Annotated in this window: 99 protein-coding genes, 11 tRNA genes, 1 other RNA gene and 1 pseudogene (2 of these 112 cut by a window edge); 60 read left to right on the top strand and 52 right to left on the bottom strand. The window is 63.7% G+C overall.

Annotated elements, in window-relative coordinates:
* The 4 genes in view from purM to purE are tightly spaced (at most 56 nt apart) and all read right to left on the bottom strand, a layout consistent with a single transcriptional unit that may run on beyond the window.
* Positions 1 to 486 carry the start of a phosphoribosylformylglycinamidine cyclo-ligase gene (gene purM / locus CZ375_RS07600; protein ID WP_077598609.1) on the bottom strand. 588 nt of this gene lie to the left of the window's left edge, so only the first 486 of its 1074 coding nucleotides appear in the window; its start codon is at positions 484 to 486; its stop codon lies off the left edge, out of view.
* Positions 483 to 2024 carry an amidophosphoribosyltransferase gene (gene purF, locus CZ375_RS07595; protein ID WP_077598608.1) on the bottom strand — a complete coding sequence of 514 codons (1542 nt, stop codon included), beginning with the start codon at positions 2022 to 2024 and terminating at the stop codon, positions 483 to 485. The genes purM and purF overlap by 4 nt, the downstream gene beginning before the upstream one ends.
* Positions 2025 to 2080: 56 nt before the next feature.
* Positions 2081 to 2995, bottom strand: a complete 915-nt coding sequence (gene srtB / locus CZ375_RS07590) for a class B sortase (protein WP_234966923.1) — start codon at positions 2993 to 2995, stop codon at positions 2081 to 2083.
* A gap of 2 nt (positions 2996 to 2997) precedes the next feature.
* A complete protein-coding gene (gene purE / locus CZ375_RS07585) occupies positions 2998 to 3459 on the bottom strand; it encodes a 5-(carboxyamino)imidazole ribonucleotide mutase (RefSeq protein ID WP_077598607.1) in 462 nt (153 codons plus the stop codon).
* Between the two features lie 196 nt (positions 3460 to 3655).
* Here purE and CZ375_RS07580 point away from each other — a divergent pair, with 196 nt between their 5' ends.
* Positions 3656 to 4528 (top strand): PfkB family carbohydrate kinase, encoded by an 873-nt coding sequence (locus tag CZ375_RS07580; RefSeq protein ID WP_077598606.1) that lies wholly within the window; start codon positions 3656 to 3658, stop codon positions 4526 to 4528.
* Here CZ375_RS07580 and CZ375_RS07575 read toward each other — a convergent pair.
* The 13 genes from CZ375_RS07575 to CZ375_RS07515 all read right to left on the bottom strand — a co-directional run bounded on the left by CZ375_RS07575 (position 4525) and on the right by CZ375_RS07515 (position 15528).
* On the bottom strand, positions 4525 to 5469 hold the full coding sequence (locus CZ375_RS07575) for a hypothetical protein (RefSeq protein ID WP_234966922.1): 945 nt from the start codon (positions 5467 to 5469) through the stop codon (positions 4525 to 4527). The genes CZ375_RS07580 and CZ375_RS07575 overlap by 4 nt on opposite strands.
* Positions 5470 to 5593: 124 nt before the next feature.
* Positions 5594 to 6268, bottom strand: a complete 675-nt coding sequence (locus CZ375_RS07570; protein WP_077598809.1) for an NUDIX domain-containing protein — start codon at positions 6266 to 6268, stop codon at positions 5594 to 5596.
* A 101-nt stretch (positions 6269 to 6369) separates the two neighbouring features.
* On the bottom strand, positions 6370 to 7659 hold the full coding sequence (purD, locus tag CZ375_RS07565) for a phosphoribosylamine--glycine ligase (RefSeq protein ID WP_077598605.1): 1290 nt from the start codon (positions 7657 to 7659) through the stop codon (positions 6370 to 6372).
* 12 nt (positions 7660 to 7671) lie between these two features.
* Positions 7672 to 8610 carry a DegV family protein gene (locus CZ375_RS07560; protein WP_077598604.1) on the bottom strand — a complete coding sequence of 313 codons (939 nt, stop codon included), beginning with the start codon at positions 8608 to 8610 and terminating at the stop codon, positions 7672 to 7674.
* A complete protein-coding gene (locus CZ375_RS07555; protein ID WP_077598603.1) occupies positions 8610 to 9890 on the bottom strand; it encodes an adenylosuccinate synthase in 1281 nt (426 codons plus the stop codon). Before CZ375_RS07555 ends, CZ375_RS07560 begins: the two co-directional genes overlap by 1 nt.
* A gap of 128 nt (positions 9891 to 10018) precedes the next feature.
* Positions 10019 to 11407, bottom strand: a complete 1389-nt coding sequence (dnaB, locus tag CZ375_RS07550; protein ID WP_077598602.1) for a replicative DNA helicase — start codon at positions 11405 to 11407, stop codon at positions 10019 to 10021.
* Between the two features lie 442 nt (positions 11408 to 11849).
* A complete protein-coding gene (gene rplI / locus CZ375_RS07545; RefSeq protein WP_077598601.1) occupies positions 11850 to 12365 on the bottom strand; it encodes a 50S ribosomal protein L9 in 516 nt (171 codons plus the stop codon).
* A gap of 66 nt (positions 12366 to 12431) precedes the next feature.
* Entirely contained in the window at positions 12432 to 12704 is a 273-nt protein-coding gene (gene rpsR / locus CZ375_RS07540) for a 30S ribosomal protein S18 (RefSeq protein ID WP_077598600.1), read from the bottom strand.
* 41 nt (positions 12705 to 12745) lie between these two features.
* Positions 12746 to 13237 carry a single-stranded DNA-binding protein gene (locus CZ375_RS07535; RefSeq protein WP_077598808.1) on the bottom strand — a complete coding sequence of 164 codons (492 nt, stop codon included), beginning with the start codon at positions 13235 to 13237 and terminating at the stop codon, positions 12746 to 12748.
* Positions 13238 to 13283: 46 nt separating this feature from the next.
* Positions 13284 to 13577, bottom strand: coding sequence for a 30S ribosomal protein S6 (gene rpsF, locus CZ375_RS07530; protein ID WP_077598599.1), 294 nt, complete (start codon positions 13575 to 13577; stop codon positions 13284 to 13286).
* A 282-nt stretch (positions 13578 to 13859) separates the two neighbouring features.
* Complete coding sequence (locus tag CZ375_RS07525) at positions 13860 to 14990, bottom strand: DUF4013 domain-containing protein (protein ID WP_077598598.1); 1131 nt, start codon at positions 14988 to 14990, stop codon at positions 13860 to 13862.
* A 316-nt stretch (positions 14991 to 15306) separates the two neighbouring features.
* Positions 15307 to 15397: transfer RNA gene (locus CZ375_RS07520), tRNA-Ser, on the bottom strand.
* Positions 15398 to 15437: 40 nt separating this feature from the next.
* A tRNA-Ser gene (locus CZ375_RS07515) sits at positions 15438 to 15528 on the bottom strand.
* 170 nt (positions 15529 to 15698) lie between these two features.
* Between CZ375_RS07515 and CZ375_RS07510 the strand changes: the two genes are divergently transcribed.
* Entirely contained in the window at positions 15699 to 16505 is an 807-nt protein-coding gene (locus CZ375_RS07510) for a trimeric intracellular cation channel family protein (protein WP_077598597.1), read from the top strand.
* A gap of 3 nt (positions 16506 to 16508) precedes the next feature.
* Here CZ375_RS07510 and typA read toward each other — a convergent pair whose 3' ends face one another.
* The 4 genes from typA to CZ375_RS07490 all read right to left on the bottom strand — a co-directional run bounded on the left by typA (position 16509) and on the right by CZ375_RS07490 (position 19250).
* Positions 16509 to 18347 (bottom strand): translational GTPase TypA, encoded by a 1839-nt coding sequence (gene typA, locus CZ375_RS07505; protein WP_077598596.1) that lies wholly within the window; start codon positions 18345 to 18347, stop codon positions 16509 to 16511.
* Between the two features lie 121 nt (positions 18348 to 18468).
* Positions 18469 to 18930 (bottom strand): hypothetical protein, encoded by a 462-nt coding sequence (locus CZ375_RS07500; protein ID WP_077598595.1) that lies wholly within the window; start codon positions 18928 to 18930, stop codon positions 18469 to 18471.
* 106 nt (positions 18931 to 19036) lie between these two features.
* Positions 19037 to 19112 (bottom strand) — tRNA-Ala (locus CZ375_RS07495).
* A 61-nt stretch (positions 19113 to 19173) separates the two neighbouring features.
* Positions 19174 to 19250: transfer RNA gene (locus CZ375_RS07490), tRNA-Ile, on the bottom strand.
* 192 nt (positions 19251 to 19442) lie between these two features.
* On the opposite strand from CZ375_RS07490, the gene CZ375_RS07485 reads away from it, so the two are divergent.
* Complete coding sequence (locus CZ375_RS07485; RefSeq protein WP_234966921.1) at positions 19443 to 19901, top strand: bifunctional nuclease family protein; 459 nt, start codon at positions 19443 to 19445, stop codon at positions 19899 to 19901.
* A gap of 61 nt (positions 19902 to 19962) precedes the next feature.
* Here CZ375_RS07485 and gyrA read toward each other — a convergent pair whose 3' ends face one another.
* The 7 genes from gyrA to CZ375_RS07450 all read right to left on the bottom strand — a co-directional run bounded on the left by gyrA (position 19963) and on the right by CZ375_RS07450 (position 30445).
* Complete coding sequence (gyrA, locus tag CZ375_RS07480; protein ID WP_077598593.1) at positions 19963 to 22740, bottom strand: DNA gyrase subunit A; 2778 nt, start codon at positions 22738 to 22740, stop codon at positions 19963 to 19965.
* Positions 22741 to 22755: 15 nt separating this feature from the next.
* Positions 22756 to 24702 (bottom strand): DNA topoisomerase (ATP-hydrolyzing) subunit B, encoded by a 1947-nt coding sequence (gyrB, locus tag CZ375_RS07475; protein ID WP_077598592.1) that lies wholly within the window; start codon positions 24700 to 24702, stop codon positions 22756 to 22758.
* Between the two features lie 159 nt (positions 24703 to 24861).
* Positions 24862 to 25398 (bottom strand): hypothetical protein, encoded by a 537-nt coding sequence (locus CZ375_RS07470; protein WP_234966920.1) that lies wholly within the window; start codon positions 25396 to 25398, stop codon positions 24862 to 24864.
* Entirely contained in the window at positions 25391 to 26479 is a 1089-nt protein-coding gene (recF, locus tag CZ375_RS07465) for a DNA replication/repair protein RecF (protein WP_077598591.1), read from the bottom strand. The genes CZ375_RS07470 and recF overlap by 8 nt, the downstream gene beginning before the upstream one ends.
* 3 nt (positions 26480 to 26482) lie before the next feature.
* Positions 26483 to 27586 carry a DNA polymerase III subunit beta gene (gene dnaN, locus CZ375_RS07460; protein WP_077598590.1) on the bottom strand — a complete coding sequence of 368 codons (1104 nt, stop codon included), beginning with the start codon at positions 27584 to 27586 and terminating at the stop codon, positions 26483 to 26485.
* Between the two features lie 240 nt (positions 27587 to 27826).
* A complete protein-coding gene (locus CZ375_RS07455; RefSeq protein WP_077598589.1) occupies positions 27827 to 29344 on the bottom strand; it encodes a DnaA ATPase domain-containing protein in 1518 nt (505 codons plus the stop codon).
* 99 nt (positions 29345 to 29443) lie between these two features.
* Positions 29444 to 30445 carry an ATP-binding protein gene (locus CZ375_RS07450; RefSeq protein ID WP_234966919.1) on the bottom strand — a complete coding sequence of 334 codons (1002 nt, stop codon included), beginning with the start codon at positions 30443 to 30445 and terminating at the stop codon, positions 29444 to 29446.
* A gap of 329 nt (positions 30446 to 30774) precedes the next feature.
* On the opposite strand from CZ375_RS07450, the gene rpmH reads away from it, so the two are divergent.
* The 9 genes from rpmH (at position 30775) to CZ375_RS07405 (ending at position 35757) form a co-directional block, all read left to right on the top strand.
* Positions 30775 to 30909 carry a 50S ribosomal protein L34 gene (rpmH, locus tag CZ375_RS07445; protein ID WP_077598587.1) on the top strand — a complete coding sequence of 45 codons (135 nt, stop codon included), beginning with the start codon at positions 30775 to 30777 and terminating at the stop codon, positions 30907 to 30909.
* 6 nt (positions 30910 to 30915) lie between these two features.
* Positions 30916 to 31248 (top strand): ribonuclease P protein component, encoded by a 333-nt coding sequence (rnpA, locus tag CZ375_RS07440; RefSeq protein WP_077598806.1) that lies wholly within the window; start codon positions 30916 to 30918, stop codon positions 31246 to 31248.
* A complete protein-coding gene (yidD, locus tag CZ375_RS07435; RefSeq protein ID WP_077598586.1) occupies positions 31229 to 31471 on the top strand; it encodes a membrane protein insertion efficiency factor YidD in 243 nt (80 codons plus the stop codon). The genes rnpA and yidD overlap by 20 nt, the downstream gene beginning before the upstream one ends.
* A gap of 25 nt (positions 31472 to 31496) precedes the next feature.
* Entirely contained in the window at positions 31497 to 32255 is a 759-nt protein-coding gene (locus tag CZ375_RS07430) for a YidC/Oxa1 family membrane protein insertase (RefSeq protein WP_077598585.1), read from the top strand.
* Between the two features lie 37 nt (positions 32256 to 32292).
* Positions 32293 to 32877 (top strand): Jag family protein, encoded by a 585-nt coding sequence (locus CZ375_RS07425; protein WP_077598805.1) that lies wholly within the window; start codon positions 32293 to 32295, stop codon positions 32875 to 32877.
* A gap of 97 nt (positions 32878 to 32974) precedes the next feature.
* The gene (rsmG, locus tag CZ375_RS07420; RefSeq protein ID WP_234966918.1) at positions 32975 to 33712 is read left to right on the top strand and encodes a 16S rRNA (guanine(527)-N(7))-methyltransferase RsmG; all 738 of its coding nucleotides are present in this window, start codon (positions 32975 to 32977) and stop codon (positions 33710 to 33712) included.
* 144 nt (positions 33713 to 33856) lie between these two features.
* A complete protein-coding gene (locus tag CZ375_RS07415; RefSeq protein ID WP_327196232.1) occupies positions 33857 to 34657 on the top strand; it encodes a ParA family protein in 801 nt (266 codons plus the stop codon).
* Positions 34650 to 35510 carry a ParB/RepB/Spo0J family partition protein gene (locus tag CZ375_RS07410; RefSeq protein ID WP_077598583.1) on the top strand — a complete coding sequence of 287 codons (861 nt, stop codon included), beginning with the start codon at positions 34650 to 34652 and terminating at the stop codon, positions 35508 to 35510. The genes CZ375_RS07415 and CZ375_RS07410 overlap by 8 nt, the downstream gene beginning before the upstream one ends.
* Before the next feature lie 7 nt (positions 35511 to 35517).
* Entirely contained in the window at positions 35518 to 35757 is a 240-nt protein-coding gene (locus CZ375_RS07405; protein ID WP_077598582.1) for a hypothetical protein, read from the top strand.
* 78 nt (positions 35758 to 35835) lie between these two features.
* Here CZ375_RS07405 and rlmN read toward each other — a convergent pair whose 3' ends face one another.
* Positions 35836 to 36906 (bottom strand): dual-specificity RNA methyltransferase RlmN, encoded by a 1071-nt coding sequence (gene rlmN, locus CZ375_RS07400; protein ID WP_077598581.1) that lies wholly within the window; start codon positions 36904 to 36906, stop codon positions 35836 to 35838.
* A 116-nt stretch (positions 36907 to 37022) separates the two neighbouring features.
* Here rlmN and CZ375_RS07395 point away from each other — a divergent pair, with 116 nt between their 5' ends.
* Both CZ375_RS07395 and CZ375_RS07390 read left to right on the top strand, forming a co-directional pair.
* Positions 37023 to 37991 (top strand): D-alanine--D-alanine ligase family protein, encoded by a 969-nt coding sequence (locus CZ375_RS07395; RefSeq protein ID WP_077598580.1) that lies wholly within the window; start codon positions 37023 to 37025, stop codon positions 37989 to 37991.
* Positions 37988 to 40948, top strand: a complete 2961-nt coding sequence (locus CZ375_RS07390) for a helicase C-terminal domain-containing protein (protein ID WP_077598579.1) — start codon at positions 37988 to 37990, stop codon at positions 40946 to 40948. Before CZ375_RS07395 ends, CZ375_RS07390 begins: the two co-directional genes overlap by 4 nt.
* On the opposite strand, the gene CZ375_RS07385 is transcribed toward CZ375_RS07390, so the two are convergent.
* Together CZ375_RS07385 and CZ375_RS07380 are read right to left on the bottom strand one after the other, a co-directional pair.
* Positions 40936 to 41865, bottom strand: a complete 930-nt coding sequence (locus tag CZ375_RS07385) for a helix-turn-helix transcriptional regulator (protein WP_077598578.1) — start codon at positions 41863 to 41865, stop codon at positions 40936 to 40938. The genes CZ375_RS07390 and CZ375_RS07385 overlap by 13 nt on opposite strands.
* Entirely contained in the window at positions 41855 to 42835 is a 981-nt protein-coding gene (locus CZ375_RS07380; RefSeq protein ID WP_077598577.1) for a helix-turn-helix transcriptional regulator, read from the bottom strand. Before CZ375_RS07380 ends, CZ375_RS07385 begins: the two co-directional genes overlap by 11 nt.
* A 159-nt stretch (positions 42836 to 42994) precedes the next feature.
* Here CZ375_RS07380 and CZ375_RS07375 point away from each other — a divergent pair, with 159 nt between their 5' ends.
* Both CZ375_RS07375 and CZ375_RS07370 read left to right on the top strand, forming a co-directional pair.
* Positions 42995 to 45910 (top strand): hypothetical protein, encoded by a 2916-nt coding sequence (locus tag CZ375_RS07375; protein WP_077598576.1) that lies wholly within the window; start codon positions 42995 to 42997, stop codon positions 45908 to 45910.
* Positions 45911 to 45938: 28 nt separating this feature from the next.
* A tRNA-Gly gene (locus CZ375_RS07370) sits at positions 45939 to 46013 on the top strand.
* A gap of 305 nt (positions 46014 to 46318) precedes the next feature.
* On the opposite strand, the gene CZ375_RS07365 is transcribed toward CZ375_RS07370, so the two are convergent.
* A complete protein-coding gene (locus CZ375_RS07365) occupies positions 46319 to 46789 on the bottom strand; it encodes a Fur family transcriptional regulator (protein WP_077598575.1) in 471 nt (156 codons plus the stop codon).
* Between the two features lie 82 nt (positions 46790 to 46871).
* Between CZ375_RS07365 and ahpC the strand changes: the two genes are divergently transcribed.
* From ahpC to CZ375_RS07300, 13 genes are all read left to right on the top strand, one after another.
* Positions 46872 to 47435, top strand: coding sequence for an alkyl hydroperoxide reductase subunit C (gene ahpC, locus CZ375_RS07360; RefSeq protein WP_077598574.1), 564 nt, complete (start codon positions 46872 to 46874; stop codon positions 47433 to 47435).
* Positions 47436 to 47444: 9 nt separating this feature from the next.
* Positions 47445 to 49094: an FAD-dependent oxidoreductase gene (locus CZ375_RS07355; protein WP_077598573.1), complete on the top strand. Its 1650-nt coding sequence runs from the start codon at positions 47445 to 47447 to the stop codon at positions 49092 to 49094.
* A 129-nt stretch (positions 49095 to 49223) separates the two neighbouring features.
* The gene (locus CZ375_RS07350) at positions 49224 to 50507 is read left to right on the top strand and encodes an aminopeptidase (RefSeq protein ID WP_077598572.1); all 1284 of its coding nucleotides are present in this window, start codon (positions 49224 to 49226) and stop codon (positions 50505 to 50507) included.
* Between the two features lie 34 nt (positions 50508 to 50541).
* A tRNA-Lys gene (locus CZ375_RS07345) sits at positions 50542 to 50617 on the top strand.
* Between the two features lie 614 nt (positions 50618 to 51231).
* Positions 51232 to 52509, top strand: coding sequence for an argininosuccinate synthase (locus CZ375_RS07340; RefSeq protein ID WP_077598571.1), 1278 nt, complete (start codon positions 51232 to 51234; stop codon positions 52507 to 52509).
* 30 nt (positions 52510 to 52539) lie between these two features.
* On the top strand, positions 52540 to 53937 hold the full coding sequence (gene argH, locus CZ375_RS07335) for an argininosuccinate lyase (RefSeq protein ID WP_077598570.1): 1398 nt from the start codon (positions 52540 to 52542) through the stop codon (positions 53935 to 53937).
* 115 nt (positions 53938 to 54052) lie between these two features.
* Positions 54053 to 55399, top strand: coding sequence for an adenylosuccinate lyase (gene purB / locus CZ375_RS07330; RefSeq protein WP_077598569.1), 1347 nt, complete (start codon positions 54053 to 54055; stop codon positions 55397 to 55399).
* A gap of 8 nt (positions 55400 to 55407) precedes the next feature.
* Entirely contained in the window at positions 55408 to 56643 is a 1236-nt protein-coding gene (locus CZ375_RS07325; protein ID WP_077598568.1) for a Tat pathway signal protein, read from the top strand.
* Positions 56644 to 56741: 98 nt separating this feature from the next.
* Positions 56742 to 57485 (top strand): response regulator transcription factor, encoded by a 744-nt coding sequence (locus CZ375_RS07320; protein ID WP_077598567.1) that lies wholly within the window; start codon positions 56742 to 56744, stop codon positions 57483 to 57485.
* 5 nt (positions 57486 to 57490) lie between these two features.
* The gene (locus CZ375_RS07315) at positions 57491 to 59056 is read left to right on the top strand and encodes a sensor histidine kinase (protein ID WP_327196227.1); all 1566 of its coding nucleotides are present in this window, start codon (positions 57491 to 57493) and stop codon (positions 59054 to 59056) included.
* Between the two features lie 126 nt (positions 59057 to 59182).
* Complete coding sequence (locus CZ375_RS07310) at positions 59183 to 60079, top strand: phosphoribosylaminoimidazolesuccinocarboxamide synthase (protein WP_200799718.1); 897 nt, start codon at positions 59183 to 59185, stop codon at positions 60077 to 60079.
* Positions 60066 to 60755, top strand: a complete 690-nt coding sequence (locus tag CZ375_RS07305; protein ID WP_077598565.1) for a hypothetical protein — start codon at positions 60066 to 60068, stop codon at positions 60753 to 60755. Before CZ375_RS07310 ends, CZ375_RS07305 begins: the two co-directional genes overlap by 14 nt.
* Positions 60756 to 60830: 75 nt before the next feature.
* Positions 60831 to 60906, top strand: a tRNA-Arg gene (locus tag CZ375_RS07300).
* Positions 60907 to 61022: 116 nt separating this feature from the next.
* Here the strand turns inward: CZ375_RS07300 and pknB are convergent.
* The 6 genes from pknB to CZ375_RS07270 form a co-directional block, all read right to left on the bottom strand.
* Positions 61023 to 62951 (bottom strand): Stk1 family PASTA domain-containing Ser/Thr kinase, encoded by a 1929-nt coding sequence (pknB, locus tag CZ375_RS07295; protein WP_077598802.1) that lies wholly within the window; start codon positions 62949 to 62951, stop codon positions 61023 to 61025.
* Positions 62952 to 63027: 76 nt separating this feature from the next.
* Positions 63028 to 65886, bottom strand: coding sequence for an FtsW/RodA/SpoVE family cell cycle protein (locus CZ375_RS07290; protein ID WP_234966917.1), 2859 nt, complete (start codon positions 65884 to 65886; stop codon positions 63028 to 63030).
* Position 65887: 1 nt separating this feature from the next.
* On the bottom strand, positions 65888 to 67174 hold the full coding sequence (locus CZ375_RS07285; protein WP_077598563.1) for a Stp1/IreP family PP2C-type Ser/Thr phosphatase: 1287 nt from the start codon (positions 67172 to 67174) through the stop codon (positions 65888 to 65890).
* Positions 67171 to 67584 carry an FHA domain-containing protein gene (locus tag CZ375_RS07280; protein WP_077598562.1) on the bottom strand — a complete coding sequence of 138 codons (414 nt, stop codon included), beginning with the start codon at positions 67582 to 67584 and terminating at the stop codon, positions 67171 to 67173. Before CZ375_RS07280 ends, CZ375_RS07285 begins: the two co-directional genes overlap by 4 nt.
* Entirely contained in the window at positions 67581 to 68684 is a 1104-nt protein-coding gene (locus CZ375_RS07275) for an FhaA domain-containing protein (RefSeq protein ID WP_077598561.1), read from the bottom strand. Before CZ375_RS07275 ends, CZ375_RS07280 begins: the two co-directional genes overlap by 4 nt.
* Positions 68671 to 70458: a serine/threonine-protein kinase gene (locus CZ375_RS07270; RefSeq protein ID WP_234966916.1), complete on the bottom strand. Its 1788-nt coding sequence runs from the start codon at positions 70456 to 70458 to the stop codon at positions 68671 to 68673. Before CZ375_RS07270 ends, CZ375_RS07275 begins: the two co-directional genes overlap by 14 nt.
* Before the next feature lie 167 nt (positions 70459 to 70625).
* On the opposite strand from CZ375_RS07270, the gene CZ375_RS07265 reads away from it, so the two are divergent.
* Positions 70626 to 70712, top strand: a tRNA-Leu gene (locus tag CZ375_RS07265).
* A gap of 67 nt (positions 70713 to 70779) precedes the next feature.
* Here CZ375_RS07265 and CZ375_RS07260 read toward each other — a convergent pair.
* Positions 70780 to 70995, bottom strand: a complete 216-nt coding sequence (locus tag CZ375_RS07260; protein WP_077598560.1) for a DUF6724 family protein — start codon at positions 70993 to 70995, stop codon at positions 70780 to 70782.
* Positions 70996 to 71176: 181 nt separating this feature from the next.
* Between CZ375_RS07260 and serS the strand changes: the two genes are divergently transcribed.
* Entirely contained in the window at positions 71177 to 72463 is a 1287-nt protein-coding gene (gene serS, locus CZ375_RS07255) for a serine--tRNA ligase (RefSeq protein ID WP_077598559.1), read from the top strand.
* A gap of 124 nt (positions 72464 to 72587) precedes the next feature.
* Complete coding sequence (locus CZ375_RS07250; RefSeq protein WP_077598558.1) at positions 72588 to 72977, top strand: hypothetical protein; 390 nt, start codon at positions 72588 to 72590, stop codon at positions 72975 to 72977.
* Positions 72978 to 73026: 49 nt separating this feature from the next.
* Here CZ375_RS07250 and CZ375_RS07245 read toward each other — a convergent pair.
* The 3 genes from CZ375_RS07245 to gluQRS form a co-directional block, all read right to left on the bottom strand.
* Positions 73027 to 73103 (bottom strand) — tRNA-Arg (locus tag CZ375_RS07245).
* Between the two features lie 172 nt (positions 73104 to 73275).
* Positions 73276 to 73366: transfer RNA gene (locus tag CZ375_RS08265), tRNA-Ser, on the bottom strand.
* A gap of 48 nt (positions 73367 to 73414) precedes the next feature.
* Entirely contained in the window at positions 73415 to 74485 is a 1071-nt protein-coding gene (gene gluQRS, locus CZ375_RS07240) for a tRNA glutamyl-Q(34) synthetase GluQRS (RefSeq protein WP_077598557.1), read from the bottom strand.
* Positions 74486 to 74772: 287 nt separating this feature from the next.
* Between gluQRS and arcC the strand changes: the two genes are divergently transcribed.
* The 3 genes from arcC to CZ375_RS07225 all read left to right on the top strand — a co-directional run bounded on the left by arcC (position 74773) and on the right by CZ375_RS07225 (position 78149).
* Positions 74773 to 75738 carry a carbamate kinase gene (gene arcC / locus CZ375_RS07235; protein ID WP_077598556.1) on the top strand — a complete coding sequence of 322 codons (966 nt, stop codon included), beginning with the start codon at positions 74773 to 74775 and terminating at the stop codon, positions 75736 to 75738.
* Positions 75739 to 75967: 229 nt separating this feature from the next.
* Complete coding sequence (locus CZ375_RS07230; protein ID WP_077598555.1) at positions 75968 to 77395, top strand: APC family permease; 1428 nt, start codon at positions 75968 to 75970, stop codon at positions 77393 to 77395.
* A 94-nt stretch (positions 77396 to 77489) separates the two neighbouring features.
* Positions 77490 to 78149, top strand: coding sequence for a hypothetical protein (locus CZ375_RS07225; protein ID WP_077598554.1), 660 nt, complete (start codon positions 77490 to 77492; stop codon positions 78147 to 78149).
* An 8-nt stretch (positions 78150 to 78157) separates the two neighbouring features.
* Here the strand turns inward: CZ375_RS07225 and CZ375_RS07220 are convergent, their stop codons facing one another.
* The gene (locus CZ375_RS07220; protein ID WP_077598553.1) at positions 78158 to 79075 is read right to left on the bottom strand and encodes a YitT family protein; all 918 of its coding nucleotides are present in this window, start codon (positions 79073 to 79075) and stop codon (positions 78158 to 78160) included.
* 192 nt (positions 79076 to 79267) lie between these two features.
* Between CZ375_RS07220 and CZ375_RS07215 the strand changes: the two genes are divergently transcribed.
* From CZ375_RS07215 to CZ375_RS07195, 5 genes are all read left to right on the top strand, one after another.
* Entirely contained in the window at positions 79268 to 79894 is a 627-nt protein-coding gene (locus tag CZ375_RS07215) for a QueT transporter family protein (protein WP_077598552.1), read from the top strand.
* Positions 79895 to 79897: 3 nt separating this feature from the next.
* Positions 79898 to 81133, top strand: coding sequence for a glycosyltransferase family 2 protein (locus CZ375_RS07210; protein WP_077598551.1), 1236 nt, complete (start codon positions 79898 to 79900; stop codon positions 81131 to 81133).
* A complete protein-coding gene (locus CZ375_RS07205) occupies positions 81126 to 82472 on the top strand; it encodes a GAF domain-containing sensor histidine kinase (protein WP_077598550.1) in 1347 nt (448 codons plus the stop codon). The genes CZ375_RS07210 and CZ375_RS07205 overlap by 8 nt, the downstream gene beginning before the upstream one ends.
* Before the next feature lie 109 nt (positions 82473 to 82581).
* Positions 82582 to 83331 carry a LytR/AlgR family response regulator transcription factor gene (locus CZ375_RS07200; RefSeq protein WP_200799717.1) on the top strand — a complete coding sequence of 250 codons (750 nt, stop codon included), beginning with the start codon at positions 82582 to 82584 and terminating at the stop codon, positions 83329 to 83331.
* 7 nt (positions 83332 to 83338) lie between these two features.
* Positions 83339 to 83794, top strand: a complete 456-nt coding sequence (locus tag CZ375_RS07195; protein WP_077598549.1) for a metallophosphoesterase family protein — start codon at positions 83339 to 83341, stop codon at positions 83792 to 83794.
* Here CZ375_RS07195 and CZ375_RS07190 read toward each other — a convergent pair.
* Both CZ375_RS07190 and trxA read right to left on the bottom strand, forming a co-directional pair.
* The gene (locus CZ375_RS07190) at positions 83791 to 84492 is read right to left on the bottom strand and encodes a phosphatase PAP2 family protein (RefSeq protein ID WP_234966915.1); all 702 of its coding nucleotides are present in this window, start codon (positions 84490 to 84492) and stop codon (positions 83791 to 83793) included. The two genes, CZ375_RS07195 and CZ375_RS07190, sit on opposite strands and share 4 nt — an antisense overlap.
* Positions 84493 to 84618: 126 nt before the next feature.
* Positions 84619 to 84933 (bottom strand): thioredoxin, encoded by a 315-nt coding sequence (gene trxA, locus CZ375_RS07185; RefSeq protein WP_077598548.1) that lies wholly within the window; start codon positions 84931 to 84933, stop codon positions 84619 to 84621.
* Positions 84934 to 85060: 127 nt separating this feature from the next.
* On the opposite strand from trxA, the gene CZ375_RS07180 reads away from it, so the two are divergent.
* From CZ375_RS07180 to CZ375_RS07160, 5 genes are all read left to right on the top strand, one after another.
* Positions 85061 to 85618: a hypothetical protein gene (locus CZ375_RS07180; RefSeq protein ID WP_077598547.1), complete on the top strand. Its 558-nt coding sequence runs from the start codon at positions 85061 to 85063 to the stop codon at positions 85616 to 85618.
* Between the two features lie 74 nt (positions 85619 to 85692).
* Entirely contained in the window at positions 85693 to 87387 is a 1695-nt protein-coding gene (pgi, locus tag CZ375_RS07175; protein ID WP_077598546.1) for a glucose-6-phosphate isomerase, read from the top strand.
* A gap of 198 nt (positions 87388 to 87585) precedes the next feature.
* Complete coding sequence (locus tag CZ375_RS07170) at positions 87586 to 89499, top strand: C69 family dipeptidase (protein ID WP_159438393.1); 1914 nt, start codon at positions 87586 to 87588, stop codon at positions 89497 to 89499.
* A 134-nt stretch (positions 89500 to 89633) separates the two neighbouring features.
* Positions 89634 to 89729: signal recognition particle sRNA small type (ffs, locus tag CZ375_RS07165), an RNA gene on the top strand.
* Positions 89730 to 89822: 93 nt separating this feature from the next.
* A complete protein-coding gene (locus CZ375_RS07160) occupies positions 89823 to 90476 on the top strand; it encodes a VTT domain-containing protein (protein ID WP_077598544.1) in 654 nt (217 codons plus the stop codon).
* On the opposite strand, the gene CZ375_RS07155 is transcribed toward CZ375_RS07160, so the two are convergent.
* Positions 90473 to 91774: an ATP-binding protein gene (locus CZ375_RS07155; RefSeq protein ID WP_077598543.1), complete on the bottom strand. Its 1302-nt coding sequence runs from the start codon at positions 91772 to 91774 to the stop codon at positions 90473 to 90475. The two genes, CZ375_RS07160 and CZ375_RS07155, sit on opposite strands and share 4 nt — an antisense overlap.
* A complete protein-coding gene (locus CZ375_RS07150; protein WP_077598542.1) occupies positions 91774 to 92490 on the bottom strand; it encodes a LytR/AlgR family response regulator transcription factor in 717 nt (238 codons plus the stop codon). The genes CZ375_RS07155 and CZ375_RS07150 overlap by 1 nt, the downstream gene beginning before the upstream one ends.
* Positions 92491 to 92898: 408 nt before the next feature.
* On the opposite strand from CZ375_RS07150, the gene CZ375_RS07145 reads away from it, so the two are divergent.
* Positions 92899 to 95358, top strand: coding sequence for a glycoside hydrolase family 3 C-terminal domain-containing protein (locus CZ375_RS07145; protein ID WP_077598541.1), 2460 nt, complete (start codon positions 92899 to 92901; stop codon positions 95356 to 95358).
* A 34-nt stretch (positions 95359 to 95392) separates the two neighbouring features.
* Positions 95393 to 95893 carry a GtrA family protein gene (locus tag CZ375_RS07140; RefSeq protein ID WP_077598540.1) on the top strand — a complete coding sequence of 167 codons (501 nt, stop codon included), beginning with the start codon at positions 95393 to 95395 and terminating at the stop codon, positions 95891 to 95893.
* A gap of 252 nt (positions 95894 to 96145) precedes the next feature.
* Here CZ375_RS07140 and CZ375_RS08530 read toward each other — a convergent pair.
* From CZ375_RS08530 to CZ375_RS07125, 3 genes and pseudogenes are all read right to left on the bottom strand, one after another.
* Positions 96146 to 96463: pseudogene (locus CZ375_RS08530) on the bottom strand (hypothetical protein); the annotation flags it as partial.
* Between the two features lie 577 nt (positions 96464 to 97040).
* On the bottom strand, positions 97041 to 98363 hold the full coding sequence (locus tag CZ375_RS07130) for an ATP-binding protein (protein WP_077598538.1): 1323 nt from the start codon (positions 98361 to 98363) through the stop codon (positions 97041 to 97043).
* Entirely contained in the window at positions 98360 to 99061 is a 702-nt protein-coding gene (locus tag CZ375_RS07125; RefSeq protein WP_159438392.1) for a LytR/AlgR family response regulator transcription factor, read from the bottom strand. Before CZ375_RS07125 ends, CZ375_RS07130 begins: the two co-directional genes overlap by 4 nt.
* A gap of 274 nt (positions 99062 to 99335) precedes the next feature.
* Here CZ375_RS07125 and CZ375_RS07120 point away from each other — a divergent pair, with 274 nt between their 5' ends.
* The 13 genes from CZ375_RS07120 to rbr all read left to right on the top strand — a co-directional run bounded on the left by CZ375_RS07120 (position 99336) and on the right by rbr (position 113348).
* Positions 99336 to 99791, top strand: coding sequence for a hypothetical protein (locus CZ375_RS07120; RefSeq protein WP_077598536.1), 456 nt, complete (start codon positions 99336 to 99338; stop codon positions 99789 to 99791).
* Between the two features lie 66 nt (positions 99792 to 99857).
* On the top strand, positions 99858 to 102284 hold the full coding sequence (locus tag CZ375_RS07115; protein WP_077598535.1) for a glycoside hydrolase family 3 N-terminal domain-containing protein: 2427 nt from the start codon (positions 99858 to 99860) through the stop codon (positions 102282 to 102284).
* 120 nt (positions 102285 to 102404) lie between these two features.
* Positions 102405 to 105365, top strand: coding sequence for a glycoside hydrolase family 3 C-terminal domain-containing protein (locus tag CZ375_RS07110; RefSeq protein WP_077598534.1), 2961 nt, complete (start codon positions 102405 to 102407; stop codon positions 105363 to 105365).
* 171 nt (positions 105366 to 105536) lie between these two features.
* Positions 105537 to 106226, top strand: coding sequence for a glycoside hydrolase family 3 N-terminal domain-containing protein (locus CZ375_RS07105; RefSeq protein ID WP_077598533.1), 690 nt, complete (start codon positions 105537 to 105539; stop codon positions 106224 to 106226).
* Between the two features lie 197 nt (positions 106227 to 106423).
* Positions 106424 to 108484 (top strand): DNA polymerase III subunit gamma/tau, encoded by a 2061-nt coding sequence (gene dnaX, locus CZ375_RS07100; protein ID WP_077598532.1) that lies wholly within the window; start codon positions 106424 to 106426, stop codon positions 108482 to 108484.
* Between the two features lie 38 nt (positions 108485 to 108522).
* Complete coding sequence (locus tag CZ375_RS07095; RefSeq protein ID WP_077598531.1) at positions 108523 to 108831, top strand: YbaB/EbfC family nucleoid-associated protein; 309 nt, start codon at positions 108523 to 108525, stop codon at positions 108829 to 108831.
* A gap of 2 nt (positions 108832 to 108833) precedes the next feature.
* The gene (recR, locus tag CZ375_RS07090; RefSeq protein ID WP_077598530.1) at positions 108834 to 109442 is read left to right on the top strand and encodes a recombination mediator RecR; all 609 of its coding nucleotides are present in this window, start codon (positions 108834 to 108836) and stop codon (positions 109440 to 109442) included.
* Between the two features lie 33 nt (positions 109443 to 109475).
* On the top strand, positions 109476 to 110324 hold the full coding sequence (locus CZ375_RS07085; RefSeq protein ID WP_143803091.1) for a hypothetical protein: 849 nt from the start codon (positions 109476 to 109478) through the stop codon (positions 110322 to 110324).
* 99 nt (positions 110325 to 110423) lie between these two features.
* Positions 110424 to 110500 (top strand) — tRNA-Asp (locus CZ375_RS07080).
* Positions 110501 to 110632: 132 nt separating this feature from the next.
* The gene (locus CZ375_RS07075; RefSeq protein WP_077598528.1) at positions 110633 to 111322 is read left to right on the top strand and encodes an HAD family hydrolase; all 690 of its coding nucleotides are present in this window, start codon (positions 110633 to 110635) and stop codon (positions 111320 to 111322) included.
* Positions 111323 to 111347: 25 nt separating this feature from the next.
* Positions 111348 to 111827, top strand: coding sequence for an RrF2 family transcriptional regulator (locus CZ375_RS07070; RefSeq protein WP_077598527.1), 480 nt, complete (start codon positions 111348 to 111350; stop codon positions 111825 to 111827).
* 10 nt (positions 111828 to 111837) lie between these two features.
* Positions 111838 to 112707: an HhH-GPD family protein gene (locus tag CZ375_RS07065; protein ID WP_077598798.1), complete on the top strand. Its 870-nt coding sequence runs from the start codon at positions 111838 to 111840 to the stop codon at positions 112705 to 112707.
* Positions 112708 to 112802: 95 nt separating this feature from the next.
* The gene (rbr, locus tag CZ375_RS07060) at positions 112803 to 113348 is read left to right on the top strand and encodes a rubrerythrin (protein WP_077598526.1); all 546 of its coding nucleotides are present in this window, start codon (positions 112803 to 112805) and stop codon (positions 113346 to 113348) included.
* A gap of 296 nt (positions 113349 to 113644) precedes the next feature.
* On the opposite strand, the gene CZ375_RS07055 is transcribed toward rbr, so the two are convergent.
* Entirely contained in the window at positions 113645 to 113941 is a 297-nt protein-coding gene (locus CZ375_RS07055; RefSeq protein WP_077598525.1) for a DUF6485 family protein, read from the bottom strand.
* Between the two features lie 7 nt (positions 113942 to 113948).
* Positions 113949 to 114316 carry the 3' portion of an endonuclease III gene (gene nth / locus CZ375_RS07050; protein WP_077598524.1) on the bottom strand. It continues 334 nt past the right edge of the window, so 368 of the gene's 702 nt are visible here — the last part of the coding sequence; the start codon falls outside the window, past its right edge; its stop codon occupies positions 113949 to 113951.

Here is a 114316-nt window from a genome sequence, read left to right as displayed (position 1 = left end):
GCCCGCCAGGTCGTAGTCGTCAGGGTCCATGACTCCAGGATGCTCGGCCATCTCGCCGCCCACCAGCGAGCAGCCGGAGAGCCTGCAGCCCTCGGCTATGCCCTTGACCACCTCGGCCACGTGCTCGGCGCGCAGCCGGCCAATGGCAACGTAGTCCAGGAAGAAGAGGGGCTCGGCTCCGATGGGCACCACGTCGTCCACGCACATGGCAACGAGGTCCTGGCCCACGGTTTCATGGCGGTCCAAGAGCTGCGCCAGCGCCAGTTTCGTGCCAACGCCATCGGTTCCGGATACCAGGACGGGATCCTCCATGTCCTTGAAGCCAGCCATGGAGAAGCAGGAGCCGAAGCCGCCCAGCCCTCCTATGACCTCGGGACGGGCGGTGGAGGCAACTGCGGACTTGATGGCGTCCACGGCACGGGCCCCCTCGTCCACGTCTACTCCGGCATCGGCATAGGTGACGTGCCTGCTTTGCTCTTCGCTCATCGCTCGCGGTTCCCTTCTCGTGGCTCTTGCAGCTCATGGTCTATGGACTGTGACGCGGAGGCGGGGGCCTTGTGCAGGTTCTGGGGCTGATACCCCGGAAGGAACTTCCCCCGCGAGAAGCTATCGGGTATCTCCACGGGATAGCGGCCGTTGTAGCAGGCGCAGCACCAGCCGCCCTCGGGCACGCACGAGAGCAGGCCCCCGAGGGAGAGGAACGCAAGCGAGTCCGCCCCGATGAACTCGCACACCTCGTCTGCCGTGGAGCTCGCCGAGATGAGCTGGGACTGCACGTCGGTGTCTATGCCGTAGAAGCAGGGCCACTTGACCTCAGGGCAGTTGATGCGCACATGCACCTCGGCGGCTCCGGCGTCGCGCAGGAGCTGGACAATCTGCCTGGAGGTGGTTCCGCGGACGATGGAGTCGTCCACCATGACGATGCGCTTGCCGGCAACGTTGTCGCGCAGCGCGTTGAGCTTGAGCCTCACGCCCATCTCGCGCAGCTCCTGGGTGGGCTGGATGAAGGTGCGCGCAACGTAGCGGTTCTTGATGAGGCCCTCCCCGTACTTCAGGCCAAGCTCCGCGGCAAAGCCCTCCGCCGGCGGCATGCCCGAGTCCGGAACGCCAATGACCAGGTCTGCGTCCGCCGGGGCCTCCTGGGCAAGGCGGGCTCCCATGTCGTAGCGCATTGAGTAGACCGAACGACCTGCCACCACGGAGTCCGGACGAGAGAAGTAGACCTCCTCGAAGATGCAGGAGGCGGGGCAGCGCGGGGCGAGGCCCTCCTCGCTCAGGAGCCCGTCATCTGAGATGCGCAGCACCTCCCCCGGCCTCACCTCGCGCTCGAAGTGCGCGCCAACGATGTCAAGCGCGCAGGTCTCGGAGGCGACGACCCAAGAGCCATCCCCAAGGCCGCCCAGGACGAGAGGGCGGATTCCGTTGGGGTCGCGGAAGGCGTAGAGGGCGTTCTCGCGGATGAGGGCCATGGCGTAGCCGCCCTCGATCATGTTCATGGCATGCCTGATGCCCTCGCGCAGGTGGTTGGTCTCCTGGGTGAAGTAGCCAATGAGCTTGGCAGCGACCTCGGAGTCCGTGTTGGAGCGGAAGGGGATGCCGCGGCGCACCAGCTCGCCGCGGAGGAAGTCGGAGTTCACCAGGGTGCCGTTGTGCGCCAGGGAGATCATGGAGCTGTCGATCATCGAGAGGTGAGGCTGGGCCGCCTCCCAGCTACGGGCTCCCGAGGTGCCGTAGCGCACGTGCCCGATGGCGCACTTTCCTGGCATGGCCGCGAGGTCCGAGTCTGCGAAGACGTTGCTCACCAGGCCAAGGTCCTTGCGCACCAGCACCGTGCTCCCATCCCCCACGGCAATTCCCGCCGACTCCTGCCCTCGGTGCTGCAGCGCGCGCAGGGCAAAGTAGGTAAGGCGCGAGACGTCACGCCCCGGGGCCCAGATGCCAAACACGCCGCACTCCTCGTGGAGCGTGTCACCGTCCTCCTCGAGGCAGGGCTCCCCAAGGCCCTGACCGTGAGCTTCTCTCACCTGACGTTCCCCTCTCAAACGTGAATCAAGGCTGCTAGGACTCTGTGGCGACGCTCTTACGAGCTCTGCGCAGATGCGGCGCTGGCCTCGGCCTTGGGGACGCACACGAAGATGGTCCTGCCGTAGCCGTCGTAGTAGTTGCAGGTAGACATGGTGAGCACGTGGTCGGTGCCTGCGATGACCTGCGACGCATCCGAGCGCTTGGTTACCGCCTTGCTCAGTAGGCCGCTCAGGTAGCTGTGGAACTCGTCCTGGGTGCCGAAGCTGAACTGGCGGACGTTCGTGTCCTCCGGGTTGGTGTAGTAGAGCAGAAGGGGCTCGAGCTCATAGCTCCCCTGCTCGGTCACGTACCAGATGGTAGATATCTTGTCGAAGTTCTCCTGGTCGTCCAGGGCCGCAATCTGTTGGAACATGGTGCCGTTCTGCATGTGGTGCCCATAGATGATGCTCTGGTTGTCCACAAGCCCAGGGGCGCGGTTCTCGTAGTCCATGAAGAGCTGACCGGCGATGGTCCACTCGCCCTCGGCGGAGTGCCTCAGGTACTGGTCATTGTCCGCGCCCTGGTAGACGGGATAGTTGACGTTGGTGCCCGGAATGTAGAGCCAGCCGATGACGTCCTTGTTGACGGCCTTGAGGCCCTCCCAGTCAACCTGCGGGGCGTCGGAGGCGCGGTCCGTTACCTCCGCGTAGCGCGCGAGCTTCTGGTTGATCACGTCCTGCTCGTGGTAGCGCCACTGGGAAAAGCCCCAGAGCCCTGCTGCGGCGAGCAGAAGCAGGATCCCCACCACGATGAGAACGTTCGCGACGATGCGAGAGCGGCGCCCCTTGCCGCCCTTGCGCGGCTTCTTGCCGGATGCACGCACGCCCTCCATGGCGGCAACGGGCAGCATGCCCATTGCCTGCGAGCCGCTGGCCTGCGCCGGACGGGCGTCAGGGGCGGGCCTCATGTGCTTTCCGCTTCCTTCTGGCATGCCTACGCCTCCGCCATCTGCCGCTTGAGGAGCTCCACCTTCTCGCGGTACTCGGGAAGGGTGGCCCCAAGGATCTGCGTGGCGTAGATTGCCGCGTTCTTTGCGCCGCCGATGGCAACGCAGGCGACGGGCACGCCAGAGGGCATTTGGACCATGGAGAGCAGCGAGTCCATGCCTCCCAGGTCAGAGGTCTTCATGGGGACCCCCACGATGGGAAGGGGCGTGTAGGCGGCAACCACGCCGCCCAGGTGAGCGGCCTTGCCCGCGGCCGCGATGATGACCTTGATCCCACGGTCTGCGGCGCCCGCAGCCCACTCGTGGACCTTTGCGGGGTTGCGGTGCGCGGACGCGATAACCAACTCGTAGGGAACGCCCAGCTCCTCGAGCTGCTTGGTGCATCCCTCCATGACGGGCAGGTCCGACTTCGACCCCATGATGATGCCAACCACTGCGGTATCTGACATGTCTCCTCCGTGGCCGCCCCAGGGTCCGCGAGCGGCCTGGGCGGCAGGATAGCCTTCCTTCTTGCCTCAAGTATAAGCGCGGTGTGGTGGCTGCATAGCCATGCAGCACGATTGAAATATTGCTGCGCAATATCGGATGCCTATGGCATAAGCTTTCCCAGAGCTCAAGCCGGACGATCTTTACGAGGAGGACCACATGCCAAGTTCAAAGCAGCTTCGCCTGTACGAGAGGAAGGGCTCCTACGTGCCGCGTGTGGCGGCGGTGCACGATCTGTGCGGCTACGGGAAGTGCTCCCTGGGAGTTGCCATCCCCGTGCTCTCCGCCGCGGGCTGTGACGTGTGTGCGGTTCCCACCTCGCTCTTCTCGGCCCATACGAAGTTCCCCCACTTCTACGTGCACGACACCACCGAGATGCTGGACGCCTACCTCGACGCCTGGAACGTGCATGGCGTGGAGCTTGATGCCGTCTACTCGGGCTTCCTTGGCTCCGCAGCCCAGGTCGAGGTCATCCTCAGGCTCTGGCGCGAGCACCCCCAGGCGCTTCGCGTCGTTGACCCCGTCATGGGCGACGAGGGCGCAAAGTACCCAACCTACACCGACGAGCTCTGCCAGAGCATGGCCAGGCTCGTGCAGGGCGCGGACCTGCTCACGCCCAACCTCACCGAGGCGGCGATCCTCACAGGCACGCCCTACGAGGGGCAGGACGTCTCGGATGAGAGGGCGCGGTTCCTGCTCGAGGAGCTGAGGGGCATGGGGGCGAAGAACGTGGTGCTCAAGGGCGTGTCTCGCGGCGACGGGCTCATCCGCAACTTCCTCTGCGGGGAGGACGGGAGCATCGAGGAGCTCTCTGGAGAGCAGCTTCCCTTCATGCTGCATGGCACGGGCGACCTCTATGCCTCAGGCCTCCTTGCGGCCGTCATGGCCGGGAGGAGCCTGTATGAGAGCGTGGACTTCGCGGGGCGGCTGGTCCATGACTCCATGGTCGTCACCCGCCGGCAGCCCGACTTCGAGATGCGCGGCGTGAGCTTCGAGAGCAAGCTGAAGGAGGTAACGGACCTGCTTGGCTAGTTGCCGCCGCCTGGTGCGGCGGGGCTTGCCTCGCCGGCCTTGTCCGATGGGGACGGCAAGGGGTCGGAGGCCGTCTCCTTGCCGTCCTTCTTCGCATCCGTCCCAGCGGTGCCGCTCACGGCGGAGCTGTCGCTGTCCTCGCCAAACACATAGCCTATGAGGGCGCTGGGCGTGAAGGGGGAGGTGATGCTCTCCCGCAGCTGGGCGGCCGTTGCGGAGTCAACGCCGCTGATGGTGCAGTTGAAGCGCACGCCGCCTTCCGTTGCCGTCTTGGTCCACACGAAGGTCATGAGGGTCTTCAGGTCTCCGCCGGGCTGAATCAGGCCGAAGAGCTTGGCGTTCTGGAACTTGCCGCTGCCGTCCACATACACGTTCACGTGATAGATGACGGTGTTGATGTTGGGGTTGAGGAGGGCGTTCACCGAGAAGGCCGTCGCCTGGATCTGGGAGCCCGCAAACGCCTCGAGGGCGTTGCCTGAGCTGATGTCCGTCACGGTCACCTCGATGCGGTGGGTGTTCTCGTCAGCCTCCTGGACGGAGTACTCCTCGGGGAACTGAGTGAAGCCGTTGCCCCATTCCACGCCGCCCTTGAGGGCGGACGCCACCGTTGTGATGTTCACGTTCTCGGCGAGGTTTGCGGTGCTGGCGCGGCGAGCAACGGCGGTCATCACCTGAAGCGTCACCACTCCCACCAGGAGGATGGCGACAAAGGCCACGGCCGTCGTGGTTATGACCTTCTCGACGTTGGAACCCGAGGGGTCCGCGTCGGAGAGGGGGTCGATGTCCACGCCATGGCCGCGGTCGCGGCGGTGCTTGCGCTGCTTGCGGGCGGTCTCCTCGTTCGTGTGTCCCGTCTCGTCGACGGTGGCGAAGAGCTTCTCGGCCTCCTCGGCCGAGAGGGCGCCCCTCTGTATGCGGGCGAATTCCCTCTTCCTCGACATCAGGCTTCTCCCTACGGCAGCTGATACAAGGCTCCGGTGCGGCATGCACGCAGGTAGCCAAGTCTAAGTATATGCGCGTGGCGCGACAGACGTGCGCACGGGACCCATCCCATGGGCCGGTCGGCTAGTCCTGGGTCGAGGGAGGCGCCAGGCGATGGGCCACGGCGTCGCACACAAGCGCCCCCACTACGGTCTTGGCATCCTCAACCTGGCCGTCCAGGACGCTGTCAACGAGGTCGGCAAGGTCAACCAGGTCCACGTTGATGAACTCGTCCTCGTCCGGGCAGGGCTTCGCAAACGAGAGCCCCGTCGCCATGTAGATGTGAATGAGCTCGTCCGAGAATCCCGCGGAGGAGGCGATGGTCGTCAGGAAAGCCATGCGCTCCGCCCTCATGCCGGTCTCCTCGAGGAGCTCCCTCTCAGCGCAGTCCATGGGGTCCTCGCCCAGCTCGAGCTTCCCGGCGGGAATCTCGACGGTGACGCGCCCCAAGGCCGTGCGATACTGCCTCACCAGGCAGATCTTTCCCTCGTCCGTGAGCGCCACGATGGCAACCGCGCCGGGGTGGCGCACCACGTCACGAATGGCGTGACGGCCGTCCGGAAGACGAACCTGCAGGCGGTCCACATTGAAGATGCGGCCCGTCCAGGCCACGTCCTCCCCAGCCACATGCTCCTCGAGCTCCGCGTCGCGTGGGTCGCAGCCCCCGGACACGAACTCGCGCCCCTCGGGCTCCCCCGAGCTGCGGAGGGAGGCGGGGTCACCCGCGTCGAGGGTGAACGCGGCGTTCGCGTCACGCATCCCCTCGATGGCGTCCTCCAGCATCTCCTGACGAAGCTCTCCCTCCAGGGGGGCTCCCACCTCGTAGCCTTTCTTCCCGTCCATCTTGGCCATGCCTTTCCCTAGAGCCTGTCCCTGCCGCGAATGGCCTTGATGCCGATGTCGTGGCGATAGGTCTTCCCCTCGAAGCTGATTCTGTCGCAGGCCTGGTAGGCCAGGTTGCGAGCGTCCTCGAAGGTTTCGGCCTGAGCCGTCACGGCAAGCACGCGCCCGCCGTCGGTGACGAGGCTCCCGTCTTTCGAGAGGCGCGTGCCGGCATGGTAGACCGTCACGCCGTCGAGGGAGCCGGCGTCCTCGACGCCACGGATGACCTTGCCCCTCTCGTAGGATCCGGGATACCCCGCGCTGGTGAGCACCACGGAAACCGCCCAGTCGTCGTCCCAGGAGACCATGTCCTCGCTGAGCGTGCCGTTGTCACAGGCAAGGAAGCATTCGACCAGGTCCGCCTTCATACGCGGCAGGACCACCTGGGTCTCCGGGTCGCCGAAGCGGGCGTTGAACTCCAGGACCTTGGGTCCCTCCTTGGTGAGCATGAAGCCGCCGTAGAGGCAGCCGCTGTAGCTGATGCCGTCTGCTCGCAGCTGGTCAACCACGCGCTGCATGATCTGGACCATGCGCTCGTGCTCTCCGTCAAGCAGAATGGGAACGGGAGAGTAGACTCCCATGCCCCCGGTGTTGGGGCCCTTGTCGCCGTCGAGGGCGCGCTTGTGATCTTGCGAGGTGGCAAGGGGCACCAGGGTGCTTCCGTCAGTCAGGGCAAGGAGCGAGCACTCGGGCCCCTCGAGCATCTCCTCGACGACAACGGTGGAGCCCGCATCGCCAAAGCTTCCCAGGAAGCACTCGCGCACCCCCTCGAGGGCCTGCTCGGTGGTCTGGGCAACGATGACGCCCTTGCCTCCGGCCAGGCCATCTGCCTTGACCACGCAAGGGCCGGCAAGTGCCTTGACATAGTCGGAACAGGACCTTTCGTCAGTGAAGCTCCGATAGGCGGCGGTGGGCACGCCGGCACGCACCATGACCTGCTTGGCGAACTCCTTGGACCCCTCCATACGGGCGGCGGAGGCCGAGGGGCCAAAGACCGCGATGCCCTCGGCCCTCACGGCGTCGGCCACGCCGCCCACAAGAGGCGCCTCGGGGCCTATGACCACAAGTCCCACGCCATGCTCCTTGGCGAAGGCCGCCACCTGGGCGGGCGAGCACGGGTCCAGCTCCGCCGGCTGCGCCAGGTGGCACATCCCGCCGTTGCCCGGGGCAACCCAGATCCTTCCCGCTCGAGGGGACTCCGCGAGCTTCAGGAGCAGCGCATGCTCGCGCCCGCCCGAGCCCAGAAGGAGGATGTCTACCGTTTCCATGCTGACTCCTTGCTACTCGACGGCCCCCATGAGCCTGGCGGCCTCCAGTGGCGTTACCAGGGAGGAGGGGACGTATGCGATGCCCACGGCACCAATTCCCAGCTGGGTGGTGGTGGATGGGTTGGTGCTGATGACCGCTGCCCTGGTGGACTCGAACTCGTTGGTGTCAAGGGGCTTCTCGAGCGTGGGCAAAAGGCGGGGGGCGCCGGCGGTGAGCTCCACATAGGTGAGCGGCCCCACCTTGCGGGCATACCAGCTCATGCTGCGCGCCATCCTTCCGGCGAGCACATGCAGCTCCGTCGAGCGGTACAGCTCCTGGGCGGCGCCGTCGTCATCTATGCAGAACACGCGGCGCACGCCGATGGCGCGTGCGCGCAGGGAGTCAACCCTGCCCAGGACGCCAGAGCGGGCCTTGGTGTAGCCCCTGAGGCGAGGCTTGGCGTCTGGCGCGGGGATGACCAGGATGCGGGCGGCAAGCGATGCCTCGCCTATGCGCTTGAGGGCGGCAGCGACGCAGACGCCGTTGTCACGGTCGCTCACCAGACGCGCGAGGACCAGGGCCATCTGGGAGGAGACGCACCTGCTGTCCACGACATGCACCCTGGCCCCCTCGACCTTATCGGCCGCCGCGCGGGCGATGTCGTAGGCGTCACGCGCGAGCGAGGACACGTGCAGCGAGATTATCTCCTCGTGCCCCTCGTCCGCCAGGCGCTGGTAGACCTCAAGGAAGGCATCCTGGGAGGGGGCAAAGGAGTCAACCTGGCCCTTGATGGCCGAGAACCGAACGAAGAAGTCGTTCGGCTCAAGGTCGATGCAGTCCCTGTGCTCCTTGCCGGCGGTGCGCACCACAAGGGGGACCATGGCAACGCCTGCCGCCTCGAGGTTGTCGAGGGGCAGGTCGCAGCCGCTGTCACACACTATGGCAAAGCGCGGTGGCCTGGCCTCTTCCATCACTTCCAGTACCTATCGATGGTCTGCTCGCGATCGGGACCAACGGTGATGATGGAAACGCGCACGCCGGCAAGCTGCTCGAGGAAGTCGATGTAGTCCTTCGCCTCGCGGGGGAGCTGGTAGAAGTTGCGGACGCCAGAGATGTCGCAGCTCCATCCAGGGAGGGTCTCGTAGACGGGCTTGGCGTGGTAGAAGACGCTCTGATGCTCGGGGACGGTGGTGTAGCGCTTTCCGTCGCACTCGTAGGCGACGCAGACCTTGATCTCGTCGAGGCAGCCAAGCACGTCGAGCTTGGTGATGGCGAGGTCGGTGAGGCCGTTGACGCGGGCGGCGTAGTTGACAACGACCGCGTCATACCAGCCGCAGCGCCTCTTGCGCCCGGTGGTCACCCCATACTCGTGGCCAACCTCCCCGAGCTTGTCGCCAACCTCGTCGAAGAGCTCCGTGGGGAAGGGGCCGGACCCCACGCGGGTGAGGTAGGCCTTGGCAATGCCCAGGACGCGCTGGATCTGGGTGGGACCAACGCCCGAGCCCGTGACGGCTCCGCCTGCGGTGCAGTTGGAGGAGGTCACGAAGGGATAGGTTCCGTGATCGATGTCCAGCATGGTTGCCTGTGCACCCTCGAGGAGGACGCTCTTGCCGGCCTCGAGCTGCTCGTTGAGGAAGAGCGAGCTCTCCACGATATAGGGGCGGATGCGCTCCGCGTAGGGCAGGTAGGTCTCGCATATCTGGTCGACGGTATAGGTGGGAAGCTCGTAGACCTTCTCCAGGATGGGGTTGGTGTAGGCGAGGGACGCCTCGAGCTTCTCGCGGAAGATCTTCTCGTCGAGCATGTCCTGCACGCGCAGGCCGGTGCGGTTCATCTTGTCCATGTAGGTTGGGCCTACACCGCGCTTGGTGGTGCCGATGAGGTTCTTGCCTAGCTTCTTCTCGTGCGCGCCGTCGAGGTCCTTGTGATAGGGCATCACGATGTGGGCGTTGCCGGAGATCTTGAGGTCCTCGCAGGAGATGCCCTGCTCGCCGAGCATGTCTATCTCGGACAGCAGCACCTCGGGGTCCACGATGCAGCCGTTGCCGATCACGGGGTAGGTCCCGGAGTACATGACGCCGGAAGGGACCTGGTGCAGGGCGAGCCTGTGCCCGTTCGCTATGACGGTGTGACCCGCGTTCGCTCCGCCGGCATAACGGCAGACGACGTCATAGTCACCAGAGATGAGATCTGTGACCTTGCCCTTGCCCTCGTCTCCCCACTGCGTACCCACCAGCACTGATGCAGGCATGAAGTTCCCCCCTCAGAGAGTTCGTTCGTTACCGCACAAGTATACGGCACCAGGCCCCCGACCAAGGCCCCTGCGAAACACCCACATGACGGCGCCCACCGCGGCGCTCGCCTGCGGGGGCGGCGCCGCTACTCTGCGTGCGTGCGGTCGAGCTCCACGAACTTGGTGGAGCCGGGCAGGAAGGTAAGTGGGACTATGTCCAGCGGGCCCGAGCGGTTCTTGGCGATGATGAACTCGGTGACACCCGCGTCGGGACGGTCTGACCTCTCGGCCTCCTCCTCGGTCATGGATCGGTCGAGCAGGATGACTATGTCCGCGTCCTGCTCGATGGAGCCTGACTCGCGCAGGTCGGAGAGCTGCGGGCGCTGGCCCTTGCGGTCCGTCACCTGACGGTTGAGCTGCGAGAGCGCAACCACGGGCACCTCGAGGTCCTTTGCCATGATCTTGATGCCGCGTGACATCTCGGAGACCTCCGTGGCGCGCGAGTCGGCGCGCGAGCGGCCCGAGGGGGGCGAGAGCAGCTGGAGGTAGTCCACCAGCACGATGCCATGGTCCTTGCCCTGGAGCATGCGACGGGCCTTGGCGCGGATCTCCGTGACCGTCGTTCCGGGCGTGTCGTCGATCATGATGTCCATGTGCGAGAGGTCGCGCGTAGCATCAAGGATGGTTGGCCACTGGTTGTCCTTGATGCGCGCCCCTCGGATGTCCGAGAGCGGGATGTGCGCATAGGCCGAGAGCAGGCGTTGGGCGATCTCTATCTTGGACATCTCGAGCGAGAAGAATGCCACCGAGGCGCCCAAGGCCGCAGCATTCACCGCCAGGTTGAGGGCAAACGACGTCTTGCCCACGCCGGGGCGTGCGCCCACGACGATCATCTGACCCGAGCGGAGGCCCTGGAGCCTAGAGTCGATTCCCGGGAAGCCCGTCTTCACGCCAAGGGCGTCCCCCGGGTTGAGGCAGGCCTCGGATAGCTCCGTGTAGAGGTCCCCCATGACATCCTCGAGGTTGGAGTAGCTGTCCCCTATCTCTCGGTTGGTGACGCCAAGCAGGAGGTTCTCTGCGGTGTCAACGACCTCCTTGGTGTCCTCCGGGGCGTCGAAGGCAAGTGCCGTGATCTTGGCGGAGACGGAGATGATGGCCCTCAGGGTCGAGTCACGGTGAAGAATCTCGACATGATGGTGCCAGCTGGGCAGAGAGAGGCTGTTCCCGTTGAGGTCGATCAGGTACGACGCGCCGCCCACCTTGTCCAGGAGCCCGGATGACTTGAGGTGGTCGGCCAGGGAGATGGGCTCCACGAGCTGGCCCCTGTCGAACATCTCGCGCATGGCCAGGAAGATGGACCTGTGGGAGTAGAGATAGAAATCGGTGGGGTCAAGCTCCACCAGGCATTCCTGCAGGATGTCCTGGGATATGAGCATCGCGGAGAGAACAGACCTCTCGGCATCTATGTCCTGGGGCATGGTGCTGCCGCTCGAGAGCGCAGCAAGGCCGTCCGCTTCGTAGCCGCCTTCGGGCATGAGGCCTCCTTATGGGTCTTTGGGTGCTGGCATCGTATCTCAAAAACTATTGCTTTGATTTTGTCAAACCTGCCATGAACAGGGCATTGTTGATAGCTATCTCCCCTGAGCGGCAGATTTACCATTTATCGACGTTTTCTACAATTTTGAAAAATATTTTTGCGGTGACTTTTCTACATCACCCAGAAACGCAAAGCCTCAGCGGGAACATGAGGTTTTTTACCTAAAGAACCACGGCATATTTGTATTGGTCTCTTTATTTTCGCAGGTAGATTGCTATGCGAATGAATTCTTTCAGAAAAATGGACCCCCGAAGGACATTTGCCTTCGGGGGTCCCTTGTGAACAATACGCTTGTTCTGTTTCAAGCCCTAAGCTCTTGACCTGCATCGACTGTTGATATCCGCAGCTAGCAGGCCTGGCGCCAGAAGTGACCTCAAAAACTACTCGGCGGACTCCTCGGTGGCCTCGGCGGGCTCCTCCGACTCGACCTCAACGGTCTCCTCGGGCTCCTCCTCGACGCCCACCAGGACGCTCAGGGTGGCGTTGATGTCACGGTAGAGGTTGACCTCGACCGTGTGCTTGCCGGCGGTCTTGATGGCCACGGAGCGCACGATGCGCTTGCGGTCGACCTCGACGCCCAGCTGCTCCTTGACGACCTCAACGATCTGGGAGGTGGTGACGGAGCCGAAGAGCTGGTTGTTCTCGCCAACCTTGGCGTCAACGGTCACAACCTTGCCGTCAAGCTTCTCCTGCGTCGCGGTTGCATCGGCGATGCGCTTCTCCTCGCGCTTCTCGATGTTGTGGCGGCGCTCCTCAAGCTGCTTGATGTTGCCCGGGGTGGCAGGGGTTGCGATCTTGTTGGGGAACAGGTAGTTCTCCGCAAAGCCCTGGGCGACGTCTACGATGTCGCCCTCGCCGCCCTTGCCCCTGAGCTCATCCAGAAGGATGACATTCATGGGAACTCCTTCGGTTTGTCGGTGCTCAGTCCGACGTCTTACGTGTCTTGACCCGAGAGCTGGCGCCTAGCCGCGGCTACGGCCGCCGCGGCTGGAGACCACGGGGACGGTGTACGGCAGAAGGGCCATCTCGCGGGCGCGCTTGATGGCAACCGCGATGTCATGCTGGTGCTGCGTGCAGGCGCCAGTGACGCGACGAGGCTTGATCTTGCCACGGTCGGTCATGTACTTGCGAAGGAGCTGAACGTCCTTGTAGTCGATGAGCTCGACGCTCTCCTTGCAGAACTGGCAGTACTTGCGACGCGGCTGGCGCTGCTCGACTTGCCTTTGCTTAGCCATGTCTTGTGCCTTTCTCTGGTGGCCTGCGGCCACCCTCAACATTAGAACGGGATGTCCTCGTCATAGACGTCCGCAGGTGGCGGGGTCTGAACGACAGGACGCTGGGGCTGTGGTGCTGGGGCAGGCGCTGCGTAGCCTGGCTGAGAGTAGCCACCCGCAGGCTGGTATGGCGCGCCTGCCTGCTGGGTCACCTGAGGCGCTCCGCCACGAGACGAGAGGAACTCAACCTCGTCAACGATCACCTCGAGCTTGCTGCGCTTCTGGCCATCGCGCTCCCATTGGCTCCACCGAAGCTTGCCCTCGATGGCAACCTTCGCGCCCTTGGAGAGAAAACGGCTGAGTGGCTCGGCTCGATTGCCAAACACAACGCAGTCCACGAAGTTGGGCACTTCCTCCCACTCACCGGTCTGCTGGTTGCGGCGACGGTCGTTGACGGCGACGCCGAAGGTCAGCACGGCAGTGCCGGCGGGAGTCTGCCTCAGCTCGGGATCGCGAGTGAGGTTTCCGGAAATGTTCACCCTGTTGATGCTCACGTTGCTCACAGCCTCTCATCCGTAGGCATAGGCCCACCTTCCATGACTAATCCCTGTCAGTACGGCACACAACCATGTGGCGCTTGACAGCATCGTTGATGCGCAGAACTCGGTCGAGCTCGGCGATCTGCGTGGGATCTGCGTGGAAGTTGATGAGGGTGTAGTCACCCTCGGTGAGCTTGTCGATCTCAAAGGCGAGCTTGCGCTTGCCCCAGTCCTCGACGTTGTCGATGGTGCCACCGTTCTCGGTGACAGCGACGTCAATGCGCTTCATGACGCCCGCGCGAGTCTCCTCGGTGCTTGCGGGATCGACAAAGAACAGCAGTTCATAAGCCTTCATGTGGTCACCTCCTCTGGGCTAACGGCTCCGGTTGGTGAAGGTGCCTTCGGAGCAGGAAAGTTCAACTTTGCACTGTAACACAGCATTGACCTGCCCGTACGCCTCAGTGCGAACTGTCGTGCTCCCCACGTAGTCCCCACATATCCAGTCTGCTCCCCCAGCTTGCAGAAACGGCGCCACCAGCAAGCAGGCAGCTTGCAAGGGGACGCCGTTATCGCTGGTACTGGGCCTATCGCATGGCTCTGGGCCGAAATCTCGAGATTCCGGGGCATCACATCTTCGCTACATGGTCGAAGGGTCCTGGCCCTCCTGTGGGGAGCTGGGGTTCTCCTCGGAGGGAGGCTCCTCCTTCTCATGGGTGGGAGCTGAGCTCAGGGAGATTACCTCAACGCCAGCGTCCTCCGGCTCAGGCACCGAGTCTGCCGTTGCGGGCGATGGGGCGGCCTTCACTTCGGAGGCCGGCTGCACCTCCGGCGCGGGACGGATCTCAGACACTGGCTTCACCTCGGGCGCCAGCTGTTCTTCTGGCTCCTCTGGAGCAGATGATGCCTCCTGAACGGAGGGGGCCACGGGAAGCACGGGCTCGGGCGAGCATGGCTTGGAGGGCGTCTCTGTGGAGTCAGGCAGCGGGTCTGCGCTGGCACCCCAGGCGGGAACGTTGAATTGCCTCATCCAGAGACCAAGGCCGGTATAGAGCATGCTCGCCATGAACGACTCCATCACGGAGAAGAGGTAGCCCATGACGACTATGATGGGCAGCATCCCCGTGAACATGGACAGGAGCCTGTCGACAACGTAGACGCTCGAGCCGCCGGAATACCCACCATACTCATACTGCGACGCGAGCAGGCCCACATGCACGATAGCAGGAAGGAGCAGCGCCAGGATACAGACCGTGGCAGCGAGGGCGACAACCGCCGAGATGAGCAGGTACATGCCCACGACCTTCAGAAAGCCCGAGAAGTCCCTCTTGACCATCTCGAAGATCCTGTTTGCCTGGTAGCCCGCACCGGCGCTCTGGTAGATCGTCGCACGCAGGGAGCACACGGCAAGAATGGGGGCGGCGAGGGCACCGATGGGCAGGGTGATCAGTGAGGCGAACGTGCTGCCGTCGAACAGCCATGTGAGGGCCGCGTTGATGACGCCGAGGGCGAGACCCCAACCTGCGGCCGCAAGGAAGCCACGCCAGCCGCTCTTGATGCACTGCCCCACGTCCACACCCTTCTGCTTGGGCGCGGAATCGACACCCCAGGCGGTCAGGCGCGCCCACTCAAGGATGTATCCGCTGACGCCGAGCGCGCCCACTATAGGCACGATAGAGGAGATTCCCATGACCAGCAGGGGCTTGATCCAACCCTTGTCCTTGGTGAGGAGCGCCCATGAGCGCGAGAAGTATCCGGTCTTGTCTGCCATGCCTTGTCTCCCTTCGGGAGCATAGCTCCGATCGATTGCAACGATGACAAAAAGCCACTTCAAGACTAGCCGAAAGAGGCTGGCCGTGCAGGGGACAGACAGAGGCAGGGGCTGGGCCTTACTCACGTCGGGCCCAGCCCATGGGAACGCCCGAGATACGGACGGTCACTTCCTGGCCACTCGGAATGTCAAAGAACGCCTTGCCGAGCTTAAAGCCACCTCTCCCAAACCAACCGGGATCGGAACTATGTGTGCCAAAAACACTTAGGCGAAAAAATAAAAAGGCGCCCATTGCTGGACGCCCAGAAGGCTCATATGGCGGAGGAGGAGGGATTCGAACCCTCGTACCCGCGTGGCGGGTAAACGGTTTTCGAGACCGCCGCATTCAACCGCTCTGCCACCCCTCCGTAAGGGTGAAGCGGCGCCCGGAGGCGCCGCTGGAAGTTCTGGCGGAGAGTCTGGGATTTGAACCCAGGATACGCTTTAGGCGTATACACGATTTCCAATCGTGCTCCTTCGGCCACTCGGACAACTCTCCCTGAAACCGCAAGGGGAAGTATACATGACTTGCCTTCCCTGTGGGACATACTTTTTTTCTCCAATTGTGGGGCAACACATACCACAGGCCCTGCAAGTCCTCGACAGCCTGGCTGCCCATGACTACCATGGATGGGCATTTTGGCCCCTGGCTCGAGCATGGTGACACCTATGATCCCAGAGTTCTTCTCGGCAACGAGCATCGACGCCAGCGCGGCAATACCTGCCTGGCTGGACCTGAGCGCCGTCGTGGTGGGGTCTCTCACCGGGGTCCTGGTGGGCAAGGAGAGGGACCTCGACCTGGTTGGCTATCTGGTGCTCTCTCTTCTTGGCGGTCTGGGCGGCGGGCTCGTCCGTGACGTGGTGATGCAGGTGGGAGACGTCTACATGCTTCGCTCCCCCCTTGCCATCCCCGTGTCTGCCGCCACGGGAGCCATGGGCTTCCTCTTCTCGGGGATGCTCCACAGGTTCCCCAGGCTGCTGACATGGACGGACATCATCTCAGTGGGGCTCTTCGTTGCCGCAGGGACGGGCAAGGCCATGGTGTACGGCCTCTCCCCCTGGGCGTGCTTCCTCATGGGAAGCGTCACCGGGGTGGGCGGAGGCATGCTGAGGGACATCACGCTTGGGGAGACGCCCAAGATCTTCCGCAGAAGCAACCTCTACGCCATCTGCGCGCTCCTTGGGTCCATAGCCTATTACCTGCTCATATCGGTGGCGCATGTAAGCAGGGTGTGGACCGTGGTCATCAGCGTGGCGCTTGTGGTCCTGAGTCGCATGTGGTCCCTGCGATACAACGTCCTCTCTCCCGCAGGCGTAGACCTCACGCCAAGCGTGAGCAAGGCCGCCCGCGTGGTGTACACGCACGCCCGAGGCAGGGGCGAGAAGGAGAGCGAGAGCTGCATCAGGCGCCATGCCAGCCATGCCCTGAGGCAGATGGGTGACATGGCGCCTGAGAAGGACGCCCGGGAGGACTAGAAACTACTTGTCCACCATGCCGTGGCGCACGCGCCACTTGCGGCGCTCGGTCTCGTTGAGGATGCGCTTGCGCATGCGGATGCTCTTGGGCGTGATCTCCACAAGCTCGTCGTCCATGATGTACTCAAGCGCCTCCTCCAGCGTGAAGCAGCGTGGGGGGGTGAGCTGGACGGCAATGTCCGCCGTCGAGGAGCGCTGGTTGCCCAGGCTCTTGGTGCGGGCGATGTTGACCACCATGTCTCCGGGCTTGGACCTCTCGCCCACCAGCATGCCCTCGTAGCACTCGACACCGGGGCCAACAAAGAGCTGACCGCGCTCCTGGAGCGTTCCCAGCGCGTAGGCGACGGCCTTCTCGGTGGACATGGAGATCATCGCGCCGTTCTGGCGGCTTCCGATGTCGCCGGCATAGGGTCCGTACTCAAGGAAGGTGTGGTAGAAGACCGCCTCGCCGTGGGTCACGTTGAGGATGCGGTTCTTGAGGCCCATGATGCCTCGGGTGGGAATCCTGAACTCGAGGTGGGTCTGCGCGGTGCCGGTCTCCATGCTCATCATGGTGCCGCCCACGTTGCCAAATACCTCGATGACCTTGCCCGAGTACTCTCCTGGGCACTCGACCACGGCATGCTCGACAGGCTCGAGCCTGTTGCCGTGGCCGTCGTCCTTGAACAGCACGCGGGGACGGCCAACCTGGAACTCATAGCCTTCGCGGCGCATCTGCTCCATGAGCACCGAGAGGTGCAGGATGCCACGGCCGGCGACCTCGGTTCCGGTCTTGTCGGGCAGCTCCTCGATGCGCATGGTAACGTTGTTCTCTCGCTCGAGCTCAAGCCTCTCCTTGAGCTGGCGGCCGCCCACGATGTCCCCCTCGCGGCCGACGAGAGGGGAGGTCGAGGGCTCGAAGATGATGGCAAGGGTGGGAGGGTCGATCTCGATGGGGTCGAGCTCCACGGGATCGTCCGGGTTGGTGTAGACGTCTCCGATGTCCGTGCGGTCGATGCCGACAACGGCGGCGATGTCCCCGGCGGCGACCTCGCTGCACTCTTTGCGACCGAGGTAGTCGAAGGTGAACAGCTGCTTCACCTGGGCCATGGCGCGGGAGCCATCGTTCTTGACCACGAGAATCTTGTCGCCGCTGTGGATGGTGCCTGAGTAGACGCGCCCGATGCCGATGCGGCCCACATACTCGGAGTGGTCGATGGTGACGCACTGCATGGCCAGGGGGCCGTCCACGTCCACGTCGGGGGCGGGGAGGGCGTCCACGATCATGTCGAGCATGGGGTACATGTCAACGTTCTCGTCGTCTAGCGAGGCGCGCGCGAAGCCGTTGACGGCGGATGCGTATATGACATGCTCCATGGCGAACTCGAGCTGGTCGTCGGTGGCGCCAAGATCCATCATGAGGTCAAGAGCGGCGTTCAGGGCGCTCTCGGGGTCTGCGGCGGGCTTGTCCACCTTGTTGATGACAACCATGACCTGCAGGCCCGCGTCGATGGCATGGCGCAGGACGAAGCGGGTCTGGGGCATGGGACCCTCCGCGGCATCAACCAGAAGCAGGGCGCCGTCGGCCATCTTGAGGACGCGCTCCACCTCGCCTCCGAAGTCGGCGTGGCCGGGGGTGTCGAGAACGTTGATCTTCACGCCCTGGTACTCGATGGAGATGTTCTTGGCGAGAATGGTGATGCCGCGCTCGCGCTCCTGGTCATTCGAGTCTAGGACGCGCTCCTCGACCTGCTGGTTGTCACGGAACGCATCCGTTGCCCGCAGGAGCTTGTCCACAAGTGTCGTCTTGCCGTGGTCTACGTGCGCGATGATTGCGATGTTTCTTATCTGCTCTTGGAGCATAGGTGCCTCTCGTTCGACGTCTCGTCGTCTTGCAACTAACCTTTGAACTGTATACCAGCAGCTATGGGCCGCTTTTGGACCTCGGGGCGCTTCACGTAAACTGCTTCTGGGACCGCTTGCGCTAGAGCAGGCTCTGAAGCTCTCCTGCGGGCGCGGGGTCGCTCCAACGGAAAGCGTCCCCCTCCCCCCTGTTCTCAACGAGGGAGAACGCCGAGTACGACCTGTATCCTCTCTCGCCGAACTCGAGGAGGACGCAGTCCTGGTAGACCCCCTCGTCATCCGCTATCGCACCCTCGTACACGATTGCGTAGCGGACGGGCGCGGCCAGGCCAAGGTCAGGGTCCCCGTCCTGCCTGACCAGCATGGGAATCTTCTCGTGTGCCCCAGAGAGGCACTCCTCTATGCCATCCTCGGCAAACTCGTAGCTCGCCGTGCAACCCTCCCGGTCTTGCACCACCAGCAGGACGTTGACGTCCACGCCGTCCGCAAGGCGGTCAAGGGCCACGCCCATGAGGTCGCTCGAGAGAAGGTCAAGCTCGGCAGACACGCCATCCTTTGCCGTGGCCCCGTGTGACTGAGACATCTGTTCCTCCAAAAAGCCGTTGCACCTGCGCTGATGTTAGCCCATGAGCGCGTGATGGCGCAGCCATGAAAAAAGCCACCGCATCAGCGGTGGCCTCTTGGAATCATGGTGGAGACGATGGGGATCGAACCCACGACCTCAGGCTTGCAAAGCCCGCGCTCTCCCAACTGAGCTACGTCCCCTCTTAGTAATAAACGCCCCAGCGGCGACTCGGCTCACGCTGGGGCGTTTATTGTCAAGAAGTGGTGGGCCCGACAAGGTTCGAACTTGTGACCTCCCGGTTATCAGCCGGACGCTCTGACCAACTGAGCTACGGGCCCAACGCAAGGAGAAATACTACACGGGAGGGATGGGGTGGTCAACATCTAATTTGAATTATCTTCCCAATTTGTGCGCTTTGGTGTAGCTAGCATACTCAGGGGTACCATATCCTGCACAAACAGGCATAAGGACGCAAGGGGCGCCACTTGATTCGCATGGATATTCAGACAGTGATGGTCGGCGGGGGACCCATGGCTTCCATGGTGGTTCTGAGGCCAAGGGCCGCGCGCGGTGAGGACGGCGGCGCGAAGCTGCCCATCCGCATAGGCTCCGTCGAGGCGACGGCCATATCCCTTGGCGTCGAGGGTCTTCCTCGCAGGCGACCCCTGACGCACGACCTGCTCCTGAGCGCCATAGGAGCGCTGGGAGCGAGCGTATCTGCCGTAGAGATCTGCGACGTGCAAGGAGAGACCTTCTTCGCAAAGCTGGACCTCATCGGAAGCGACGGGCGTCACCTCGAGATAGATGCCCGCCCGTCCGATGCCATCGCACTTGCGGTGCGTGCCCACATCCCCATCTTCGCCGACGAGAAGGTGCTTGGCGCGGCAACCCTCCCCGACTTCGACAGCGTGGAGCGCGAGGAGGAGGCCATGAAGCTAGACGAGTTCCATGAGTTCGTGGAGGGCCTCTCGCCGGAGGACTTCGCCTAGTCTTGAAGAAGCGGGCCCCGACGTCTCTGTCGGGGCCCGCTTCCTCTATCTTGGGCTGCTGCTACTCGTCATCGTCCTCGATCATCGACTCGTCGAGCTCCTCGTCGCCGCCAATGTCGACAGGGTCTTCCTCATCGGCCTCGCGGGCACCGGCGAGGCCCAGGTCAAGCGCGGCCTGCATGGGGTCGGCCTTGGCTGCCTTCTTCTTGTGGGCAACCATGCGCGCGACGGCGCTCACCTTGTCCCTCTCGCCCATGTTCATGACCTTCACTCCCTGGGTGGAGCGTCCAAGCCGTGAGATGTCGGAGGTCTTGACGCGAATGACCACTCCCTCCTCGGAGACGATCATGAGCTCGTGCTGGGGTCCAACGACGCGGCAGGCGACGAGGTTGCCCTTCTTGGCGGTCATGGCGATGGTGGAGACACCTTGGCCACCGCGCCTGTGCTCGGGGTACTCGCTCACCGGGGTGCGCTTGCCATAGCCCTTCTCGGTGATGACCAGCAGGTCTCCCCTACCGTTGGATATCTCCATCCCAAGCATCTTCGTGCCCGCCTTGAGCGTGATGCCGCGCACGCCCGAGGTGTCTCGTCCAGTGGGCCGAATCTCGCCCTCGTCAAAGAGGATGGCCTTGCCGGCATCTGAGCAGAGGATGACCTTCTCCCCCTCGCGGACGCGCCTGACGTTGACCAGTTCGTCCCCGCTCTTGAGGTTTATTGCGATGATGCCGTCGCGCCTGCTGTTGTCATAGGCGCTCATGGCGGTCTTCTTCACCATGCCGTTCGCCGTGGCAAACATCAGATACTCGTCTGCCGGGAAGTCCCGCGTGGTGATGACCGCCGCGGCCCTCTCACCCTCTGAGAGGGGCAGGACGTTGACCAGCGCAGAGCCGCGCGCGTGCCGGCTTCCGATGGGGAGCTCGTGCACCTTCACGCGGTAGACCTTGCCCTTGTTGGTGAAGAACATCACGTAGTCGTGCGTTGACGCAACGAAGAGATCCTCGACGAAGTCGCTGTCCTTCAGCGAGAGGCCCTGGATGCCCTTGCCGCCGCGCTTCTGGGAACGGTAGGTGGCAACGGGCAGGCGCTTCACGTAACCGGAATGGGTCACGGTCACCACCATGTCCTCCTCGGCGATGAGGTCCTCGACATCGAGGTTGACGGCCTCGATGGAAGAGATCTGCGTGCGCCTCTTGTTGGAGAAGCGCTCGGAGATCTGCTGCAGCTCCTCCTTGATGACCGCGAGGAGCTTGTCGGGGTGCTCGAGAAGGTCGCGGTAGTAGGCGATGCTCTTGTAGAGCTCCTCGATCTGGGCGGCCAGCTCGTCGCGCGCAAGGCCCGTGAGCCGGCGCAGGCGCATCTGGAGTATGGCCTCCCCCTGGAGCTCGTCAAGGCCGAAGCGCTCGTTCATGCGTGCCTTCGCCTCGCTGTCATCGCGGGAGGAGCGGATGATGTGGACGATCTCGTCTATGTTGTCCACGGCAATGAGCAGGCCCTCGAGGATGTGTACCCTCTTGAGCGCCTTGTCGAGGTCATAGTTGGTCCTGCGCGTCACCACGTCAACCTGGTGGTCTATGTAGTGTCGCAGCATCTCAGTCAGGGTGAGGGTGCGCGGGACGCCATCCACCAGGGCAATGTCGATGACACCGAAGTTGGCCTGGAGCTGGGTGCGCTTGTAGAGGTTGTTGAGCACCACCTGGGGAACAGCGCCGGACTTGAGGTCAATGACGATGCGCATGCCCTTGCGGTTTGACTCGTCGCGCATGTCGGAGATGCCCTCGATGCGCTTCTCGTTCACCTGCTGGGCGATGCGCTCCTGGAGGAGCCCCTTGTTCACCTGGTAGGGAATCTCGGTGATGACCAGGCGCTGCCTTCCGCCCTTGCCGATGTTCTCGACGTGCACCTTGGAGCGGATCGTGATGGTTCCACGCCCGGTCTCGTAGGCCTCCTTGATGCCATCCGTCCCCATGATGATGCCGCCCGTGGGGAAGTCGGGTCCGGGAAGGACCTGCATGATCTCCTCGGTGGTGACGTCTGGGTTGTCGATCATCAGGCAAACGGCATCGGTGACCTCCTTGAGGTTGTGCGGGGGCACGTTGGTGGCCATGCCGACGGCAATGCCCGAGGAACCATTGACGAGGAGGTTGGGAAAGCGCGAGGGCAGCACGGCGGGCTCCTGAAGGGACTCGTCGTAGTTCGCCTGGAGGTCGACGGTCTCCTTGTCCAGGTCGCGCAGCATCTCCATGGCGGCGTACGTCAGGCGAGACTCCGTGTATCGCATTGCCGCGGGGGGGTCGCCGTCGATGGAGCCGAAGTTTCCGTGTCCGTCCACCAGGGGGAGCCTCATCGAGAAGTCCTGCGCCATGCGGACCATGGAGTCATAGATGGCAGAGTCGCCATGCGGGTGATACTTGCCCATGACCTCGCCCACGGTCCAGGCGGACTTCTTGTGGGGGCGAGAGGGAACGATGTGAGCCTCGTTCATGGCATAGAGGATGCGCCGGTGAACGGGCTTGAGTCCGTCTCGCACATCGGGCAGGGCGCGCGCCACGATGACCGACATGGAGTACTCTAGGAAGGAAGCCTTCATCTCGCTCGAGAGGTCCATGGGCTTGAGGGCCCCGCCGTGTATGTCGCTCAGGTCAAGCCTGGTGCCCGCCTCGTCGGATATGGTGTGGTCGAGACCACTTCCAGCCAGGCTTCCTTGGTGAGGGTCACCTTCGGGGTCGTCCTCGTCGTCCTCGTACTCCTCCTCGGAGTAGTCCTCCTCAAGCTCCTCCTCGTCCGTGTCGGGGGAGTCCAGCTCGAAGTCGTCCTCGTTGTTGTTGAAATCGTCAGCCACTGAGTCTTCCTTTCCTTAGATGTCGAGGAAGCGGACGTCTTTTGCATGGGTCTGGATGAAGTCCTTGCGCTTCTCGACCTGCGTTCCCATGAGGTTCGAGACGGCGCGCTCCGCGGCCATGGCGTCATCGATGTTTACCTTGAGCATGATGCGGTTCTTGGGCTCCATGGTGGTGGCCCAGAGCTGCTCGGGGTCCATCTCTCCCAGGCCCTTGTAGCGCTGGACCGTGTAGCGAGAGGAATCCTCGTACCTCTCGGCCTCAAGAGCCAGCTCCTCGTCGGTGTAGAGGTACTTTCCGCGCTTCTTGCCCTTGGGCTTGAGCTGGTAGAGAGGTGGCTGGGCAACGTAGATGTAGCCCGCCTCGATCATGGGGCGCATGTAGCGGTAGAAGAAGGTGAGCAAGAGTATGCGGATGTGCGCGCCATCTACGTCGGCGTCCGTCATGATCACGATCTTGTGGTAGCGCGCCTTCTCGATGTTGAACTCGGGCCCCACACCGGTGCCAATGGCAGTGATGAGCGATGTGATGGTCTCTGAGGAGAGGGCTCGGTGCTCCTGCACGCGCTCCACGTTGAGGATCTTGCCTCGCAGCGGCAGAACGGCCTGGATGGAGCGGTCGCGGGCCATCTTGGCGGACCCGCCTGCGGAGTCACCCTCCACAATGAAGAGCTCGGTCATCTGGGCGTCGCGCACCGAGCAGTCCGCAAGCTTGCCGGGAAGCGCCGCGCTCTCGAGGAGCCCCTTGCGACGTGTCGCCTGGCGGGCCTTCTGGGCGGCAAGGCGGCCCTTTGCCGCCTGAGATGCTTTCTTGAAGATCTCCTTGGCCTGGTTGGGGTGCTCCTCCAGGTACTCGGAGAGGCGCGCCGAGACGATCTTGTTGGTGAGGGCGCGCATGTAGGAGCTTCCGAGCTTTGCCTTGGTCTGGCCCTCGAACTGGGGATCTGGCAGCTTGACAGAGATGACCGCCGTGAGGCCCTCGCGGATGTCATCGCCCGTGAGGTTAGGGTCCTTCTCCTTGAGGAGCTTGTGCGCACGTGCGTAGTCGTTGACCGTCTTGGTCAGCGCGGTGCGGAAGCCCTCGAGGTGCATGCCGCCCTCGTCCGTGTAGATGTCGTTGGCAAACGACATGACCGTCTCCGAGTACCCGCTGTTCCACTGGAGCGAGACCTCCACCTCGCCCTTCGTGCTCATGGGGGCGTCGGGCTCAGACTCGCCGGAGATGTATATGGGCTTGGAGCAGCCCGGGAGGACGGACTTCTCCTCGTTCAGGTACTTGACGAAGTCGACGATGCCGCCCGAGTAGCAGAACTCCTCGCTGCGTGGGGTGAGCTCGCGCTCGTCCGTGATGGAGATCTTGAGGTTGCGATTGAGGAAGGCCGTCTCCTGCAGGCGGTCGCGCAGGGTGTCGAAGTCGTACACGCAGGTCTCGAAGATCATGTCGTCTGGCCAGAATGTGATGGTGGTGCCGGTGGCCTTGGACGTTCCGATCCTCTCCATCTTCTTGGTGACCTTGCCACGCGCGAACTCCATCTGGTAGATTCCCCCGTCACGCTTGACGGTTGCCACCAGGCGCTTGGAGAGGGCATTGACGACCGATATCCCCACACCATGAAGGCCGCCGGAGACCTTGTAAGCGGAGTTGTCAAACTTCCCGCCGGCGTGGAGGATCGTGAGGACGACCTCGAGAGTGGGGATCTTCTTCTGTGGGTGCTTCTCGACGGGAATTCCTCGTCCGTTGTCCTCGACCGAGATGGAGTTGTCGGGATGGACGGTCACGCGAATCCTGTTGCAGAATCCCGCCATGGCCTCGTCCACGGAGTTGTCCACGATCTCCCACACCAGGTGATGCAGGCCAGCGGACGACGTGGTTCCGATGTACATGCCAGGACGCTTGCGGACGGGGTCCAGGCCCTCGAGGACCTTGATCTCGTTTCCGCCGTAGTTGCTTTCCTTCTTTGCCACTTGATTCCTCTCTTACAAAAAAGTAGAGACGAATTCAGTGTAGACCACTGGGGGTTTCTTCTGCTCGGACTGCATTAAAAAAGGCGAATCATGATATGCAAAACCTTAGCTGAGCGTTTCTGAGGGCAGTTTTTGCGCCATTCTCAAAAAGCAGCTCATTTAGGCGTTTCCCGTCTTCCCCCTCATAAGAGAAAGTCTCATCGCGCGGGACGCTGGGCCGCGAAGCCTGTCGGGAAGGTCCTGGCAGAGCTCTTCGACGCGACGGAGCTCGCTCTCGGTGAGCTCCCCAAGAGGCCGTTCGAGTGACTGAGGAGCCCTCTGTTCAACCTGGCGAGATGCTCTCTTCCCCGTCTTCGAGAGAAGAAACTCGATGCCGGAGAGCTCGAGGCCGGCCTCATTGAGCCGCGCCAGGTAGAGCTCCTTGTTCGCGCTGAAGTCGGAGAGCATGGGATGGGAGTCCACATACACCCCGAGGACGGGGGGAAGCACCTCGCAGGCGCCCCTCTTGAGGAACACGCCCGTCGTGTGATGGCGCTCGCGGTCCCCGTTCGCCTGGGCCCAAAGCAGAGCGGCCCTCTGATTGGCACCCATGCGCCCCGCAAGCTCGTCCGTTATGAGGGAGCCCATGAGCGCGGACACCGCCACGGGAGCGCCCCTCTCGCCGGAAGGCCCTCTCATGTCCGCCCAGTCACTCACCGATGCTCACCACCTCTGCGGCGTCCAGGAGGTCCTGGGGGAAGTATCCCAGGTTGGTGGTAGTGACAACGGTCTGTATGCCGCGCTGCACGAACCTTGTCATGCTGTCCCCGCGACCGGAGTCAAGCTCGCTCATGACGTCGTCGAGCAGCAGCAGCGGCATCTGCCCCACTATCTGGTGCGCCAACTCCACCTCGGCCATCTTCCAGGCCAGCACCACCGAGCGCTGCTGTCCCTGCGACCCGAAGGTCCGCGCGTCGCGGCCGTCGATGGTGAAGCAAAGGTCGTCCCTCTGAGGCCCTATGAGGGTCTGCCCACGCCGCAGCTCCTCGCCGCGCAGCTCCTCGAGTCGCGCGAGGAAAAGGTCCTGGAGCTCGTCCCTGCCGAGGCTCATGACCTCCTTCCCCAAGCTGGACTCATATGAGCAGGCAAGGCGCTCCCCTGGGCAGATGCTTTCGTAGGACGAGACGATCACCAGTCGCAGCCTCTCGAACAGGCGGCATCGAGCATGCAGGAGGGCCGCGCCGCCGCGGGCGAGGGAGGCGTCCCACGCCTCCAGAAGACCGAGGTCGAGGTTATCTTCCCTGAGGAGACGATTGCGCTGCTCCACAGCGCGGCCATAGGCCGAGAGCAGCCGTGAGTAGCCCGCATTGGCCTGACGGGCGAATCCGTCGAGCTCGTCCCTTCTGTATGAGGCGCCGCGCTTGACGAAGCTGAGGTCGTCGGGGTTGAAGAGGACGCTCATGAGGTCCTGCGGCAGCTCGCCTGGGGTCGCTGGCTTGTCGTTTCTGGTATAGCGCCGCCGGCCGGCGGCGATGTCGCAACTCACGTCAATCACGCGACCGTCACCGGCAAGGGCAAGCGACGCCCTGGCCCTATCGCATCCCTCGCGCACCAGCTCCTGGGGTCTAGGGTTTCTGAACGACGAACCGGCGGTCAGGAGCTGGAGGGCCTCGACCGAGTTCGTCTTACCAACTGCGTTGCGTCCACAGAGAATGGTCATGCCCGGCGAGAGGTCAATTGACCTCTCGCCGAAGTTCCTCCAGTTCCTGAGTGCGAGCCTTCTTGCCAGAAGTCCCACGGACTACCGCCAGACAGGCATGAGCAGGTAGAGGTAGTTAATCTTTGAGTATGATTTGAAGATGCCGGGCTTCATGGCACTCTGCAGCTCAAGCGTCAGCTCCTTCTCGCTTGAGGCAGCGTTCACGCAGTCGAAGACGTAGTGGTAGTTGAGCGCGATGGACACGGACTCGCCCTCCACCTCGACAGGCAGGTACTCCGCAGACTCCCCCTGGTCGGGGGCCGAGGCGGAGAGTTTCATCATCTTCCCGTCAGCGTCGATGTCAAAGTGCACGGAGGGGTTGGTGAGGGCGATGACGGACACGCGCTTGAGGGCGGCGGAGAACTGGGCCACGTCGACCTTCACCGAGCTGCTGCAGCTGGGCGGCAGCAGGACCTTGTAGTCAGGGAAGTTGCCGTCAATCCTGCGTGACACGTACGTGGTGTCCCCAAATGAGAAGACGACCTGAGTGGAGGAGGTGCCGATGAGGATGGTCTCCGTCATGGAGGGAAGAGTCAGCACGTCATGGAAGATGGTGCCCGCGACGATGGCCTGGAACGCCTCGTCCGAGGAACTGGTCTCGGTGTTGGAGTCACACACGGCAAGTCGATACGAGTCGGTTGCCACGAGACGGATGGTGTTCTCTTCCACGGAGAGCAGGATGCCCGAGAGAACGGGCCGCGAGCTGTCCTTCGAGGTGACCTTATAGACCTTGTCCACCATCTCGGAGAGGAGCGCGCTGGGCAGCTCTATCGACCGCTCGAGCTGGTACTGGGGAAACTCGGGGAAATCTGAGGCGTCGAGGGTGTTCAGGCGGTAATGTGACTTGCCACACTCGATGAGCATCGCATGGTCGCTCTCCTCGAAAGACACCGCCGCGTCGGGGAGGTTCTTGACTATGTTGGACAGGAGCTTTCCCGAAACGATGCTGGCTCCTGACTCTTCGACATTGGCCGCGATCCTGTGCCGCACCGAGATGGTGAGGTCCGTGGTCTGGAACTCCAGGACACCGGACTCGGCCTTGATGTAGATGCCCGAGAGGATGGGAAGGGTGGAGTTGGAGGCCATGCCCTTCGACACCACCGCGAGGGCCTTGGAGAGGGAAGACTGGCTTACTGAAAACTTCATGTGGGCGCTCCCTATAAAGTATTAGTACTTATATTTAAATAAATACTCTTCTATCTATAGTTGCTGTCGAAATGATAACAACTGACCATCCATGCAGGTAGAGACTGATTTTTCCGCTAATTTTCTCTCGCTTCACTTTCTACGAAAGCAACACTGTCGGGTCTGTTGAAAACATCTTCTACAGCAGGCATGGACTTTTCGAAGGGAAGATACAAGCTTTCAACCGAAGATTCGACAAGATCACTCGCTGCTTGAGATGCCGTCCTTGAGCGTCTCGACGCGATCGTGGAAGAGCCGGTCCTCCTTCCGTGAGCCATCGACCCATGCGATGCTGTGCTTCACGGTGGCATGGCTTCGTCCGCCAAACTTCTTGCCGATGTCCGCCAGGGTGTTCTCGGTAAGCTCGCGGGTGAGCCAGATGCCCACGTGACGGGGTTCCATGAGCTCCTTGTTGCGCTTCGACCCCACGAGGTCGGCGTGGGAGATGTCGTAGTAGCCCTCGACGGCCTTCTGGATATGCTCGACGGTGATGGTCTTCTGCCCTGCGGGCCACTTCGCCGTGGCCAGACGTATCACGTCCTCTCTCCCGAGTGACTCTCCCCTCTTCTGTCGCCTTCCGGCCTCGAGCAGGCAGGTGTGGACGAAGCCCTCGATGACACGGATGTTGGTTCCCGACCGCTCGGCCATGAGCTTCCTCATGTCGTCGGGGATGCTCCCCTCCAGCCCGGGGATGTGGTCCCTCTCGGCATCTTGCTTCATGCGCTCGTAGAACGCGTTTATGAGGTTGAGCTTGAGCTCGTAGTCGGGCACCTGGATGGGGACGCTCGCACCTGAGTCCATGCGGCTGGTCACCCTCTCGTCAAACTTGCTGTCGCCCATACCCAGCTGCAACGGTGAGCGGTCTGCGGCGCAGACGATCTGCTTTCCTCGCGCCATGAGCGCGTTGAAGGTATCGAAGAAGAAGCTGATGGATCCGGCAGCCGTGCGCATGTTCTGCACGTCGTCAATGATGAGCACATCGATATTCTGGTAGTTGTTCGAGAAGATGGAGCGCGCTGTCGCAGACTTGTCGTTCCACGCCACGCGATATTCCTCGACGAACTCGGCTGCGGTGCGGTAGACGCACAGACGCGTCGGGTCATTTAGGACGATGTAGTTCTGGATTGCCCTCAGGAGGTGGGTCTTGCCCAGTCCGCTCTTCCCGTAGATGAAGAGGGGGTTGTAGTTGGTGTTCTCTCCGTTCGCCACCTGCTTGGCCGCGTCGTAGGCGAGCATGTTCTCCTCGCCGGCTATGAAGCGGTCAAAGGTCAGCCTCGAGTCTTCAATGGCGTCGATGTCCGGGAGAAAGTCCCTGCTGACCTGCTGGGTGGCGTGCGTCACGGCTGAGGTGGGCATGATGTTCCGTTGGATTGGCGTCGCTTGTGGGGAGACCTTGCGAGCCAGGTGGCCGAGCTCCTCCTCGCTGAGGGTGGAGTTGGTCTCGATGGGCTCTGACAGCGCGTCCTTCTCAAGGGCGACCGCAAGGTCAACGTGCTGAAACGCCGCCATCTCGAGGCAACCCTCGATGAGCTTGGCCTGCTGCTGAATCTTCCTCTGAGCGAACCCCATGGACGTTGCTATGGTCAGGGTCTGGCCGTCAAATTCCCGTGCGGCACAACTCCTGAGCATAGCGAGAACTGATGGTGCGATCTGCTGCGCTGCGAGAAGCCCGAGCACGTCGCCCCAGAGTACCTCGGCGTCGTCTTTTGTCTGCGTCATGTTGCCCCAGCATTGTTGGAGTGTTGAAAAGTTCATCCATTATATGATGAAAACCTGATTGTGGGTGACGGCGGCCGCGTACGGGGCCCCTCGAAGAGGTTACGAGAACGATTGGACGTAGACCTCGCCCGCAGCCGAGAGGCGCCTCTTTTGCTCGCCCTTCCTCTTGACCACCAAGCCGAGCTCATCGAGGATTGCCAGTTCCCTTGACCAGGTTGGCTGGGAGGCACCGTAGATGCGCTGGAGAGCAGATGGGCCCACGCTCTCGTGGTCGCGCAGGTACTGCAAGATCTTCAACCCGCGCTCGCTGATATGCATGCCTGCCTGTGGAGCCATGGCCACCGGCTGTGCCTGGGGCCGCCGAGGCTGGTATGTCATGCCTGGCATTTGCTGTGGGACGGGCGGTGCTGGGGTGATGTACCCGTGGACGTTCGTGTATCCGGGCCAGGCGTAGGTGGGATATTGCATTGCCGGCACCGCCTGCGGGACCTGGGAAAAGGGCGTCTCGCCCGTGTCCCCGTCCTCCTCCTTTGCGAAGGTGGAGATGGTCACCACAGTGCCGCCTGACATGTTGTCCTCTATGGTAAGAGACCCGCCCTTATCGGACATGTACTGCTGAACATAGGGGAGCCCTGAGCCGACCCCGCGAATGAATTGTCGCATCTCCTCCGTGGCAGAGCTGGTCCCATACTCAAGCGCGCGGGGCTTCTCCCTGATTCCTGGCCCTTGGTCTGAGAAGCGAATGGTGTTTCCGTCATCGAGGATGCTGATCGTCGGCTGGATGAAATACGCATGGATGAAGTTCTCCACGATTTCGCGGATGACCATGAAGGGAATACTCCCTCCCTGCTCCTTTGCGAGCCGGGCGACGGTCTGCGTTATCTCTTCCAGGTAGGGCCTGACCTCCTGCGGCTCTATCAAAACGACGCGCGGCGCCGCTGCCGCGTCGTCGTATACCGCGATGCGCGCGGGATGGTGGACCTCGAGCCCAACGGGGGACTCTCCACCCTCCTGCCTTTCCCTTTGCTGTTTCTCCACAAAGGGGTAGAAGTCCCTGACCATGCCCTCGTCCAGCCGCCCTTTTCGACAACGTTCCTTCATTGATGAAAACCATTCATCTGAAATTTCATCTGAAAGAAAGATTTCAACAATGGTGACTTATTGTTGATAACCATATAAGAATGAAAATTCAGACAGCGAATGAATCTTAGCATGAGCTGCTATTTATTCAGGCATTCATAGGACTATTCTTTCATCTTGGGCGTAGACGAAAGCGGCCCCGTGCCGTCTGTGTGTGATCTGGCATCCCCCTGGGCGAATGATTTGTGGTATCTAGCTGAGCTTTATTTGACAGCCCATGATGGTGACCCCTACAATCTTATGGCTTGACGCTATTGGCTCTAAAGAGGTAATCCCAGGAGGGTTTGAAGATGAAGCGTACGTATCAGCCCAACAAGAGGAAGCGCGCAAAGACCCATGGCTTCCGCGCCCGCATGGCAACCAAGGGCGGCCGCGCCGTTCTCGCACGTCGTCGCGCCAAGGGTCGCAAGCAGCTCACTGTCTAGTTGCCCATGGAGACCATCAAATCCAGACTTGAATTTGAGAAGGTCTTCTCCCATGGGAGACGGCTTAGCCATAAGCTCGTTCGCATGACGGTACTTAGGTGCGACGAAGGCGGCTTGGGAAGAGTCGCCTTCGTCGCACCTAGACGTTTGGGCAACGCTGTATTCAGAAACAGGTGCAAGAGGGTCCTGCGCGAGGCCGCGCGCATGAGTGAGCTTCCACCTGAGGGCACGCAAATCATCCTGTTTGCCACCAGGCTCACTCACGAGAGCTCCCCCGCGGAGGTCTCTCTTGCCGTGCTGCAGCTGCTTAAGAGGTTGAATGGGAAGCAGGGTGCCTGAGTCCTCCTCAACTTCCGCGCGCGTGCTCTTGTCTGCCATCGGGTGGTATAGAAGGGTTGTCTCCCCTCTGTTCCAGCCACGCTGCATCTACTCCCCCACCTGCTCAGAGTATGCCGTGCAGGCCATTGAGAAATATGGTGCCGCTCGCGGGTCTTGGCTTGCCCTGAAGAGGATTTTGCGCTGTCATCCGTTTCACAAGGGTGGTTATGACCCTGTCCCCTGACGTTTGATTGAGTCCCGGAGGAATCATGTGGGATTGGTTTGTTAGCTTTTTGACGAATGTGCTCGCACGGCTTGCGGGCGTAACGGGTGACTGGGGCGTTGCAGTCATCATCCTGACCTTTGTCATTCGTCTCATCGTCATGCCGCTCATGACGCGCTCCACTGCGTCCTCGGCCCGCATGCAGGCCCTTCAGCCAAAGATGAAGGAGATTCAGAATCGTTACCAGGACGATCCCCAGAGAATGAACGAGGAGCTGCAGAAGTTTTACTCTGAGAATAAGTTCAACCCTCTGGGCGGCTGCCTGCCCATATTCATCCAGATGCCCGTCTTCTTCGCCCTCTTCACCGTTGCGAAGAATGTTCCTGCCGATGCGCACTTCCTCAACATCATGACGTCACTCTCGGACTCCGCGGCCAGCACCTTTGCGTCTGGCGGTGTCGCTGCCGCTTGGGTCTATCTTGCCTTTGACGTTGCCTTCGGCATCCTCACCTTCATTCCCATGGTGATGAACATGAAGAACCAGCCCGAGGAGCAGCGCCAGCAGTCGCTCATGATGGGCGTCGTCATGGCTGCGATGATGCTCTGGTTTGGTTGGTCGGTTCCCGGTGCCGTACTTCTTTACTACGATACGTCCGCCATCTGGCAGGTCATACAGCAGAAGGTCGTGACGCAGCGTGTCATGGATAAGGTGAAGACCGAGATGGACGCAAAGCTCGCCATGCAGGGCGTGCAGGTTGATGTGGTGCGCAAGGAGCGCAAGCCTCGTCAGCACAAGAAGGGCTAGCCGCGTGTCTCTCGGTCGTATGGGTATGGAGGCTGCTATGGAAGAAGAGAAGGTCGTCGTAACTGATCAGCTCGACTCTGTAGAGATACCCCTAGAGGGTATGAATGAGTTCTCTGAAATCAAGGGTCGCTACGAATCAGGCGAAAAACTGCTTGACGAGGACATAGACAAGATTGCTGATACTGCCATTTCGTACTTGAAGTCACTTCTGGTCTACTTCGGCGAGACTCAGGTTGTGGTTGATGAATATGAGGGAGATGAGGGCGAGCTCATCCTCGACGTGAGCGGCGGAGACCTTGCGGTTCTTATTGGTCGCCATGGTCGCACGTTGGATGCTCTTCAGATGATTGTGTCGTCCTTCATGAGCAACGCCCTGCACTTCCACTACCCCATTGTGGTTGACATCGAAGGTTACAAGAGCAGGCGCAAGGACAAGCTTATCTCTCTCGCTCACGCAGCTGCCTCCCGTGCCAAGAAGCAACATGGTCGCGTGAGCATGGCTCCCATGAATGCCTATGAACGTCGCCTTGTTCACCTTGCCCTCATGGATGATGAGTCAGTGACCACCCACTCTGAGGGAAGCGATCCCGAAAGGCGTGTTGTCGTCACCTATGTGAGGTAGTTTGCTTCTACAAGCATTATCCTAGGGAGGAGCAGTAATGCTCCTCCTTTTTTGACAAGAATCCATGTGACAAGAACTTTTGACAGGACGTATTGCTATGGAACAGATGCAAGCAGCCAAACTCACCTCGCAGCTTCAAAGGGAAAGTGAGATTTATGGGGTGAACCTCAGTCTTGAGCAGGCGGATAAGATAGTCTCCCATCTGGTTCTCCTGGGCGAGAAGAACAAACAGCTCAACCTGACTCGGATTACCGACCCAAATGAAGCTCTAAGGCTTCACCTGCTTGATTCACTCCTGTTCGTTACCGCATCTAAGAAGTTCTGTTTGAAATCGAGTGATATTTTTCTTGACATTGGTTCAGGTGGTGGATTCCCCGGCATACCTTTTGCCATTGCTACTGGACTCTCTGGTGTGTTAATCGATTCAGTTGGAAAGAAAATCAAGGCTGTAGATGAGTTTTCCGCCGAGCTTGGCTTGTCCAACAGAATCGAATGCAAGGCAACAAGGGCAGAGCAACTCGCTCTTGAAAGGAGGGCTCAATTCAATTTCGTCTTGGCTCGTGCTGTTGCTAGCCTAAACGTCTTGATAGAGTATGCCTCTCCCCTCCTGGTTTCCAATGGATGCCTCATTGCCTCTAAGGCACATCTCCAAGAGATTGAATTCAGCTCAGCTCAGCGTGCAGCTGATCTCTGTGGGTTGAGTCTTGTTTCACGTGAAACATTTGAGTTGCCGGATGATTCTGGCCATAGGGAAATTTACGTTTTCCAAAAGACAGGGAATGAAAAAATAAAGTTACCTAGGCCCGTTGGAATGGCAAAAAACAAACCTCTGTAGTGACACGTGTAGAGCTTAATCCAAGCCCTTTGTTTCACGTGAAACAAAGGGCTTGATTATTTGACATGTTTCACGTGAAACAAATCAGATATGATGAGTGAACCTCAAAGGTAGTAAAAACACAGCAGGATAGAGGCGATGATATTGGGCTTTCGAGATGTCAAGAGGGGATTCCCCGATAAGCCAGGAAAAATACTGGCAATAATTAACCAAAAGGGCGGTGTAGGAAAATCAACAACTGCCGTGAATCTATCGGCTGCATTGGGCGTCAACAAGAAGAAAGTTCTTGTAATTGACTTCGACCCGCAAGGAAACACAACAAGTGGATATGGGATTGAGAAAGAAGAGTTGGAACATGACATCTACGATGCGTTGCTCAACGACTATCCCATCGAAGACCTGATACTTCCAACAGTTGAAAATGGTGTGTTCGTTGTGCCCGCAACAATACAGCTTGCGGGTGCAGAGATTGAGCTTGTTTCCGAGATGGCCCGAGAGACAATACTCAAGAACATCCTTGCCCCCATCAAAGATGAGTTCGACTATATATTTATTGACTGCCCCCCATCGCTTGGCCTGCTGACAATAAACTCCCTCGTCGCGGCAGACGCGCTTCTCATACCTATTCAGTGTGAGTTTTACGCATTGGAAGGTGTAACAAAGCTGCTTGAGTCAATGAAAATGGTCAAATCAAGGTTGAATCCAAGCCTGGACGTCTTTGGTGTTGTCATGACGATGTATGACGTCAGGACAACGCTCTCAAAGCAAGTTGTTGAAGAGGTAAGCAGGTACTTCGGCAACAAGGTGTTTAAAACCATAATACCGCGAAGTGTAAAGCTCTCTGAGGCACCGTCGCATGGCCTGCCAATCAATAGGTATGCGCGTGTGAGCAAAGGTGCACTTGCATACGCCCGTCTCGCAAAGGAGGTAACACGTCGTGGCTAGAAAAGGTGGCCTTGGAAAGGGCCTTGAGTCACTCATGGGGGGTGCTGACGCAGAAGTCAGCGCAGTTGTAAGAGAATCTGTGCTTCCTCTCAGCCAGATCAAAGTGAACAAGGAACAGCCACGAAAGAACTTTGACGAGGAAAAGCTCAGGGAGCTCAGTGACTCCATTAAGGCAAACGGGGTGCTCCAACCGATTCTCGTGAGGAAGAAGGGAAGGGGCTACGAGATAGTCGCAGGGGAGAGAAGATTTCAGGCGGCAAAGCTCGCAGGACTCGAGGAGATACCAGTAAGCATCAAGGAGATCAGCGACGAAGAGGTATTTCAGCTTGCCTTGATAGAGAACCTGCAACGCTCTGACCTTGATCCAATGGAAGAGGCGAGAGGGTATAGAAAGCTCCTGCAAGAAAGGGGATTCACGCAAGAGGAGTTGGGAAAGGTTCTCTCTAAGTCACGCTCTGCAATCGCAAACACTCTTCGCCTCCTTGATCTCCCTGAGGAGGTACAGGAAATGATGGCAGGGGGAGGTCTTTCGGCCGGACATGCTCGTGCGATTCTTGCCGTTGCTGATACCGATGCGCGCATCAAGCTTGCGCGGAAGGTTGTTGACGAGCGTTTGAGCGTACGACAGACAGAACAGCTTGCTCCGTTGTTTTCTGGCATGAATGAGGAAAAGAAGGCGCGTGAGCCACAGCCGCAGTACTTCAAGCGCGCTGCGCGGCAGCTTCGCATGGCATTGGATACCAAGGTGAAGGTCAAGCGGGTAAGGAACAAGAACAAGATCGAGATCGAATTCGATGACGAAGCTGACCTGGTGCGTCTTGTAGAGCAGCTCTCTGCGGCAGGAGCGGAATAGGGGAGAGATGCTGAAGAGAAGGCTGATCTTTCTTGGAACGCTTGCCGCCTGCTGCGCGGCAGCCTATGCCTTGCTGCTCACTGATGACGCCAGAAAAAACCTATCGGCTGCCTGTGGGTCCGTAAGCAAGGACGTCAGGTCAATCCTCGAGGAAATGGGCATGAGCGGGAGGGGAGCATGCACAGAGGGTAGCGCCGAACTCAATAAGCAACGAATCATAGAGCGCTGGGAGAGAATGGGTCTCTAGTGTTGCAGGAAACTGGGACCCATATAAGAACAAATGTTCTGATATGGGTCCCTTACAATGGTGCGTTAGCAAATAGGACTAGCCTCGCTGCGCCCCGTCCATATTCTGCTTGAGTTGCCCGCAAGCGGCGTCTATGTCAGCACCCCGGGAATTTCTGACGGTCGCCTCCACCCCAACTGCGGAGAGGCGCCTCACAAAGTCCTGCGCCCTTTCCGCGGACGCTGGCTGGAAGCGCGAGCCTTTCACGTTGTTGAGCTGGATGATGTTCACGTGGGCCAAGTTTCCTCGGCAGAAGTCGCAGAGGGACGCCAACTCCTCCTCGCTGTCGTTGACGCCCCTTATCAGCGCGTACTCATAGGTCGGACGACGCCCGGTCTTGTTTACGTACTCGCCCATGATGTCGTAGAGGTGCAGGAGGGAGTATTTACGCACGCCCGGCATGAGCGCATCACGGGTCTTCTGCACGGCGGAGTGAAGGGAGACGGCAAGCGTGAACTGCTCGGGCTCATTGGCGAAGCGCTTGATCATGGGGATGACGCCGCAGGTGGAAACCGTGAGGTGACGCGCCCCGATACCGGCTCCCTCGGGCGAGTTGAGGCGCCTCAGCGCCGCCATGGTGGCGTCGTAGTTCATGAAGGGCTCGCCCTGCCCCATGAGGACGACGCTTGTGACGCGCTCGTTGAAGTCGTCTCTCACATGCATGACCTGCTCGTAGATCTCTGCGGATGTCAGGGAGCGAGTGAGGCCGGCAGCGCCGGTGGCACAGAAGGCGCAGCCCATCGCGCATCCTGCCTGGCTCGAGGCGCACACGGCCAGGCGACCCCTTCCAGGCATGCCAACGCACTCCACAGACACCCCATCGGGGAAGCGAAGAAGGTACTTGCGGCTTCCGTCACCCGAGACCTGGCGGGCAAGCTCCTTGGCGGCACCAAGGGACACGCGCTCAGAGAGGGTCTCGCGCAGGCTCTTGGGGAGATTGCTCATCTCGTCGAAGCCGTGGGCGTTCTTTGACCAGATCCATTCCTCGATTTGCTTGGCGCGAAACTTTGGCTGCCCCAGCTCCTCAAGGATGGAGAGCAGCTGGCCGTGCGTAAGGGAGCGTATGTCTGCCCGCGCGCCAGCGGGTTCGTCGTTCTTGTCGAATTGCATGTATTGAGTCCTCATCCATGTGTCAAAGTGACGGTGGAGTATCCTCGACACCGAGCACATCTTCCCTTTCCCAGCTGAGTTTAGCGCAGGTACAAGGCTTACGAAGGAGTCCCCTGATGGAGAGAACCGACGTTACACAATATAGAGTCGCCGTCTTGGCGGGTGGTTGGTCGGACGAGAGGGACGTGTCCATGAGCTCGGGCCGAGCCTGCGAGGAGGCGCTGAGGCAGGCGGGCTTTGCCAGCGTCGAGCTTCTGGACGTGGCATCAGAAGACTTCGTCACCAACCTGGCGGGGGGCTGCTTCGACGTGGCCTTCGTCGCGATGCACGGGCGCTACGGCGAGGATGGCTGCATCCAGGGACTGCTCGAGGTTCTTCATCTGCCTTACACCTTCTCGAACGTTCTCGCGTCTGCCGTGGGAACCGAGAAGGAGGTTGCGAAGGTCCTGTATCGCGAGGCGGGAATACCCGTTCCCGCCGGCGTTGACCTGGCTCCGGGGAAGCCACTGAGCGACGAGGAGGCCGACGAGCTCGTAGAGCGCCTGGGGCTCCCCCTCTTCGTCAAGCCTGCGGCAAACGGCTCAAGCTTTGGTGTCACGCGCGTGAGCGACAGGGGGGCGCTGGACGAGGCCCTGCGCCTGGCAGGTTCCGCAGGAGATCGCGTACTGGTGGAGAGCTGCGTCAGCGGTACTGAGATAACGGTTCCCGTGCTGGGAAACGACGCCCCTGTCGCGCTTCCCGTGGTTGAGATCAGCTTCAACTCCGAGTTCTATGACCTCAAGGTCAAGTACGAGCCATCCGAGCTGCATCACATCATCCCGGCGCGCCTTGCGCCCGAGGTGTATGCCAGGGCACAGGAGCTGGCGGTGAGGGCGCACAAGGCCCTGGGCTGCAGGGGCGCCTCCCGCAGCGACTTTATCGTCTGCGAGGACGGGACCCCCGTGATACTGGAGACCAACACCATCCCCGGCATGACGAGCACGAGCCTGCTGCCCGACTCGGCCCGCAGGGCGGGCATAGAGTTTCCCGAGCTCTGCCGCCGCCTTGTGGAGCTTGCTCTCGAGGGGCGTGAAGCGCGCAGGTGAGCCCACTGACCCCAGAGCGCCTCGCGCAGCTCGAAGAGTACATAGACGCGCTTCTTCCGGCACATGTCAGCCAGGACCTGCGCGCCCGCTACCTCAGCCTTCCCGAGCGTGCCGAGAGCAGCTCCTTTGACCTGCTCGAGGAGGACATGGTGGTCATCGACACCGAGACCACGGGGCTCTCGTTCAGGGACTGCGAGCTCATAGAGATCGCTGCCGCCCGCCTGAGCGGGCGAGAGGTTGTGGAGCGCTTTCAGACCTTCGTCCATCCCTGTCGCCCCATTCCTGCCGAGATAAGCGCCCTCACGCACATCAGCAACCTGGACGTGGCGGACGCCCCGGCAGCAGAGGAGGCGGTGTGCGCCCTCGCTGACTTCGTGGGGGGATCTCCGGTCCTCGCCCATAACGCGATCTTCGACCGCACCTTTGTGGAAATGGTCCCTGGTGGAAGGGACGTGAGCGACAACTGGATTGACACGCTCGCCCTCTCGCGCATAGCCCTTCCGCTGCTCTCTTCCCATCGCCTCGCGGACATGGCGCATGCCTTCGGCTGCGATTCCGTCACCCACCGCGCCACAGACGACGTGGACGCCCTCGCTGGCATGTGGCGCATCATCCTGCTGGGCCTTTGCGACCTTCCTGACGGCCTCCTTGCCATGCTCGCTCGCATGCACGAGGACATCGAATGGGTCTATCGCCCCATCTTCTCCCACCTGGCGCAGACGCGTCCCTCTGGCCCCTTCTCGCTCAAGCTCGTCCGCCATGGCCTGAGCGGCGCCGTGGTCAACACCCCTCGGGAGGACGCTGCCTCACGGCCGTCGCCGGCGACGGCGCCAGGTCCCGAGGAGCTCGTGCGGGCCTTTGGTCCGGAGGGCGTGGTGGGGGCCATGTACGAGCGCTTCGAGAGCCGCCCAGAGCAGCTGCAGATGGCCCTCGAGGTGCGCCAGGCGCTCGAGGACTCGACCCACAGGGCCATCGAGGCGGGCACGGGAGTGGGGAAGTCGGTGGCCTACCTCCTTCCCGAACTGCTCTTAGCCCGACAGAACAAGATCACGGTTGGTGTGGCGACAAAGACAAACGCCCTGACGGACCAGCTGATCTCTCACGAGCTCCCCGCCCTTGACCGCGCGATTCCCGGTGGGGTCAGCTTCACCAGCCTCAAAGGCTACGACCACTACCTCTGTCCCCACAGGCTCGATCGCTTTGCCTCCCAGCCCCTCCCGGTCTCTCAGGTCGAGGGGGCGGGTAGATCTCGGCACACCGTCGCGACGGACATGCTCGGCGCGCTGGCCGTATCGTATGCCCTCGCGTCGCAGTCGCTTGCCGCCGAGCCCGACACGCTTGGCGTACGCTGGCGCAACGTGCCTCGATCCATGCTGACCACGACGCCTGCGGAGTGCCTCAGGGGCAGGTGCCCGTACTTTCCTAGCGAGTGCCCTGTCCACGGGGCCCGCCGCCGCGCCGCGTGCAGCGACGTGGTGGTGACCAACCACTCCCTTCTCCTGAGGAACATCGACATGGACGGGAAGATTCTCCCGCCCGTGCGCCACTGGGTCGTCGACGAGGCGCACGCCTTCGAGGCGGAGGCGCGCCAGCAGTGGGCTCGAGAGGTCTCTGGCTCCCTGACGAGGGAGGCCTTCGAGAGGCTTGGCGGAACCAAGACGGGGGCCCTGCATGACGCCCTCTGTGCCGCTGGGGGAGACGAGGCGAGCGGCCTGGTTGTGCGCCTCCTGACCAAGGCAAGCGCCTCCTGCTCCCGAGCGGCCACGTCAATGTCCGACGTCTTTGATGCCCTGCACGAGCTCTCATCGCTTTCGCGGCAGGCCGACGGTTACGAAAGCCTGACCCTGTGGATTGACCCCAAGACTCGCGGAAGCTCGCCCTGGGAGTCGCTCGAACACGTGGCATCGCCGGCGCTTCTCAGGCTCGAGGAGGCGGAAAAGGACGTCAAGGCGGCTATTGTGGAGCTTGGCCAGGCGATTCCCAGGCAGGTGACGGACCTGGCGGAGTCGGCCCAGTTCCTCTCGGAACTTTTGGGCAACCTAAGGCTGATCATGGACGGAAGCGACGAGACCTACGTCTACTCCGCCCAGCTGTCGCGTCGAAGACGTGACATGCCCCAGGAAAAGCTCGTGGCAGAGAAGCTCGACATCGGGCACGACCTCTGCAAAAAGTGGCTGCCAGAGATGGAGAGCGTCATCTTCACCTCGGCGACGATGGCGGTGGGGGAGAGCTTCGAGCGCTTCGACCACGCCGTAGGCCTAGACCGCCTCCCTCCAGGCCAGCACAGGGACCTGCAGCTGCAATCCAGCTTCGACTACCTGCGCAACATGTCGGTTGTGGTCGCGAAGGACATGCCCGAGCCGCAGGACCCACGCTATCTGGAGGCCCTCAAGACCCTGCTCCTGGACGTCCATCGCTGCATGGGCGGCTCCGTCCTCACGCTCTTCACCAACCGGCGAGACATGGAGCTCTGCTGCGAGGCGCTCGCCCCGCAGCTCGCCTCCCTGGGAATCGAGCTCGTCTGCCAGGAGCGGGGGTCGTCTCCAAAGAGGCTCAGGGAACGCTTCATGTCAAAGAAGTCGGCATCCCTCTTTGCCCTGAGGTCGTTCTGGGAGGGCTTCGATGCGACGGGGGAGACCCTTCGATGCGTCGTGGTCTGCAAGCTGCCCTTCGCCTCGCCTCATGACCCCATAGCCCGCGAGCGCGAGCTCAGGGAGGAGCGCGCCTGGTGGCGCTACTCCCTTCCCGACGCCGTCATCTCGCTGAAGCAGGCCGCAGGAAGGCTCATCAGGAGCTCAAGCGACAGCGGCGTGCTGGTGCTCGCAGACTCCCGCCTGGTGAGCAAGAGATACGGGCGCCAGTTCCTGAAGTCGCTGCCCAACCCCCAGGCAAGCCTTCTCGAGTCCGAGAATGTGGGCCGCTACCTTGAGATCTGGCGCCGGGGTCACGAGGCGTGACGCTCGTCGAGGAGCTCGAGCATCTCCCTCGCGCACTGCCGTACCCCCTCTGACAACTCCCCGTCCTCCGTGCGCACCTGCCCTGCGCAGGCACAGACCTGCCGTGCAAGCCAGGTGCCACCGTAGTAAGGAATGCTGCAGATGAGCTGGCCGTCCCTTTCGTCCTCGATGAGCAGGCCGGGCCAGTGGAACACATCAAGCCACCGCGGTGAGTCAAAGCGCAGGCGGACGCCGCGGCCGTTTGTGTCCGCCATGCTCCCAGCCGCGATGTCGCCCTTCTCGAACAGCGCGAGCCGGCTCATGCGGTCGAGCCGGAAGGTTCTCTCTGCCCCGCGGTTCTGGTCAAAGGAGTCAAGGTACCAAAGCGAGCCCTCCTCGCGCAGCCCCTGCGGCGACACGTGCCTGAGCTGCGGGCCCTCACCGCCCCCAGGGGAATACATGAAGCTCAGACCCTGTCCCGACATAAGCGCAGCCGCCACCCTCGCGACGTTTCCGGCCACATCCGGCCCCGTGGGCCTCGGAGGGGAAACCTTCCCCTCGGGGCCCAGTGCGGCATTGACCCTCTGGGCGAACCCGCTTTCAGGTCCCAGACCCGCCCGCGCCAGTGCGGAGAGGACCGCCGCCAGCTCAGAGGGGCTGAGGGCAATGGGGCTTTCCTCCCCTCCCTCGTGCCAGGCGAGCTCCAGCTCGTCGAGCGAGCCGTCCTGGCTTGAGAGAGGCAGGGGCAAGTCCTGCGCGTCCCTCAGTTGAAGAAGGAGGAAGAGGAGCTTTCGGGCGTGCTGCCAGCTGCAGCCAAGGCGTGCCGCTATGCTTCGCGCGCTGAGGCGAGCCCCCTTGCTTCCCAGCACCCCCAGAAGCGTCACCAGCTCCCTCGCGGTTTGCGCGCTTCCCCGCCTCCCTCGCTTCCTAGCGCCCATGGCAAGAGCCTTCCAGTATCTGCCTGCAGGCGTCTCTCAGCTCGGTGGGCTCGAGGCAGGCAAGCCCTTGGGAGATGCCCCAGGACGCTGCGTCAAAGACGTTGCTGGCCGTGGTGCGCCACAAGACTCGTCCCTGGTTCTCTTCGAGGGACCCATGCCTCTCGAGGAGGGCGTGAAGACCCCTGTCGATGCCCTGCGGAACGAGGAAGAGGCAGCTCAGGGAGTCTTGTCCCATCTGGAAGGGCAGGCGCAGGTAGTTCTCGACCCGGAAGCCCTCGGGAGGAGCGACTGAGAGCCTTGTCTCGCGCGCGCTGGAGAAGCGATCGAGCCTCCACACCCGCGCCTCTCCCTCGCTGGAGCCCTCGACCAGCTCCGGCCCCACAAAGTAGATGTGGTCGCGCAGGCCGAAGCAGCCCCAAGGGGCGATGCAGCGCCTTCTCCCCTCGCCGGCGGCGTTCGTGTAGGTGGCTTCCACGGCGTGGCCGCGTGCCATGCAGCCCAGAAGGCCGTCGAGCATCCCGTCGTCGTCAACGACCGGCGCCTGGGCGGCTAGGGGAGGGGTGTCAAAGCGGCGGTCGATCTTTGCCAGGGCGACACGAAGCTCGTTTCGGTAGGGGAAGTCCGCCTTCCCAACGAGCGGGCTGCAGAGGCTGATGACGAGCAGCTCCTCGGACCGACTCAGCCGCGCCGCCTTGCCCTCACCCTCCCTGAGGGACCAATGGCCCTCAGAGCCGCTGCCGGCGCACCTGTCCTGCACGTCCGCCCCCATGAGGGCAAGGGCCTCGCGGTCCCTCAGGAAGCTTCTGGCAAAGCCCTCGTCGGAAAGGCCGGGGTAATAGCGCCAGTGCAGCTCCGCAGACGAGAGGGGCCTGCTCGCCCTCGAGAGGGCGAGCACCAGGCTGGCGAGCCTTACGGCCCTCTCGTCATCCGAGCTTATGCGGGGAAGCGCCTCGTCCTGGCTTGCGTCCACCCCTGCCCCCTTCGGGTCCCTGGCGTCAGTAATTGAAGGCGGGACAGACCAATCAGCCTATTGGCCGCGCCGCCTTCGGACAAATATGCATGATAAGACGTATACTCAGACGATGAAACGCTGGACGACTCTCATTGCCTCGGGCAAAGGATGTATAGCATGGCACCTACGCGTGACTACCTTGACTATCTGAACAACCAGATCGAGATTGCGCCCGCAAACAGCCAGGAGGAGCTTGATGCGGCACAGCTCCTGCAGTCCCTCATGGCTGACCATGGCCTCGATACCACCATCCAGGAGTTTGACGCGCCCGCTGCGGGGACTATCGCGCATGACGCGCTTTACGTCACGCTCTTCCTGGGCATGATGCTGAGCGGCATCTTGGGCACCGCCGTCGGTGTCGTTGGCCTGCTGCTCGCCCTGGCAAGCGTGACCCTGCTCGCCCTGCGCTTTGGCGGAAAGGACATCCTTCAGGGCATTGGCCCCAGGTCAAAGAGCCAGAACGTGGTTGGGGTGCATCGTGCCTGCGGTCCGCTTGTCGTAAAGGGGAACCGCCCCATAGTCATTGTTGCGCACTATGACACCCCCAACGAGAGCCTGCTTGCCCGCACCCCGGTTGCGCAGTACGTGACCATCATGAAGAGGGCAAGCTTCTGGTGCGTGTCTGCCGTCGCACTGTGCGCCCTGCTCCAGGCCGTTGGGCCCATCCCTCCCGCCGCCCGCCACGCCCTCTGGGTCGTCGGCATCCTCGCCGCCCTGCCCCTGCTCATGCTGGGGGTAGATGGCGTCTATGGTCGCTTTGCTCCCTGCACCACGGGCGCCAACGACAACAAGGCCTCCGTGGCGGCCATGCTTGGCGTCATGGACAAGGTCCGTCCCGCGGACGACCAGGCGAAGCGCTGGGCCGCCGCGCGCCCTGCTCCCGCGGAGGAGGTCCTCTCAGCCAGCGAGGCCGCTGACGAGGAGCCTCTCGAGGCGAAGGAGCCTGTCGCGGAGGAGGCCTCGCAGCTCGAGGACGGCGAGGGAGAGCCCTCCGGGCCTGACGCCCCCAAGGAGATTCCTGCTGGCCTGGGCGAGCTGGGACACAGGGCGAGCGAGACCTTCTCGGGGCTTGCCTCCAGGCTTCGCGGAGGCGTGAGCGGTGTGAGGGAAGCCCTCTCCCATAGGCCGGGTGACGAGGCTCCTGGCGCGAACCCCCTTGATGGGTCGGCGTCTGGCATGGAGCCCGAGGAGGAAGACGGGCCCACCTTCGAGCCCAACGAGCCCGTGCCCAGCGTCCTGCCCTCCGTGACCGCCCGCGTGGAAACCGATGGTCGCCACGTCCGTCGCGGTGCGGAGTTCGTGGAGTCTCTGGGAATCCTTCCCGACGGCTGTGACATCGTCTACGACCTTCCCGCCCGCCCCGAGCTTGACCTCTCGTCTCTTCCGGAGGTCCCCGAGATGCCCGCGTTCTCGGCTGACGACTTCTACGTTGCCCCCGACCTCTCCGGCCTTGAGCCCGGGGCGGACGAGGAGGACCAGCGCAGTGGATACGTACCCTCCTTCTTCCAGCGTTCGCACACGTTCGAGGAGCCGGCCGCGCCTGCCCAGGAAACGGCAGACGCCAAGTTCGAGCAGATCGCTGACGAAGAGGCGCTGGCCTCGGATAGCGTCTTCGATCGCCTGAAGAGGGCCTTTGCCGGCTGGAGGGAGCGCCTGGCTCAGCCGAGCGCCCCCGAGCGGGAGCCGGTGGGGGGACTTGAGCTCGAGGACGCTGGCAACGAGGTCTCCTCGGCCGAGAGCGACCTTGCCGAGGGACCCGGCCAAGAGGCGGAGCCTCCTGAGGAAGTGGGGCACGAGGCGCTTGGTGCCGAGTCCGAGAATGTCCTTGGAAAGACGGACGACCTGAGCGACTCCCAGGCCACCATGGCGGTCCCGGCCCTGTCCTTCCTGGACGAGGGGGATTCCATCGAGTTCGAGCCCCCTGACAAGGACACCAGTGGGCTGGACAACCTTTCGGAGGACGGCAGCGTCTCCCGCCCTGCCGAGCAGAAGCCCGTGCCCACGCCCGTTGACGACCCGAGCTGGGGAACCTCTGAGTTCCGCCCCCGTGCGTCAAGCGTGGCCCGCCGCGCGGTGCTCTTCGACCTTCCGGACCCCTCCACGGTTTCGAGGGATCCCTTCGCCCTCGACCCCGACAGCACCGCCCCCACTCCTCGCGCGGCGGAGGGGGCCGTTGAGGAAGTTGCCCAGGACGAGGACCACGGGGCCACCCGCGGAACCCAGGAGCCCATTGGCTTTGTGGGAGCGGATGCTTCGCCGGCGCCGACCTACAGGCCCGATCAGACCGCCCGTGCCGGCAAGAGGGGCTTCGGCCTCTTCGGTCGCAGGCACGAGGAGGAGGCTGACACCCTGGGCGAGTGGCTGGGCGTAGGAGACGACTTCGACGCGAAGAAGGACGGCCGCGAGATCGGCAGCTGGGATAACTTTGCTGACGAGCCGGAAAGCGGCGCTCGCAAGGACGGCTGGAAGGGCGGCGCGACGAGCCGATTCGATCTTCGCCTCGTGGATGGCGAGCCGGTCGAGGGCGATATGGGCGCCCAGGATGCCGAGGAGCTGCGAGACGCCATACTGAGCATGAGCGACGACGAGCTTCTGGCGCATGACATCTGGTTCGTTGCGACGGGCGCCTCCACCATGGACCACGCGGGCATCCGCGCCTTCCTGTCGGACTTCAGGAAGGCCATCCGCGGTGCCTTCGTCATAAACCTCAACTGCGTCGGTGCGGGAGACCTTACGGTTCTCACGAGCGAGGGGTCAAGCAACACGCGCCGGGCCGATCGCAGGATGGTGCGTCTTATGGGTAGTGTTGCGCAGGACCTGCATGTCGAGCTCGGCCGTTCTCGCTACAACTGGGACGAGACGGACGCGACCCCTGCCATGCAGTCCGCCATGCGTGCTGCCACCATCGCGGGACTTTCCTCCGACGGGTCCTTTGCGCTCTCCCGCTCCGAGGCGGACGAGCCCGAGAACGTCAACCCTGCCCAGGTGGTAGATGTCGCCGAAATCGTTGCGGAGGTCATTCGCCGCTCGTAGCAAGCTGTGATAGAATCCTCTGTCAGTTGCGGGTGTCGCCAAGTGGTAAGGCACGAGCTTCCCAAGCTCGCATTCGCGGGTTCGAGTCCCGTCACCCGCTCCATCGAGAGCAAGCGCCGGTCTTTAGGGGCCGGCGCTTTTTTTGGCCCGCGCGACAGATGTGCATTTCGTCCTGAAAACGGCACCACTTGCCTAAATAAGTAAACCAATACTAACTTATTTGTCTGAAAGTGCTACCTTCGTCCCAAAGTAAGTTATGCACAGTTGATAGAGGAGGAAATGGTGAAGGTCACGTGCATGCCGATCAAGGGGCCGAGCCCCTACGCCCGCTCCCTGGGCTGGAAGCTCGTCTTGGTTGCGTTGACGGTGCTGGCAATAGTGGTGTTGCCGCACATAGTGGAAGGGTGATCAGTCTTCCACGGCTTCCTGGCAGGAGGGACAGACTCCCTCATAGACCATGTAACTAGAAGTAACGTTATATCCGGTCTCCGCGCAGATTCTCTCCTGGGCCGCGCGCACGAGCGCGCTCGGAACGGGCACGTCCCTGACGGCCCCACACCTGGGGCAGACGAGATGGGCGTGACAGTCGGTGCGCACGTCGAAGCGCTCGCATCCCGGCAGCCTGACGGAGAGGATCTCCCCCTCTTCTGCAAGTAGGTGCAGGTTGCGATACACCGTTGCACGACTGATTCTTTCGTCAGTGGCATGCACCGCGAGATACACGTCCTCTGCGGTGGGGTGTGAGCGGGTGGCACAGACGGCATCGAGCACAAGCTGCCGCTGGCGTGTGTTGCGTCTCTTAACTATGGTCGTCTCCTCTCCGCACGAATGGTAATCCTTGTGATGCCCAAACGATTCGTCGATCCCACGCCCCCTCATGCTTGACTTATCAATAATTATTACTAATAATAGCTCCTAAAGGGAAGAGAGCTTCCCCAGACAAACGAGAAAGGAAGACAACATGTCTTTGATTGGCAAGGAGATTTCTGACTTCAGCGTTCAGTCCTACCAGAATGGTGAGTTCAAGACCATCACCAAGTCCGACGTCCTTGGCAAGTGGGGCCTGTTCTTCTTCTACCCCGCTGACTTCACCTTCGTATGCCCCACCGAGCTCGAGGAGCTTGCGGGGCTCTACGAGCAGTTCCAGGGCATCGGCTGCGAGGTCTATTCCGTCTCCTGCGACACCCACTTCGTGCACAAGGCCTGGCACGACAGCTCCGAGCGCATCTCCAAGGTGACCTACCCCATGCTCGCCGACCCCACCCAGGCCCTGGCGAAGGACTTCGAGGTCCTCATCGAGGCCGATGGCATGGCCGAGCGCGGCGCCTTCGTTGTTGATCCCTCCGGGAAGATCCAGGTGTATGAGGTGACCGCTGGCGGCATCGGGCGCAACGCGGAGGAGCTCCTGCGCCTGACCAAGGCCGCTCAGTTCGTGGCCGAGCATGGCGACCAGGTCTGCCCGGCAAAGTGGCAGCCCGGCGCGGAGACGCTCAAGCCTAGCCTCGACCTCGTCGGGCAGCTCTAAGGAGCGTCCATGGCAGAGGCTGACAACCTCTACGACGCGGTCATCGTCGGCGGTGGGCCAGCGGGGCTCACCGCCGCCCTGTATCTCGCCCGTGCGCGTTACAGGGTTCTCGTCGTGGAGAAGGACCGCTTTGGCGGTCAGATTACCATCACCAACGAGGTCGTGAACTACCCTGGCGTCCTCAGCGCCAGCGGAGCCGAGATTACCGAGACGATGCGCCGGCAGGCAGAGGCGTTTGGGGCGGAGTTCATGCTCGCGACCGTCGAATCCCTTGACGTGTCGGGCGAAGTCAAGCAGGTAAAGAGCTCCAAGGGCACGCTTTCATGCCATGCGATACTGCTTGCAACCGGCGCCTCCCCGCGCCGCGTGGGCTTTGTGGGCGAGGACGAGTTCAAGGGGCATGGCGTTGCGTACTGCGCGACCTGCGACGGAGAGTTCTTCACGGGCAAGGACGTCTTCGTCATCGGCGGGGGCTTCGCCGCAGCGGAGGAGTCCGTGTTCCTCACGAAGTACGCCCGCAAGGTGACCATCCTTGTGCGCGAGGCCGACTTCAGCTGCGCCCCCGCGGCGTCAGAGGGGGCCAAGTCTCACGAGAAGATCGAGGTTCTCTATAACAGCGAGGTCACGTCCGTGGAGGGAGACTCCGCCCTGCGCAAGATCAGCTGGCGCAACAACAGGACGGGAGAAGAGAGCTGGCACGTCGCGGAGGAGGGAGAGACCTTCGGCGTCTTCGTCCAGGCAGGTTACGTGCCTGCCACCGCCCTCGCCCAGGGGGTGGCAGAGCTGAGCCCGCAGGGCTACATCATCACGGACGAGAACCACATGTCCTCCGCAGAAGGCCTCTTCGCCGCCGGCGACGTGTGCGTCAAGCGCCTGCGCCAGGTTGCGACGGCGGTGGGCGAGGCGGCCGCGGCCGCGACGGACGTCGAGCGCTATGTGAAGGCAGCCCAGGAGCGCACGGGGCTTGTGCCCCAAGCTCCCGTGACGCGCCTTCCCAAGACCCCCGTGGCACAGCCAGAGCCCAAGGGGACGTCCTCCTCGGCGCTCTTCGATGACGCGACGGTGGCGCAGCTGCAGACCGTGTTCTCTCGCCTCGAGAGCAACCTCGTGCTGCGCCTGCACCTGGATGAGAGGCCCGTATCGCAGGAGCTTTCCGCGTATATGGAGGAGCTTGCGTCGCACAGCGACAAGCTCCTTGTGGAGCGTGCGGACGCGAGCGTCGACGAGGCATCTGAGCTGCCTTTTGTGGAGCTGATGCGCATGGATGGGACTCCCCTTGGTATGGGCTTTCATGGCGTTCCCGGCGGTCACGAGTTCACCTCGTTCGTCCTGGGAATCTACAATGCCGCAGGCCCGGGACAGCCCATAGACGAGGAGGACCGAAGGGCCATCGCATCCTTGGACGCCCCCGTGTCCCTCAAGGTGCTTGTGGGCCTCTCGTGCACCATGTGTCCCGAGGTGGTTCTTGCCGCACAGCGCATAGCGGCGGATAACCCTCGGGTTTCCGCACAGGTCTACGACATCAACCACTTCCCTCAGCTAAGGGAGAAGTACGACGTCATGAGCGTGCCCTGCCTGGTGGTCGACGACGGCAGCGGCAGGGAGAGGGTCAGCTTTGGCCGCAAGGGCCTCTCTGAGGTGCTTGACCTCATCAAGTAGGGAAGCAAAGAAAAAGTGTGCGCCCCGGCACCGCATCTCTTGCGGCGTGCGGGGCGCGCACCCGTTTGCGGGCAAACCTGCTATGGTCATCTAGCTATTGCGACCAGAAAAGTCTCTTGAGGGGGAACCATGGGGTCTGTTACAACTGCGGCCGAGTGGCAGCGGGCCATAGAGGGCCTGTCCAGCCAGATCGATGGCTATGCCGAGCTTCTGGTTAGGAAAGGCGCGGTCATCGAGAAAGGGCAGGAGCTGGTGGTCCAGTCTCCCGTGGAGTGCGCGGACTTTGCCCGCCGTGTGGTGAGGGAGGCCTATGCCTGTGGTGCCGGTCACGTGACCGTGATCTGGGCGGACGACGCCATGACGCGCATGGAGTACGAGAACGTGGGTCTCGAGTACTTCAAGCACACCCCCAGCTGGAAGGTCGAGCAGCTGAACTCGCTTGCGGAGAAGGGGGCGAGCTTCCTCTTCCTGGAGGGGAGGGACCCATCCGCCCTTGATGGCATCGACCCCGCCAAGCCTGCCGCGGCGTCCCGTGCGCGCAACGTCGAGTGTGGCTCCTTCCGTAACGGCATGGACTTTGGCCGCAACGTCTGGTGCATCGCGGGGGTTCCCGTGCGCGCCTGGGCGGGCAAGGTGTTCCCAGACAGCTCGGCAGACGAGGCCGTCTATCGTCTCTGGGAGCTGATCCTGCAGGTGGCACGCGCAAGCGGGGAGGACCCCCAGGCCGCGTGGGAGACCCACAACGCCACCTTCGAGAAGAACAAGCGCCAGCTCAACGAGGATGCCTTCGACAGCCTGCGCTACCGCTCCTCCAACGGCACCAACCTCCTCGTCGGCCTCAACAAGGGACACATATGGGAGGGAGGCGCGGCCAGGACGGTGTCCGGAACGGCCTTCTTTCCCAACATTCCCACAGAGGAGGTCTTCACCACGCCAGACTGCCGTCGGGCCACGGGTATCGTACACTCGGCCATGCCGCTCGTGCACGCCGGCCAGATCGTTGACGACTTCTGGCTGCGCTTCGAGGAGGGCCGTGTGGTGGAGTATGACGCGGCCGTGGGCAAGGACGTCCTCACCCACATCCTCGAGACTGACGAGAACGCCAGGCGCCTGGGGGAGTGCGCGCTCATCTCCAAGAACACGCCCATCCGCCAGAGCGGGGTGCTCTTCTTCGACACGCTCTACGACGAGAACGCCAGCTGCCACCTCGCCCTTGGCATGGGGTTCCCCGAGTGCCTCGAGGGAGGCCTGGACATGGATAAGGACGCCCTTTTCGCCCACGGGGTAAACCAGTCCGCTACGCACGTTGACTTCATGATCGGAGCAGACGACCTCTCCATCATGGGATTGTCTGCCGACGGCAAGGAGACCCCCGTCTTCGAGAACGGGCAGTGGGCCTGGGAGCTGCGGTAGGCACAGGTCCTGACGTGGTAGAATTGCGCTCGCCGGGTCGTTAGCTCAGTTGGTAGAGCAGGGGACTTTTAATCCCAAGGTCATGGGTTCGACCCCCATACGACCCACCATGAAACGGCAGGCCATCGCCCATTTTTGGGCGATGGCCTTTTTCGTGCCCCGCCCACCGCCCTGGCCTCACCCCCTCGCGCGCGGGTCAAGGAACCCACAGAGAATATTTTCCTGTGGCATCTCCATAATCCAACTGGGCTTTTGCAGGAGAGGCCCTCAGGAAATTTTTCATGAGGGCCCTTGGAGCCGCTCTTGGCGTCTGCGCCGTCAGGGTTTCCCTGTCCGCCCCGTGGCCTTTGTTACCAGTCTGATACGCGCAGCCTCATTGGCTGGCAACGGGCACGCATTCGACCTAGAGTGACCCACTAACAAATGTGACGGGCGAGAGAATCAAGCCTTCTTCTAAGAACGGAGGGAATGAAAGATGCACAACCGCAACCTCAAGCTCGGCATCTCCCTCCGACGCCAGGATCGACGAATCACGCTGCGACGCCAGTGCGCGCTGTCACCGGTCCTTGGAGCCTAGGCTCGGCCTCCAACCACATATCGGACCGAAGGGCACCCGGCACTGTCGGGTGCCCTTCCTTTTGGCGCCCCGCGCTCGCAGCCTAGCCTCCGGCGGGCATGTCCCGCACACGCAAGCTCACGGCGGAACAGAAGATTGGTGGCTCTCATGTCTCAGCAAGGCACAAAGGAAAAAGTAGTTCTGGCGTACTCGGGCGGCCTGGACACCTCCGTCATGGTCAAGTGGCTGCAGCTGGAAAAGGACCTTGACGTAATTGCCATCTGCGGAAACGTCGGCCAAGACGCAGAGGATCTTGGCTGGATCGAGCGCAAGGCCCATGACATGGGGGCGGTCCGCTCCTGTGCGCTGGACATGCGCGAGGAGTACGCAGAGACCGTGCTTGCCCAGGCGATCGCGTCAAACGCGCTCTACGAGAACAGATACCCCCTCCTCTCGGCACTCTCCAGGCCCCTGATCGCAAGGCATCTGGTGGAGCTCGCGCACGAGACGGGCGCCGCGTACATAGCCCACGGCTGTACGGGCAAGGGCAACGACCAGGTTCGCTTCGAGACGAGCATTCGCGCCCTTGACCCGGGCATCGTGGTGCTCGCCCCGGCGCGCGAGTGGAACCTCCTTACCCGAGAGCAGGAGATGGAGTGGGCGAAGACGCATGGGGTGCCCGTTCCCGCCACCGTGGAGAAGCCCTACTCCATAGACGACAACCTTTGGGGTCGCGCCATAGAATGCGGGGACCTGGAGGACCCGTGGGCTGAACCTCCCGCAGACATCTGGACCATGACGAGGGACCCCATGCTGGCTCCCGATGAGCCCGAGGAGATCACCGTGGGCTTCGAGGGAGGAAGGCCCGTCTCGCTGAATGGTCAAAAGATGCGCCTGCTCGAGCTGATTGTTGAGCTCAACCGGGTCTGTGGCAGGCATGGATTTGGCCGGCTGAGCATGATCGAGGACCGCGTGGTGGGCATCAAGAGCCACGAGTGCTACGAGTGCCCCGCCGCCCTGGCGCTGATCGGCATGCACCAGGAGCTTGAGACGCTCTGCCTGGATGGGTCCACCCTGCGGTGCAAGCACCAGGTTGACCAGCGGTGGGCAACGGCGGTCTATGAGGGGAAGTGGTACTCGCAGCTCAAGGGGTCCCTCGATGCCTTCTGCGCATACACCCAGCGCCACGTCACGGGCGAGGTCAGGGCTCGGCTCTACAAGGGTGTCCTGAGCGTGTGCGGTCGCAGGAGCCCCTACTCGCTCTACGATCCGTCCCTTGCCACCTACGGTGACGATGACAGCTTCGACCGCAGCCTTGCCTCGGGATTCATTGGGATTCACAGCCTTCCGAGCGCCATCTGGTCGGCAAGGCAGGGCCCTGCCTCCGGCATGGGGGGGCTGCGCACGTTCGCCGCCGAAGATCAGAAAAGGACGCCCAGCGCATAGCTGGGCCTTGGGGACGAGAGGACGCATCACATGGCTCTTTGGTCGGGACGCTTCGAGGAAGGCGTGGACGAGTCGGCACAGGACTTCGGGGCCTCCCTGGGCATTGACAGGCGCATGTACAGGCAGGACATAGCGGGCTCCATCGCTCATGCCAAGATGCTCGCGCAGCAGAAGATTATCCGCGACGAGGACGGCAGAGCCATCTGCCAGGGCCTCAAGGACATCGAGGACAAGATCGACTCTGGGCAGTTCGTCTGGGACGAGGCCGACGAGGACATCCACATGGCCATCGAGTCGGAGCTCACGAGGGAGATTGGAGAAGCTGGCGGGCGCCTCCACACGGGGCGCTCCCGAAACGATCAGGTCGCCTGCGACCTGAGGCTATATGCCAAGGAACTCCTCTCGCGGCTCATGGAGGGCAACTGCAGGCTGCGCGAGACGCTGCTCGAGGCGGCCCGTAAGGACCTTGGAGCGGTGCTTCCGGGATACACGCACCTCCAGCACGCCCAGCCCGTGCTCTTCTCGCACCATCTGCTCGCGTACTTCTGGATGCTGGCACGAGACCATTCCCGACTTGCCCGCGCCTTCGAGGCGGCGGACGCAAACCCCCTCGGCGCGGCGGCGCTTGCCGGCACCAGCTACCCGCTGGACCGCGGCCTCACCAGCGAGCTTCTGGGCTTCTCCTCGACCATGCCCAACTCGCTCGACGCGGTCAGCGACAGAGACTACCTCCTGGACCTCGAGTACGCATGCAGCGTATCGATGATGCACCTCTCGCGTCTCTGTGAGGAGATCATCCTCTGGTCGAGCGGCGAGTTCGGCTTCGTCACCCTCTCGGACGGCTTCTCCACGGGCTCCTCGATCATGCCCCAGAAGAAGAACCCTGACTTCGCCGAGCTCACACGCGGCAAGACGGGTCGCGTCGTGGGGTCTCTCGTGGGGCTGCTGGTCACCATGAAGGGACTTCCCCTGGCATACAACAAGGACCTTCAGGAGTGCAAGGAGGGGGCCTTCGACGCGGCAGACACCCTGCTGGGTTGCATGTCCTGCGTGGAGGGCATGGTCAGGACCTGGAAGACGCACCCCCAGAGGATGCTCGAGCAGGCGCGGAAAGGCTTCGGGGCCGCCACGGACGTGGCAGACTACCTGGTCAAGAAGGGACTGCCCTTCAGGCGCGCCCACGAGGTGGTGGGCGAGCTCGTGCTGTACTGCGAGCGCAAGGGCGTGGAACTCGGCGAGCTCAGCCTCGAGGAGTTCCGTGGCTTCTCGCCGCTCTTCGAGCAGGACGTGACAAAGGGGCTTGACCCCGTGGGCGTTGCGAACGCACGCACCACCTACGGGGGAACCGCGCTCTCGTCGGTGAAGCTGCAGCTGCAGGAGGCACGGCAGGTCTTGGCGAGAGACGCCGTTCCCCCGGGCAGGCCTTAGGGCAGGGGAGGGGTCCCTGTGGCGGGGTTGCCACGGGCCGTCCCTCCGGACTCACGTATCCTCCCTGCGCTAGAATTTGGGAAGCACAGACAGCGCCGCCGCCCCGGGAGGTCACATGATCGATCGCTACACCCGTCCTGAGATGGGTCACATCTTCTCGCTCGAGAACAAGTATCGCATCTGGCAGGAGATCGAGGTCCTTGTCTGCGAGGCCCACGCCGAGCTGGGAGAGAGCGGGATCACCCCCCAGGAGGCTAAGTGGATCCGCGACCACGCCGCGTTCGACCGCGAGGAGGTAGACCGGATCGAGGCCGTGACCAACCATGACGTCATCGCCTTCCTCACCAACATGGCTTCCTACATAGACAGGGACGTGCCCGAGGGGGATGCCAAGCCCAGCCGCTGGGTGCACTATGGAATGACCAGCTCCGACCTGGGGGACACGGCCCTTTGCTACCAGCTCGTACAGGCAACGGACATCCTCATCGAGGACTGTCGCGCCCTGGGCAGGGTCTGCCAGAGGCGCGCCCTCGAGGAGAGGGACACCCTCTGCGTGGGGCGCACGCATGGCATCCACGCCGAGCCCATGACCTTCGGCATGAAGTTCGGCTCATGGGCCTGGGAGCTCAAGCGAGACCTGGACCGCCTCGTCGACGCCCGCGCCAACGTGGCGTTTGGCGCCATCTCGGGCGCCGTGGGAACCTACTCCTCCATTGACCCGCGCGTCGAGGAGTACGTCTGCGAGCACCTGGGCCTCGCGCACGACCCGCTCTCAACGCAGGTCATCAGTCGTGACCACCACGCCTATCTCGCGGGCGTCATGGCAACTGTGGCGGCGACCTGTGAGCGCATCGCCACGGAGATTCGCAACCTCCAGAAGACCGACACCCTTGAGGCAGAGGAGCCGTTCCGCAAGGGCCAGAAGGGGTCCAGCGCCATGCCCCACAAGCGCAACCCCATCACCGTCGAGAAGGTCTGCGGCCTCTCCCGCATCGTGAAGGCCAACGCTCAGGTTGCCTTCGACAACGTGGCCCTCTGGCACGAGCGTGACATCAGCCACAGCTCTGCCGAGCGTGTGGCACAGGCCGACAGCTTCATCGCGCTGGACCACATGTTCCACTGCCTCACCCGCATCGTGGACGGCCTGGTGCTCTATCGCGAGCAGATGATGGCAAACCTCAACAAGACCCGCGGTCTGATCTACTCCTCGAAGGTGCTTCTCGCCCTGGTGGATACCGGCATCGCGCGCGAGGACGCCTATGCCATAGTCCAGTCCTGCGCCATGCAGACCTGGCGAGAGGTGCAGCAGTGCCAGGTGGGGTCGAGCTTCCGTGAGAAGCTCGAGGCGGACCCCGCGTGCACGCTTGCGCCCGCGCAGCTCGATGCCATCTTCGACCCCCGCAGCTTCCTCACGCGCGTCGACGCCGTCTTCGCGCGCCTCGAGCGCCTGAGCTTCGATTAGGAGAAGACGTGGCCCTCACCCCATTCGGACAGAGCATCTCTCGCAGGGGCTTCCTGCGCGCCGGCGCGGCCACGGGTGCGGCGCTGGCGGCCGTCTCGGTGCTCGCAGGTTGCACCCATCCCGAGAACGACCAGGTGACAGCCCCCACCGTTGTGGACGACGCGTCTGCGGACTATGTCCTTGACCCCCAGACGGGCGAGGGGCGCTACGCCTACGTGGCGCTGCCCGTTGGCCAGTCTGCCGAATGGGACATCGCCCTGGGAAACGTGCTGCATCCGGCTGAGGGCACCTGGATTCCCGTGACCACGGCTGGCTCCTCCGCGAGCCCCATGGTGAAGGGCTCGGCGCTGTCCACCTCTGACGGTGCCCTGGTTGAGGTGGTCTCGGCCCCCGTCTCGAGGGAGGCGACCAACGTTGCCGTGTACGACGTCCGCTGCTCCGACTCCGCCTACGCGTGGGTCGAGCTCAACCTGCTCACGCACGCCTGGTCCCTCTATGCTGCCCGTTTCGCGAACGGGCAGCTGGTGGGGGCTCCCTCAACGCTCTGGGAGGCTGACGACCAATGGGATCCGCCCCTGTTCGCCGTAAGCGGGAGCAGGGTACTCTGGCAGGTCGCGCCGGCGCTCTCGGGAGGCAAGACCATCGAGAAGTCCTATTGCTACCTCTGGAAGGTGGGAGACGCCAACGCGAGGGCCGTGGTGGAGTCGCCAGGGAGGTTTGCCACCGAGCCGGCCGTGTCGGGCGACACCGTAACGCTTGCGCCGCGCGTGAACGCCAGCCAGGGGACCTACTACGGCATCACCGCGTACTCCCTTTCTGACGACCTTGAGACCCAGGTCGATCGCCTGGTGCTCCCCCAGGGCGTGCGCCCCATGAACGCCGTGCGCATCGCGGACAAGTTCGCCTTCTCCGTCGAGGCAAACTACTCGTCGGGCGGCCTGCTGGGCCAGATGGGCACCTACATTGGCGCCGGCGAGGGTCCCTTCACGGTTCTCTCGCGCGAGCCTGCCGCCGCGGTTGCCGGTAGGGAGGGCTTCTACCTGGTGCGTGCCAGCTCCTCGTACTTCGCCGTGAACACGGCGGACAAGACCTACTCCATCCTGGCGTCGGCCAACCGCTGCATTGACTATGGCGAGTTTCCCGCCCGCGTGGGAGAGTGCTCGAGCTTCGTGACCTTCTCCACGGTCAAGGCGCAGGATACCGGTTACCCCAGCTCCGTCGCCGTAAGGAGCTTCGACCTCTAGCCCGCATGCGCCGTCGGGCACTCTGCGCTAGACTAGTCCAAGCTATCAGTGAATTCTTGAGCGCGCGCCCAGGCGCAGCATGTCAAAGGGAGTATGCCATGGCTTCAGACGAGAAGAAGATTCTCCTGGTTGAGGACGAGAAGACCATCCGCGACGCCGTTGCCGCATACCTCGAGCGCGAGGGTTACATCATCCGTGGCGTGGGAGATGGCCAGAGTGCCCTGGAGGAGTTCGAGAAGCACAGCTTTGACCTCATCATCCTGGACCTCATGCTCCCCAAGCTCTCGGGCGAGCGCGTCTGCCGCGCCGTGCGAGAGACCTCCAGCGTGCCCATCATCATGCTCACCGCAAAGGGCGAGGTGGAGGACCGCATCATCGGCCTCGAGCTGGGCGCGGACGACTACCTCATCAAGCCCTTCTCCCCGCGCGAGCTTGTCGCCCGTGTGAGGGCGCTGCTGAGGCGTGCCCACACCGAGGTCGAGCCCCAGCTCGAGGTGCTTGACTTCGGTGACCTCGTCATCGACATCTCCGGACACAAGGTGCTTGTGGAGGGCTCCGAGGTCGACCTCACGGCCTCCGAGTTCAAGCTCCTCACCACCCTCGCGCGCTATCCGGGCCGCGTCTACACGCGCATGGAGCTCGTCGAGAAGGTCTTGGGCTATGACTTCGAGGGCTACGAGCGCACCATCGACTCCCATGTGAAGAACCTCCGCGCCAAGCTGGGGGACGACCCACGCAACCCCCGCTGGCTCTATACCGTCCATGGCGTCGGGTATCGCTTCGAGTCTGCCCAGAAGCCCGGCGAGGGCGGCAAGGCCGTCTCCGAGCCTGACAAGAAGTAGCGGCGGTGCCACTCCTTCCCGAAGACGCAAGCGAGCCCTACGACGAGCCTCTCGAGCAGTCGTCTGACTCGCCCAAGGCAAGCTTCAACACCATGGCGCGCCAGGCCAGGCCCCCGCGTGCGGGCAAGACCTTCTCTGGCCGCATGGCGCTCTACTTCTCCCTGACCGCCATCATGACCGCCCTGGTGCTCTCGGCGGTGCTGGCGCTCACCTGGGAGGGTCAGTTCCAGAGCTACACGCGGCAGAACATGCAGAGGCTGGCCCAGCAGGCCGCAGACAACCTTGCCGTGAAGTACAGCGAGGCGGGCGGGTGGACCGACGAGGTTCTGAGCTACGCCAGCTATGCGTCCGACGTCTCCCGTGACATCGGTGTGCAGGTCATGGACGTCAACGGAGAGGTGCTCTACGACGACACCAGCTCCACCCTCCATCACGACGGCTTCCTGGCGGAGGTGCCTGGGTCCTCCGAGGCGCTCGTCCGGCGCATGCCCGAGCGCGCCGACTCCGTGGTCTCGGCAAGCATCGTGACGGCTGACGGGGCAAGCGTGGGGTCCGTTCGTCTTTGGGCCTTTGGGTCGGAGGCCCTCATCACCAAGAGCGACGCAGCCTTCCGGACCAACTCCTATGGCGCCATAGTGGGCGCCGCCGGCGCCGCCGTGGTCATCGCCTGTTTCCTGAGCTACTTTGCCTCTCGCGCGCTCACGCGCCCCATCATGAAGATAACCTCCACTGCGGCGCAGATCAGAAACGGTGACCTCACTGCCCGCACCGGCCTCAAGGGAGACGACGAGATAGGCCGCCTGGGAGAGACCTTCGACAGCATGGCCACGGAGCTGGAGCGCGACATCAAGTTCGAGCACCGCCTCACCAGCGATGTCGCGCACGAGCTCCGCACGCCCCTCATGGCCATGCTCGCCACCGTCGAGGCGATGCAGGACGAGGTGCTCCCGGCGGACGACGAGCACTTCGAGATAGTTGCAGCCGAGGTGAGGCACCTCTCGCGCCTGGTTGACGCCATGCTGCACCTCTCGCGCATCGAGAACGGCACCACCGCCCTCAAGACCGAGCGGACCGACCTCGTCTACCTGGCAAAGAGCCTGGTCTCCATGCAGGAGCAGCTCTTCATCGAGAAGGGCCTGCGCCTGCGCTTCGATGACAAGACCGCAGACCACGAGCTCTACGCCGATGTGGATCCCGACCTCGTGCGCGAGGCCCTCACCAACCTCATGTCCAACGCGATGCGCTACACCCCCGACGGCGGTTGGGTGGTGGTTGTCGTCGAGCGCAACAAGGGCAAGGGCGAGGCCCTGATCGGCGTGCGCGACACGGGCATCGGCATCGCCAAGGAGGACATCCCACGCGTCTTCTCGCGCTTCTGGCGGTCGGACGCCAGCCGAGAGCGCGTCTCTGGCGGCCTGGGCGTGGGCCTCTCCCTCACCAAGGAGATCATCGACAAGCACAACGGTGCCATCTCGGTGGAGTCGGAGCTCGGCAAGGGCACCACCTTCACGCTCCACCTTCCCCTGGACCATGGGAAGAAGGGGCTGGTGCAGGCCCTTCAGGAGCAGTAGCGCTGCCTGGGGAGCCTGCCGTTACGTTGGTGTGACGGCGTGGGAGAAGCACCCTGCGCGGTCATCACTTACATTACAATCACAGTGCTGCGTCGATGGCGCAGGGCATTCAGCGAGGGGAGAGACATGGCTTCAATGGAGCTTCGCCCGGACTCACACGGGAAGGTTCGTGACATCTACGACTGCGGCGACAGCCTGCTCATGGTTGCGAGCGACCGCATCAGCGCTTTCGACTTCATCCTCCCTGACGAGATCCCCTTCAAGGGTGAGATACTGACCCGCATCTCCGCCTTCTGGTTCGATAAGTTCTCCGACCTCATGCCCAACCACCTCATCACCATGGACGTGAGCGAGTACCCCGAGGAGTACCGTCGCTATGGCGAGTACCTCGAGGGCCGCTCCATGCTGGTGAGGAAGGCGCAGACCCTTCCCGTCGAGTGTATAGTGCGCGGCTACCTCACGGGCTCGGGGAAGAAGACCTACGAGCACGACGGCACCGTGTGCGGCATCAGGCTGCCCGAGGGCCTGGTGGAGGCCTCCAAGATACCCGAGCCCATCTTCACGCCCTCGACCAAGGCAGAGCTTGGCGACCACGACGAGAACATCTCGTTCGAGCGCTGCGCCCAGATCGTGGGCGAGGACATGGCCGAGCAGCTCCGCGAGGCCTCCCTGAAGATCTATACCGCCGCGGCAGCCTATGCGGCGACCCGCGGGATCATCATCGCCGACACCAAGTTCGAGTTTGGCATCATCGATGGTCAGCTCACCCTCATCGACGAGGTGCTGACGCCAGACTCCAGCCGCTTCTGGCCCGCAGACTGCTACGAGGAGGGCAAGGTTCAACCCAGCTACGACAAGCAGTATGTGAGAGACTGGCTCAAGTCGAACTGGGACATGACGGGCGACGCCCCGCGCCTGCCCCAGGAGGTCATCGAGGGAACGTCCGCCCGCTATCGGGAGGCGTTCCAGATCATTACAGGAAACGATTTCAAGCCCATGAAGGAGTCCCATGTCACTGCGTGAGACCATCGAGGCCGCCAAGAGGGAGGCACAGGAAGCGGGAAGCATCCCTTCTCGCGGCAAGTCGGAAGGGACTCGACCCGCGCCCGAGCAGCCCACGACTGAGCGCGGGGGCTTCTCCAGGCGCTCGGTCACGCGTGCCCGCCCGGCGCGCGAGGCAGCCTCCGGGGTGCGCGTGGTGCGCGGCGGCTCGGGTCAGGTCGCCGCCGGCAAGTCCGAGGGCGAGATGACCAAGGCAGAGCGCAAGGCGAGCCGCCAGGAGAGGCGCGACCGAGAGGACCGCCGAGCGGCCGCCTCCCGCGTGATTATCCAGGGCAACGAGGCATATCGACGCAAGCAGCGCATCTTCTGGGGCCTGATGATTGCTGGCCTGGGCGTCACGCTCTTCTCGTGGGGCATCACCTTCCTGCACCCGGAGTCCACCACCAGGTTTGACACGCCCGCCGGCATGGCGGTCGCCGCAACCATCGTCCTGGCGTATGCGCTCATCATCTCCGCCTTCGTGTACGACTGGCGTGTGATTCGTCCCATGCGCAAGGAGGCCGAGAGGGTCGTGGCGGGCATGACCGACAAGAAGGTCCACCAAGTGCTCAAGGCCGATGCCGAGCAGCTTGCCCGCGAGCAGGAGGCGCGCGCCAAGGCCAAGGAGTCTCGTCGCGCCAAGAGGCAGGGCAAGTAGGAGGGGCACTGGTTTAGGTGGCTTGCCAAATGTCACGGGCGCAGGAGCGCCCGTGATGCTAGAATGCTTACGCACGGCCCCGTAGCTCAGGGGATAGAGCACAGGTTTCCTAAACCTGGTGTCGACGGTTCGAATCCGCCCGGGGTCACCACGAAGAAAAAGCAGGCCAGGGACTTAGGTCCCTGGCCTGCTTCTTTTGGCGCTGATCGTTCGGGGTGGGCGAGCGTGCGTCCTGCCCCTCGAACTACGCGCTTGGGATGCCTTGCGCTACGAGGCGCCGTCCACGGACCCGCCCAGCGATACCACTATGGAGACGGTCGTCCCACGCTTGGCCGGGCCCGTTGGCGACTGGCTGATGACCAGGCCCTTCGCCACGCTGGCGCTTTGCGCATAGCTGATATTCACGTTGTAGCCCGCGCCCGTCAGAGACTCCTTCGCGACGCCCTCGCTCTCCCCAATGACATTGGGGATGTCGGGAGTGGCGCTGCCGCTGGACACGCTGATGGTGATGGTGGAGCCCTTCTCGGCCGTGCCCGTTGGCGACTGGCTGATGACCAGGCCCTTCGCCACGGTCTCGCTTGCGGTGGGTGTGACCTCCACGTTGAAGCCAGCCTCCTGCAGCGTGTTGGTCGCATCGTCTTGGGCGAGGCCCCTCACGTCGGGAACCTCCGTGCTCTCCGCACCCTTGGAGAGCTGGTAGGTGATGGTGTCCCCCGCCTTGGCCGAGACACCAGCCGCAGGGTTCTGCTTGGCCACCTTGCCAACCTCGATGTCGTGGTCGAAGACGGAGTCGCCGGCCTGGCCCACCAGCCCTGCGGCGGCAAGGGCCGCCTCTGCCTCCGAGGGGGTCTTGTTGGTGAGGTCTGGAACCCGCACCGTCGCAGCCGGCTCAGGCCCCTTGGAGACGGAGATATTTATCTGGGTGCTGGGATCCTTCATGAGGCCTGCGTCAGGGTCCTGGTCGGTCACGAGACCCTTGGGGACGGTCGAGGAGTACTCCTCCTTTACGGTGCCCCTCTGGAAGCCGGATTTGCCGATTTCGTCGAGCGCCTGCTCCTGAGTCAGGTTGATGAGGTTGGGGACGCTCTGCGTCTGGCTGCCGCGGGTCAGTAAGGAGAAGAGGCCAACGATGAGGGCAACGAGAGCCAACGCTCCGAAAAGGGAGCCCACAACCAGCCGCCGGCGATGCCTCCTCTCGCGCTCCGCGGCATCCAGACGCGCCTTCTCGGTGGCCGTCTGGGGCTTGGTGCGTCCCGTGGTCTCGACGCGCGGCATGTTTGCCGTTGCGCTGGAGGCAGGGAGCGGGTTGGTTGCCGTGGCGCCAAGCCCCATGCCCGCAACGGGGGAGAGCATGGCGGTGGCGTTGCTCACGGCCTGGATGCGGCCCGAGAGGTAGTCGCGCAGCACATGGTAGAGCTCGTCCGCGGTCTGGAAGCGGTCTGCGGGGTTCTTCTGCATGCACTTGAGAATGATTCCCTCAAGCGCGGCGTCCACGGCGGGGTTCGTCTGGCTGGGAGGCTTGGGCTGCTCGTTGACCTGCTTGAGCGCTACGGAGATGGCGTCGTCCCCGTCAAAGGGGACCTTTCCGGTGGCCGCCTCGTACATCACCACGCCAAGCGAGTAGATGTCGGTGGTGGGGCCAAGGGGACGGCCCTGCGTCTGCTCGGGGGAGACGTAGTGAGCGGTTCCCAGGACGGAGTTGTCCGTGGTGAGGTGGCTGTTCTTGGCACGGGCGATTCCGAAGTCCATCACCTTTATGTTGCCGTCGGGCTGCACCATGATGTTCTGCGGCTTGACGTCGCGATGAATGATGTCGTGGCGGTGGGCGACGGAGAGCGCCTGGGCGATTTGCGACCCGATCTGCGCCACCTTCTTGCAGTCGAGCGCTCCGTGCCTGCGGATGCCGCTCTTGAGGTCGGTGCCGCGCAGGTACTCCATGACTATGTAGTAGGTGTCACCATCCTTGCCCCAGTCATAGACAGAGACGATGTAGGGGCTTTGCAGGGCCGCAGCCGCCTGGGCCTCCTGCTTGAAGCGGGCGGCAAAGGAGGAGTCTGCGGCATATTGGGGCAGCATGGTCTTGATGGCCACCGTTCTGCCGAGAACCTCGTCGAGACCACGGTAGACGACGGCCATGCCTCCGGTACCGATCTTGTCCTGTACCGTGTAGCGACCACCAAGAACCCTGTCTGACATCGTCTCTCCCATCTTGTGGCGGCCCCTGGGGCCGCGCGTGCTAGCAAAATCACACCCAAGCGAGCTTGGGTTCGTCCTATGAGCTTGCCCCCAGCGCCTGAACGTTGAGGCAGGCCGCGAGCACCGTGCCTGCGACAATGGACGCCTGCCCGCTCACGCTCTGTCCCTCGGACCCCTCTATGCACACCGAGATGGCAAGGGTTGGTTGGTCGAAGGGGGCAAAGCCCACGAAGAGAGAGTCGGAGACGTTGGGGCCAACCTCGGCGGTCCCGGTCTTCCCCGCGACTCTCACGCCGCTGACGCGCGCGGCACCGCCCGTCCCCTCCTCCACGACGGAGAGCATCGCCTTCTTGACCTCGCCGGCGGTCTGGACGGACACGGCCTGGCCCAGCGACTTGGGCTGCGTCGTGGAGCTGGTGGCACCCTCGGGGTTGAGGATGCGGGCAACCAGGTAGGGGTTCATGACAATGCCGTCGTTTGCGATGGCGGCCGCCATCACGGCATTTTGCATGACGGTGGCCTGGGGGCCCGCAGGGCTTGCGTGCGAGCCCACGGGCTGCCCAATGGCAGACCAGGCGGTCTCCCAGTCGGTCATCTCGCTGGGGTCGGGCATCAGAGACATCGACGTGGAGAAGTCCTGGCCGATGTTGCTCCCGTAGCCGAATGCCCTGGCGTAGTTCACCAGGGCGACGGGGCCAAGCTGATGTCCCAGCTGGCCGAACACGGTGTTGGCGGAGTAGGCGAGCGCCTCCTGCAGGGTTAGGCTGCTCCAGGACTCGTCGTCCAGGTTGGTGACGCTCGCCCCGCCGATGTCCAGGGAGGAAGGAGCCTCGTAGCTTGAGTCAAGCGAGGCTACCCCCGTGTCGAGGGCCGCTGCCAACGACAGGACCTTGAACGTGGAGCCTGGCGTGTAGAGCGCCTGGGTAGAGCGGTCTATGAGCTCTCCGGCACCAGAGTCCTGGGTCATGACGTCCGAGAGGGTGTCGTAGCTGTAGCTCGGGGAGGACGCCTTGGCGAGAACCGCCCCCGTGGTTGGGTTCAGCACCACTATCGCGCCGACCTTGCCCTCGAGGGCCTGCTCCGCGGCGCGCTGCATCTGCGAGTTGATGGTGAGGACCACGGAGGACCCCGCGTTTCCGATGCCGGCCATGGAGTAGAGGGCCGAGCTCCAGCTGGAGTGGTCAGACCTTCCCGAGAGGACTTCGTTGTGCGTGGACTCTATGCCGGCGGCGCCATACTGCGGGGAGATATAGCCGACGGTCAGGGCGGCCAGGCCGCCCTGGGGGTGGTTGCGCGCGTAGCTGCCGTCCTTCTGCAGCACGGACTCAGCCAGGGTCACCCCGTCAGAGCTGATGATCGCCCCGCGCTGGACGCGCGAGGTCCTGGCGATGGTGTGGTTGTTGATGGGAAGGCCTTGGTAGTAGCCAGCGCGAATCGCCTGGATGTAGGTGAGGTTGGCCACCAGCGCGCCGATCATGAGCGAGAAGGCCGTGATGAGGAGGGTGAGCCGCTTTCCCAGGGCAACGCGCCCCAGGACGCCGGACTCGGGCGTGAGCATACCGAAATGCCCGCGTGCGTGCGAGCCGTGCACCACGTCCCCTGCGCTTGCGGAGACGCCGGCCCGAGAGGGAGAGGTCATCTCGATCTGGGCGTCATGTCCCGTCCCCTCGTCGCCCGTGCGCAGCAGCAACCCCAGGGTGATGAAACTTGCCAGGAGCGAGCTTCCCCCCTGACTCATGAAGGGCAGCGTCACGCCCGTCAAAGGCAGCAGGCGCGTGACGCCTCCCACGATGACGAAGGCCTGGACCAGGATGGCGGACGTGAGGCCTACGGCACTGAATGCCGCCATGTCTGACTTCGCACGCGCCGCGGTGGTGAGGCCGCGCACCGCCAGAAGCAGGTAACAGGCCAGAACGGCAGTCCCCCCCAGGAGCCCCATCTCCTCTCCGATGGCAGAGAAGATGAAGTCCGACTCGACGACGGGGATGAGGGTGGGCAGACCCTTGCCGATGCCCGCGCCCACCAGGCCACCATCGGCCAGCGAGTAGAGGGACTGGACGATCTGCAGCCCCTTGTTCGAGGGGTCCTCGAAGGGGTCAAGCCAGATCTGGACGCGCGTCTGAACGTGACTGAAGAGCAGGTAGCAAACCACCCCTCCCACGGCCAGCAGCGCGAGGGAGATGAGCACATAGCTGACGCGCCCCGTGCAGACGTAGAGCATCACCACGAAGAAGGAGAAGAAGAGCAGCGCGCTGCCCAGGTCTCTCTCGAAGACGACCACCAGAAGGGAGACTCCCCACATGACCATGAGCGGCGCAAGCATGCGCGGGCGCGGCAGGGACAGCGGACCCACGCGGCGCATGGACGCCGAAAGCAGTTCGCGGTTCTCGGCGAGGTAGGCCGAAAGGAAGAGGATGACCAGCACCTTCGCTATCTCTCCGGGCTGGAAGGAGAAGGGTCCCAGCACCAGCCAGAGCTTCGACCCGCCACGCTCGCTGCCAATGAGCATGGGGAGCAGCAGCAGGGCGATGCCGGCGATGCCCATCGTGAACTTGTACTCGGCAAGACTCTCGATGCGGGGAACCGCGACCAGGGTGGCGATCATGGCCGCGACCGAGACGAAGAGCCACACCACCTGCCCGCCCGCCAGGGAGGGGGCAAGCCTGGTCACGAAGGTGATTCCCACGCCAGAGAGGAGGAACACCAGGGGGAGCAGAGCGGGGTCTGCCCCCGGGGCGAGCCTTCTCACGGCGAGGTGGGCGGCGGTGAACGCGGCGAAGAGGCCCAGGGGGACCCCCAATGAGGAAAGACTCAGCGTGATGGCGGCCTGGGTGTTTATCACGTACATGGCGTAGAGGAGCACCACAGGAACGGCAGCGAGCAGCAGAAGGCCAAACTCCGTGTTCCTACGCGTGTTGAGCTTCGATCCGGACACGCTACTCACCTGCTCCCTCTGCCTTGGCCTCGGGCGCGGCGGGCTTCTCGGGCGAGACGTCCGTGCCCGTGGCGGTGCGGTCGGCGGTGACGGCGGCGGCGCTCTTGTTGGCATCGATCTGGTCGCGGTAGCTCTCCACCGTGCGATGGGCCTCGTCCTCCCCGCTCATGCGCATTCCCCGCACCAGGCTCTGCTGCACGGCGTTGGGGAGGTCTGTGAGCCTTACGGAGGTGGTCTCAACCAGGCGAGAAAGGGGGAATCCCAGGATCTGGCCGTCAACCCCCTGGTAGATGCCTACGGTCCCATTGTTGTCAGCAAGGTACCAGGAGCCCTTGATGAAGGCGAAGGTTCCCAGGACAAGGAGGGCAAGCGCTATGAGGGTGGCGAAGGAGCCTCGCATGATCCGCCCATGCCATGCCTTGCGGTGGCGCGCCAGGGTCCCGTCGTCGAGAATGTCCACCACGACCACGGTGACGTTGTCACTCCCCCCGCCGGCCAGCGCGGCGGCGACGAGGTTGTCGGCGGCGGCCTGAGGGGAGGCGGACGAGCAGGAGATGGCCTCCATCTCGGAGTCCTCCACCATCGAGGAGAGGCCGTCGGAGCAGATGATGATGCGGTCCCCGTCGCTCACATCCAGGGTGAAGTGGTCGGCATACATGTCGGGGTCAGACCCAAGCGCCCGCGTGATGATGGAGCGCGAGGGGTGCACGCGGGCCTCGTCCGCAGTTATCTCCCCTGCGTCCACGAGCTCCTCGACGTAGGAGTGGTCGTGCGTGAGCCTTACCAGCGTGCCGCGGTGCAGGAGGTAGATGCGCGAGTCGCCTACGTGGGCGATGGCCATCTTGCTCTCCTCGATGAGCACGCAGGACGCGGTGCAGCCCATCCCCGCCTTGCCCTTGCCGGCGGCCGCGCCCTCGATGACGGCGGCGTTGGCAGCCTCCACGGCAACGCCCAAAAGGACGTCGTCGGCATGCACGGGCACGCTCTCGCCGATGGTCGCGGCGGCAATGGAGCTGGCCACCTCCCCCGCAGCATGCCCGCCCATGCCGTCGCAGACGGCAAACGCGGGAGGCTGCACCAGGAAGGAGTCCTCGTTGTGGGTGCGCACCAGGCCCACGTCGCTGCGCGATCCCCAGGCGAGGGCAAACGAAGACCCGCTCTTGGACTCCGCCCCCGAGCGGGCGTCTACGGGTATGGTGTCATGGCCCGGGCTGTTCACGGGTTCTGCCCGGAGCTCCTCGCCCAGCTCGCTTCCGAGCCCCTCGGCATGTTCCGCCGGCGCGCTCATCGGCGACTCACGCGCATGATGGCGTCACCTACCTGCACCTCGTCTCCGTCGCGCAGCGTGACGGGCTGCGAGATGGGATGCCCGTTCACCAAGGTCCCGTTCGTGGAGTTGAGGTCCTCGAGCACCAGGGCCGGGCCCTGGAGCGTGAAGCGCGCATGCGTGGCCGAGACGAAGGGCTCGTCTATGACGATGTCCGAGGAGGGCGAGCGGCCAATGACCACGGGCCCCAGCATGTCCACATGGAGGCCGCGCAGGGAACGTGCGCCCTTCTCGACGTCAACGGACCAGATGGCGCCGTCCTTGCGTTGCCCGCGCACCAGGCCGATGCCGGTCTTGGTAACGGAGAAGAGAAAGACGTAGAGGAGGACTATGAGGACGACTCTCCCTGCAAACAGGATGAGATCGATCATGACTCGCTCTCCCGGAACTCAAGGTTCGTGAGCCCCACGGTTATCATGTCGCCGCTGCGCAGGGCAACGGAGTCAACGTCCACGTTGTTGACCAGGGTTCCGTTGGTCGAGCCAAGGTCGCTGATATGCCAGACGCGCCCGTCATAGCTGATCTTGGCATGGCGTCTCGAGACGTTGGGGTCACGCAAGACTATGCTTCCCGCCATGCGCTCGCGCCCCATGACAGTTGCGGGGGCATGGGCGGTGTAGGTCTTGCCGGTCTGGTGATCTATGAGCAGGCAGCTGGGCTCGTCGGCAGATTGGCCGCGGCCCATGGCATGGTTCTGGTGGTTGACGAGGGGGACGTTCCTGCGCTGGGTGAGGGGCGTCTCGGGAGATGACCCATGGGCTGCCGCAGCGGGCTCTGGCGGAGCCAGGGGGACCAGGGGGTCCATTGACTCTACGAGAGGTGCCGCCTGGAGGGCGTCGTCCACGATGCTCTCGGGAAGCACGCTGAGGCCGGCGGATGCGTCAAGGGGAGCGGGGCCTACCAATGGCGCAAACTCCTGCGCATCGGGGCCAAAGGGCCTTGAGGGCTCCTCGACGGGCCGCAGGGTTGTGACGGGAACGGGGTCGGCCTGCCTGGGAGAGGGGGTGCGGCCCGCGCCAGCGCGCAGCTGGGATGCGGCACCGCCCAGCCCCGCGGATCCCGTGAGGAAGGCCTCCTCCTCCTCGCGCAGGCGCCCCAGGGTCAGGGCATCGACGTTCTCGGCAAAGACGGCGAAGCGACCGCCCTTGAGCGCGGGGTCTACCATGAAGCGCGTGAGCGGCTTGCCCGTGAACACATATCCCTTGGACTGCGCCTGCGCCTCGACGAAGGAGACGATCTCTTTCGTGAGCTGGCCGTAAAGGGGTCGCATGACGGAATCGTCCGCCGCCGACACGAGGATGGTGTAGAGCGCTGGCGCGGTATCCACGCCGTCCACCTCGAAGGTCTCGTTTTCCATCTCGCGGGTGGCGCGCTTGGCGAGCTTCTTGAAGGAGAACGGCGCGGCAAAGCCCTGTGGCGCGGCACCAAAGGCGTCAGCGATGCGACCCTCGAACGTCTTAAGCAAATTCATCGTACTCTTCAGCCTCCTCGTCTGCGGGCAGGGGTCCTCTAAGGACGGTCACAATGCCCGCAAGCATACCTAAGAGTAGCGCAACGGTCATGGAGGCCCAGCTGTCGCCTACCAAACTGTCGCTAATGCCCAGCTGGACGGCAAGGATCCTGGAGGCGACGAGGATGGCCGCGCAAAGTACCTGACCTGCTATGCAGCCACCAACGCTGGGGCGCCAGCGGGCAATTGCAGAGGATGTGAACGCCGCGAGGAAGCAGGCCGCGAGCGAGGCGAGGGGGTCGGGGGAGAGGAGGCCCCGGGGCAGCTCCGGCACGATGGCGTTCGCGTTGAACTCGTACTGGGAGCAGAGCGGGAACAGGGTCGCCACAACCCACGCCCAGGCGCTGGTGGCGGCAGCGCGAAGGGGGGGCAGTCCAAGAGAGGACAGCGCGGGGGCGGCGAAGGGCTGCATGACGCAGGCGCCCGCGAGGGTCGAGAGGCTCGACAGGCGGTCCCTCCTGCCAAGGCGCGCCCACCACCAGGCGAACAGGAGCAGCAGGGAGCCGGGGAGCATGATGGTCGCAGCCCCCTCGGGGCCAGAGAACAGCGCCACCACCAGGCAGCACATGGCAAGCACCGGACCCAGGGGGGTCCATGCGGCGGTAAGGGCTGCCACCGCAGAGAGGCCCGCCAGCAGGATGCGCGGCCGTCCCTGCAGGAGCTCGCTCATGGCGGGGTACGACGCCCATGTCGCCACCACCGCGCTCGAGGCCCTTCTGAGAGCGCCCAGGAGCCAGGGGTACCTATAGGCGAGCGGCAGGCGCTCCCTCATGCTCAGCTCGCCGTCCTGTGCCTCCCCGTCCAGGGTTTGCCCCATGAGCGCCCGAAGGGAGGCGGCTCCCTCGTCGGCATCCCCCAGGGCGAAGCACAGCTCATTGGAGAAGTCCGCCACGCTGGGGAGACGTGATGCCTGGCTGGGCTGGATGGACTGCATGATGACGTTCTCGGCCATGCCCGTCGCACAGGGGCTGAGTTTGGATATGCTGCGCTTGGGGCCGCGCTCGATCTTCCTGAGCGATTCCTCGGCGCCGTCGGCGGCAAAGGGGTTCTCTCCCGTCAGGGCCTGCCAGGTGACCACGGCGAGCGAGAATATGTCACTGCGCTCGTCCACGAGCTCCCCCACGATCTGCTCGGGGGGCATGTACCCAACGGTTCCTCCTCGCGCGCCGCCGTATCCCGTGGCGGATGCCAGGGTGGCCATGCCAAAGTCGCAGAGCTTCACCCTGCCGGAGCGGTCGAGCATGATGTTGGTGGGCTTGATGTCCAGGTGCAGGACGCCGTTCTCGTGCGCGTACTCAAGGGCCCTGGCAACGGATCCGACCAGGTAGGAGCATTCGTCTCCCGTCAGGGTCCCGCCTTCCACCCGAGCGAGGAGTTCCGAGAGAGTGAGCCCGTCGACGTACTCCATCACCAGGTAGGCATAGCTATGGTCAACCTCGAAGTCGAACACGGTGACGATGTTGGGATGCGCCAGCATGCTGGAGGTTCGAGCCTCCTTGAGCGCCTCGTCGAGGGCTGACGCCATGCCCGCGTGACCCGCCTGCGCCACCAGTGGCATGCGTTTGATGGCGACCCTGCGCTGCAGGCGCGTGTCCCAGCAGGTGAGCACGTCACCAAAGCCGCCCGTCCCACAGGACTCCATGATGCGGTAGCGACCCAGCAGGAGCGCCTGGTGCGAGGTCTGTGCATATGAGGGGCTTGTCGGCAGCGCCGACGGGGGCATGCTGTCAATCACGGCTCGTCCTGTTCGTTTCAGCTGCGTCTTGCGTGAGCTCGTGCCTGTTTCTGCTGCTATTCTAGCGTGCTTTGGCCATGTTTATGATGCGTTCACATTTACCCGCCCCGCTGCAAAACTTTCCATTGCGCAGAAGGGTGGAATAGTAGTAAGATGCCATCCTGCACGCGGGCGTGGCGGAATTGGCAGACGCGTACGGTTCAGGTCCGTATGAGAGCAATCTCATGAAGGTTCAAGTCCTTTCGCCCGCACCATGAACTCAAAAGGGCCCCTGGCATCATGCCGGGGGCCCTTTCTGCTTTGTCGGCTAGGAAGGGTGGGCTACTTGTTGTCCTCGTCGAAGTCGCTCCAGCCGCTCTCGTCGTCATCGTCAAAGAGGCTCCAGTCGCCCTCGCCCCTCTCATGGTTCTTGTACTGCGCGCGCGTGCGGCGCTCAAGGACAAAGGAGATGATCAGGAAGAGCACTATGCCGCCTAGGACGAGCGCCAGGACACCGGGACGCGTGCCAAAGAGCCATCCGAAAACATCGCCAACCATCAGCCGCTCCCCCTGTCTTGTGTGGCGCCGGCACATCTTTGGGTTGGCGCCTCGCTCTGTCGAAGATGCGTGGCAAAGGGCCGCGCGTCCGCACAAGTATATACTTGAGCAACGCAGGCGGCCCACGCAGCCACCTTGGCCGCGCGCTTGACGGAGTAAATCCTATTCGAGGGGAATTGCAATGCTCGACATCAAGTTTGTGAGAGAGAACCCTGACGCGGTCGACAGCGCCTGCGCCTCGCGGCAGAACGCGCACTGGGACCGCGACCGATTCTTCGAGCTGGACGAGAGCCGCAGGGCGACCATCTCTGAGGTGGAGCGCCTCCAGGCCGAGCGCAACGCCATCTCGAAGCAGGTCGGCCTTCTCATGCGCGAGGGCAGGCGCGAGGAGGCAGAGGCGGCGAAGGCGGAGGTCGCAGCCAACAAGGGCCGCATCTCCGAGCTCGAGGAGAGGCGCGCGGCCGTTGAGGGCGAGCTGTTTGACCTGGTTGCCGCCATCCCCAACATCCCCCACGAGTCCGTCCCCTATGGCAAGGACGATTCCGACAACCCCGAGCAACGCAAGTGGGGCGAGCCGCGGGCCTTCGACTTCGAGCCGAAGGCGCACTGGGACCTTGGCCCCTCCACAGGAATGATCGACTTCGACCGGGGCGTGAAGCTGGCGGGGACACGCTTCTACCTGCTTGGCGGCGCTGGCGCCCTGATGGAGCGCGCCCTCATCAACTTCTTCATCGACCAGCACGTCATGGCGGGCTTCAAGGAGTGGTGGCCCCCCGTCATAACCAACCACGACTCCCTCTTCGGCACGGGTCAGCTCCCTAAGTTCGACGAGGACCTCTTCCATGTGAGCGGCGGCATGTACCTCATCCCAACAGCCGAGGTGATGCTCACGAACATCCATCGCGACGAGATCCTGGACGTCGACAAGCTCCCCCTGCTCTACACGGCCTTCACCCCGTGCTTCCGCGAGGAGGCGGGCTCCGCCGGCCGCGACACCCGCGGCATCATCCGCGTGCACGAGTTCGACAAGGTGGAGATGGTCAAGTTCGCCAAGCCCGAGGACTCCATGAACCAGCTCGAGTCCATGGTTGCCGAGGCGGAGGAGTGCCTGAGGCTCCTGGGCCTTCCCTACAGGGTCGTGACGCTCTGCACCGGAGACATCGGCTTCTCGGCGACCAAGTGCTACGACATCGAGGTGTGGCTGCCCAGCTATGGCGCGTACAAGGAGATCTCGTCCTGCTCCAACTGCTGGGACTTCCAGGCGCGCCGCGCCAACATCCGCTACAGGGACCCCAAGGAGTTCAAGGGCACGCGTCTGGTGCACACCCTCAACGGCTCTGGCCTGGCGGTTGGCCGCGCCATGGCCGCCATCATGGAGAACTACCAGAACGAGGACGGGTCAATTACGGTGCCCGAGGCCCTGCGCCCCTACATGCGCGGCATGGAGCGCATCGAGCCCGAGGACTAATCCTTCCCGCACCCCCTTTGATGGCCGGCGCCCCGGAAACGGGAGCCGGCCCTTTTTGTCTTGCAAATACAGAACATATGTTCTATTATTACGGCAGAGCCGCAAGGGGAGAAGGAGGTCATCCATGGACGAGGTGCTTCTGTGGCAGGAGGGTTGCGAGGGGGACGGACGTAGGTGCTTTATGGCGGAGGAGCCTGGTGGGGGAGTGTGGATTGAGGAGCGCTGCCTTGGCCCCGCGGCGCTGCTTGCCTTTGGGGCCCAGGAGTACCGCCAGCGCCTGACGCTGCGCGCGGTGGCGGTCGGGCACCTCTTGCGCTCCTTGGGCATGGATTCGGCGCGTGAGGAAGATCTTCCCATGATGCTTGCCGCCCTCATGGAGAAGGACGGTTGGCGCCTGGTAGATTTCCAGGACATGCTCGATGCAGGAGGCATTGGCTACGCGTTCTGCGCCTCTTCGCGCGAAGGCATCTGCTGGCGCCCCGAGGGACTCAGCCGGGACACCTGTGCGGCCTGATGTGTCGAGATTAAGAAAAAGAGCCCCTTGCGGGGCTCTTGGTTTGCAATGGTGCGGCGTACAGGATTCGAACCTGTGACGTTCTGATTCGTAGTCAGACCCTCTATCCAGCTGAGGTAACGCCGCGTTGCAGGAATTAGAATGCCATCCCCACCAGCCTAAGTCAAGCAAAAAAAGGAGGATTTCTTAGCAAAAGATAGTTTTCCCAGTTAAAAAGCCAAAAAGATCTGCATGAAGAGAGAGGGCAAAGAAAGCGGGCCAGCCGCATCGTCTTCGGCTGGCCCGCTTGAATCGCAAATGGCGGAGAGCTGGGGATTCGAACCCCAGATAGTCTTTGGGACTATACTCGCTTAGCAGGCGAGCACCTTCGGCCTCTCGGTCAGCTCTCCGTATATCGTGCTAGAGCATGATACCCCACAAACAGAGTGCTCACAACACTAACTCAAATTATTGGTCTCATGGTCGGGGCGTGATGCTCGGGGGCTGTTGCGCACATCAGGGCAGCTCCTCCAGGGGCAGGGCCCGTCCCCGACGACTATGTCGGCCCGATGGGCCCTGACCGCATCCCAGCCGAAGCGCGCCGCAAGCTCCTGGGCAGAGATCTCTTCGCCCTCGGCCGCCAGGCCGAGCTTGCTGGCGAGCAAGCCCACGACCTGCTCGGGTCTGACCCCACGCTCGCGCAAGGCCCCAAGGTCAAGGTCATTGTCCCTCTTCGAGAGCCTTCTTCCGTCAGCGGCAACAAGCAGGGGAACATGCCCGCAGCAAGGAGGCTCGAAGCCAAGCAACCGAGCCAGATAGCGCTGACGCCCAACAGACCCAAGAAGGTCTCGGCCCCTGACCACCTGGGTAACGCCCATGAGGGCATCGTCCACCACGACGGCGAGCTGATAGGCGATGACGCCGTCGCTGCGTCGCACGAGAAAGTCACCGCACTCGCCCGAGAGCGACTCCTGCCGCCAGCCATAGCCGAGGTCCTCGAAGCGAACGAGGTCGCCCTCGTCTTGCGGCCTGGGAACGCGAAGCCTCAGGGCGGGCTTGCGCGCGCGACTCTTGGCCGCGACCTCCTCTCGGGAGAGGTCGCGGCAGGTGCCTGCGTAGACGTAGCTGCCGTCGGAGGCGTGGGGCGCGCATGCGGCATGGAGCTCGCTTCTGCTGCAGAAGCAGGGGTAGAGGAGGCCCTTGTCGCAAAGCCTGTCGACCGCCGCGTCGTAGACGTCGCGCCGCTCGCTCTGGTAGAACGGCCCCTCGTCCCAATCCAGGCCAAGCCAGAGCAGGTCAAGCATGAGTTGGTCGCTGTCCTTCCTGCTCTGGGCGCGCGGGTCAAGGTCCTCTATGCGCAGCACCATCCTCCCGCCGCAGGAGCGGGCGGACGCCCAGGCCATCAGGGCCGAGAAGGCGTTGCCCAAGTGCATGCGGCCCGAGGGCGTGGGGGCAAAACGGCCCACGACATCGTCCCTCCTGCCGTTGTGGAGTGGTGGCGCGCCTTGCGCACCGGCATGAGTTTCCATGTGCCCATGCTACTCCGCGGGCGGTGGCGTCGCATGCTTGGGGCGAGGAGAAAAATGAAAATGGATTAGCTGGGCGCAAGATGCCTAATATTGGAACAAAAGAAGAATAAAACGCTCCAATTGTCCAGAAGAATAGAGCGGTTACCTTTAGAAACAAAAAAACGCCCGTTTATAGAAGTATCAATAATCTCGACAACATATCGCAGCTTGGAATATAGTTTTGGTCTTGCGTTCAACAAGAGGCGGGCGGACCCCGCCCGGAGGAATCCACCAAGAAGGAGGACAACATGTCCAAGGCCACCGGTAAGCCCAACCGCGTTGTCATCGCGCTGGGCGGCAATGCCCTCGGCGACACCCCCGAGGAGCAGATCCGTCGCGTCCGCGAGGCTGCCCCCACGCTGCTCAAGGTCATCGAGCAGGGCAATGAGATCATCATCACCCACGGCAACGGTCCGCAGGTCGGCATGATCCAGAAGGCCTTCACCTTCGCCAACCAGACTGACTCCAAGATTCCCGCCATGGACCTCCCCGAGTGCGGCGCCATGTCCCAGGGCTACATTGGCTACCACCTGCAGCAGGCCATCGGTGCCTCCATGCACAAGGCCTACAAGCGCTGGCACGTCGCTTCCGTCGTGACCCAGATCGAGGTCGATCCCGATGACCCCGCCTTCCAGAACCCCACCAAGCCCATCGGCGCGTTCCTGACCAAGGAGCAGGCGGATGCCGAGCAGGCCGCCCACCCCGACATGGTCTTCGTCGAGGACTCCGGCCGCGGCTACCGTCGTGTCGTCGCCTCTCCCGAGCCCAAGAAGATCGTTGAGTACGAGAGCATCCTTAACCTTCTCGACAACGGCTTCATTGTCATCGCCTGCGGCGGCGGCGGCATCCCCGTGGTGCGTGACTACAGTGACAAGGGCGCCTACAAGGGCCAGGCTGCTGTCATCGACAAGGACATGGGCGGCGAGCTCCTCGGCGAGGACTGCGACGCCGACGTCCTCGTCCTGCTGACCGCCGTCGATCACGTTGCGATCAACTTCGGCAAGCCCGACCAGAAGGACCTCGAGGACATCTCCGTCGACGAGGCAAGGCAGTACGTCGAGGAGGGCCAGTTTGGCAAGGGTTCCATGGAGCCCAAGGTCAAGGCTGGCATCAAGTTCGCCGAGAGCCGCCCCGGCCGCGTCTGCATCATCGGCTCCCTCGAGAGGGCCGCGGAGGCAATGGCTGGCCTCTCTGGCACCCGCATCCCCGCGTAGACGCCGGTCCCAAGGCACGTCAAAGGCACCCGCCACGTTCTCGTGGCGGGTGCCTTTTTGTCACCTGGCATTTGTGCGCATTATTGCTCGGGCGGCCCCGGCTCGGGGGCGCATAGGTTGTTATCTGCTAGTCTTCTTGCCCGAACGTCAGGGCACAAGAGAGCCGAAGGGCCCTTGGCATGCCCTTGTCGCCCAAGGGCCCGCGCCAGCCCTCAAAGGAGGTCGAGAGATGCCAGCAAAGAAGTTCAGCTTCACAAGCGTCATCCTCTCGGTCATCTGCGTGGTGTTCGTGGCCGAGGCCGCAGCGCCTGCGGCAGCAATAGGCAACGCCCAGTTCTTCTGGTGGTGCTTTCTCATCGTCACCTTCCTTTTGCCCTACGGCATGGTGGTTGCCGAGCTGGGCACCACCTATGACTCGGACGGCGGCCTCTATGACTGGGTGCGCGACGCCTTCGGCGACAGGTGGGGATCGCGCGTCGCGTGGCACTACTGGGTGAACTACCCCCTCTGGGTCGCCTCCTGCGCGACCCTGTTCCCCACCATCCTTGGCATGGTGTTTGGCTGGGAGATGGGCGTCGCGGAGAGGCTGCTCATAGAGCTTTCCTTCGTGTGGGTGGTCGTCCTCATGTCCTTCTCGAAGATCTCTGACTCCGAGTGGATGCTCAACGGCGGCGCCGTGCTGAAGGTGGGCATCGCCCTGGCCGTCGGATGCCTGGGCATTTGGCATGCCTGCAGCCATGGCTTTGCCAGCGGCCTGGATCCCATGAGCTTCCTGCCCGACCTTGGCAACGCCAGCGCCATCACCAACCTCTCGGTCATCCTCTTCAACTTCATGGGGTTCGAGGTGGTCTGCACCTTCGCAGGCTCCATGAGAGACCCCGCGCGAGACATCCCCAAGGCAATCGTCGTGGGTGGCGTCGCCATCGCCTCGATCTGCCTGTTCGCGTCCTTTGGCATCGGGGCGGCGATCCCCGTTGACCAGATAGACCCCGACTTCGGCATGATCGTTGCCGTGAGGACCATGGTGGGAGACTCGCCTCTCTTCTCCATCATCGCCCTCGTGTTCCTGGTCACCCTGTTCTCCAACATGGCCTCCTGGAGCTTCGGCGTTAACTTCGTTGCCGACTACGCGGCAAAGCACGGCAACATGCCCGCGGTGTTTGGGCGAGAGTCCGCACGTACGGGCATGCCCAATGGCGCCGCCGTCGTGGATGGGGTCGTTGCGTCCCTGGTCCTGTGCGTTCAGCTCATCCCCATCGAGTCGTTCACCAAGAGCGTGTTCTGGATCCTCTTCTCGACCAACGTGGTCTGCCTGCTCATCAGCTATGTCCCCATCTTCCCGGCCTTCCTGCGCCTCCGCGAGGTTGACCCCAGGCGCAGGCGTGTGTTCAGCTTCCCCTTGAGCGGCAGGGCGATGAGGGTGGCCCTCGCCGTTCCCGCCATCGAGCTCGTGCTGGCCATCGTCGCCACCTGCGTGCCCCTCTCGGCGGCAGACGTGCCCAACAAGATCCCGGTGCTCCTGGGCGTGCTGATATTCGTGGCCGCCGGAGAGCTGACCCGTGTGGTCTCGGCTCGAGGCCGCACGGAGGAGTTTGGTGGCCTCACGCCAGAGATCGCTGCGGAGCGCCTGGAGCAGGAGGCCCGTCAGGCCGAGTAGGGATATCCCGCGCCCGCCCGCCCTCTCGCGGTGCGTCAACGCCGGCCGGCCGACTAGAATGGTGCTTTCGTTGCGAAGTTCGGAGGAGACCCATATGGATGTGCCCGCGCAGAGCGAAGAGAGCTTCGTCCTGGGTGACCCAGCCCTCGTCTGCAGGTGGAGGCTGGCTGGTGGCAGCCTCATGCTGGAGAACCGCCACATAAGGGCCCTGAGCAGGAGGCTTGTGATGGACGGCCACCTTGCGGCGCCGCTCCTCGCCTGGACCAAGCAGCATGTCGAGTGGACCCTGCGGGATGGGTCTGCGCAGCATCCCGATGGCGTGCTCATGCTGGTCATCGACGGCCAGGGAAGGGCTGCCATGACCGTGGGGCCCTACAGGTCGCTTGCCAGGTGCAGGGTCACGGACCTGATGGGGCGCGCCGGCGTAGCGCGCCAGGAGGCGGACTCGACGGGAGTCGCCCCGGAGTCTCTCTGGGTTGTGAGCGAGGGAAGGCTGCTCTGGGGAATCGAGGAGGGCTGCGCCCCCTCCGGCTCCGCTTCCCTCATAGAGGACCTTGCCCGGACCCTGGGGACCCCCATCGAGAGGTGTCCCGGTCTGGAGCGGCGCCTCGCAGGCTCGGAGCTGCCGCTCTCGGAGGCGTTTCTCGTCTCGGACGAGCACGGAGTGGTGTGCGCGGCAGACGCCCGAGGCGCTGAGGGCGAGCGCTTCCTCAAGGCGTATCAGAGGCTGCAGGAGAAGGCGTCGCGGCACTGACGAGATGCCTATATCCCCCGAAAGCCCCTGCCCAAGATCTCCGAGCTGTTGACCATGGTCACGAAGGCGTCCTTGTCGAGGGTGCCGAGGAAGAGGCGCAGACGCGCCGCCTCACGCCTGGTGAGCACCGTGACCAGCACGGTCTCGGGCTTGCCTGAGAACCCGCCGCGCTCGTCTCGGATGGTCGCTGTGCGGTGCAGCTCGTGCACCAGGAACTCGAGCACCGCCTGAGGGTGCTCGCACACCACGGTGCAGACCTTGCGGGTGTTGACACCCTCGATCACGCCATCCACCACGAAGGCCTTTGCAACGAGGCCCAGCACGCAGTAGAGGCCCGTGCGCGGACCGTAGATCGCCGCCGCTGTGCAGACGATGAGTGCGTCCACGACCATGAGCGCCTTGCCGATCTCCAGGGAGCTGCGCTGGCGCAAGATCATGGCCAGGATGTCCGTGCCGCCCGTCGAGGCACCGATGTTGAAGACGATGGCGCTGCCCGCGGCGGGCAGCGAGACGGCAAAGACGAGCTCGAGGAGGGTGTCTCCGGTCATGGGCCGTGCCAGGGGGATCAGGATCTCGAGAACGGTGACGAAGGCGGAAAGCGCGAACGACGCGTAGATGGTCCAGCCGATGGTGCGCCTGTCGAGGAAGACGAGCCCCAGGGTTACCAGGATTCCGTTGACGAACCACATGAAGGCGCCAACGGGGAGGCTGGGGAACAGCGTGGAGAGGATGATGGAGAGCCCCGAGGTGCCACCAAGCGCGAAGTGGTTGGGGGTCTTGAATGCGACGATGCCCAGGGCCGTGATGAGGAGGCCGGCATTGAGAAGGCCAAAGAAGCGCAGTCCGCGCGGGCGCTCCCTCAAGCGTACTATGTCCTGCGCCTCCACGATCTCTTCGGGCGTGAGCTGCTCCTCGAGGCCTTGCATCCCCTTGCCTCCCCCTCGTTGGACATCAGGCCCAAAGAGCATGGTCTACCCCTTTGCCAATGTCAATCCTTCTCGGGCCATGCGGTTGCTTGGGCCCACGAACGGGTGGGCCGCGGGTTAGAATGACCCTGAGCCCTGTTTTTTGCCAAGTCCTGGGTCCTGCGGGGCGCCAGACGCAAGGAGGTTTTCACGTTGTTCGCTTCTGCCAACTCAACTAAGAAGCAGCTTTCCATCGGCTCCATCACGCGCATCGCCACGGTTGCGGCGCTCTATGCGTCGCTGACGCTCGTGTGCCTCCTGTTCCTGGGGGGGCTTGCCTGGGGACCTGTGCAGCTCAGGATCTCCGAGGCCCTGTGCGTCCTCGCCATCCTCAGCTCGGACGCCGTCCCGGGCCTGGCGCTGGGATGCGTCATAGCGAACGTCGCCAACATAGCTCTTTCCGGCACGGGCATGCTGGGCATGCTCGATGTCGTCTTTGGGTCTCTCGCCACGCTGACGGGCGCCACCATCAGCTGGCGCCTGCGCGCAAGGCCGCGCCTGGCCGTGCTCGGGCCCGTCGTCGCCAACGCGGTCATAGTGCCGGCCTACCTCCCCCTGCTCCTGCAAGGGCTCGGCTTCTACACCATCCCCTTCACGGACGTCTCCCTTGACGGCATGTACCCGCTCATGTACCTGTTTGGGCTGGTTGCGACTGGCATAGGCGAGGCGGTGGTGCTCTACGCGCTCGGCCTTCCGCTCCTGGGCGCACTTGAGCGCAGCGGCCTTCCGAAGATGCTTGCGGGCGAGGGCGGCGAGGACCATGAGCCGGGGAGGGCCTAGGGAGTGAACCCCGTAGTCGTCATCCCATCCTACTGGACGGAGCGCAGCGAGACCGCTCGGACGGGTCGCGTGGGGAGCTATGACCATGCCACCCCCCTGACCAGGCCGGTGCCCGAGCTTGCGCGCTGCCTGGACTCGTTGGAGAGGGTGCGAGGCATCCTTCGCGTGGTGGTCCTCCTGGTCTCCCCCCCGGGATGCGAGGAGGCCGCGCGCGCACGGGTGGACGGCATCTGCCGCATGCACCAGGCCCTGAGCCCTCTGGTCGTCGGCTCGAGGGAGGCGTGCCTCGTCGGGGAGGTCGTGGAGAGGCTCGCCCCCAGGCTGGAGGGCGACCCGGTCTCGCTGCGCGGCTATGGTGCCATACACAACATGGGCTTGGCGGTTGCCGCCGCGCTGGGACATGATGTGGTGGTGTTCCTGGATGACGACGAGCTGGCCCTTGATGAAGACTTTCTCATAGACGGGGTGTTCGCCCTGGGCAACAAGACCCGGCAGGGCCTTCCCATCGTGGCCAAGAGCGGCTACTACCTTGACCGAGAGAACTCTCCCTACGCGAACGTGGGTCGCCCGCGCCTGAGGGACCGCTATTGGTCGAAGCGCGTGGAATTCAACGAGTGGATGCACCGAGCGCTCACTTCCACGCGCATCTCCCGCTCGAACTACGTCTGTGGGGGCTGCTTCGTGGTTGCCGCCGAGGCGTTCACGCAGGTTGGCTTCGATCCGGTCATCACACGCGGGGAGGACTTCGACTACCTTCTCAACCTGCGCATGAGGGGCTATGACGTTTGGTTTGACAACGCCTGGAGAGTGCTGCACCTGCCACCGAGGTCCCCCTCGCGCGCGGCGCGCTTCCTGCAGGACGTGTATCGTTGGGAGTACGAGCTTGCAAAGCTGGCCGTCGCCAACGCGACCATAGGCCTGAGGCAGGTCCGCCCCGAGTCCCTGATGCCCTATCCCGCCCGTTGGGTCTCCGAGGGAGTTCGCTCGCGCATCGCCCTCACCTCGCTCCTGCGCGCCATCTTTGGTCCCGAGCGCCTGGCGTACCTCAAGATATTGCTCAGGGGCCGCCACAGGGCAAGGCGCTGGGCGAGGGACATGGCGTCAAGCTACTTTGCCTTCGAGACGTACTGGCCCCAGGTGATGGGGTGCCTGTGGGAGAACAAGCTCGTCGCCGGGAGGCTGCTTGCGTCCGGCGTGCCGCGACCCGTCGCCCAAGGAGAGGAACGCGCGGATGCGTAGATGGCTCTCATCGCACTTTGCCCTGTTGGTGAGGGCGCTCCTGCTGGCGGGCACCCTGTGCCTGCTGACGCTGCTCTCGTGGGGCATCGCCGAGAGCAACCTCGTCGCGGCCATGGTCGCCGGGGCGGGCCTTGCGATCGACATCGCCATGGCAGGGTCTGTGATGCTCGCGCCGGACGACCTGCGCTCCCAGGCAACCGAGCGCACCCTGAGGGTCGCCTCCTCGACGCTGAGCCACATGTCCGGCGGGCTCACCCCCGAGAACGCAGCCGCCATCTGCCAGCTGCTCCTCCCCGAGACGAAGGCGTCTGCCATGGCGCTGACGGACACGCAGCGCTGCCTGGCCTATGTGGGCGAGGACGTGATGGGCTACCAGGGCGGCGCTCCCAACTCCGGCCCCGTTCAGGAGGTGATCTCCTCTGGCCGCATGCAGACCTTCTCGAACCTCGGCCTGGGCGAGCTCGGGGAGACGGAGGCCTCCGGCAGGGGCGAGCCGAGCCAACGGCGCCTTCCGGTTGGCATCATCGTTCCCCTCAAGCTCTCCGATCGCGTGGTGGGCACCCTCAAGCTCTGCTACCGACACGGTCGCCAGGTTGACCGCACGCAGCTCACCATCGCGCGTGGGTTCGCGGAGCTGCTCTCCACGCAGCTCTCCGCCTACGAGCTGGACCGTCAGGCAGAGCTCACCGCACGGGCCGAGGTCAAGGCCCTTCAGGCGCAGATCAACCCGCACTTCCTCTTCAATGCCCTGAACACCATGGCCTCCCTCACGCGCACGGACCCGGTGCGCGCCCGCGAGCTGCTGCGCGAGTTCTCTGTGTACTACCGGCGCACCCTGGAGAGCTCCCAGTCGCTCATCCCCCTGAGAGAGGAGCTTGCCCAGACCAGGCGCTACCTCAAGATCGAGCGGGCTCGCTTTGGGGACGACCGCATCATAGAGACCGAGGACGTCGAGCCTGGCTGCGAGGGCGTCATGGTTCCGGGGTTCATCGTGCAGCCCATAGTGGAGAACGCGGTGCGCCATGCCATGCGTGACGAGGGCCCGCTGCATGTGGACGTCCAGGTTGTGACCGATGGGGACGACATCATGCTGGCCGTGGCGGACGATGGGGTCGGCATGAGCAAGGAGGCGGCCCGCAGCCTGCTGGAGGGCTCCTCGCAGGTCTCGTCCCCCAGCGCAAAGGGCACCGGAGTTGCCCTCAAGAACGTTGCCGAGCGCATCGAGCGCTTCTACGGGCCCGGGTCTGGCGTGGAGATCATGTCCAAGGCGGGGGAGGGGACCGCGGTCACGCTTCGCCTTGTGGGAGCTGCGCCCAAAGTGGAGATGCCCCAAGAGTAAGATAAAGTGATACGTAGAAGGAGTCTCTTTGACGGGTTCGCCACCCCGCGCGAGTGGCGCCAGGACATACGAGCCGCCGCCTCAGGCGGAGGAAGTTGGGTGATCCCACATGCTGAACGCTCTGATCGTGGATGACGAGGCCCCCGCGCGCTCCGAGCTGAGGTTCCTCCTCGAGGAGACGGGTCGCATCGGCTCCATAGAGGAGGCGTCCAATGCCCGCGAGGCGGTTGAGGCGCTGGTGAGGAGCAAGGAGGGTGGTGACAGGCACAAGGGGACGGACGTCCTCTTCATGGACATCTCCATGCCCAAGACCTCGGGCATGGAGCTTGCCGAGGCCCTGCATGGCCTCAAGAACCCTCCCGCGATCGTCTTCGTCACCGCGTACAGCGAGTACGCGCTTGATGCCTTCAACGTGGACGCCGTGGACTACCTCATGAAGCCCGTCGAGACGGACCGCCTCATGCGCGCCCTCGACAAGGTGGAGGAGAGGTCAAAGCCAGTCCCCAGCACCAGCAGCCACGCCTCCGTGGAGCGCATCCCCGTGGAGAAGGGTGGCCGCAAGGTCCTGGTTCCCGTGGACCAGATCCGCTACATCGAGGCCAAGGACGACTACTCCTGCATCTACACGGACATCGACCGCTACCTCTCCACCATCTCGCTGGCAAAGCTTGAGCAGAAGCTCAGCCCGCACGGCTTCTTCCGCGTGCACCGTGGCTACATCGTGAACCTTGACCACGTGGAGGATGTGGAGGTCATCTCCAGCGGCATCCTCCAGCTTGGTCTCAAGGGCGTGGACGAGAAGAAGATCCCCGTCTCCCGCCGCCGCGTCGTCGCCCTGAAGCGGGCTCTTGGACTCTAGGAACAGCATGCGCTACGACATAGTCTCTGACACGCACGGCTTTCTTTCGCGGGAGCTGCTGAGGGAGCTTGAGGGCGCCGACGTGATAGTGCATGCCGGCGACATGTGCTCGACCTCCGACTACCAGACGCTTGCGGGCATGGCCGAGCTCAAGATGTGCCTGGGAAACAATGACTATGCAGACCAGTACGGGCCCTTCGTCAGGAAGGACTGCCGGTTCTATGCGGACCGGCTCCGTTGGCAGGTCTGCCACTACCGTGAGCGACTGGACCTCGAGGTGTGCGAGATCGCCATCTGCGGGCACACACACAGGCCCTTCACCGAGACGGACCGGCGCACGGGGACCTTGATCATGAACCCCGGCAGCCCCACCTATCCCAGGGCCCTGGGCCCCAGCATGGGCAGGATCATCGTGGAGGACGCTCGGATCGTCTCGGCAGAGATCGTGATGCTCGAGGGCTAGCTCGCAGACTGCGCCCTGGCGTGCCTGCTTGGGTGCCTGCCGTCTGGCATGAAGAGGGGTGCGACCACCTTGGTGTAAAAGCCCAGCCAGGCGAGGGAGATGCAGAAGCCCGCCATCACGTCGGTGGCATAGTGGACCCCCAGGTAGATGCGGCTGAGACCCACGGCCACCACCACCAGCATGAAGCCTGAGACGCAGAGGGCGCGCACGAAGCGATCGCGCTCGTAGTGCCAGACCATCCAGGCCAGAAGGCCGTAGAAGGCCATGGCAACCATGGAGTGGCCGGATGGGAAGCTGTAGCCCGTCTCGGTGATGAGGCGGAAGCCCTCGGGGCGTGGGCGGTGGACTATCTCCTTCAGGGCTATGTTGAGAGCGAACACCAGGGCAAGGTTGACGGCGGCGCACATTCCCGGCCTGCGGCCAGGTGCGAAGGCCTCAACCGCAAGCAGCATGACCAGGAGCACCACGGGGAGGGCGAGCTCTGATATGGACTGCATGACGGGCGTGAGCCACTCACGGCGCATGTAGACCACAACCAGCTGGTAGGCCCAGGTGTCAAGCTTGACGGCCTCTCCTTCCAGCACCTCCCCCAACAGCCACACGAACATGATGGTGGCCACCACGGCCACCATGGCGTGCAGGTTCTCCCTCATGAGGTCGAGCATGGTGCGGCGGACCTCCCGTAGGTGCTGGCTCAAACGGGTCTCCCCTCGTCGGATGGTGACCTTATGCAGAAGCCAGGGCCGGACGCAGGCACGCCCGGCCCTGGCTGCCTGCGCATAGCATATCGCACGCGCGGGCATTGCAGATGGATTTGAGGGGGGCTAGAGGTTGGCCTCAAGCTCCTTGACGAGGTCTGCCTTGGGCATGTTGCCCACCATGGTGTGGACCGCCTTGCCGCCCTTGAAGAGGATGAGGGTGGGGATGGAGACGATCTGGAACCTCTGGGCGAGCTCGCTCTCGTCGTCGACGTTGCACTTGTAGACGCTCAGCCTGTCGGCCATCTCCTCGCCCACCTGCTCGACGACGGGGCCCAGGGCGCGGCAGGGACCGCACCAAGATGCCCAGAAGTCGACGAGGACGGGCTTGTCAGAGCTGATGATGCTGTCAAAGTCAGCGGTGGTGATTGCGCTTGCCATGGCCTTCTCCTTTAACGAGCGCGCCCGGTGGCGCGCGTCTGTCGCTGCAAGGCTTATACCCAGAAGGCCACCCTTATGCAGCGGTAGAATCATGATTCGTGGAGTTTCAGTTGGAGGGAGCGGACTGATGGCGTCGTTGCGCGAGGAACGCAGGATGGCGTATGTGGAGAAGGCCCGCGCGGAGCTTTCGGGGCTTGCCGGCCGAGGCGTCAGCATGGGGGGCAACGCCTTCTCTAGCGTGCTCTTCCTCAAGGGGGAGCTCTCTGCCTCCGAGCGCGATGGGGGGAGGCTGCTGGCGGGAGAGGACGGCGATGCCCTGAGGGCCTCCCTGGCGGCCCTCGGATATGCGCCGGAGGACTGGTGCGCCCTCTCCGTCCTGGACTCGCGCTCAGGAGAGCCCCTGTCGGCCCCGCTTCTGCTCGAGGCGGTCCTTGCCCTGGACCCCGCCACCCTCGTCGCCTGCGACGAGCCTGCCGCCGCCTGCCTGCGCGAGGCGCTGGCCCAGGAGCTCGTGGCCCTGGAAGACTTTCGCCAGGCCATGCTCGAGCCTGGGCTTGTGGTCCAGCTTCTGGGCATGCGCGTGATGAACCTGGGCGGCTTTGCCGCCTCCCTTGCGGATGCACGCCAGAAGCAGCTCATGTGGGCGCGTCTCAAGCAGCTTCCGCCCCTGGGGGAGCCGTTCTAGGGGAGGTCCTATCGGCGAGTAGCGCTAAAATGTAGGCGAATGGCTTTCTGCTACCCAATAATAAGGAGCATGGCATGGCAAGCATCCCCTCTCCCGTTGACGCCACCAAGACCACCGCATGGCGGGCGCTGCAGGAGCACCACGAGAAGCTCCAGTCCGTGGGGTTCAGCCTCAAGCGTTCGTTCGCCAACGATCCCCAGCGCGTCAGGAAGCTCTCGTTCGACCTCTCCGACCTTCACTTTGACCTATCGAAGAACCTGGTGACCGACGAGACGCTCGGGCTTCTGGTGGACCTCGCAAGGGAGGTGGGCCTCGAGGAGAGGCGCGACGCCATGTTTGCGGGCGAGCACATCAACACGACCGAGGACCGGGCCGTGCTCCACACCGCCCTGCGTCGCCCTGCGGCCGAGGCCGGCACGCTCATGGTAGACGGGCAGGACGTGGTGACGGACGTGCACGAGGTGCTGGGCCGCATGTACGCCTTCGCCGAGCGCGTGCGCTCGGGGGAGTGGAAGGGTGCCTCCGGCAAGTCCATCAAGACGGTGCTCTCCATTGGCATCGGTGGCTCTGACCTGGGGCCAGTCATGGTGTACGAGGCCCTCAGGCCCTATGCGGACGCCGGCATCTCCGTGCGCTACGTCTCCAACATCGACCCCAGCGACCTTGCCGAGAAGACCCGCGACCTCGACCCCGAGACGACGCTGGTGGTGGTCGTCTCCAAGACCTTCACCACCCTTGAGACCATGACCAACGCGCGCAGCGCAAAGAGCTGGCTTTTGGGCGGCCTGCGCAGGCAGGGCGCCATCGATGGCGGAGATGAGTCCGTTGCCGAGGCGATCCGCCGCCACTTCGTCGCCGTCTCCACCAACCTGGACCTGGTTGCAGGGTTTGGCATCGACCCTCAGAACGCCTTTGGGTTCTGGAGCTGGGTGGGGGGACGTTATTCTGTGGACGCCGCGGTGGGCCTCTCCCTGGTCATCGCGCTTGGCCCCAGGCGCTTCCAGGAGTTCCTTGCGGGCTTCAACGACCTGGACCGCTACTTCTGCGACACGCCTCTTGAGCGGAACGTGGTCGCCCTCCTGGGCCTGCTCAACGTGTGGTACGTGAACTTCTATGGCGCCGGGACCCATGCCGTGCTTCCCTACGACCAGTACCTGCACCGCTTCCCCGCCTACCTGCAACAGCTCACCATGGAGTCCAACGGCAAGAGCACGCGCTGGGACGGCACGCCCGTCACCTCCCAGACGGGAGAGGTGTTCTGGGGCGAGGCGGGCACCAACGGGCAGCACGCCTTCTATCAGCTCATCCATCAGGGGACCCGTCTGATCCCGGCGGACTTCATCGCCTTTGCCAACACGCCAAACCCCACGCGCGACGGCGAGCAGGACGTTCACGAGCTCTTCCTCGGCAACTTTCTGGCACAGACCAAGGCCCTGGCCTTCGGCAAGACCGCCGAGGAGGTTCGTGCCGAGGGCACACCGGAGTGGATGGTTCCCGCACGCTGCTTCGAGGGGAACCGACCCACCACCTCGATCTTCGGAGACGAGCTGAACGCCCACGCGCTGGGCGAGCTCATCGCTCTCTACGAGCACATCACCTTCGTCGAGGGCACGGTCTGGGGCCTGGACTCCTATGACCAGTGGGGTGTTGAGCTGGGCAAGCAGCTGGCCAAGCAGATCACTCCCGCCTTCCACGACGACTCCGCCCTTGCGGGGCAGGACGAATCCACCAAGTCCCTCATCGCCTACTATCGCGCACATCGCCGCTAGCCGCCCGCGCCTGTGAGGGTGCCGCGAGGGAGGGGGTAAACGCCCTCTCCCTCGCTTGTCTGCAATTGCGCTCCGCTCGCCGCCTTATCCAATAAGAGCAGCATATATTTCCATCTCGTTGCGATAGGCTGAACTCGTTTTTCAGCTCTGTTGGCGGCTTGGGTTTTATCGGGCCACATCCGCGAGAAGGGTATGTGCATGAAGAAGCAGTTTGGACTCACCAGGGTTGGCAGGGCCGTCCTCACAGCCGGGCTGTCGCTCTCGCTGGCCTTCGCCCCTGGGGTGGCGCTGGCGTGCACCCAGGTCTACGTCGGCTCCGAGCTCACCACCAACGGAGACACCTTCTGGGGTCGCGCGGAGGACTGCGCGAACCGCTATCCCAAGGCCTTTGGCATCGAGCCTGCGTTCGAGGGTGGCAAGCTGATCCAGAGCTATGAGAACGGCACCGATCCTTCCGCAAGCTTCTCCTACAGGATCAGCGGTCCCACCTTCCGCTACACCTACGTGCGCGACACGCCCGACAACTGGACCGAGGACGGTGACGCCAGCGCTAAGGCATACTCCGAGGCGGGCACGAACGAGAAGGGCGTGAGCTGCTCGGCAACCCTCACCACCAGCATGAACGAGAAGATGGCCGAGGCCGACCTCCTGGTTGACACGGGCATCGGCGAGTACAGCATCAACGACTTCGTTCTCTCCCAGGCAACTACCGCACGCGAGGGAGTGGAGCTCCTCGGCAAGGTGATCGACGAGGAGGGCTCGCAGGACTGCAACCAGATCCTCATCGGCGACGCCAACGAGACCTGGGTCTTCAGCCAGCTCTCCGGAACGCAGTGGATCGCCGTCAAGATGTCGGCGGGACAGGCGTCCGTGAACCCCAACATGGACGACCTCAAGTTCTCGGTTGACCTTGGGGACAGCTCCGTCTGCCTGCACTCCGAGAAGATCGTGGAGGTCGCCAAGAAGGCGGGCAGCTATGTGGAGGACGCGGGCCAGATGGACGTTGCCGCATCCTACGGCAGCAGCTCCGAGGACCAGGGCGTAGGGCAGAACACCCGCTACGTGCAGGGTCACCTCTTCTTCGGGGAGAGCCTGGTGGAGGGCACGGACTACCAGGTGGACGGGCAGGGTGCGGTGGTGAGCATCGCCAACCCCAGCCTCTACGTGAAGCCGTCCCAGAAGGTGGACACCTTCATGGCCCTGCGCTCGCTTGGCGCGCGCGGCGAGGGCAGCTCGGTTGACGCCAACAAGAACGCCGGCCTCTACTCCATCGGCAACAACCGCACCACCGAGAGCCACCTCTTCCAGGTGCGCAGCGGCCTGGACGCGGACATCGCCACCATCCAGTGGGAGGGACTCTCTCGTAGCGAGTTCACGCTCTATGTACCCAGCTACTCCGCACTTCTCACCGAGGTGGACGAGAGGGTCTACCCCAAGGAGGACCAGTTCGACACATCCCACGCGGGCGACATCATGGAATACAGCAAGAACGAGGCCGGCGAGAAGGTCTATGACCCCGCAAAGACCAAGGCGAACGAGGAGATTGCTCTCCAGGACCCCGGCGTGAGCTATCTCGACTACGCGCTCATGGACCTCAACACACTTGCCTACAACCATCGCGAGAGCGTGGCCGATGGGGTGCATGCCTACCTCGACGCCCTCCAGAAGGAGGTCATCGCCCAGCATGAGCAGGTGGATGCCAAGATGCAGGCGACTGCTGCGGGCACCGCGCGCAACGCACTTGCCAACGAGGCCCACAGGGTTGTCTCCTCGCAGGCCTATGACAAGGTGAGCACCCTGCTGGGCGAGGTGCGCGACTACGTCTCTGCCGGAGATGCCACCACCGCCTTTGCGGCAAGCGACCTCTCCGCAGACGGCACCCTGGTCACTCCCCTCGAGTACGCGAGCACGCTCGAGGCGTTTGACGCCGAGAAGGCCGCGGGGGACGTCAAGGAGCCCGTGGGCGTAGACCAGCGGGCAGTCGAGGTTGTGGGGGAGAAGGAGGAGGCAGCTGGCCTCAGCATGGGCAACATCCTGCTCTTCGTGTTCTACGCCCTGTTCGCCGGCCTCATCTTCGTGTGCTCCAAGCTTCCCGGCAAGAGCGAGGAATAGCCTGGGACTCGTCTAGCAACGGCTGACCAAAGGCGCCGGACCGTCCCCGTGCGGCGGTCCGGCGCCCGCTGCTCTCGCGATGGCTTTTTGGTGTGTGGCCAGCAACTTTGGTAGAGTATGTCCCGCAAGCGTGTTGGATGGGCTCGGGCGACGCAACACCTCGAACCTGGTCAGGGCCGGAAGGCAGCAGCCATAAGGGGCCTCTGGCGGGCGCCCGTTCCCATCGAGCACGCTGGCTTGCGCCTCCCAGACCGCTTCGCGCGCCCGGGAGGCGCTTTTGTGAGGGAGGGCGCCTCGTGCGCCGGCTATGCATGGGGAGAGCCATGGGCTTCGTAAACTTCATCATCGGGCTGCTGCACGACCCGCGCGCGGCCATCGCCTCCTGGATCGCCATGGGGCCCCTCGCGGCGTACGGATTCGTGTTCCTCATCGTGTTCGTCGAGACGGGAGTGGTGTTCTTCCCGTTCCTTCCCGGTGACTCCCTGCTCTTCGCCTCGGGCTTCTTCGCCAACGATGGCGGCTTCAACGTCATGGCGCTGCTGGGGGTTGTGTGGGTGGCGGCCATCCTGGGAGACCAGTGCAACTTCATGATCGGTCACTTCTTCGGCGGCAAGATCATCGAGTCTGGCAAGGTCAAGGCCATGACGCCGGAGCGCGTGGAGAAGACCCAGGCCTTTCTGGACAAGTGGGGGCACCTGGCCATCTTCCTGGGGCGCTTCTTCCCCTTCATCCGTACCTTCGTGCCGTTTCTGGCGGGGATGGGCGGCATGCACTGGCGCAGCTTCGTGCTGTACAACATCCTGGGTGGCATAACCTGGTCTACGCTGTTCACGCTGCTCGGCTACTTCTTCGGCGGCATACCCTTCGTGCAGGAGCACTTCGAGCTTCTTATCGTGGGCATCATCGTCGTCTCTCTGGTTCCCACCATCGTGGGGCTGTTCAAGAGCCGCATGGGCGGGAGAGGCGGCGGCAACTAGCCCTCTGCTGCGGGCAGCAGCAGGTTGACCTGCAGCGCGCCGTCCACAAGGCGTAGGTCCATGGTCCCTCCCAGGAGCTCAACCACTCCGCGTGCGCCCGAGAGGCGCTCGCTCCTCTCGGCGAGGTCAGCCTCGCTCGGAGAGCTGAGGAAGTGCTCCAGGTGCACCACGGCCATCCCGGCCCTTTGGCGCACGTCGAGGACTATTGCCTTGCGCTCCTTGCCCTGTATGCGCAGGGACTCCTCTATCGCCTCGTCCATCAGGTCACCAAAGAGCTGGAAGAGCTGGGCGTCCCTCACGTGCGAGAGCGTCGTGCCGTCGGCCATGCAGGAGAAGGCGATGCCATTGCGCTCGCAGAGCAGGCCCTTCTCGCTGAGGATGATGTCGAGAGCGTCGTTTGCGGTGCGCATGTGCGTGTCGTAGACGCTCAGCTCATGGGATATCTCCTGGAGCAGCGTGCGGTCCACGATGACGTCCGGTTTCGAGAGCAGGCGGAAGATGTGGTGACGCATGTCGTGCAGCTTGGAGTTGATGGCGTCCGCATTTGCCTTGGACATGCGCCACTGCCGCTCGTGGCTGCTCATGAGCCTGGACGAGAGTGCCATCTCCATCTGCAGCTGCCGGTTGTAGAGCAGCTCGTACTCCATGTTGAGTACCAGCACGCAGGTGACGGCATGTATGAGCCTGAGCATGACCAGCAGGTGGAGGCGTAGGTCGGTGGCCTGTAGGGTCTTGTTGATGACGTCAAAGCCGATGACCATGAAGACCACCACCAGCATCATGGCGAGCATGGCCCTGTCCTCTATGCGCGCAAGGCCGCGCTCGGCGAGATGGCGCACCAGCAGCAGCTGGCAGGACGCATAGACGATGATGGTCGCCGCCAGCGACACCACGGCCACGACAGGCAGCGTTGGTCGCACGCCCGCGAGGCGCTCGAGCAGCAGAAGGGCCAGGCCGCTGGTGCCGCTGGCGAGGTTCTGCACGGTATATCCCGCGGAGCAGCAGAAGAGCGCCGTCCAGAGCGAGGTCTGGAACAGCCACATCACAAGAGACACGCAGGCAAACAGGATGGCGCTGAACAGCAGGTACTGCGTTATCAGCTCATAGCGCCCCGTGAGCTCTGGGTACAGCACGTTTCCCAACCAGCTTCCGAGGATGGCCAACGCGAGGATGGCGATAAGCGCCGAGGCAACGCGTGCGGCAACGTCCTCTCGTGGTGGCAGCTTGCGCGCGAAGAGCCCGATGGCAAGAGCGATCTGCACAAGGGTGAGGGTCGCCTGGCAGAAGAGCTCCAACATCAGGCGCCACCACCTAGGTAGCTGGCGATGCTGGAGAGCGCTGCGGCCTTGCGACCGTGGCTGATGCGCAGCACGCTCCCGTCGTCCATGAGCAAATCGCTTCCGGACAGGCGGTGGATGTGTGACATGTTCGCCAGGCAGGAAGGGGAGATGCGCAACACGGGTGCCTCGTTGGCACTCAGCTGTCTCTCCAGGTCTGCCAGAGGCATGTGGGCAGAGAGCGTCTCGCCGCTGGAAAGCCGGAAGACGAGGTCGCGCCCCTGCGCGCTTGCGCTCACGAGCTCCGAGATGGCAAGCATGCGCGGGCCGTCCTGGGTCGGGATGCTCAGGGTGTGCTGCTCGTTCCGGGAGAGCGCTCTGACCGCGCGGTTCATGCAGAGGGAGAAGTCGCCGTAGGAGGATGACTTCACCACAAAGCCCAGGGCATCTACCTGGTATCCCCGCATGGCGTACTGCGCGAGGTTGGTGACGAAGACGAGGGGGGTCTTCCAGCCGCGGGCGCGCATGAGGCGGGCGGCCTCCATGCCGTTCGTGCCGGGAAGGTTGATGTCCATGAAGACCAGGTCCGCGCGCGGCCCTCCCTCAAGCAGCTCCGCCGCGGAGCTAAGGCGCTCCACCTTGAATTCAAGTCCATGGTCGTGGGCATAGTGGCGGAGGTGCTCTCCTAGGGCCCGCGCCTCGTCCGCGGAGTCCTCCACTATCAGAATGTGATGCATCCGCAGCCCCTTGCGCTCGCTCTCCGTGCACCAACCTTAGCAAATGAGCCGCCATGAGCAACGTTTCCTGATAGCCTGGTTCAATACGAATACCTATCGTTATGTATGCGATGCCTTGCATACCACACGCAAGCTCTGATCAAAGGCCTCCCATACCGTAGTTTCAGTACCGTTTTTCGGTGCGACTGATGGCCAAATGCGGTACTGAAACTACGGTATGGGCGCAAAGGGTGTTGGCATCGCAGAATGTTATGCAGTCTCGCATGCCGCGCGCCGAACGGCTGTGCTGCCATTCGTGTCGGGAGAACGGCAACTTGCGTCATATTGCCCGCGAGCGGCAGGTGTTGCCCCTAAGCTCTGTGACAACGTAACGTGCCGCCTCGTGCCGCTCGTCCGAGAGGAAGCAAGATGTCCCAGCAGAGCCTTTCCGAGAAGATAGAGAGCATCGTCTCGCAGATGACGCTCGAGCAGAAGTGCGCGCTGCTCTCTGGGGGCACCGCGTTCAAGACGCGCGCGATGCCCAGGCACGGCATTCCCGCCCTGCAGTTCTCGGACGGCCCCCATGGCCTGCGCTTGCAGGGAGAGGGTGCCAACCACCTGGGCATTGGTGGGAGTCTCCCGGCCACCTGCTTCCCCACGGCAGCAACCGTTGCCAACAGCTGGGATCCCGGCATGGGAGAGGCCCTTGGCTTTGCCCTGGGCGAGGAGTGCCTGGCAGAGAAGGTGGACGTGGTCCTGGGGCCAGGCCTTTGCATCAAGCGCAGCCCTCTCTGCGGCCGTGACTTCGAGTACTTCTCCGAGGACCCGTACCTTGCCGGGAAGATGGCCGCCGGATATGTGCGCGGCATCCAGTCCACTGGTGTCGCCGCTTGCCCCAAGCACTTTGCAGTGAATAGCCAGGAGACGAGGCGCCAGGCATCGGACTCCGTGCTCGACGAGCGCACCCTGCGAGAGATCTACCTCACCGCCTTCGAGATCGTGGTCCGCGAGAGCGATCCCAAGTGCATCATGAGCTCCTACAACCGCGTGAACGGCACCTATGCCAACGAGAGCCCCCAGCTCCTGACGGACATCCTGCGCAGGGACTGGGGATTCGACGGAGCCGTGGTCACCGATTGGGGCGGCTCCAACGATCACGTGGACGGCGTGCGCGCCGGCTCCAACTTCGAGATGCCCGACCCTGGCCTCTCGCCCGTGCGCGAGCTGATGACGGCCGTGCAGTCCGGGCGTCTCGCCGAGGGTGACGTAGACACGCGCGTCCGTGAGGCGCTGCAGGTCATCCTGCCGACCACCGCAGCAACCCAGGCTGCCGGCAGCAGCTTCGACGTCGAGGCCCACCACGCGGTGGCGCGCGAGGTCGCAGCCAACTCCATCGTCCTGCTGAAGAACGAGGCGACGGACCAGGTTGGCCCCATTCTTCCCCTGTCTGTGGGAGCCAAGGTCGCGCTGATCGGGGACTTCGCAAACGAGCCGCGCTACCAGGGCGCGGGCTCCTCCATGGTGAACCCCACCAAGCTCGAGAGCCTGCTCGACTGCGTCATGGCCGCTGGACTGGACTGCGTGGGCTTTGAGCCGGGCTTCGAGCGCCACGGGGCGCCCAGCCCCTCCAAGGCGGCAGCGGCCGTTGACCTCGCGAGACGCGCGGACGTCGTTCTCCTGTGCATGGGGCTGGACGAACAGGCGGAGTCCGAGGGCATGGATCGTCCCGGCATGTCCGTCAACCAGAACCAGATAGAGCTCCTTCATCAGCTGGGGGCGGTGAACCCAAACATCGTGGTGCTGCTCGTGGGTGGCGCTCCCATGGAGTGCGGATGGGCCTCTGAGGCGCGGGCGCTGGTCTATCTCTGCCTGGGCGGCCAGGCCGGTGCCAGCGCGGCCTTGGACGTGGTGATGGGCAAGGTGAATCCCTCGGGCAAGCTCTCGGAGAGCTGGGCGAGGAGCCTTGCCGACACGCCAACCGCCGAGACCTTCCCCGCACAGGGTCACATGGCCGTATATCGCGAGGGGCCCTACGTGGGCTATCGCTACTACCAGACCGCGGGGGTGAGCGTGGCCTTCCCCTTCGGGTATGGGCTCTCGTACACCAGCTTCGAGTACTCCGGGCTCAAGGCCGGCGCGGACGTCGTGACCCTGAGCGTCACCAACACGGGCCAGCGCGCCGGGGCGGAGGTCGTACAGCTCTACGTGTCGAAGCCCGAGAGGGAGGTCTTCCGCCCCGAGCAGGAGCTCAAGGGGTTTGCCAAGGTCTTTCTTGAGCCGGGCGAGACCAAGGACGTCACCATTGCCCTGGACGACAAGGCCTTCCGCTACTTCAACGTGAGGACCGGCTCCTGGGAGGTTGAGGGAGGCGCCTACGAGCTGCGCGTGGGGGCATCCTGCGAGGACATCCGCCTGAGGGGGCGGGTCGAGCTTGCGGGCACGGACGCCGAGAACCCCTATGAGGGTCTTGAGCTGCGATCCTATGAGTCGGGCAGGATCAAGGAGGTCACCGACGCGGAGTTCGAGGCGCTCCTTGGCCGGCCCGTCCCGCAGGAGAGGGCCACCATAGACCGGAACATGTGCATCTGCGACCTCATACATGGACGCAGCCCGCTCTTCTGGCTGCTCTGGGCCGTCCTCAACGGCATGCGCAAGTCCGGGGAGCGCAGGGGCACGCCCAACCTCAACGTGCTGTTCATCTGGAACATGCCCCTGAGGGCTCTTGCCAAGAACGCGGGCGGGGTCTTCTCGATGGAGGCAGTGGACGGCCTGGTCATGGAGGCCAAGGGATTCTTGGTCGTTGGCCTGCTGCGCATGCTGGTGGGAATCGTGGCAAACCTGGGTCGCAACGCGGTCCAGGCCTCCAAGCTGGAAAAGGAAGTCGCCTAGCGCCTTGGCGTAGGCGAACAGGAAGGGACCACACATGAGCTTCAAGGACTGGACGAAGAAGAACGAGGGACTCTGGCAGTTCATCCTGTTCAACCTGCTGTCCAACATCTCCACCATCACGCGCTTCGCCTGCACCTGGGTGGGAACGGCGGCGCTGGCCGGTCTCACCACCGACTTCCACTTCCTGATCTTCAACTACCCGTCCTCGGGAGGCGGTCTCGGAGCGTTCGTCACCTTCCTAGTTGCCGAGGTGGCGGCCCAGGTCGTGAACTTCTTCGTCCAGATGAAGCTGGTCTTCAAGTCTGATGCCGCCTTGGCCCAGTCCGGCCCAAAGTATGCCTTGCTTGCGGTTCTGATCGTGGTGGTGAACCTGGTGCTTCCTGGCTACGTGCAGGACTTCTGCATCAATACGCTGGGCATGGCGAGTGGCCTTGCCGCAACGGTGGCGTCCGTGGTCAACACGCTGCTTGCCGTTGTGGTGAGCTTCCCGTTGCTCAAGTTCTGGATTGCCCCGTCGGAGGGCAAGGCCGAGTAGGGGGCCAGGCAACAAGGGACGTTTCGCCTGGCCCGCCCGGCCTAGGGCCGCCCTTCTGGCACGGACAGCAGCACGTTCAGGTGAGAGACGTCCTCTTTGGTCGAGGTAGAGAGCGTGCCGCCGTAGCTCTCGACGATCACGCGCATCGCACCCAGCCCCAGGCCATCGGTCTCTGGGGTGGCTGAGTGGGGGGTCGCAGTAGTTCTCCATGTGGATGGACACGACGTCGGCGTGACGGCGCACCACCAACGAGATGCTGAGGCGTGTGTCGTCGTGCAGGCCGACAACGGCGTTGATTGCGTTGTCCAGCGCATTCCCAAACAGCGTGTACAAGTCGGCCGGGCGGACGAAACCCAGCGACTGGCCGTCGGCAATGCACGAGAGCACGATGCCACGGCTGGCGCACAGCAGGCGCTTCTCGGTGAGGATGGTGTCGAGGGCAGTGTTTCCCGTCTCAACGGCGGAATCGTATACGTCCAGCTCTCGAGAGGCGCTGGACAGAAGCTTGCCGTCCAGGTTCCCCACGGCATCCCACCCCTCTGACCGCAGGGTGTTCACCAGGCGTCTCATATCGTGCGCGCGCCGGTTGATGATGCTCAGGCTCACCTGATAGCGTCCGGGTATGCTCAGGACGCCAAGGTCCTTCACCACCAGGTCCAAGATGATGCTGAGCATGATGGGAACAACTTCGAGGCGCACCTCATCCCATTCCTGGACGGAGGCCTGCGCCTGGACTCCAAGACCGGACAGATGGCTGCCGCGATGCCCAACCACGGCATCGCGTGCACGGACGACGAGTCTCTCGGTGAGAACGTGGGTGGCGCCTACAACAAGCGCAACATCGGCATCCTGCGCAACGCCGGCTGGGACGGCATGATCACCACGGACTGGCAGATTCTTCGCGCCACCGACTTCGGCGACCGCGCCCATGGCGTGAAGCAGTACAGCGAGCCCGAGCGCCTCAAGAAGCTGCTCGAGGCCACGGTGGGCCAGGTGGGCGGCGACTGGGCGCCACAGATTGGCACGGACGACTACGCCCTGTACGAGAAGGAGCACGGAAGCGACGAGTCCCTCGCGCGCCTGCGCGACTCCGCATGCCGCGTCGCAGGTCTGAGAGGTGCCTGCGACGCGGCTTTGTCTGCGCGCCCTAGCTCTTTTCCTCCGGCATGGGCAGGAGGGCGTTTAGGTAGAAGATGCCATCAGAGGCCCCCATGTGCAAGATCCCGTCGTAGCGCTCCACGATGGAGCGCATGGCGCGCGTGCCAAAGCCGAAGTCGGCGTCTCCCGCCTCGTCGGCAAGTGGCATGCCATCGCGGAAGCTGGGCAGGACCTCGCTGTAGTTCTCTATGCTCAGCGCAACCATCTGTCCTCTTTGCCGCACGGTGAGCGTGATGCTGCGGCGCTCCCGGTCCTCCATGCGACTCACCGCCCTGATGGCGTTGTCCAGGGCGTTTCCGAAGAGGGAGTAGATGTCCGAGGCCGCCATGAAGCTCAGCGCCTGGCCATCGGCAATGCACGAGAGCACGATGTTGTCCTGCGAGCAGGCCAGGCTCTTCTCTGTGAGGATGGTGTCCAGGGCCTCGTTTCCCGTCTCCACCACGGAGTCATACACCTTGACCTCACGTGCTATGTCAACCAGCGCCTGCCCGTCCACGACCTCCTTCCTGTCGGCGAGATGGCGGATCTGGTGGCGGATGTCGTGGCACTTCAGGTTGATGGCCTCGATGTTCTCGCGCGAGAGGCGGTATTGACGCTCGCGCTCCGCCAGGAGGTGCTCCGTCTCGGCCTTCGCGTCGCTCATGCGCTTTGCGTAGAGGATCTGGTACTCGGCGAAGAGCACGAAGCAGCAGATGCTTGCATGGGCAAGCCTGAGCAGGATGAGGTAACGGAAGGGAATGCCGCTCAGGGTGAGCGCCTTGATGACCACGTCCAGGCCGATGATGACGAAGATGACCACCACGAACATGAGGAGCATCATCTTGTTCTCCACGGCGGAGAGCCCGTTCCTGCCAATACGACGGACGAACGCCAGGTAGCCTACCGCGTACACCACGAGGGGCGTGCCAAAGCTCACCAGGGTGGCAAGGGGCTCGCCCAGGGGCGCAAGGGCACGCCCCGTGATCAGCATCTGGAGCAGGAGGGAGACACCGCTGGAGATGTTCTGCAGGGTGTAGCCCGCCGTGGCGCAGGAGAGGGCGGCCCACGGGCCGACCTCGTAGCAGAACATGATCACCAGGGCGAACACGGCCAGAAGGGTGCTGAACGCCGAGAAGGTCTGGCCTGCGTTGAGCCCGCGCACGATTCCCGCCGCCAGGGGCAGCACGGCGGCAGCGCCCAGCGCGGCAGTCGAGAGGAGCAGCCTGGGCGTGGTGCCCGGCCGACGTGGGAGCCTCCGAGAAAGCAGGTAGATGGGCACCATGAGCTGGATGACGATCTCGAGCGACCACCAGTGGTCGAAGAACGCCCTCATCGCCTGCCGCCCAGGTAGTCGGTGACCGCCTCGGTGACCTCGCGCTTCCTGGTGCGCGAGATGTGCAGCTGCTCCCCGCTGGACATCTGCAGGGAGTCGTTCCTGATGAGCACGACCTTGTCCATGTTGGCGATGCAGCTCTTCGAGACGCTCACAATGGGGGCATTGGCAAGTTCCTCCCTGAGCTGGCCCAGGGATCCGCGCGTCTCCAGCATCTCGCCACCGTCAAGGTGATACCTCAGGCGGTGCCCGTTGACCTCGGCGTAGACGATCGAGCTGAACTTGACCACGCGCGTGCCGTCCTCGGTGGAGACCATCACGGAGCGTCCGAGGTTGTTGCCTATGGCCCTGAGGGCGCGGTCCAGGTTCATGGAGAGGCTGCCGTAGGTGGCGGGCTTCACGATGAAGCCCAGGGCGTCGACCTCGTAGCCCTTCACGGCGAAGCGCGCCAGGTTGGTGACGAAGATGATGGGCGTCTGCTCGTCGTAGGTGCGCAGGAGACGGGCCGCCTCCATGCCGTCGATGCCGGGGAGGTCTATGTCGAGCAAGAAGAGGTCATAGTGGCTCTTGTCGGAGAGCAGGTCCATGGCGGACTTGATCCAGGTGACCTGGAACTCCTCGTGGCGGGCGGTTCCATAGCGGCGTATGAGCTCGCTCAGGCGCTCGGCCTCCCTGGGCTCGTCGTCTACGATGAGCACGTGGTGCATGGCGTTCCTCTCTGGGTGTTGCTGCGTTTCACGCACCGTCCTGGTGCAACGAGACTACCACTCGCCGCCATATTCGACCGCTCGCCCACACCGCGTGCTCCCCGAACGTTCCCCACGGGGCGAAAAAACACGCCTTCGGGACAAATTCCGCAGCTCTTTCGTCTCGCGCTTTACTTTTTTGGTGCAGAAGAGGCGCCTCTCGTCTTGGGGTGCCGGGTAAGGGGAGCGGGCCTCTCGTTGGCCCGAGAAGGAAAAGAGGTTTGTCATGAAGAAACGGATCGTCATGGCCGCATCGCTGGCACTGGTCCTGGGCATGCCGCTCGTCGGCTGCGGTGGGCAGCAGCAGGCTGTCCAGCCTGCCCAGCAGCAGAGCGCCAAGTCAGACTCCAAGGCCTTCGACGCCGAGAAGTTCTATGTGGGCCAGTGGAGGGGTTCCGTTGAGATCACCGGCCAGACCGTCTACGGCACCGCCGGCGGCAACGAGCAGATGCTCGACGTCAACCTGGAGGAGGGCGGTAAGTGCAACGTCAAGCCTCTCGAGGCCCACGCTGACCTCCTCACCGACGAGGGCACCTGGGAGGGCGCCGAGGACGAGCTGACCCTGCACCTCTCCAAGGGCGACATCAAGCTCAAGGTGTCCGGTTCCGCTGCTCTTGAGGGCAAGGCGTCCGACTTCGGCATCGCCGACTTCGACACCATCAAGTTCGACTTCTACGGCTAGGACCGCGCGTCCAAGGACGCCATTCGCACCGACACCTCACTAAAACCTCTCACGAACGGAGCCACCATGAGCAACCTCTCTCGCAGGAGCTTTATCGCAGGTTCTGCCATTACCGCCGGGCTTCTTGGCCTTGCGGGCTGCAGCAGCGACCCCAAGAAGCGCAAGGGCAAGGGCTTCACCGAGACCGCGACCGACTTTGGCTACACCATTGTTGACAACGGCACCGACGGTGCGAAGCTCTCCTACTCTCCCGAGTCTGGCCTGAAGATCATCGAGGTCGACGGCTTTGGCTTCAAGGACTTCGAGGGCACCGGCGAGCTCGTCCCCTACGAGGACTGGCGTCTCCCCGCCGAGGAGCGCGCAGAGGACCTCGCCAAGAGGGTCTCCATCGAGCAGATCGCCGGCCTCATGTGCTTCTCCATGCACCAGCACAAGATCGAGGACGAGGGCGTCGTCAACGACGAGCAGAAGGCCTTCCTGGACGGCCACGTCCGTGCCGTGCTGAACGCTGCCTCCGGCTACCCCGCGTTCAAGCAGGCCCAGTGGGCAAACCACATGCAGGCTTACGTCGAGGGCTCTTCCAACAAGATTCCCATCAACTTCTCCTCCGATCCTCGCAGCGGCAAGAACTGCGCCAACTGGCCCGGCAACCTCGCCCTGGCCGCCACCTTTGACCCTAAGGTCGCCAAGGAGGCCGGCGCCGGCATTGCCTCCGACATGCGCAAGATGGGCGTGACCATGTTCCTCGGCCCCCAGACCGACATCGCCTCCGACCCCCGCTGGGCGCGCTTCAACGGCACCTTCGGCGAGGACCCCGCTCTCTCCCGCGACATGTGCCGCTCCCTCATTGACGGCCTGCAGTCCACGGTCAACGAGAAGGGCGAGGACATGGGCTGGGGCACCGGCTCGCTGGTTGCCATGGTCAAGCACTGGCCCGCAGAGGGCGCCGGCGAGGGTGGTCGCGAGGGTCACACCGACGGCGGCAAGTTCGCCGTCTATCCCAACAACAACTTCGAGCCCCTCATGATTCCGTTTGTGGACGGTGCCTTCAAGCTTGAGGGCAAGACCGGCCAGGCCGGCTCCATCATGACCTCCTACACCATCGCCTACGACGAGAACAAGCAGTATGGCGAGCTGGTGGGCTCCGGATTCTCCAAGTACAAGGTCCAGGACCTGCTCCGCGACCGCTTTGGCTTCAAGGGCTCTGCCTGCACCGACTGGGCTGTCCTCATGGACGTTGACTCCAAGGGACCCTGGACCTGCTGGGGCCTCGAGGACGGCAGCAAGTGGGATTCCGCCAAGCGCGCCTCCAAGGCCGTTGAGGTTGGCGTCGACCAGATGGGCGGATGGAACGATCCCTCTCAGCTGATGGTTGCCTACGAGGACATGAAGGCCAACCTCGGCGAGGAGAAGGCAGAGGAGAACTTCCGCGCCTCCGCCAAGCGCCTGCTGCTGGGCTACTTCAACACGGGCCTCTTCGAGAATCCCTACGTGGACGTGGACGTTGCCCGCAAGGAGGTTGACGGCGCCCCCGAGGATGTGACCAAGGCCGCGCTTGACGCACAGGTCAAGGGCATCGTCATGATCAAGAACCACGATGGCGTCATCAAGAAGGGCGCCGACGGCGCAAAGCCCAAGGTCTACGTCCCCATGCGCTACACCGCCGCAGCCAAGACCGTCTCGCGCATGGGCGCCGTCAAGTGGACCGAGGCTTCCTCCAAGTGCGAGCTCCCGCTCACCAAGGGCACCCTCGAGAAGTACTTCGACTTCAAGACTGACACCCTGTCCGAGAGCCTGACCGGCCCCGCCGATGCCAAGACGGGTAACCCCACACCCACGACGGACGACCTCACCCGTCTCACCGCCGCAGACATCGCCGACGTCGATGCCGTGCTTGTCTGCGCCGTGGCACCCAACAACGCCTCCTCCCGTCGCGGTCAGGACGAGAACGGCGAGTTCATCCCCCTGTCCGTCCAGTACCGTCCCTACACCGCAGACAACGAGTTCGTGCGTCAGACCTCCATCGCCGGCGACACCCTGCCTGACGGCAGCAAGGAGAACCGCAGCTACTACGGCAAGACGTCCATGATCACCAACGAGGCGCAGCTTGACCAGATCCTCGAGGCGGCAGAGCTCGCACATGAGGCCGGCAAGCCCTGCATCGTCATCTTGGACATCACCCAGCCCATGTGCGTGCACGAGTTTGAGGACAAGGTCGACGCGATCCTCATCAGCATGTCCGGCTCCACCGAGGCTGCCTGCCGCATCGTCGCCGGCCAGGACGAGCCCAGCGGCCTTCTCCCCATGCAGATGCCCAAGGACATGCTTGCCGTGGAGAAGCAGCAGGAGGACCTCTACCGCGACATGGACTGCTATTCCGACGCAGATGGCAACGAGTACGACTTCGGCTTCGGCCTGAACTGGAGCGGAGCCATCTCCGACGAGCGCACCAAGAAGTACTGCGTGCCCGCGCTGACCAAGCTCGAGGCATAACGAGCTTGAAACGCGCCCTCGCGCAAAGTTAGGCCAGCGTTACGCGAGCGCGCCATCCAAGAAAGCGGGTGGCGCGCCCATCTGTCTGGCATTTGGCCAGATGACCAAAGGAGACATTGCATGAAGGACATCACCAGGCGCAGGTTCCTTGTTGGTGGCACCGCCGTGGGCGGGGCGGCCATCGTGGGCGCAAACGTCGCAGCCAACAAGTTCAGCTCGCTTCTCGACCACTACCTGGGCGGGCGTCCCTACACCGTGGAGACCGTCGCCGGCTCCGAGGACTGGGACAGCGAGTACTACACACCCAAGTTCCGTGGCCGCAACGCAGCCACCAACGCCGCCAACGAGCTGGTTGGCGAGGTCGAGGCCGCGGGCGTCGTGCTGCTCAAGAACAAGAACGGCGCCCTGCCCCTGTCGTCCGGCGCAAATGTCAGCCTGATCGGCCGCTATGCGGCGGACCCCGTGTACGGCGGCGCCGGATCGGGCACCGTTGACCCCAACTCCTGCATCACGCTGCACGATGGCCTTGCCAATGCGGGCCTGTCCATCAACGAGACCGCCTATGGATGGATCGCCGAGAACTACAAGGACTACCCCAAGGCGAACATCACCATGGACAACCCGCGCACGGCGAGCTACTACATCGGCGAGATCCCCTGGGGCAAGTACAGCTCCGAGGCCCAGTCCTCCATCTCCGGCACCACCGCCATCGTCGTGATCGGCCGCGGCGGCGGCGAGGGCGGCGACCTCTCCACCAACCTTCTGGAGACCCTCAACTCCGGCGTCTCCGAGAACTTCACTCCCAACGAGGAGACCGCCAACTACGCTGAGGGCCAGCACGAGCTTGAGCTCACGCGCGAGGAGTTCGACCTCATCGCCGCCGCGAAGGCAGCCTGCGAGAAGGTCGTCGTCCTGGTCAACGCCTCCACCACCATGGAGCTTGGGCCCCTCATGGAGGAGGGCGGCGAGCATGAGGTTGACGCCATCCTCTCCATTGGCTCGCTTGGAGCCTCGGGCGCCAATGGCGTGGGCAAGGTGCTGACGGGTGCCGTGAACCCCTCGGGCAGGACCTGCGACATCTGGGCAGCGGACTTCACCAAGGACCCCACCTTCGCTAACTTCGGCGGCAAGCGCTACACCGACGTGAGCGGCTACTACACCAAGAACGCCAACAGCACGCCCTCTGACGGCACCGCCTACTTCGTCGAGTACGAGGAGGGCATCTACTACGGTTACCGCTACTACGAGACTGCCGCGGCTGAGGCGGCTTCCGGCAACTACAGCGGCTTCGACTACGGCAAGGCCGTCGTGTTCCCGTTTGGCTATGGTCTCTCGTACACGAACTTCACGAGCACCTTGGACGACGTGGTCGTCTCGGGTGACAAGGTCAGCGCAAGCGTGACCGTCACCAACGACGGTGGCGTGGCCGGCCGCAACGTGGTCGAGCTCTACCACAGTGCCCCCTACAAGAAGGGCGGCGTCGAGAAGGCCGCCGTGGTCCTCTCGGCCTTTGCCAAGACCGAGGAACTGGCCCCTGGCGCCTCCCAGACGCTCGAGCTGAGCTTCCCCGTGCGCGAGATGGCCTCGTGGGACTCCAAGGCAAACGGAGGCAAGGGCGCCTGGGTGCTTGACGCGGGCGACTGTGTCATCAGCTTGCGCAGCGACTCCCACACCGTGATCGCCGAGCGTCCCCTGACACTTGACGCGCAGATCTACAAGACGGACTCCGCAACGGGCACCGAGGTGGAGAACCGCTTCGCCGACATGACCGAGTACATGGAGAAGAACTGCGAGAACCTCTCGCGCGCCAACTTTGCCGGCACCTTCCCCAAGCCAGCCGAGGACCGCACGGCTGAGTCCTGCGGCATCAGCTTCGCCGAGTACGACCCCAAGAGCAGCCTGGACTCCGGCGTGCCCATGCCCACGACCGGTGCCAACAACGGCCTCTCCCTCATTGACCTTCGCGGCGCCGAGTACGACGACGGCGCCTGGGACGACCTGCTCGACCAGCTGAGCGTTCGCGACATGACCACCGTCCTGAACGACGGTGCCTACAACACCGCGGAGCTGGCATCCATCTCGAAGCCCGTCACTGCGGAGCCCGATGGCCCCGCCGGCTTCACCTCGCTCACCGGCTCCACGGGCAACTGCGCCTGGTGCTCCGAGTTCCTGATGGCCCAGACCTGGGACGTGGAGCTCATGCGCCGCGTGGGCGAGATGATTGGCCAGGAGGCCCTCGCCAGCGGCTACAGCGGCTGGTACGCCCCCGCCTGCAACACGCACCGCAGCCCCTTTGGCGGCCGCAACTTCGAGTACTACGCCGAGGACCCGCTGCTTGCGGGAAAGATCTGCTCCGCCGTGGTCTCTGGCGCCGCCAGCAATGGCGTGTACTCCTACGTCAAGCACTTCGCCATGAACGACCAGGAGTCCTACCGCGTCCAGCACATCTGCACCTGGTCCACCGAGCAGACGGCGCGCGAGGTCTACCTGCGCCCGTTCGAGATCACGGTCAAGGAGGCCCGCTGCGAGGAGAAGTACATCGCGGACGACAAGGGCACCGTCAAGACCAAGGAGATCAACGCCTGCACCGCCCTCATGAGCTCCTTCAACTACGTGGGTGCCGAGTGGTCTGGCGGGCGTCGCAGCCTCTGCACCGAGGTCCTGCGCGACGAGTGGGGCTTCAGGGGCATGGTCATCACCGACTTCAACCTCTACGGCTACATGAACAAGGCGCAGGCCCTGGTGGGCGGCACTGACCTCCAGCTCACCTACTCCGCCATGACCGGGGACTTCCCCCACACCAACGACCCCTCCGTGGTGGCGCGCCTGCGCGAGTCCATGCATCGTCTGCTCTACACCGTTGCCAACTCAAACGCCATGAACAACATGGTGCCGGGTTCCAGCGTCAAGTATGGTGTGGCTCCCTGGCAGTATGGCGTCTGGGGCGCGAGCGCCCTGGTGGCCGCTGCCGTGGCCGGCGGGTGGGCGCATGACGCGCGTAAGCGCAAGAAGGCCGCCACTGCCGGCGCCGCTTCCCAGCCCGAGCCCTCCTCCGAGGCCGGCGAGGAGGTCGAGGACTAGCTTCTTCCGACGTTCGGGCCGCCGCGGAGCTCCGTCTCCTGCTTTCGCGGCGGACGGCGTGCACTCCTGGGGGACGCCCTCTTCCCTTCCCGGGCGTTCCCCACAACTTCCTCGTGACGTGCGGCTTGGCCCTCTGGCCAGGCCGCACGTCGCGTTTTCGCCGTTGACTCCGTGGGCAAGCCTCAGCTGTTGGAGACCGATGGCCCCAACGGCATCAACAGCTTCCTCGCCGGCATGTACGGCAACAACTTCACGGGCCAGAGCGCTCTGGGCTACACCTGGAACAAGGAGCTTGCCCAGCGCATGGGCGAGACCTTCGGTGCCGAGATGAAAGCCTTCGGGGTGGCCGGCGTCTATGCTCCCGGTGTCGACATCCACCGCAGCCCCTTCAGCGGGCGCAACTACGAGTACGTCTCCGAGGACGGCCTGATCTCTGGTCAGATGGTGGCGGCCGAGCTCAAGGGGATCAGCCAGCACGGCATCTACACCTACCTCAAGCACTTCGCGGCAAACGACCAGGAGACCAACCGCGCCAACGGCGGCCTGGCAACCTGGCTCAACGAGCGGACCCTTCGCGAGGTCTACCTGCGCGGCTTCGAGATCGCCGTGAAGGAGGGCAAGGCGCTGCGCAGGGCGAGCCACAACATCCTGTACATGGTGGCAAACAGCAACGCGCTCGAGACGGCAGTCTACGGACCGTATCCGTTCGTGGCGGCGCTGTGCGTCGCTGCCATCGTGGCGGTGGGGCTCTTCGGACTGTACCTCTGGAGGCGCCATGCCGCCATGGTGCGCTGGCGCGGGGCGGGGCGTCCCAAGGGCAGGGTCGCCCAGGCCCTCTCGAAGCGCTTTGGGAGGAGGTAGGCTGGCAGGCTTTCGGGTTTGGCTGAGCTGAGGCGCGGGCGTCTCGTTCTTGTCTGATTGTCCGTTCGTATGGTGAGACGCATTGAACTAATGTCAATGGAGGGCGGTGGAGAAGGACCGAAGCGCCACGCTCGGTACGCACTTGCGCTTCCGTCGCAGCTATACTGAGCATTCGAGCCAGTCCCTGCGGAGGTCAGATGGAATCCCTTTACAGAAAGTACCGACCACAGACGTTTGCCGACGTGGTGGGGCAGCGGCATGTGGTCTCCACCCTCGAGCGCGCGGTCCTGGAGGGCAAGACCAGCCACGCCTACCTCTTCTGCGGCCCACGCGGCACGGGCAAGACCACCATGGCGCGCCTTCTTGCCAAGGCGCTCCTCTGCGACCAAGGCGCCGGTCATCTTCCCGACGGCAGCTGCGAGCAGTGCCAGCTCATCGCGGCGGGCGAGCACCCCGATGTCTACGAGCTCGATGCCGCCTCGCGCACGGGCGTTGACAACGTGCGCGAGGAGATCATCAGCCGCGTGAGCTATGCGCCCGTGCGCGGGGCGTACAAGGTCTATATCATCGACGAGGTTCACATGCTGACCACGGCGGCGTTCAACGCGCTGCTCAAGACCCTTGAGGAGCCTCCCGCGCACGTGGTCTTCATCCTCTGCACCACGGACCCACAGAAGGTTCCCGAGACCATACTCAGCCGCGTCCAGCGCTTCGACTTCCACGCCATCGGCAACGACGACATCCAGGCCCATCTCGGGAAGGTCTGCGAGTCCGAGGGCTTCAGCTGCAGCGACGCCGCCCTCGAGCTGGTGGTCCGCCACGCCCGCGGCGGCATGCGAGACGCGCTCTCCACGTTGGAGCAGCTCTCCGTCTTTGGTGACGGAGACATCTCCCTTGACGCCGCGCGCGACCTCCTGGGCGAGGTATCCGCGTCAACCCTGGTCAACGTTGCCTGCGCCCTTGCCTCAAGGGACGTCCCGACGCTCTTCTCGCTGGTGGGAGAACTTGTTGACTCCGGGCGAGACCTGCTGCAGTTTGCCCGCGAGCTTGCCGCGCACCTGCGCGACGTCTACGTTGCCGCGGTGGTTGGGGCGGACTCGGTGGCCGTGGGCTCCGCTCCCGAGGAGTTTCGGCAGCTCAAGGACGAGGCCCTGGCGTTCGGCTCTCCCGACCGCGTCTCGTGGGCGCTTACGGTGATAGGCGACGCCTCAAACGAGATGCGCACGGCCACCAACCAGCGCCTCTCGCTGGAGCTTGCCTTTGCCAAGATTGCGCGCCCCAAGTCAGACATGAGCCTGGACGCCTTGGCGGATCGCGTGGCGCAGCTTGAGCGCCAGATTGCCGAGATGAGCGTCCCGGGCACTCCCGTAGCCGTCCTGTCAGCCTCCCTGCCCGTGCAAGCCCCTGTCCCGGCGGCACCCGTCCCGGCACCCAGCCCTGCCGCCGCGGCCGAGCCGGCGCCTGCCCCGGCTCCGGCGCTCAAGACCGCCCCGGCGGCCGCTTCGGCCCCCGTTCCGGAGCCCCAGCCTGCCCCGGCCCCCGTGCCCCAGCCTGCCGCTACCCCTGCGGCCTCCGCCGTCACCGATGGTGGAGAGCTACAGCGCAGGCGGCGCCAGATTGTGGACGGCCTCCTCCAGAGTGACCCTCCCCGGGGGTCCCTGCTCATGAGCTCGTCTGCCCAGGAGGATGACGGCACCCACCTGACCATCAGCCTCCCCACGGGCTCCTCGTTTGCCTGCATGATGCTCGACCGCAAGGACATCCGGGCGATTATCGACCCCGCCGTTGAGGCCGTGTTTGGTAGGCGTACCCTCATCTACGTGGAGTCGAGCCTTGTCGGGGCGGACATCGCGCGCGCCGAGAGGGCGCCCCGCCCCGCCCCCGCCCCACGTCCTGCCCCGGTGCCCCCATCGCACCCCGCCCCCGTCCCTCAGCCCCCCGCTGAGGACGTGCCCCTCTCGGCATATGCCGAGCCCGCGGCAGAGGAGAGCTACCCGGCTCCCTGGGATGACCCGGTCCCAGAGGCTGCGCCCAGCGCCCCCGCCCCAAAGGCGGCTCCGGCTCCAGATCCCCCTCCACGTCCGGCGCCGTCGCCCGTCCCCGCCCCAACCCCAGCGCCGTCGCCCAAGCCAGCCCCCAAGCCCTCCGGCCAACCGGGGAGCTCCAAGATGCAGGATGTCCTCGCCATGCTCACCGAGGTCTTTGGCGATGGGGTGACGTTGAGCGTCGAGCGGCAGACGGAACCCCGGGACGCCTAAGCTAGTACCTTCCGAACCAAGAGCAAGGAGAAGCGCTCATGAACATGCAGCAGATGATGAAGCAGGCCCAGCAGATGCAGAGGCGCCTCGCTGAGGCCCAGGAAAAGCTCTCTGACATCGAGGTCTCTGCCTCAGCGGGCGGCGGCATGGTCAAGGTGACCGGCACCGCGGACATGGTCCTGACCTCCATCACCATAGACCCCGAGGCCGTCGACCCCGAGGACGTCGAGCTGCTCCAGGACTCCATCCTCGCCGCCGTCAATGAGTGCCTCTCCAGCGCCCAGGCCGCCGCAAGCCAGCAGCTGGGCTCCGTCACCGGCGGCATGAACATCCCGGGGCTGTTCTAGGCATGGCCCTCGACGCCAACGACGGCAGGGCCCTGCAGCGCCTGCTGGACGAGCTTGGCCGCCTGCCCGGAATCGGTCCGAAGTCCGCCCAGCGCATCGCCTACTGGCTGCTTGAGGCAGACAACGAGACCGCCCGCCGCCTGAGCGACGCCATCGTGCAGGTGAAGCGGCAGGTGCACTTTTGCCCCATCTGCTTCTCCTACGCCACCCGAGACACCTGCGACGTGTGTGCGGACTCCTCGAGAGACCGCGGCAAGGTCTGCGTGGTCTCTGAGCCGCGTGACGTCTCGGCCATCGAGCGCACAGGCAGCTACCATGGCCTCTACCATGTCCTGGGGGGAGTCATCTCTCCCATGGACAAGATAGGCCCAGACCAGCTTCACGTGCGCGAGCTCCTCTCGCGCCTTGCCGACGGCCAGGTGAGCGAGGTCATCCTGGCAACGAACCCTGACGTCGAGGGAGAGACCACCGCAACCTACCTCTCTCGCGTCATCCGCCCCCTGGGCGTCACGGTGTCAAGGCTCGCAAGCGGCCTTCCCGTGGGCGGCGACCTCGAATATGCAGACGAGGTCACGCTTGGCCGTGCGATCGAGGAGCGCCGCTCGCTCTAGGGCGCACGGAACGAACCAGACTGGAGGTCTGAGATGGACCAGCAAGGCAACCCGACGCTCATGCCACGTCACGGCAGGCACGCCGCCACCGCCCAAGGAGCCGCCGCATCCCGCGGGCGGGCACTCTCGCAGAGCGTTCCTTTGGTGGGGGCCCCCGACGAGCAGGACTCGCCACGCCCCATTGGCGTGGACCCTGCGGAGACGGGGTCCTTCCGTCGCATCGGCGCGGGGGAGGGCGCAACGGTGGAGACGCGCGACAACATAGGGCGCATCTCCGCCGACTCCACTGCCTCCTGGAAGCGCACGGGCTATGGCGCGGGCATGCGCCTCACGGGAGCCAGCAGGCCCCAGGTGGCAAGCCGAGAGGAGGCCTCCCGTGCGCATAGGGGAATCTTCGCTGCCCTTGCCCTGGTCGCCGTTGCCATTGCGGCCCTAGGCATGTTCGCCCTGCGCGGAGCCCTTATGGGCGAGCGCGGCAGTACCGTGGAGGGGGTCGTCGAGCAGTCCCAGACCAGCAGCGCGGGCAGCATAGAGTATCGTGGTACCACCTTCACGCTGGAGAAGCGGGAGAACGGCAAGTTTGCGCTGATGGGCCGCTCCGAAGGCTCAAGCTCCCCCACTCCGTACCTCGAGCTTGCCGGCACCCCCACCCAGCTCGTGCTCTACAACGGGGCGATCATCCTCCCCGAGAACCTCGAGGACCAGGGCGCCTGGGACGTCATCGCCTACACCATAGGCGGCGGCAGCGAGGCCAGCCAGGTCGTGGACGCGGATGGCAGCCCGGTGGTGGGCCAGGGGAAGATCGTCTCAGTGGAGCTCAGGGACCCGCAGCTTCTCGTCACAGATGACGCAGGCAAGGTGACGGCAGTCTCCCTGGCCTAGGGATAGGTTTTGTGGAGCGCGGGTGTACGAAATTATTTTTCGTTCGCGCTGGACAAGAAGAAGGGCTTCTGTGTAGAATAGCCCTCGCACTTGGTGCACGGGGTGTTAGCTCAGCTGGTTAGAGCGCCGGCCTGTCACGTCGGAGGTCGAGGGTTCAAGTCCCTTACATCCCGCCATTGAATGCCCAGGGAGCCTTTCGAGGCTCCCTTTTTTCATGGTCCGAACATCTCTCGGCGTGCCCTGCGCAAAATGAGCATTTCGCAGTACCATATGTGGACGGCCTTATTGGAAGAGTGACGAGGACGAACATGGACCCCAGCTCGCAGCAGCGAAAGCAGCGCATCGCGGTGTTCGACTATGACGGCACTGCCATCAGCGGCCAGTCGGGCGCCCTCTTCTCGCGCTACCTGCTCAGGCATGGCTACCTCAACCCCATCCGCGCACTGCGTCTGTTCTGGTGGGGGGCTCGCTATGTCCTGCACCTCCCATACCGCCAGGACGAGGCCCGCGAGCAGGTCTTTGGCGCGCTCAACGAGCACACGCCGGAGGAGATCTCGCGGATCATGCTCGACTTCCACAACAGCGAGCTGCTCAGGCGTTACCGCCAGGACGCCATTGACGAGGTTCGCAAGCGCAAGGAGGAGGGCTGCGTGACCTTGCTTGTCTCGGCAACCTTCCAAGACATCGCCGAGGCCGCCGCAAGGAGGCTGGGCGTGGACGGCCTGGTTGCCACGGACATGGAGCGTGACGAAAGAGGCCTCTATACCGGCAAGGTGAACGGCACCGTGGTGGCCGGGCCAGAGAAGACCCTGGCCGTCGGCCGCTGGGCGGACGAGCACTTTGGCCCTGACGGCTGGGTGATCGCCTACTCCTATGGCGACCATCACTCGGACAAGGACCTCCTTGCCGCCTCGGAGAAGGCCTATGCGGTGAGCCCGGGCAAGATGCTCAAGTCCGCAGCGAAGCGCCGCCACTGGGAAGTGCTCGACTGGAAGTAGAGCTGTCCTTGGAAGGGACGTTGGCATGGATATCTCTAGGAAGACCGACTATGCGCTGCGCATGCTCTCCGAGCTGGTGCGCAACGACGGCGCGGTGATTTCTGTTCGCACCGCGGCGGACAGGACCAGCGTGCCCTACTCGTTTGCCCGGTCCATTCAGCATGACCTTGCGCATGCGGGGATCATCGAGAGCACTCGTGGCTCGCGCGGGGGCATGAGGCTGGTGGTTGATCCCAAGACGACCACCGTGGTGGAGGTCGTGGAGGCCATGCAGGGTCCCATAGCCGTATCGAACTGCGGAAGCGCCGGCGAGGACGGCGGCCCCTGCCCCCTCCGTCCCGAGTGCCACTTCAACCCCATCTGGTGCGAGGCCGAGCGCCTCCTGCGCCGGTACTTCTCTTCCGTGAGCCTGTACGAGGTGGTCATGGAGCACAAGCACCCTGTCTTGGAGAAGGGAAACGGCTTCGTGCTGGTGGGGCCCCACGATCTTGAGCGGGAGGGCTAGCTTGTCCCTCATTGCCTCAGAGGAGGACCTTTCCGATTTCCGGTCTCGCGTGCTCGAGCGCGGCCGGGAGCTCTACAGGGACCTGCCCTGGCGGCGCACGCGTGACCCCTACCAGATCTGGATCAGCGAGGTCATGCTTCAGCAGACCCAGGTGGCACGCGTCGACGGGCGCTGGCAGCGCTGGTGCGAGCGTTTCCCCAGCCCGGACGCGCTTGCGGCGGCCAGCTCCGCGGACGTGCTCGAGGAGTGGCAGGGAATGGGGTACAACCGCCGTGCGCTTTCGCTCTGGAAGGCCGCCGCAATGGTCTCCGCGGCCGGTGGCGAGATGCCCTGCGCGTATCGTGACCTCCTGGAGCTTCCCGGCATAGGCCCTGCCACGGCCGCGGGCATCCGCGCCTTCGCCTTCTCGCTCCCAGGCGTCTACCTCGAGACCAACGTGCGCTCCGTGTTCATCCACGAGCTCTTCCCCGGGGTAGACGGCGTCTCTGACAAGGACCTGGTTCCCCTGGTCGAGCGCTGTTGCCCTCCTGATGACGGAAACCCCGAAGACGATCCGCGCAGCTGGTACTATGCCCTGCTCGACTACGGCGCCCATCTGAAGAGAACCATCCCCAACCCGTCGCGACGCTCCTCCTCTCACGTGAGGCAGTCGAGGTTCGAGGGATCGCATCGCCAGAAGCGTGCGGCGCTGCTGCGCCTGCTGCTCGCCCAGGACGGCCAGTCAGAGGGCGGAAGCCTCGAGGCCCTGACGACAGAGCTCTCTGACGCGGAGGTGAAGTCGGGCCGTCCGCCCCTTTCGGAAGGTGACGTCCTTGCGTTGCTTGAGGAGCTGGAAAGGGAGGGCTTTTGCCATTGCTTTGGGGGCATTTGGCACAGCTGAGTGCTATTCTTAGTGTATGAGGCCGTGCTAGGGGGCATGGCTTGAAGTGGTGGCGCGCGGCCGCTTGCGGGCGCGCTTCCGGAGAGGAGTTTTCCATGGCAGTGGATTTCGAGAGCTCGCAGACCAAGAAGAACCTCGAGACCGCCTTCGCGGGCGAGAGCCAGGCGTACAACAAGTATGGCTACTATGCCAGCAAGGCCAAGAAGGAGGGCTACGTCCAGATCTCCGACATCTTCACCGAGACCTCTGGCAACGAGAAGGAGCACGCAAAGATCTGGTTCAAGTATCTCCACGGCGGCGAGGTGCCCGAGACCGTGACCAACCTCAAGGACGCCGCCTCTGGCGAGAACTACGAGTGGACCGACATGTACGCAGGCTTTGCCAAGACCGCCGAGGAGGAGGGCTTCAAGGAGATCGCCGCCAAGTTCGCCATGGTCGGTGCCATCGAGAAGGCCCACGAGGAGCGCTACAAGAAGCTCGCCGAGCGCGTTGAGAACGGCGAGGTCTTCGAGCGCGAAGGCGTCAAGGTCTGGAAGTGCCTCAACTGCGGCCACCTGCACGTGGGCGCCGCCGCTCCCAAGCTCTGCCCCGTCTGCGCTCATCCTCAGTCCTACTTCGAGGAGCAGTCGGTCAACTACTAGTCTCTCTGGGTGCGTATCCCAAGAGCTGCCTGGCCCACCTCTTCGGAGGTGGGCTTTTTTGTTTGCTGCCATGGGGCCCGCCGCGAACCTGGTGCCGCAATTCTGCCACGACTTCTGGAAAGCCTTCGCGCCGGTGGGTCAACACGCACCTCTCGGCAGGAAGCGACTCACGGCGGCGCGTTCACCCACCCTACCGCCCGGTTTTGGTGGGTGGGTGTGGCCCAGGCGCCCCTCTCGGCGAGAAAGGCGCGCGTCTGCCCACCTGGCTGGCTTGTGGTTGAGTCGAGCTGCAGACGCTACTCGTTTGCGTGGGCTGCCTCGAAGCTTGCCGCCAGGCGCGCGTAGCGCTCTCGCTCCTCGAGGCTCCTCGGGTGTAGCGCAACGAAGCGCGCAAAGCCCTCGACCGAGAAGTCGTCCCAGCCGTCAATCGACCCCGACCCCTTAAAGATGCAGGTGGGGACCTCACCCAAGGCGATGTTCTTTCTGATGCAGCCATCGCACCCGTTGCCGGTGGAGGCGTTATTGGGGTTGTTGGGATTGAGGGGGCACTTGGTGTCCCCACAGGTGCAGAAGTGCTTGCCTCCGTCAGACATGGCTTCCCTATCCCTGCGTCTTGGCACTGCGCTTGGAGTGGGCCCGTGGCTTGCCGTTTGCCTTGAATGCCGAGGGGCAGATGTCAGCGGCGGGACAACCCTCGCACTTGGGTCGCTGAGAGGTGCAGGTCTCGCGGCCAAAGTGTATCCACTGCTCGTTGACGGGGCCCCAGAGCTCGCGTGGAATCACGGACAGAAGGTCCTGCTCGGCCTGCAGCGGCGTGGGCGCGCCGGTGAGCTTGAGCCTGCTTGCAATGCGATACACGTGCGTGTCTACGGCAATGCCGTCCACCACGTCAAATGCCTTGTTGAGCACGATGTTCGCGGTCTTTCGCCCAACGCCCGGAAGCCTCGTGAGCTCCTCCATGCTCCCAG

Source organism: Olsenella urininfantis (genome assembly GCF_900155635.1).
Classification (GTDB): domain Bacteria; phylum Actinomycetota; class Coriobacteriia; order Coriobacteriales; family Atopobiaceae; genus Olsenella_G; species Olsenella_G urininfantis.
This window is presented reverse-complemented; position numbering and strand designations above follow the sequence as displayed.

Bases quoted from the DNA above. Each gene is read 5' to 3' on its own strand.
- CZ375_RS07200 (WP_200799717.1), top strand. From the start codon at position 82,582: ATGCTGAACGCTCTGATCGTGGATGACGAGGCCCCCGCGCGCTCCGAG.
- CZ375_RS07430 (WP_077598585.1), top strand. From the start codon at position 31,497: ATGTGGGATTGGTTTGTTAGCTTTTTGACGAATGTGCTCGCACGGCTT.
- CZ375_RS07320 (WP_077598567.1), top strand. From the start codon at position 56,742: ATGGCTTCAGACGAGAAGAAGATTCTCCTGGTTGAGGACGAGAAGACC.
- yidD (WP_077598586.1), top strand. From the start codon at position 31,229: ATGGGAAGCAGGGTGCCTGAGTCCTCCTCAACTTCCGCGCGCGTGCTC.
- typA (WP_077598596.1), bottom strand. From the start codon at position 18,347: ATGCTCCAAGAGCAGATAAGAAACATCGCAATCATCGCGCACGTAGAC.
- purD (WP_077598605.1), bottom strand. From the start codon at position 7,659: ATGGAAACGGTAGACATCCTCCTTCTGGGCTCGGGCGGGCGCGAGCAT.
- CZ375_RS07260 (WP_077598560.1), bottom strand. From the start codon at position 70,995: ATGGTTGGCGATGTTTTCGGATGGCTCTTTGGCACGCGTCCCGGTGTC.
- argH (WP_077598570.1), top strand. From the start codon at position 52,540: ATGGCTCTTTGGTCGGGACGCTTCGAGGAAGGCGTGGACGAGTCGGCA.
- srtB (WP_234966923.1), bottom strand. From the start codon at position 2,995: ATGCCAGAAGGAAGCGGAAAGCACATGAGGCCCGCCCCTGACGCCCGT.
- CZ375_RS07350 (WP_077598572.1), top strand. From the start codon at position 49,224: ATGGGGTCTGTTACAACTGCGGCCGAGTGGCAGCGGGCCATAGAGGGC.
- CZ375_RS07230 (WP_077598555.1), top strand. From the start codon at position 75,968: ATGCCAGCAAAGAAGTTCAGCTTCACAAGCGTCATCCTCTCGGTCATC.
- CZ375_RS07140 (WP_077598540.1), top strand. From the start codon at position 95,393: ATGAGCTTCAAGGACTGGACGAAGAAGAACGAGGGACTCTGGCAGTTC.
- CZ375_RS07375 (WP_077598576.1), top strand. From the start codon at position 42,995: ATGGCACCTACGCGTGACTACCTTGACTATCTGAACAACCAGATCGAG.
- CZ375_RS07145 (WP_077598541.1), top strand. From the start codon at position 92,899: ATGTCCCAGCAGAGCCTTTCCGAGAAGATAGAGAGCATCGTCTCGCAG.
- CZ375_RS07160 (WP_077598544.1), top strand. From the start codon at position 89,823: ATGGGCTTCGTAAACTTCATCATCGGGCTGCTGCACGACCCGCGCGCG.
- rplI (WP_077598601.1), bottom strand. From the start codon at position 12,365: ATGAATGTCATCCTTCTGGATGAGCTCAGGGGCAAGGGCGGCGAGGGC.
- ahpC (WP_077598574.1), top strand. From the start codon at position 46,872: ATGTCTTTGATTGGCAAGGAGATTTCTGACTTCAGCGTTCAGTCCTAC.
- CZ375_RS07310 (WP_200799718.1), top strand. From the start codon at position 59,183: ATGGCTTCAATGGAGCTTCGCCCGGACTCACACGGGAAGGTTCGTGAC.
- CZ375_RS07575 (WP_234966922.1), bottom strand. From the start codon at position 5,469: ATGTCGAGGAAGAGGGAATTCGCCCGCATACAGAGGGGCGCCCTCTCG.
- CZ375_RS07085 (WP_143803091.1), top strand. From the start codon at position 109,476: ATGGACCAGCAAGGCAACCCGACGCTCATGCCACGTCACGGCAGGCAC.
- CZ375_RS07095 (WP_077598531.1), top strand. From the start codon at position 108,523: ATGAACATGCAGCAGATGATGAAGCAGGCCCAGCAGATGCAGAGGCGC.
- rpsF (WP_077598599.1), bottom strand. From the start codon at position 13,577: ATGAAGGCTTATGAACTGCTGTTCTTTGTCGATCCCGCAAGCACCGAG.
- dnaX (WP_077598532.1), top strand. From the start codon at position 106,424: ATGGAATCCCTTTACAGAAAGTACCGACCACAGACGTTTGCCGACGTG.
- rlmN (WP_077598581.1), bottom strand. From the start codon at position 36,906: ATGCAATTCGACAAGAACGACGAACCCGCTGGCGCGCGGGCAGACATA.
- gluQRS (WP_077598557.1), bottom strand. From the start codon at position 74,485: ATGGAAACTCATGCCGGTGCGCAAGGCGCGCCACCACTCCACAACGGC.
- CZ375_RS07180 (WP_077598547.1), top strand. From the start codon at position 85,061: ATGGCGTCGTTGCGCGAGGAACGCAGGATGGCGTATGTGGAGAAGGCC.
- CZ375_RS07195 (WP_077598549.1), top strand. From the start codon at position 83,339: ATGCGCTACGACATAGTCTCTGACACGCACGGCTTTCTTTCGCGGGAG.
- CZ375_RS07150 (WP_077598542.1), bottom strand. From the start codon at position 92,490: ATGCATCACATTCTGATAGTGGAGGACTCCGCGGACGAGGCGCGGGCC.
- purE (WP_077598607.1), bottom strand. From the start codon at position 3,459: ATGTCAGATACCGCAGTGGTTGGCATCATCATGGGGTCGAAGTCGGAC.
- rbr (WP_077598526.1), top strand. From the start codon at position 112,803: ATGGCAGTGGATTTCGAGAGCTCGCAGACCAAGAAGAACCTCGAGACC.
- CZ375_RS07425 (WP_077598805.1), top strand. From the start codon at position 32,293: ATGGAAGAAGAGAAGGTCGTCGTAACTGATCAGCTCGACTCTGTAGAG.
- CZ375_RS07285 (WP_077598563.1), bottom strand. From the start codon at position 67,174: ATGAGCGCGCCGGCGGAACATGCCGAGGGGCTCGGAAGCGAGCTGGGC.
- trxA (WP_077598548.1), bottom strand. From the start codon at position 84,933: ATGGCAAGCGCAATCACCACCGCTGACTTTGACAGCATCATCAGCTCT.
- CZ375_RS07205 (WP_077598550.1), top strand. From the start codon at position 81,126: ATGCGTAGATGGCTCTCATCGCACTTTGCCCTGTTGGTGAGGGCGCTC.
- CZ375_RS07120 (WP_077598536.1), top strand. From the start codon at position 99,336: ATGAAGAAACGGATCGTCATGGCCGCATCGCTGGCACTGGTCCTGGGC.
- CZ375_RS07340 (WP_077598571.1), top strand. From the start codon at position 51,232: ATGTCTCAGCAAGGCACAAAGGAAAAAGTAGTTCTGGCGTACTCGGGC.
- CZ375_RS07055 (WP_077598525.1), bottom strand. From the start codon at position 113,941: ATGTCTGACGGAGGCAAGCACTTCTGCACCTGTGGGGACACCAAGTGC.
- CZ375_RS07225 (WP_077598554.1), top strand. From the start codon at position 77,490: ATGGATGTGCCCGCGCAGAGCGAAGAGAGCTTCGTCCTGGGTGACCCA.
- CZ375_RS07405 (WP_077598582.1), top strand. From the start codon at position 35,518: ATGCTGAAGAGAAGGCTGATCTTTCTTGGAACGCTTGCCGCCTGCTGC.
- CZ375_RS07510 (WP_077598597.1), top strand. From the start codon at position 15,699: ATGATCCCAGAGTTCTTCTCGGCAACGAGCATCGACGCCAGCGCGGCA.
- CZ375_RS07280 (WP_077598562.1), bottom strand. From the start codon at position 67,584: ATGATCGATCTCATCCTGTTTGCAGGGAGAGTCGTCCTCATAGTCCTC.
- arcC (WP_077598556.1), top strand. From the start codon at position 74,773: ATGTCCAAGGCCACCGGTAAGCCCAACCGCGTTGTCATCGCGCTGGGC.
- CZ375_RS07365 (WP_077598575.1), bottom strand. From the start codon at position 46,789: ATGAGGGGGCGTGGGATCGACGAATCGTTTGGGCATCACAAGGATTAC.
- purB (WP_077598569.1), top strand. From the start codon at position 54,053: ATGATCGATCGCTACACCCGTCCTGAGATGGGTCACATCTTCTCGCTC.
- rpmH (WP_077598587.1), top strand. From the start codon at position 30,775: ATGAAGCGTACGTATCAGCCCAACAAGAGGAAGCGCGCAAAGACCCAT.
- CZ375_RS07275 (WP_077598561.1), bottom strand. From the start codon at position 68,684: ATGAATTTGCTTAAGACGTTCGAGGGTCGCATCGCTGACGCCTTTGGT.
- CZ375_RS07570 (WP_077598809.1), bottom strand. From the start codon at position 6,268: ATGCGTGACGCGAACGCCGCGTTCACCCTCGACGCGGGTGACCCCGCC.
- CZ375_RS07395 (WP_077598580.1), top strand. From the start codon at position 37,023: ATGGAGAGAACCGACGTTACACAATATAGAGTCGCCGTCTTGGCGGGT.
- CZ375_RS07580 (WP_077598606.1), top strand. From the start codon at position 3,656: ATGCCAAGTTCAAAGCAGCTTCGCCTGTACGAGAGGAAGGGCTCCTAC.
- rsmG (WP_234966918.1), top strand. From the start codon at position 32,975: ATGGAACAGATGCAAGCAGCCAAACTCACCTCGCAGCTTCAAAGGGAA.
- pknB (WP_077598802.1), bottom strand. From the start codon at position 62,951: ATGTCAGACAGGGTTCTTGGTGGTCGCTACACGGTACAGGACAAGATC.
- CZ375_RS07385 (WP_077598578.1), bottom strand. From the start codon at position 41,865: ATGGGCGCTAGGAAGCGAGGGAGGCGGGGAAGCGCGCAAACCGCGAGG.
- CZ375_RS07560 (WP_077598604.1), bottom strand. From the start codon at position 8,610: ATGGAAGAGGCCAGGCCACCGCGCTTTGCCATAGTGTGTGACAGCGGC.
- rnpA (WP_077598806.1), top strand. From the start codon at position 30,916: ATGGAGACCATCAAATCCAGACTTGAATTTGAGAAGGTCTTCTCCCAT.
- CZ375_RS07250 (WP_077598558.1), top strand. From the start codon at position 72,588: ATGGACGAGGTGCTTCTGTGGCAGGAGGGTTGCGAGGGGGACGGACGT.
- CZ375_RS07525 (WP_077598598.1), bottom strand. From the start codon at position 14,990: ATGGCAGACAAGACCGGATACTTCTCGCGCTCATGGGCGCTCCTCACC.
- CZ375_RS07070 (WP_077598527.1), top strand. From the start codon at position 111,348: ATGGATATCTCTAGGAAGACCGACTATGCGCTGCGCATGCTCTCCGAG.
- pgi (WP_077598546.1), top strand. From the start codon at position 85,693: ATGGCAAGCATCCCCTCTCCCGTTGACGCCACCAAGACCACCGCATGG.
- CZ375_RS07170 (WP_159438393.1), top strand. From the start codon at position 87,586: ATGAAGAAGCAGTTTGGACTCACCAGGGTTGGCAGGGCCGTCCTCACA.
- CZ375_RS07355 (WP_077598573.1), top strand. From the start codon at position 47,445: ATGGCAGAGGCTGACAACCTCTACGACGCGGTCATCGTCGGCGGTGGG.
- CZ375_RS07110 (WP_077598534.1), top strand. From the start codon at position 102,405: ATGAAGGACATCACCAGGCGCAGGTTCCTTGTTGGTGGCACCGCCGTG.
- CZ375_RS07130 (WP_077598538.1), bottom strand. From the start codon at position 98,363: ATGAGGGCGTTCTTCGACCACTGGTGGTCGCTCGAGATCGTCATCCAG.
- dnaN (WP_077598590.1), bottom strand. From the start codon at position 27,586: ATGAAGTTTTCAGTAAGCCAGTCTTCCCTCTCCAAGGCCCTCGCGGTG.
- dnaB (WP_077598602.1), bottom strand. From the start codon at position 11,407: ATGCCCGAAGGCGGCTACGAAGCGGACGGCCTTGCTGCGCTCTCGAGC.
- recR (WP_077598530.1), top strand. From the start codon at position 108,834: ATGGCCCTCGACGCCAACGACGGCAGGGCCCTGCAGCGCCTGCTGGAC.
- CZ375_RS07450 (WP_234966919.1), bottom strand. From the start codon at position 30,445: ATGAAGGAACGTTGTCGAAAAGGGCGGCTGGACGAGGGCATGGTCAGG.
- rpsR (WP_077598600.1), bottom strand. From the start codon at position 12,704: ATGGCTAAGCAAAGGCAAGTCGAGCAGCGCCAGCCGCGTCGCAAGTAC.
- CZ375_RS07305 (WP_077598565.1), top strand. From the start codon at position 60,066: ATGTCACTGCGTGAGACCATCGAGGCCGCCAAGAGGGAGGCACAGGAA.
- CZ375_RS07485 (WP_234966921.1), top strand. From the start codon at position 19,443: ATGGCTTCCATGGTGGTTCTGAGGCCAAGGGCCGCGCGCGGTGAGGAC.
- CZ375_RS07555 (WP_077598603.1), bottom strand. From the start codon at position 9,890: ATGCCTGCATCAGTGCTGGTGGGTACGCAGTGGGGAGACGAGGGCAAG.
- CZ375_RS07220 (WP_077598553.1), bottom strand. From the start codon at position 79,075: ATGCAAGGCCTCGAGGAGCAGCTCACGCCCGAAGAGATCGTGGAGGCG.
- serS (WP_077598559.1), top strand. From the start codon at position 71,177: ATGCTCGACATCAAGTTTGTGAGAGAGAACCCTGACGCGGTCGACAGC.
- CZ375_RS07115 (WP_077598535.1), top strand. From the start codon at position 99,858: ATGAGCAACCTCTCTCGCAGGAGCTTTATCGCAGGTTCTGCCATTACC.
- CZ375_RS07155 (WP_077598543.1), bottom strand. From the start codon at position 91,774: ATGTTGGAGCTCTTCTGCCAGGCGACCCTCACCCTTGTGCAGATCGCT.
- CZ375_RS07500 (WP_077598595.1), bottom strand. From the start codon at position 18,930: ATGTCTCAGTCACACGGGGCCACGGCAAAGGATGGCGTGTCTGCCGAG.
- CZ375_RS07455 (WP_077598589.1), bottom strand. From the start codon at position 29,344: ATGACGCAGACAAAAGACGACGCCGAGGTACTCTGGGGCGACGTGCTC.
- CZ375_RS07075 (WP_077598528.1), top strand. From the start codon at position 110,633: ATGGACCCCAGCTCGCAGCAGCGAAAGCAGCGCATCGCGGTGTTCGAC.